Source organism: Ruegeria sp. BHSA162, from assembly GCF_059613385.1.
Map to the genome: position 1 here is coordinate 1 of NZ_JBXWSK010000007.1, position 82566 is coordinate 82566.

General features: G+C 61.4%; 87 protein-coding genes and 1 riboswitch. Of the genes, 52 read left to right on the forward strand and 35 right to left on the reverse strand.

Going from position 1 to position 82566, the window contains the following annotated elements; translation table 11 throughout:
• From AC2FM5_RS03975 to AC2FM5_RS04005, 7 genes are all read right to left on the reverse strand, one after another.
• Window positions 1-706 (reverse strand): alcohol dehydrogenase catalytic domain-containing protein (locus tag AC2FM5_RS03975; protein ID WP_496734037.1); only part of this gene is annotated, 706 nt, incomplete at its 3' end.
• Window positions 707-786: 80 nt separating this feature from the next.
• Window positions 787-1986, reverse strand: a complete 1200-nt coding sequence (locus AC2FM5_RS03980) for a TCR/Tet family MFS transporter (RefSeq protein WP_093964576.1) — start codon at window positions 1984-1986, stop codon at window positions 787-789.
• Window positions 1987-2110: 124 nt separating this feature from the next.
• Window positions 2111-2824 carry an alpha/beta fold hydrolase gene (locus AC2FM5_RS03985; protein WP_496734038.1) on the reverse strand — a complete coding sequence of 238 codons (714 nt, stop codon included), beginning with the start codon at window positions 2822-2824 and terminating at the stop codon, window positions 2111-2113.
• A gap of 11 nt (window positions 2825-2835) precedes the next feature.
• Window positions 2836-3624, reverse strand: a complete 789-nt coding sequence (gene pcaD / locus AC2FM5_RS03990; protein WP_170357069.1) for a 3-oxoadipate enol-lactonase — start codon at window positions 3622-3624, stop codon at window positions 2836-2838.
• A 73-nt stretch (window positions 3625-3697) separates the two neighbouring features.
• On the reverse strand, window positions 3698-4672 hold the full coding sequence (locus AC2FM5_RS03995) for a threonine ammonia-lyase (RefSeq protein ID WP_170357070.1): 975 nt from the start codon (window positions 4670-4672) through the stop codon (window positions 3698-3700).
• Complete coding sequence (locus AC2FM5_RS04000; RefSeq protein WP_496734039.1) at window positions 4669-5496, reverse strand: alpha/beta fold hydrolase; 828 nt, start codon at window positions 5494-5496, stop codon at window positions 4669-4671. The genes AC2FM5_RS03995 and AC2FM5_RS04000 overlap by 4 nt, the downstream gene beginning before the upstream one ends.
• Entirely contained in the window at window positions 5496-6182 is a 687-nt protein-coding gene (locus AC2FM5_RS04005; RefSeq protein WP_170390854.1) for a haloacid dehalogenase type II, read from the reverse strand. The genes AC2FM5_RS04000 and AC2FM5_RS04005 overlap by 1 nt, the downstream gene beginning before the upstream one ends.
• Before the next feature lie 127 nt (window positions 6183-6309).
• Between AC2FM5_RS04005 and AC2FM5_RS04010 the strand changes: the two genes are divergently transcribed.
• Window positions 6310-6738 (forward strand): FKBP-type peptidyl-prolyl cis-trans isomerase, encoded by a 429-nt coding sequence (locus AC2FM5_RS04010; protein WP_170339858.1) that lies wholly within the window; start codon window positions 6310-6312, stop codon window positions 6736-6738.
• 11 nt (window positions 6739-6749) lie between these two features.
• Here AC2FM5_RS04010 and AC2FM5_RS04015 read toward each other — a convergent pair whose 3' ends face one another.
• From AC2FM5_RS04015 to fabA, 4 genes are read right to left on the reverse strand one after another with little or no spacing between them, the layout of a single operon-like run.
• On the reverse strand, window positions 6750-6932 hold the full coding sequence (locus AC2FM5_RS04015) for a hypothetical protein (protein ID WP_170357073.1): 183 nt from the start codon (window positions 6930-6932) through the stop codon (window positions 6750-6752).
• Between the two features lie 58 nt (window positions 6933-6990).
• Window positions 6991-7782, reverse strand: coding sequence for an enoyl-ACP reductase FabI (locus AC2FM5_RS04020; RefSeq protein ID WP_093965010.1), 792 nt, complete (start codon window positions 7780-7782; stop codon window positions 6991-6993).
• Between the two features lie 5 nt (window positions 7783-7787).
• The gene (fabB, locus tag AC2FM5_RS04025; protein ID WP_170339862.1) at window positions 7788-9017 is read right to left on the reverse strand and encodes a beta-ketoacyl-ACP synthase I; all 1230 of its coding nucleotides are present in this window, start codon (window positions 9015-9017) and stop codon (window positions 7788-7790) included.
• Between the two features lie 48 nt (window positions 9018-9065).
• The gene (fabA, locus tag AC2FM5_RS04030; protein WP_093964585.1) at window positions 9066-9575 is read right to left on the reverse strand and encodes a bifunctional 3-hydroxydecanoyl-ACP dehydratase/trans-2-decenoyl-ACP isomerase; all 510 of its coding nucleotides are present in this window, start codon (window positions 9573-9575) and stop codon (window positions 9066-9068) included.
• 188 nt (window positions 9576-9763) lie between these two features.
• Between fabA and irrA the strand changes: the two genes are divergently transcribed.
• Complete coding sequence (irrA, locus tag AC2FM5_RS04035) at window positions 9764-10183, forward strand: iron response transcriptional regulator IrrA (RefSeq protein WP_170364932.1); 420 nt, start codon at window positions 9764-9766, stop codon at window positions 10181-10183.
• Here the strand turns inward: irrA and AC2FM5_RS04040 are convergent, their stop codons facing one another.
• A complete protein-coding gene (locus AC2FM5_RS04040) occupies window positions 10184-11080 on the reverse strand; it encodes a LysR family transcriptional regulator (RefSeq protein ID WP_496734041.1) in 897 nt (298 codons plus the stop codon).
• Window positions 11081-11166: 86 nt separating this feature from the next.
• Here AC2FM5_RS04040 and AC2FM5_RS04045 point away from each other — a divergent pair, with 86 nt between their 5' ends.
• Window positions 11167-11964 (forward strand): phytanoyl-CoA dioxygenase family protein, encoded by a 798-nt coding sequence (locus AC2FM5_RS04045; RefSeq protein ID WP_170598866.1) that lies wholly within the window; start codon window positions 11167-11169, stop codon window positions 11962-11964.
• Between the two features lie 15 nt (window positions 11965-11979).
• Here AC2FM5_RS04045 and AC2FM5_RS04050 read toward each other — a convergent pair whose 3' ends face one another.
• The gene (locus tag AC2FM5_RS04050) at window positions 11980-12843 is read right to left on the reverse strand and encodes a glycosyltransferase family 2 protein (protein WP_170339870.1); all 864 of its coding nucleotides are present in this window, start codon (window positions 12841-12843) and stop codon (window positions 11980-11982) included.
• A gap of 122 nt (window positions 12844-12965) precedes the next feature.
• Here AC2FM5_RS04050 and miaB point away from each other — a divergent pair, with 122 nt between their 5' ends.
• The 10 genes from miaB to cmk all read left to right on the forward strand — a co-directional run bounded on the left by miaB (window position 12966) and on the right by cmk (window position 23523).
• On the forward strand, window positions 12966-14285 hold the full coding sequence (miaB, locus tag AC2FM5_RS04055; protein ID WP_496734044.1) for a tRNA (N6-isopentenyl adenosine(37)-C2)-methylthiotransferase MiaB: 1320 nt from the start codon (window positions 12966-12968) through the stop codon (window positions 14283-14285).
• A 183-nt stretch (window positions 14286-14468) separates the two neighbouring features.
• Entirely contained in the window at window positions 14469-15233 is a 765-nt protein-coding gene (locus AC2FM5_RS04060; protein ID WP_170441537.1) for an outer membrane protein, read from the forward strand.
• Between the two features lie 164 nt (window positions 15234-15397).
• The gene (locus AC2FM5_RS04065) at window positions 15398-16420 is read left to right on the forward strand and encodes a PhoH family protein (RefSeq protein ID WP_093964591.1); all 1023 of its coding nucleotides are present in this window, start codon (window positions 15398-15400) and stop codon (window positions 16418-16420) included.
• Window positions 16421-16460: 40 nt separating this feature from the next.
• Window positions 16461-16955, forward strand: coding sequence for an rRNA maturation RNase YbeY (gene ybeY / locus AC2FM5_RS04070; RefSeq protein WP_170357078.1), 495 nt, complete (start codon window positions 16461-16463; stop codon window positions 16953-16955).
• Window positions 16956-16991: 36 nt separating this feature from the next.
• Window positions 16992-17876 carry a hemolysin family protein gene (locus tag AC2FM5_RS04075; protein WP_170340440.1) on the forward strand — a complete coding sequence of 295 codons (885 nt, stop codon included), beginning with the start codon at window positions 16992-16994 and terminating at the stop codon, window positions 17874-17876.
• Window positions 17873-19378: an apolipoprotein N-acyltransferase gene (gene lnt, locus AC2FM5_RS04080; protein WP_496734048.1), complete on the forward strand. Its 1506-nt coding sequence runs from the start codon at window positions 17873-17875 to the stop codon at window positions 19376-19378. The genes AC2FM5_RS04075 and lnt overlap by 4 nt, the downstream gene beginning before the upstream one ends.
• Before the next feature lie 42 nt (window positions 19379-19420).
• Window positions 19421-19469: riboswitch (SAM-SAH riboswitch) on the forward strand.
• 5 nt (window positions 19470-19474) lie between these two features.
• Window positions 19475-20656 (forward strand): methionine adenosyltransferase, encoded by a 1182-nt coding sequence (metK, locus tag AC2FM5_RS04085; RefSeq protein ID WP_170434363.1) that lies wholly within the window; start codon window positions 19475-19477, stop codon window positions 20654-20656.
• 127 nt (window positions 20657-20783) lie between these two features.
• Window positions 20784-21494 (forward strand): tRNA (guanosine(46)-N7)-methyltransferase TrmB, encoded by a 711-nt coding sequence (gene trmB, locus AC2FM5_RS04090; protein WP_496734050.1) that lies wholly within the window; start codon window positions 20784-20786, stop codon window positions 21492-21494.
• Window positions 21495-21562: 68 nt separating this feature from the next.
• Entirely contained in the window at window positions 21563-22909 is a 1347-nt protein-coding gene (gene aroA / locus AC2FM5_RS04095) for a 3-phosphoshikimate 1-carboxyvinyltransferase (RefSeq protein WP_496734052.1), read from the forward strand.
• Window positions 22906-23523, forward strand: a complete 618-nt coding sequence (cmk, locus tag AC2FM5_RS04100; RefSeq protein ID WP_496734054.1) for a (d)CMP kinase — start codon at window positions 22906-22908, stop codon at window positions 23521-23523. The genes aroA and cmk overlap by 4 nt, the downstream gene beginning before the upstream one ends.
• 30 nt (window positions 23524-23553) lie before the next feature.
• Here cmk and AC2FM5_RS04105 read toward each other — a convergent pair whose 3' ends face one another.
• Window positions 23554-24033 (reverse strand): YHS domain-containing (seleno)protein, encoded by a 480-nt coding sequence (locus AC2FM5_RS04105; protein ID WP_170357085.1) that lies wholly within the window; start codon window positions 24031-24033, stop codon window positions 23554-23556.
• Between the two features lie 216 nt (window positions 24034-24249).
• Here AC2FM5_RS04105 and AC2FM5_RS04110 point away from each other — a divergent pair, with 216 nt between their 5' ends.
• The 9 genes from AC2FM5_RS04110 to trpB all read left to right on the forward strand — a co-directional run bounded on the left by AC2FM5_RS04110 (window position 24250) and on the right by trpB (window position 32365).
• On the forward strand, window positions 24250-24765 hold the full coding sequence (locus tag AC2FM5_RS04110) for a hypothetical protein (RefSeq protein ID WP_170365353.1): 516 nt from the start codon (window positions 24250-24252) through the stop codon (window positions 24763-24765).
• A 239-nt stretch (window positions 24766-25004) separates the two neighbouring features.
• Entirely contained in the window at window positions 25005-26690 is a 1686-nt protein-coding gene (locus AC2FM5_RS04115; RefSeq protein WP_170339897.1) for a tryptophan halogenase family protein, read from the forward strand.
• A 204-nt stretch (window positions 26691-26894) separates the two neighbouring features.
• Window positions 26895-27152: a DUF6525 family protein gene (locus AC2FM5_RS04120; protein WP_244952315.1), complete on the forward strand. Its 258-nt coding sequence runs from the start codon at window positions 26895-26897 to the stop codon at window positions 27150-27152.
• 271 nt (window positions 27153-27423) lie between these two features.
• Window positions 27424-29100, forward strand: coding sequence for a 30S ribosomal protein S1 (gene rpsA, locus AC2FM5_RS04125; protein WP_170340458.1), 1677 nt, complete (start codon window positions 27424-27426; stop codon window positions 29098-29100).
• 272 nt (window positions 29101-29372) lie between these two features.
• The gene (gene ihfB, locus AC2FM5_RS04130; RefSeq protein WP_050603110.1) at window positions 29373-29657 is read left to right on the forward strand and encodes an integration host factor subunit beta; all 285 of its coding nucleotides are present in this window, start codon (window positions 29373-29375) and stop codon (window positions 29655-29657) included.
• Window positions 29658-29664: 7 nt separating this feature from the next.
• Window positions 29665-30015 (forward strand): lipopolysaccharide assembly protein LapA domain-containing protein, encoded by a 351-nt coding sequence (locus tag AC2FM5_RS04135; RefSeq protein WP_496734058.1) that lies wholly within the window; start codon window positions 29665-29667, stop codon window positions 30013-30015.
• Window positions 30016-30021: 6 nt separating this feature from the next.
• A complete protein-coding gene (locus AC2FM5_RS04140; RefSeq protein WP_170365358.1) occupies window positions 30022-30666 on the forward strand; it encodes a phosphoribosylanthranilate isomerase in 645 nt (214 codons plus the stop codon).
• Between the two features lie 48 nt (window positions 30667-30714).
• Window positions 30715-31050, forward strand: a complete 336-nt coding sequence (locus tag AC2FM5_RS04145) for a hypothetical protein (RefSeq protein ID WP_170357088.1) — start codon at window positions 30715-30717, stop codon at window positions 31048-31050.
• 67 nt (window positions 31051-31117) lie between these two features.
• A complete protein-coding gene (trpB, locus tag AC2FM5_RS04150; protein ID WP_170339902.1) occupies window positions 31118-32365 on the forward strand; it encodes a tryptophan synthase subunit beta in 1248 nt (415 codons plus the stop codon).
• A gap of 61 nt (window positions 32366-32426) precedes the next feature.
• Here the strand turns inward: trpB and AC2FM5_RS04155 are convergent, their stop codons facing one another.
• The 7 genes from AC2FM5_RS04155 to AC2FM5_RS04185 all read right to left on the reverse strand — a co-directional run bounded on the left by AC2FM5_RS04155 (window position 32427) and on the right by AC2FM5_RS04185 (window position 38325).
• The gene (locus AC2FM5_RS04155) at window positions 32427-32807 is read right to left on the reverse strand and encodes a DUF2237 family protein (protein WP_170357089.1); all 381 of its coding nucleotides are present in this window, start codon (window positions 32805-32807) and stop codon (window positions 32427-32429) included.
• 9 nt (window positions 32808-32816) lie between these two features.
• Window positions 32817-33980, reverse strand: a complete 1164-nt coding sequence (locus tag AC2FM5_RS04160) for a serine hydrolase domain-containing protein (RefSeq protein WP_496734061.1) — start codon at window positions 33978-33980, stop codon at window positions 32817-32819.
• Window positions 33981-34058: 78 nt separating this feature from the next.
• Window positions 34059-34745, reverse strand: a complete 687-nt coding sequence (gene pth / locus AC2FM5_RS04165) for an aminoacyl-tRNA hydrolase (protein WP_170436376.1) — start codon at window positions 34743-34745, stop codon at window positions 34059-34061.
• A gap of 132 nt (window positions 34746-34877) precedes the next feature.
• Window positions 34878-35534: a 50S ribosomal protein L25/general stress protein Ctc gene (locus AC2FM5_RS04170; protein ID WP_170441573.1), complete on the reverse strand. Its 657-nt coding sequence runs from the start codon at window positions 35532-35534 to the stop codon at window positions 34878-34880.
• Window positions 35535-35644: 110 nt separating this feature from the next.
• Window positions 35645-36811, reverse strand: a complete 1167-nt coding sequence (locus AC2FM5_RS04175; RefSeq protein ID WP_496734064.1) for an alpha-hydroxy acid oxidase — start codon at window positions 36809-36811, stop codon at window positions 35645-35647.
• 158 nt (window positions 36812-36969) lie between these two features.
• Entirely contained in the window at window positions 36970-37761 is a 792-nt protein-coding gene (gene trpA, locus AC2FM5_RS04180; protein ID WP_496734066.1) for a tryptophan synthase subunit alpha, read from the reverse strand.
• A gap of 78 nt (window positions 37762-37839) precedes the next feature.
• Window positions 37840-38325, reverse strand: a complete 486-nt coding sequence (locus AC2FM5_RS04185) for an acyloxyacyl hydrolase (protein WP_496734067.1) — start codon at window positions 38323-38325, stop codon at window positions 37840-37842.
• A gap of 196 nt (window positions 38326-38521) precedes the next feature.
• Here AC2FM5_RS04185 and ychF point away from each other — a divergent pair, with 196 nt between their 5' ends.
• The 8 genes from ychF (at window position 38522) to AC2FM5_RS04225 (ending at window position 47292) form a co-directional block, all read left to right on the forward strand.
• Window positions 38522-39619 (forward strand): redox-regulated ATPase YchF, encoded by a 1098-nt coding sequence (gene ychF / locus AC2FM5_RS04190; protein ID WP_170357094.1) that lies wholly within the window; start codon window positions 38522-38524, stop codon window positions 39617-39619.
• A gap of 73 nt (window positions 39620-39692) precedes the next feature.
• On the forward strand, window positions 39693-40574 hold the full coding sequence (locus AC2FM5_RS04195) for a LysR family transcriptional regulator (protein WP_170357095.1): 882 nt from the start codon (window positions 39693-39695) through the stop codon (window positions 40572-40574).
• 84 nt (window positions 40575-40658) lie between these two features.
• Window positions 40659-42362, forward strand: a complete 1704-nt coding sequence (locus AC2FM5_RS04200; protein WP_496734070.1) for an NAD(P)H-dependent oxidoreductase subunit E — start codon at window positions 40659-40661, stop codon at window positions 42360-42362.
• An 11-nt stretch (window positions 42363-42373) separates the two neighbouring features.
• Window positions 42374-45157 (forward strand): formate dehydrogenase subunit alpha, encoded by a 2784-nt coding sequence (gene fdhF, locus AC2FM5_RS04205; RefSeq protein WP_496734072.1) that lies wholly within the window; start codon window positions 42374-42376, stop codon window positions 45155-45157.
• 117 nt (window positions 45158-45274) lie between these two features.
• Window positions 45275-46063, forward strand: coding sequence for a cyclase family protein (locus tag AC2FM5_RS04210; protein WP_170595886.1), 789 nt, complete (start codon window positions 45275-45277; stop codon window positions 46061-46063).
• Window positions 46060-46581 (forward strand): thioesterase family protein, encoded by a 522-nt coding sequence (locus AC2FM5_RS04215; RefSeq protein ID WP_170357099.1) that lies wholly within the window; start codon window positions 46060-46062, stop codon window positions 46579-46581. Before AC2FM5_RS04210 ends, AC2FM5_RS04215 begins: the two co-directional genes overlap by 4 nt.
• Window positions 46582-46666: 85 nt before the next feature.
• Window positions 46667-46885 carry a YMGG-like glycine zipper-containing protein gene (locus AC2FM5_RS04220; protein ID WP_244952316.1) on the forward strand — a complete coding sequence of 73 codons (219 nt, stop codon included), beginning with the start codon at window positions 46667-46669 and terminating at the stop codon, window positions 46883-46885.
• Window positions 46886-46926: 41 nt separating this feature from the next.
• The gene (locus AC2FM5_RS04225) at window positions 46927-47292 is read left to right on the forward strand and encodes a hypothetical protein (RefSeq protein ID WP_170527640.1); all 366 of its coding nucleotides are present in this window, start codon (window positions 46927-46929) and stop codon (window positions 47290-47292) included.
• A gap of 9 nt (window positions 47293-47301) precedes the next feature.
• Here AC2FM5_RS04225 and AC2FM5_RS04230 read toward each other — a convergent pair whose 3' ends face one another.
• Window positions 47302-47496 (reverse strand): SlyX family protein, encoded by a 195-nt coding sequence (locus AC2FM5_RS04230; RefSeq protein ID WP_170357101.1) that lies wholly within the window; start codon window positions 47494-47496, stop codon window positions 47302-47304.
• A gap of 128 nt (window positions 47497-47624) precedes the next feature.
• Here AC2FM5_RS04230 and hisS point away from each other — a divergent pair, with 128 nt between their 5' ends.
• The 3 genes from hisS to hisG are packed head-to-tail and all read left to right on the forward strand — an operon-like array spanning window position 47625 to window position 50890.
• A complete protein-coding gene (gene hisS, locus AC2FM5_RS04235; RefSeq protein WP_170390872.1) occupies window positions 47625-49112 on the forward strand; it encodes a histidine--tRNA ligase in 1488 nt (495 codons plus the stop codon).
• A 3-nt stretch (window positions 49113-49115) separates the two neighbouring features.
• Window positions 49116-50204, forward strand: coding sequence for an ATP phosphoribosyltransferase regulatory subunit (locus tag AC2FM5_RS04240; RefSeq protein WP_170524932.1), 1089 nt, complete (start codon window positions 49116-49118; stop codon window positions 50202-50204).
• The gene (gene hisG / locus AC2FM5_RS04245) at window positions 50201-50890 is read left to right on the forward strand and encodes an ATP phosphoribosyltransferase (protein WP_496734081.1); all 690 of its coding nucleotides are present in this window, start codon (window positions 50201-50203) and stop codon (window positions 50888-50890) included. The genes AC2FM5_RS04240 and hisG overlap by 4 nt, the downstream gene beginning before the upstream one ends.
• A gap of 2 nt (window positions 50891-50892) precedes the next feature.
• Here the strand turns inward: hisG and AC2FM5_RS04250 are convergent, their stop codons facing one another.
• Window positions 50893-51324: a DUF1489 family protein gene (locus tag AC2FM5_RS04250; RefSeq protein WP_496734082.1), complete on the reverse strand. Its 432-nt coding sequence runs from the start codon at window positions 51322-51324 to the stop codon at window positions 50893-50895.
• A 129-nt stretch (window positions 51325-51453) separates the two neighbouring features.
• Here AC2FM5_RS04250 and AC2FM5_RS04255 point away from each other — a divergent pair, with 129 nt between their 5' ends.
• From AC2FM5_RS04255 to rpsD, 3 genes are all read left to right on the forward strand, one after another.
• The gene (locus AC2FM5_RS04255) at window positions 51454-53736 is read left to right on the forward strand and encodes an adenosylcobalamin-dependent ribonucleoside-diphosphate reductase (protein ID WP_496734084.1); all 2283 of its coding nucleotides are present in this window, start codon (window positions 51454-51456) and stop codon (window positions 53734-53736) included.
• A 294-nt stretch (window positions 53737-54030) separates the two neighbouring features.
• A complete protein-coding gene (locus tag AC2FM5_RS04260; RefSeq protein WP_170369696.1) occupies window positions 54031-54408 on the forward strand; it encodes a hypothetical protein in 378 nt (125 codons plus the stop codon).
• Window positions 54409-54604: 196 nt separating this feature from the next.
• Window positions 54605-55225 carry a 30S ribosomal protein S4 gene (gene rpsD, locus AC2FM5_RS04265; protein WP_093964621.1) on the forward strand — a complete coding sequence of 207 codons (621 nt, stop codon included), beginning with the start codon at window positions 54605-54607 and terminating at the stop codon, window positions 55223-55225.
• A gap of 67 nt (window positions 55226-55292) precedes the next feature.
• Here rpsD and AC2FM5_RS04270 read toward each other — a convergent pair whose 3' ends face one another.
• Entirely contained in the window at window positions 55293-55754 is a 462-nt protein-coding gene (locus tag AC2FM5_RS04270) for an Lrp/AsnC family transcriptional regulator (protein WP_170357109.1), read from the reverse strand.
• 102 nt (window positions 55755-55856) lie between these two features.
• Here AC2FM5_RS04270 and AC2FM5_RS04275 point away from each other — a divergent pair, with 102 nt between their 5' ends.
• The 4 genes from AC2FM5_RS04275 (at window position 55857) to AC2FM5_RS04290 (ending at window position 60193) form a co-directional block, all read left to right on the forward strand.
• Window positions 55857-57272: an aminotransferase class V-fold PLP-dependent enzyme gene (locus AC2FM5_RS04275; protein ID WP_496734087.1), complete on the forward strand. Its 1416-nt coding sequence runs from the start codon at window positions 55857-55859 to the stop codon at window positions 57270-57272.
• Window positions 57273-57336: 64 nt separating this feature from the next.
• Window positions 57337-58422 (forward strand): histidinol-phosphate transaminase, encoded by a 1086-nt coding sequence (gene hisC, locus AC2FM5_RS04280; protein ID WP_496734089.1) that lies wholly within the window; start codon window positions 57337-57339, stop codon window positions 58420-58422.
• Window positions 58419-59339 carry a prephenate/arogenate dehydrogenase family protein gene (locus AC2FM5_RS04285; RefSeq protein WP_496734091.1) on the forward strand — a complete coding sequence of 307 codons (921 nt, stop codon included), beginning with the start codon at window positions 58419-58421 and terminating at the stop codon, window positions 59337-59339. Before hisC ends, AC2FM5_RS04285 begins: the two co-directional genes overlap by 4 nt.
• The gene (locus AC2FM5_RS04290; protein WP_170371726.1) at window positions 59336-60193 is read left to right on the forward strand and encodes an extensin-like domain-containing protein; all 858 of its coding nucleotides are present in this window, start codon (window positions 59336-59338) and stop codon (window positions 60191-60193) included. Before AC2FM5_RS04285 ends, AC2FM5_RS04290 begins: the two co-directional genes overlap by 4 nt.
• Window positions 60194-60230: 37 nt before the next feature.
• Here AC2FM5_RS04290 and AC2FM5_RS04295 read toward each other — a convergent pair whose 3' ends face one another.
• Together AC2FM5_RS04295 and AC2FM5_RS04300 are read right to left on the reverse strand one after the other, a co-directional pair.
• Window positions 60231-61100: an FkbM family methyltransferase gene (locus AC2FM5_RS04295; protein WP_496734093.1), complete on the reverse strand. Its 870-nt coding sequence runs from the start codon at window positions 61098-61100 to the stop codon at window positions 60231-60233.
• Window positions 61101-61157: 57 nt separating this feature from the next.
• Entirely contained in the window at window positions 61158-62141 is a 984-nt protein-coding gene (locus AC2FM5_RS04300) for a DUF2125 domain-containing protein (RefSeq protein WP_496734095.1), read from the reverse strand.
• Window positions 62142-62226: 85 nt separating this feature from the next.
• Here AC2FM5_RS04300 and AC2FM5_RS04305 point away from each other — a divergent pair, with 85 nt between their 5' ends.
• From AC2FM5_RS04305 to AC2FM5_RS04315, 3 genes are all read left to right on the forward strand, one after another.
• Complete coding sequence (locus AC2FM5_RS04305; protein ID WP_170390882.1) at window positions 62227-62757, forward strand: gamma-glutamylcyclotransferase; 531 nt, start codon at window positions 62227-62229, stop codon at window positions 62755-62757.
• A 68-nt stretch (window positions 62758-62825) separates the two neighbouring features.
• Window positions 62826-64004, forward strand: a complete 1179-nt coding sequence (locus tag AC2FM5_RS04310) for a biopolymer transporter ExbB (protein ID WP_170340518.1) — start codon at window positions 62826-62828, stop codon at window positions 64002-64004.
• 3 nt (window positions 64005-64007) lie between these two features.
• A complete protein-coding gene (locus AC2FM5_RS04315) occupies window positions 64008-65750 on the forward strand; it encodes a peptidoglycan -binding protein (protein WP_480752681.1) in 1743 nt (580 codons plus the stop codon).
• Window positions 65751-65757: 7 nt separating this feature from the next.
• Here the strand turns inward: AC2FM5_RS04315 and AC2FM5_RS04320 are convergent, their stop codons facing one another.
• The 3 genes from AC2FM5_RS04320 to gloB form a co-directional block, all read right to left on the reverse strand.
• Complete coding sequence (locus AC2FM5_RS04320; RefSeq protein ID WP_496734098.1) at window positions 65758-66648, reverse strand: YHYH protein; 891 nt, start codon at window positions 66646-66648, stop codon at window positions 65758-65760.
• A gap of 169 nt (window positions 66649-66817) precedes the next feature.
• On the reverse strand, window positions 66818-69142 hold the full coding sequence (gene clpA / locus AC2FM5_RS04325; protein ID WP_170365417.1) for an ATP-dependent Clp protease ATP-binding subunit ClpA: 2325 nt from the start codon (window positions 69140-69142) through the stop codon (window positions 66818-66820).
• 174 nt (window positions 69143-69316) lie between these two features.
• Window positions 69317-70084, reverse strand: a complete 768-nt coding sequence (gene gloB, locus AC2FM5_RS04330) for a hydroxyacylglutathione hydrolase (RefSeq protein ID WP_496734101.1) — start codon at window positions 70082-70084, stop codon at window positions 69317-69319.
• Between the two features lie 61 nt (window positions 70085-70145).
• On the opposite strand from gloB, the gene AC2FM5_RS04335 reads away from it, so the two are divergent.
• The 7 genes from AC2FM5_RS04335 (at window position 70146) to AC2FM5_RS04365 (ending at window position 76515) form a co-directional block, all read left to right on the forward strand.
• Window positions 70146-70880 (forward strand): class I SAM-dependent methyltransferase, encoded by a 735-nt coding sequence (locus AC2FM5_RS04335; protein WP_496734103.1) that lies wholly within the window; start codon window positions 70146-70148, stop codon window positions 70878-70880.
• A 312-nt stretch (window positions 70881-71192) separates the two neighbouring features.
• The gene (locus AC2FM5_RS04340) at window positions 71193-71753 is read left to right on the forward strand and encodes a F0F1 ATP synthase subunit delta (protein ID WP_093965027.1); all 561 of its coding nucleotides are present in this window, start codon (window positions 71193-71195) and stop codon (window positions 71751-71753) included.
• Complete coding sequence (atpA, locus tag AC2FM5_RS04345) at window positions 71754-73292, forward strand: F0F1 ATP synthase subunit alpha (protein ID WP_170339951.1); 1539 nt, start codon at window positions 71754-71756, stop codon at window positions 73290-73292. It begins immediately after the preceding gene.
• A gap of 12 nt (window positions 73293-73304) precedes the next feature.
• Window positions 73305-74183: a F0F1 ATP synthase subunit gamma gene (locus tag AC2FM5_RS04350; protein ID WP_170357122.1), complete on the forward strand. Its 879-nt coding sequence runs from the start codon at window positions 73305-73307 to the stop codon at window positions 74181-74183.
• A gap of 18 nt (window positions 74184-74201) precedes the next feature.
• Window positions 74202-75626: a F0F1 ATP synthase subunit beta gene (gene atpD / locus AC2FM5_RS04355; protein ID WP_170357123.1), complete on the forward strand. Its 1425-nt coding sequence runs from the start codon at window positions 74202-74204 to the stop codon at window positions 75624-75626.
• Window positions 75627-75638: 12 nt separating this feature from the next.
• Entirely contained in the window at window positions 75639-76049 is a 411-nt protein-coding gene (locus AC2FM5_RS04360) for a F0F1 ATP synthase subunit epsilon (protein ID WP_170365421.1), read from the forward strand.
• A gap of 115 nt (window positions 76050-76164) precedes the next feature.
• Complete coding sequence (locus tag AC2FM5_RS04365; RefSeq protein WP_093964638.1) at window positions 76165-76515, forward strand: H-type lectin domain-containing protein; 351 nt, start codon at window positions 76165-76167, stop codon at window positions 76513-76515.
• Between the two features lie 32 nt (window positions 76516-76547).
• Here the strand turns inward: AC2FM5_RS04365 and rpiB are convergent, their stop codons facing one another.
• Window positions 76548-76988 carry a ribose 5-phosphate isomerase B gene (rpiB, locus tag AC2FM5_RS04370; protein WP_170357125.1) on the reverse strand — a complete coding sequence of 147 codons (441 nt, stop codon included), beginning with the start codon at window positions 76986-76988 and terminating at the stop codon, window positions 76548-76550.
• A gap of 21 nt (window positions 76989-77009) precedes the next feature.
• Window positions 77010-78029, reverse strand: coding sequence for a ribose-phosphate pyrophosphokinase (locus tag AC2FM5_RS04375; RefSeq protein ID WP_093964640.1), 1020 nt, complete (start codon window positions 78027-78029; stop codon window positions 77010-77012).
• Window positions 78030-78136: 107 nt separating this feature from the next.
• Between AC2FM5_RS04375 and AC2FM5_RS04380 the strand changes: the two genes are divergently transcribed.
• Both AC2FM5_RS04380 and AC2FM5_RS04385 read left to right on the forward strand, forming a co-directional pair.
• Entirely contained in the window at window positions 78137-78739 is a 603-nt protein-coding gene (locus AC2FM5_RS04380) for a 2-hydroxychromene-2-carboxylate isomerase (RefSeq protein WP_170365425.1), read from the forward strand.
• The gene (locus tag AC2FM5_RS04385; protein WP_170460310.1) at window positions 78736-79548 is read left to right on the forward strand and encodes an alpha/beta fold hydrolase; all 813 of its coding nucleotides are present in this window, start codon (window positions 78736-78738) and stop codon (window positions 79546-79548) included. Before AC2FM5_RS04380 ends, AC2FM5_RS04385 begins: the two co-directional genes overlap by 4 nt.
• Here the strand turns inward: AC2FM5_RS04385 and AC2FM5_RS04390 are convergent.
• The 4 genes from AC2FM5_RS04390 to AC2FM5_RS04405 all read right to left on the reverse strand — a co-directional run bounded on the left by AC2FM5_RS04390 (window position 79545) and on the right by AC2FM5_RS04405 (window position 82505).
• Window positions 79545-80579 carry a threonine aldolase family protein gene (locus AC2FM5_RS04390; protein WP_170390889.1) on the reverse strand — a complete coding sequence of 345 codons (1035 nt, stop codon included), beginning with the start codon at window positions 80577-80579 and terminating at the stop codon, window positions 79545-79547. The two genes, AC2FM5_RS04385 and AC2FM5_RS04390, sit on opposite strands and share 4 nt — an antisense overlap.
• The gene (locus AC2FM5_RS04395; RefSeq protein WP_170340543.1) at window positions 80579-81052 is read right to left on the reverse strand and encodes a YcgN family cysteine cluster protein; all 474 of its coding nucleotides are present in this window, start codon (window positions 81050-81052) and stop codon (window positions 80579-80581) included. The genes AC2FM5_RS04390 and AC2FM5_RS04395 overlap by 1 nt, the downstream gene beginning before the upstream one ends.
• Entirely contained in the window at window positions 81049-81981 is a 933-nt protein-coding gene (locus tag AC2FM5_RS04400; protein ID WP_480636598.1) for a bifunctional riboflavin kinase/FAD synthetase, read from the reverse strand. The genes AC2FM5_RS04395 and AC2FM5_RS04400 overlap by 4 nt, the downstream gene beginning before the upstream one ends.
• An 80-nt stretch (window positions 81982-82061) precedes the next feature.
• Window positions 82062-82505 carry a MaoC family dehydratase gene (locus AC2FM5_RS04405; protein ID WP_093964645.1) on the reverse strand — a complete coding sequence of 148 codons (444 nt, stop codon included), beginning with the start codon at window positions 82503-82505 and terminating at the stop codon, window positions 82062-82064.
• Window positions 82506-82566 lie beyond the last annotated feature (61 nt).

Genomic DNA, 82566 nt, shown 5'->3' on the forward strand with positions numbered 1-82566 from the left:
GTTCTTTCAGCGTGGCCAGAACCCCATGCGTGGCGCCGAATTCCTTGGCGATTTCCAGCTTTTCCTCGGTCATGTCGACGGCCACGATCCTCCGGGCCCCTGCCAGCCGCGCGCCCTGGATGGCGTTCAGGCCCACACCGCCCGCGCCGATGACCACGACATCCTGACCCGGGCGCAACTGCGCGGCGTTGACCGCCGCCCCCACGCCGGTGATCACCCCGCAGGACAGCAGGCTGGCCACGTCCTTGGGCATCGCGTCGGGTATCTTGACGATCTGGCGGTGGCTGACCACGACCTTTTCGGCAAAGGCGCCACAGGCCATCGCCTGTTCCAGCGGCCCGCCATCCGCAGTGCGCAGCGGGCCCTTGACGGTGTCATAGGGTGTTTCGCAGATCACCGGCTTGCCGCTGGCGCAGGACGGGCAGGACCCGCAGGCGCGGATCAGGGTCACCACGACCGCATCGCCAACCTTGAATCCTCCGCTGGCTTCTCCGACGGCCGAGATCACACCGGCGGCCTCGTGCCCGTAGACGGCGGGCAGAAACCCGCCCCAAGCGCCGCTGGCATAGGTGATGTCAGAATGGCAGATCGCCACCGCATCCAACGTGACTTCGACCTCGCCCATGCCGGGCGGCGCGATCTGGATGTCTTCGATGACAAGCGGTTCGTTGAAGGCGCGGCATACGGCGGCTTTGATGGTCTGCATGGATCCCTCGTTTGGTTTGGGCCACGGTGACGCGGGAATCTGCGGTCCGCAAGGCTGAAACCGTCATTCCCGTGTCGTTGTTACGTTTCGCTGGGATGTGCGCGCAGAAACAGGACGAATCCGGCCAGCATCAGCAGCAATGCCAACAGGAACGGGGCCCCTGGAAGGTAGAATGCTGCATCAACGCGCGCGAATTGGGCGAAAACGGTGGTCATCACCAACGGGGAGATCACCATCGACAGCGCGTGGAGCGCGGCCAGAACCCCCTGAAGCTCTCCCTGCTGCGAATCCGGGGTTGCACGTGACATCTGTGCCTGAAGGGCCGGCGTCACGACGGCGCCCAGTGCGGTGATCGGAATCAGCATCAACGCAATTGTGCCGTTTGTGAGAAAACCCAGGGCCAGAAAGCTGACGATCTCGAAGATCATGCCCCAAACGATCGTGGTCCGCTCTCCCAAGTGGCGGGTAGCGGGGCGGATCAAGCCGCCCTGAACTGCCGCCATGCCCAATCCGTAGACCGCGAGTGACAACCCGATCATCTGCGGTGACCAACCGAAACGCTCGGTCGTGAAGTATGACCAGATGGCGGGATAGACGTAGATCGATACCGAGTACAAAAAGTATACCCATAGCAACGGTCGGATGCCGGGCAGGGCGGCGATGGCACGTAATGCGCTGTCAGGACGCGCGCGGTGCCAGCGGAATCCGCGGCGGTTTTTGTCCGTGACCGTCTCAGGCATGACGGCGAGGCCCAGCAGGAAGTTCGCAAATGACAACCCGGCAGCCGCCCAGAACGGGGCGCGGGTTCCGTATTCGCTCAGCAATCCGCCCATCAAAGGGCCGAGGACGAAACCCACACCAAAAGCTGCTCCGATGAGACCGAAATTGGCGGCCTTTTCATGAGGTTTCGAAACGTCCGCCATAAAGGCCGCTGCGGTTGAGTGGGTGGCCGCGGTGATGCCACCCACGATGCGGCCGATCAGCAGCAGCCAGATGCTGCCGGCCATGGCCATGACCACGTAGTCCAAGCTCATGACAAACAGGGAAACCAGCAAGACCGCGCGGCGTCCGTAAGCATCCGACAGGTTGCCCAGCACCGGACCGAACAGGAATTGCATCGCAGCAAAGGCCGTGCTGAGGATCCCGCCCCAGATGGCTGCCGATGCCAGAGAGCCGCCCTGAACCTCGACGATCAGCTGAGGCATGATCGGCATGACCAGTCCGATGCCCATGGCATCGATCATGACAGTGCCGAGGACGAACAGAAAAGGAAGACGCATGAAACCGCACGAATGACTTATTTTGCAGGACCTTAGTCGCCCGCCTGTCGTGTTGTAACCCGGTCTTTTGTGATCGAGGCGAAAATCTCGACTGACGGTACGTCAGCTTTGACCCGGCCGGATCTCAGACGCGGGTAGCGATTGCGTCCAATTGGCGGGCCAGATCCGCGGGATGCGAGAAGAATGGAGAATGGGAACTGTCGATCGTCAGGCGCAGTTCGGGCGGCGCGCAATGGCTCATCTCTTCCTGGTATTCAGTCGGAATTGTCCGGTCATCCATAGTGCGGATATAGGCCTTGGGAATTCCGTCAAAACGCTCGCTCAGGTCCAACGGCGTGTCCTGCGGGCGGATCGCCTGCGGGCACAGGCGGGCCAGGGCATAGGTGACAACGTCGGCCGGACAGTCGTGGTAGAAGAGGGATTGCACCCGGTCCGGCAACACGCTGTAGGACAGTCCGTCTGCCGATTTCTCGACCGCATCGCCAATCAGCTGTCGTGGTGCACGCCGGCGCATTTCTATCATCGACAGCCCGGGGACCGGCACGTAGGCGCAGACATAGATCAGGGCCCGCATCCGGTCTGGGGCGAATTCGGCGGCCGCACTGATCGGGTAGCCGCCCCAGGAATGGCCGACAAGAATCGTTTGCGGGGTCGTGGCATTCAAAACCGCATCTCGACAAGTCTCGAGCGTAACCTCGGATACTGGGGTCGGGTCCGATCCATGGCTGGGCAGGTCGATCGCACGGACCGAATGCCCCAGATTCTCAAGTTCCGGTATCAGATCGCGCCAGCACCATGCGCCGTGGCAAGACCCGTGAACAAGAAGAAATTCCGCCACCGTGACCTCCTTCAGATATGTCCGGTTTCTCGCAGAAAAGCGTTCAGCAGCTCGGCGTAGACCTCGGGCCGCTCGACGCAGGGCAGGTGCCCGGCCTTGCGGATCAGCTCGAACCGGGAGCCGGGGATCAGGTCGACGGTTTCGCGCACCAGATCGGGAGGGGTCGAGCCATCTTCCGAGCCCGCAATTCCCAGCGTCGGCAGTCTGAGCCCGCTGGTTGGCGTATAGAAATCCGTGCCGGAGATGGCGGAACAGCAGCCCAGATACCCCTGCACCGGTTGGCGTACCATCATATTGCGCCATAGCTCGACATCGGGGGTATCCCGAAATGCTTTCGAAAACCAGCGCTCCATGGTTGCGTCGGCCAGCGCCTCGATCCCACCTGCACGAACGGCGGCCATCCGATCGGCCCACATAGAGGGCGTCCCGATTTTGGCGGCCGTGTTTGACAGGACCATCGCCCGGATCTGATCCATCCGCTTGACGGCCAGTCCCTGCGCGATCATTCCGCCGATCGACAGGCCGACGAAGACGCAATCCCGCACCTCGAGAAAGTCCAGAAGCCGCTCGGCATCGCGCACCAGACTTCCCATCGAATAGGGACCATCCGGTTGCGAAGACAGGCCGTGCCCCCGTTTGTCATAGCGGATGATGCGCAGACCTTTGGGAAGCAGAGGTAGCACGGGGTCCCACAAGCGCATGTCGGTGCCCAACGAATTGGCAAAAACCAAAGGTGGACCATCCGGGTCACCGTCCAGGCGATAGTGAATCTGAACATCTCCGAAATCAGCGATGTGCATCTGGTCAGCCTTTTCTGCTGCGATCATTCCGACAGTTTACGCCGCGATTTATTGCATCTGTCCTAACCCGTTGTCAGGTAAGGAATTCCAACGCGCGGGCAAAGACCTGCGGATCGACATTCCCGCCCGATGCCACGACGATAACGGCGTCGCCCTGGATCTCGTTCTTGCGGAACAACGCCGACGCCAACGAGACTGCCCCGCCCGGTTCCAGAACGACCTTGAGGCGCAGGAACGCCAAGGCCATGGCGCGGAGAGCCTCGTCTTCCGATACCGCCAATCCCGGTCCGCAGAGGCGACGGAGGATCGGAAAGGTAATATCACCGGGCCGCGGTGTCAGGATCGCGTCGCAGATATTGCCTGCGGCTGCGTTGTTGGTCTGAACGGACCCCGAGGCCAGGGATCTTTTGACATCGTCGAATCCTTCGGGTTCGCAGGGGCGCGCCCTGAGACCCGGCGCATGTTTTTCCAGGGCAAGTGCCACGCCTGAGGTCAGTCCACCGCCACCACAGCATACCAGAACATCGGCGTCGGTCACACCGAGATCGCGCGCCTGCCGCGCCACCTCGAGGCCGACGGTGCCCTGACCGGCGATCACCTGCGGTTCGTCATACGGGCGGATCAACGTAAGACCGCGCTCCCGGGACAACGCCTCGCCGATCTCTTCGCGGCTTTCATTGGCGCGATCATATAGGATGACCTCGGCGCCCAACGCGCGAGTGTTTTTGATTTTCAGAGCCGGTGCGTCGGATGGCATGATGATGACGGACTGAACACCATGAAGCGTAGCGGCATGCGCCACGCCCTGCGCATGGTTGCCTGATGAATACGCGATCACCCCGCGTTTGCGAGCCTCGGAATCCAGGGCGGAAATCGCAGACCACGCGCCGCGAAACTTGAAGCTTCCAGTGTGTTGAAGACACTCGGGCTTGACCAGAACGCTCCGCCCGGCAAGGTCGTCCAGAAACGGCGATGTGAGGATCGGGGTTTCGCGCGCGTGCCCTTGCAGGCGCACGGCAGCGGCTTCGATCAGGTCAATTGTGCTCATATCAAATCCAGTACTTTGCGAATGACGGTAATGGACTGCGGTTCGTCCAGAAATGGGACATGGCCCCGGTCGGGCACTTCAGCCGAAATCAGCCCCGCGTGACGCCGGTGCATCTCTGTAAGGGTCTCGGCGCTCAGCAAGTCCGAGTTCGCTCCACGGATCACTCCGGTGGGAAGCGGGTTCAGGGCTTCGAACAATGGCCACAAATCAGCGGGCGGGCCCGCTGCAATCTGTTCTTTCAACGCGGTTCTCAATGCGGGGTCATAGCGCAACCGAAGGCCGGTGCCGGTTTCTTCGTATTGGAATGCGGCCTGCTTTCTCCAGGTTTCAATCGATACGCCCGGAAACTGCGGGTCCATTGCCTGTTTCAGCGCAAAAGCGGCCTGTTCCAGCGTTGTTGCGGCAGGAGCCTTGCCGACATAATCCATAATGCGCCCGATGGCCGACGGTTCGATTTCGGGGCCCACATCATTCAGAATGACGGCACTCAGACGTTCGGGGCAAATTGCGGCGAGGGTCATGGCAATCAACCCGCCACGCGAGGTGCCAAGGATGCTGACCCGATCTAGCTTGAGGTGATCCAGCAACTCGATCACGTCCTGTGCCTCGCGCGGAACGGAATAGTTGCGATAATCCGGATCAAAATCCGAGTCGCCGCGCCCCCGATAGTCCATCGTAATGACACGCAGTCCGTTGGCGTGCGGCGCGAAGAAGGAAAAATCCCGGCTGTTTCTGGTCAGGCCGGCAAGGCACAGCAGCGGCTTGCCGCTGCCTGTTTCTTCGTAGGTCAGGCGCAGACCGTCAGACGTCGTGAATTGCGGCATCAAACGCCCGCCAGTTCCGGGATCGAGGTCAGGTCGGACAGGACATGCGCCGGGGTCCACGGCAATCGGTCCATCGGCTCGCCGGCGCGGTTGACCCAGGCTGTAACGAACCCGTACCCGCTGGCTCCGGCGGCGTCCCAACCATTCGAGCTGACGAACAGAACGTTCGATCGTTCGCACCCGAAACGGTCGCACACAAGATCATAGACCCGTGCATGCGGTTTGAAGACGCCGACGCTTTCGACTGACAGAATGTCGTCCAATACGCCGCCGATACCCGCAGATCTGACCGCGCCTTCCAGCATGGGCGGCGATCCGTTGGACAAGATCGCGGTCTGCATCCCGCCATCCTTGAGCGCCTTCAGCATGGCGGGAACCTCGGGATAGGCCTGCAGTTCCCAATACAGGTCCAGCAGTCTCTGCCGCAGCGCTGGGTCCCTCTGCAAGCCTGTCGCCTCGAGCGCCCAGTCCAGGCCATCCTGCGTTACGTCCCAGAAATCGGCATGTGCGTCCGCCACAGCACGCAGCCACGTGTATTGCAGCTGCTTCAACCGCCAGTGGTTGGCCAGTTCAGGCCACTTGTCACGCAGCGCATCCTGGCCCGGTTCGGCGGCCGCCTGACGTGCGGCTGCGGCCACGTCGAAAAGGGTTCCGTACGCATCGAAAACGCAGGTTGTGATCGCCATCTGCCTCTCCCCATCTTCCGGGGCAGGTTGGCACAGGCCATGCGCGGGTTAAAGCGTAAAAGGGTTTACATTGCCGGGTCAGTCTCTAGGTTGGACCGCTCATTCCAAACTCAGGTCGGAGACAGTCATGACCGCAATCAAACAAGGCGACACAGTTCGCATTCACTACACTGGAACTTTGCGGGACGGCAACGTTTTCGACAGCTCGGAAGGACGCGATCCACTTGAGTTCGCCGTGGGGTCCGGCCAGATCATTCCCGGTCTGGACGCCGCTCTGCCGGGTATGGAAATCGGCGAGAAGAAGCGGGTCGAAGTGGATTGTCAGGACGCCTATGGGCCGATCAATCCCGCTATGCGCCAGGACGTCCCGCGCGAAGGCATCCCGGACGACATCCCGCTGGACCCCGGCACCCAGCTGCAGATGCAGACCCCTGATGGTCAGGCGCTGCCTGTGACCGTGGTGGACGCCAACGAAGAAACGGTGACCCTGGACGCAAACCACCCGCTGGCGGGCCAGGATCTGATCTTCGACATCGAGGTCGTTTCGATCAACTGATCAGCGCGCGTTCAGCCGCCCAACAATGACCCAACCGCCTCACGAAGCTGCGGTTGGGTATAGAAGATCCACAATACCAACAATGTCGTCAGGGTCAGCAGCAGCGTACGCGCGCGGCTGCTGAGCACTCCGGTCTTGCGACGAGAGTGAGATGCACGCGAATTGGTCGCGATTATCCGGTCTAGTTTGCTCATGTGATATCCCTGCCGCGGAAGTTTGGTAAAATCTTGGCAACGACAGGGAAAGATCGCGTCACATGAAGTCGGGCTGAGGCATTCCCAAGATGTGGAAACCGCCGTCTACGCGAATGATTTCACCGGTGGTGCAGGCCCCTGCGTCCGACGCAAGGTAAACGGCCGTTCCGCCAACCGCTTCGAGCGTAGCATTCGATCGCAGCGGGGCGTTCTGGTCGCAGAACTTGTAGGTCTTGCGAGCCCCCCCGATGGCCGCGCCGGCCAGGGTTTTCATAGGTCCGGGCGAGATGGCGTTGACCCGGATCCCGTCGGGGCCCAGATCATTCGCAAGATAGCGCGTCGCCGATTCCAGAGCAGCCTTTGCAACACCCATGACATTGTAGTTCGGCACGACCTTGTTCGAACCCTGATAGGTCAGCGTGAGCAGCGTCCCGCCGTTTTCCTTCATCATCGGATAGGCGCGACGGGCCACTTCGATGAATGAATAGGCTGAGACATCCAGCGAGTGCTTGAAATTCGCCCGCGTGGTGTTCAGAAACCGCCCGGTCAGCTCGGTCTTGTCCGAGTAGGCGATGGCGTGGACGAGGAAATCAATCGTTGGCCAACGGGCGGCCAGTTCGTCGAAGGCCCGGTCCAGCGATGCGTCATCGGTCACGTCCGCATCGACCATGAAGTCGCTGCCCAAGCTCTGTGCAAGCGGTTCCAGCCGTTTTCCGAAAGCCTCGCCCTGGTAGGTGAATGCCAGTTCAGCGCCTGCCTCGTGCATGGCCTTGGCAATGCCCCAGGCGATCGACCGATCATTGGCGACGCCCATGATCAGACCGCGCTTACCCTTCATAGAATCCGACATCATAATCACCCGTTATACTTGGACAGAATCATGGAACCGTTGGTGCCACCAAAGCCGAAGCTATTGGTCATGACACTGTCCAAACCTGCGTTTTCAACAACCTCAGTTGCGATTTCGCCGGGCTGGATGCCTTCGGCCAGCGTGTCGACATTGATCGACGGCGCAATGAAATCATGCTGCAGCATCAAGAGGCAGAAAATCGCCTCGAGCGCGCCGGCAGCACCTTGAGCGTGGCCGGTCATCGACTTGGTCGAGGAGATCGGCGGCACATTGCCCTCGCCGAAAATCCGGCGGACGGCTTCGACTTCGCCTACATCTCCGACCGGTGTCGAGGTCCCGTGGGCGTTAATGTAGCCGACCTTGCGGCCTTCCGGCAGGGTGGACAAGGCGAGGCGCATCGCGCGCTCTCCACCTTCTCCCGAGGGCGCGACCATGTCGTGCCCGTCCGAGGTTGCGGCATATCCCGTCACCTCGGCATAGATCTTCGCGCCCCGGGCCAGAGCATGTTCCAGCTCTTCCAGAACGACGATGCCACCGCCGCCCGAGATCACGAATCCGTCGCGGTTCTGATCGAACGCGCGCGAGGCTTTTTCGGGCGTGTCGTTGTATTTCGAGGACATCGCGCCCATCGCATCGAACAGGCAGGACAGGGTCCAGTCCAGTTCTTCGCCGCCACCGGCGAACATCACGTCCTGTTTGCCCAGCATGATCTGCTCGGCCGCGTTTCCGATGCAATGCAACGACGTCGAACAGGCCGAGGTGATCGAGTAGTTGATGCCCTTGATCTTGAAGGCGGTGGCCAGGTTGGCCGAGATCGTCGAGCACATGCATTTCGGAACGGCAAACGGTCCGATGCGCTTGGTTGCGCCGGTTTTCAGAACGGTCTGGTGCGCCGTCAGCATGGCGCTGGTGGACGGTCCGCCGGACCCGGCAACAAGGCCGGTACGCGGATTGACGACCTGATCTTCGCTCAGACCCGCGTCAGCGATTGCCTGGCTCATTGCGATATGGGCATACGCGGCACCTGGCCCCATGAACCGCAAAGTGCGCTTGTCGACCTGTTCCGACACATCGATCTTGAGCGTCCCTGCAACCTGACTGCGGAAGCCGTGCTCGACCATCTGCTCGCTGGCCTCGATGCCGGACTTACCCGCCTTGAGCGAGGCCAGAACCTCTTCGGCATTGTTCCCGATGGAAGAGACAACCCCCAAACCGGTGACGACGACGCGACGCATTTGCGTTCTCCTGTGTTCCATTCCCTGTTGACTGTCAATCAGCTGGGGTCAGCTTTCGGACAATGCAACCTTCATGTCCTTGACCTGATAGATGACTTCGCCATCCGCTTCGACCCGGCCATCCGCCACACCCATGGTCAGGCGGCGGGTCTGGACTGCCTTGGTGAAGTCCACGTAGTAGGTCAACATCTTGCGGTCAGGGCGCACCATGCCTGTCAGTTTCACTTCGCCCACACCCAGCGCATAGCCGCGACCCTGCCAGCCACGCCAGCCGAGGTTGAAACCGGTCAGCTGCCACAGTCCGTCAAGACCCAGACAACCCGGCATGATCGGGTTTCCGGGAAAGTGGCAATCGAAGAACCAAAGGTCCGGTGTGATGTCGAATTCGGCCACGACATGCCCCTTGCCGTGCGCGCCGCCGTCGCCTGAAATGTCGGTGATGCGGTCCATCATCAGCATCGGGGGAGCCGGAAGCTGAGCATTTCCGGGGCCGAAGAGTTCGCCGCGGGCGCATTTCAGCAGGTCGTCCTTGTCAAAGCTGCTTGGGAATTGGGCCATTCTGCCGCGTCTCCTGCCAGGGGTCTGTTTATTCAATCTGGCCTCGTCTATCACCCGTTTGCAAGGTCCTGCAAGACCACCCGAACACATCCGGCCCGCCGGAGCCGCTGGTTGCGAATGAATTTCATTTGAAATTGGTGGTGGTCGGCACTTATATATTGGGGCAGGGGAAATTGGGTAATGGTTTCATGACAGCTCAAAGCCGGGACATCGCTACGAACTGGTTGGTTGACGCCGGGCTGCGCCCGACGCGCCAGCGTGTGGCCTTGGCCGAATTGCTGGTGGGCGATGGCCGCCACCGACATGTCACCGCCGAAAGCCTGTTCGAGTCGGCCAAGAACAAGGGCGATGCCGTTTCCCTTGCAACGGTCTACAATACCCTGCGCGCCTTCTGCGATGCCGGCGTTCTGCAGGAAATCACCGTGGACGGCTCAAAAAGCTATTTCGACACCAACACCCATGACCACCCGCATTTCTTCTGGGAGGACGAGGGCCGCCTGAGCGATGCGCCGTCCGACCAACTGGTTATCCAGCGTCTGCCCGAAGCACCGGCCGGGGTCGAGATCGCGTCGGTGGACGTTGTCATCCGGCTGCGCAAAAAGCGCTGATCACAGTTTCCCAAGCGACCTAACCAGAGCCTGTTCAGCAGCGGCGACTGTCGTGTCCGCAGGGCCGGTGCCGTGACGAGCCAGAATCACGGCCTCGGTTGCATCGGGGTCGCTGATCGGCAGGCTCAGCAGCGGCATCCGATCATAGCTGAGGCCGTTTTGCGGACTGGCATAGCTGATGCCCACCCCTTCACCATGGGCCGCAAGACTGCGTTGGATCTCGAGCGATTCCGCGCGGTAGGACACGCTGGGGTGCAGCCCATGACGCCGGAACAAGCCCAGGACATGCTGCGCTGACAGACCTTCTTTGGACAGTATGAGCGGGTATTGCTCAAGCTCGGCAAGTGAAACGCTGCCTTGCCCGGCCAAAGGGTGCGCGGGACTGACCAGCGCGTTTGGCGTACTGTCCAGCAGCTTGTGGCGTGAGAAACCGGCATCGAGGCCCAGATCATAGGTGAGCGCCAGATCGAAACGGCCGTCGGTCAATCCGCTGATCAAGCCTTCGAAAGTGTCAACACCGTTGGTCAGAACGATATCGGGAAGGGTGTCCCTGATCGTTTGCATTGCCCGCGCCAGCAGGAACGGTGCAAGATCTACAAAACAACCCAACTTCAAACGGCTTGTTCCGGTAACCAGGGCTTTCGCCTCTTCGATCCGGGCAGCGCTCGTCAGCAAGGCTTCGGCCTTGTCGATGAACTTGCGCCCCTGAGGCGTCAGCGACATTGCCGCGCCGCGTCGGCGCGAGAACAGCGGATGGCCCAGGTGTTCTTCGACCCGGGTCAGCGCGTTTGAAAGCGCAGGTTGCGAAACGTTCAGGTGCTGTGCCGCGGCGGACAGGCTTCCGTGTCGCCCAATGGCGCAAACATATTCGTATTGGCGCAAGGTGATATATAACATGGAGTTAATGCTTATTTTGAAAGATATGATTTGAACAGGGGTGCCGGACATGTGCAAATCGGCCTCAGCAAATGACGGAGACCGAAATGCCACACCCTCTTGTTTCACCGGAGATGATCGAAACCTATCGCAATGACGGGGTTGTTCTGGTCAAGGGCCTGTTCGCCGATCACGTCGATGCCTTGCGAGAAGGGGTGGCTCGCAACATGGCTGATCCCGGGCCATATGCGTCGGAAAACAAGAAAGAAGGCGAAACCGGCCGTTTCTTTGACGACTACTGCAACTGGTCTCGCATCCCCGAGTTTCGGCAGGTCATTCAAGCCTCTCCGGTTGCCGAGGTCGCTGCCGACCTGATGGAGTCCCGTTCGGTCCAGATTTTCCATGACCACGTTCTGGTAAAGGAGCCCGGCACCTCGATGGCCACGCCGTGGCATCAGGATGGGCCCTATTACTTTGTGGAAGGGCGTCAGACGATAAGCTTCTGGTCGCCGCTCGACCCGGTGACGCAGGCGACTCTGCGGTGCGTGGCGGGGTCTCACCTGTGGGAAAAGGAAGTGTTGCCGACGCGCTGGGTTTCGGAGGAGGGTTTCTTTCCTGACGAGGGCCAGTACATCGCGGTACCAGACCCCGAGGCCGAAGGGATGCGGATCGTTGAGTTCGACATGGAACCCGGCGATGCGGTCGCCTTCAACTTTCGAACCCTGCATGGTGCCCGAGGAAACCAGTCGAACAGCCGGCGCCGCGCCTTCTCGCTGCGGCTGGTCGGGGATGACGCCCGGTATGTCGAGCGTCCGGGCCGGACGTCGCCGCCGTTTCCGGGGCATGACATGCGGGCTGGACAACGGTTGCGCGAGGACTGGTTCCCGGTTCTGCTCAATCGCTGAGCCGTTCCGGCCCGCTCAGAACCACTGGCCAGGTTCCATCAGGCCAAGGTCCAGCAACTGGTGCGAGTTCCATTGGAAAGGAACCGAGGACGGGCAGCGGAAACTGGGAATATCAAAGGTCGATCCCGCGTTGCTTTTCAGCGCTTTGGCGGCGCGGAACGAACAGATTGCGGCCGTCAGGTTGTGATGCCAGGGACAGGCATAGGTGTTGTACTCGGGTTCGTTAAAGGTGTGATCGGGTTGGAGGGTCAGACCCTTGCAGCTTTTGAACAGCGCGATCCGGTCGATCCGGCGCCGTTCATACGGGATGTGATCCTCGAACCGCCAACGCAGGCCACCCGACATATCCAATTGACGCTCCAGCGGTTGTCCCGATCGGTCGTGCCGGGAATGAGCATAATATCCAGTGCTGTCCAGCATCGCATGATCCGGGGCCACGCCGTTGGGATAGGCGGACAGGTCGTCGGCGTAGATGTCGATCACGTGGCAGAGCATCGCGTCGCGCCGCTCCTCGGCGTGAAAGGCCAGCATCTCTGCGACCGTGCGCGTTTCACAGAACGGAAAGAACAGGTATTCCGAGTTGTAGCAGTAGTACAGCCAGATGTTTGGCGCCGCCTGAATGACGCGATTTATGGTGTCGAACACCACGTTTCTGGGCGAGCAGCGCATCGTGACCCGGTGCACCCGGTCCAAGATTTCAGGCAGGATCGAAAACTGGGCCGGTGCAAATACGATCACGGATTTGAACCCCAAGTCCAAGTGATGGCGCAAGGTCCCATCAAGCTCGACATCGTCTTCGGCAAAAACCAATGCGACCGGCCCCTTGGTCAACGCGGCCCGGCCCGATTTCAGAAAGTGGTCGAGGGATTCGTATTTCATTGCCCGCTTGTAGCCTGCCTTGCTGGAAATACCCGTCAAATTCGGGTAATTGCGCCAGCATTGCAAGCGGCGTTCGATGCGTATAGACGACGCCGATCCAGCGAACGCAAAAGGCCCAGCCCATGTCCGAACCGAAAAAGCTGTATATCAAGACCTATGGCTGTCAGATGAACGTCTATGACAGCGAACGCATGTCCGAGGCGTTGGGCGGGCAGGGCTATGTGGAAACGCAGTCGCCCGAAGATGCGGACATGATCCTGCTGAACACCTGCCACATCCGCGAAAAGGCGGCCGAGAAGGTGTATTCCGAACTGGGCCGGTTCAAGGGGTTGAAGGCCGAAAAGCCCGATCTGAAGATCGGCGTGGCCGGTTGTGTGGCGCAGGCCGAGGGCGAAGAGATCATGCGTCGGCAGCCGCTGGTCGATCTGGTCGTCGGCCCGCAAAGCTACCACCGCCTGCCCGAGTTGGAGGCCAAGGCGCGTGCGGGCGAAAAGGCGTTGGATACCGATTTCCCCGAAGAGGACAAGTTCGAGAAACTCAAGAACCGTCCCAAGGCCAAACGCGGCCCGACGGCGTTTCTGACCGTGCAGGAAGGTTGTGACAAGTTCTGTGCCTTCTGCGTCGTGCCCTATACTCGCGGGGCCGAGGTCAGCCGCCCCGCCGACCGCATCCTGCGCGAGGCGCAGGACCTGGTCGAGCGCGGCGTGCGTGAGATCACGCTGCTGGGCCAGAACGTCAACGCCTATCACGGGGCCGGCCCCGATGGCGACATGACTTTGGCCGGGCTGATCTGGGAATTGGACAAGATCGACGGGCTGGAGCGCATCCGGTTCACAACCTCGCATCCCAACGACATGACCGACGACCTGATCGAGGCGCACGGCACCTGCGAAAAACTGATGCCCTATCTGCACCTGCCGGTACAGTCCGGCTCGGACAAGATCCTCAAGCGGATGAACCGCAGCCACACGGCCGAAAGCTATCTGCGTCTGATCGAGCGGATCCGCGAAGCGCGCCCCGATATCCTGATGTCGGGCGATTTCATCGTGGGCTTCCCCGAAGAAACCGAAGAGGATTTCCAGGCCACGTTGGATCTGGTCGAGCAGGTCCGTTATGGCTATGCGTATTCGTTCAAGTATTCGACCCGGCCGGGCACGCCTGCGGCCGAGCGTCCGCAGGTCGACCCGCAGGAAGCTGACGACCGTCTGCAACGCTTGCAGGCTCTGATCACCCGGCACCAGCGCGAGATCCAGGATGCCATGGTTGGTCGGACAGTCCGGGTTCTGTTTGAGAAACCCGGGCGTCTGGCCGGACAGATGGTTGGCAAGTCCGAGTATCTGCATGCTGTCCACGTTTCCGGAGCCGATCTTTCGGCGGGAGATCTTCGCAACGTCCGGATCACGGCCTCGGGCGCCAATTCACTGGCCGGCGAGGTGCTGTGACAGGGCTGCGTTTCACCGCTCACGCAACATTCGTGGCGTTTGTTTCCAAAATTTACCCTTGATTTATCGCTTGGAACTATGGTCGGAGAATAGCCAGATTTCTCGGGGCCGTGTTTCAGGTGGCCTTCGGGCTTTACATCGGCGGGGCTTCGGGTCGTCCGGGCACCGCAATGGAGGGTACGAGTGACACGTCAGGCAGGTATTCGACAAACAGGGGTGGGCCGTGTTCTGGCCGGCCTATTGCTGGCCGCCAGCGCAGGTATTCCCACTCATGCGGGGGATTTGGACGGCGCCGTTTCCGATCCGGTCGTGTTGGGGCCGGAGCGCTATTCCAAAGACGTCAGCGCCTTCTATCTGGGGTTCAGCGCCGGGTATGGATCAGGCGGAACAGACCAGTTCGGGCTGGCCACCAATGCGGGCACCTTTCCTATCGGCAAACTTGACCTGAGCGGTGCCTATGGCGGAATACGGGGCGGTTGGCGCGGTGTTCTGCCTGCGCGTGGCGGGCGCGATTACGTCTACGGGTTCGAGATCGGGTACGATTTCGCTTCGCTGGATGACAGTGTCACCACGCAGATAGGCACCACGACCGTTCAGGGCGGTTCTGAGATATCGGATGTGCTGTCGTTGCGGTTCAAGAACGGGCTGACCAACCCCAGCGGTTCGGTTCTGTATTTCGTTACCGTCGGGTTCGTTCAGGGTGAAATTGAAACGACCAACAGCCTGTCCAGCGGCGGCACCACTCAGCCTTTCGCAAGCGATGACCGACGCAACGGATTCGTTGCAAGCATCGGGGCCGAGCATCAATTGAACGACAATTGGTCCGTCACCGGCGAATTCGAATATGTGCAGTTCCAGTCGAAGGTCGTCGATTTTGGCTCGGGGTTCTCGACCAAATCCACGCCCAGCTACCAGGGGATTCGCGTCGGGTTGAACTACAAGTTCTGATCCCAAGGGCGGATTCCGGCCTGAGATTTCATTGCGCCGGGCCGTGAATTCCTTTCCGCCTGACCGATTTGCGATCAGTTGCTCAGATTTTTGAATCTGTGGCTTGCGCCGACCGACTCTTGTTGTCTACGCTTGGGGTGACAACGCCAAGACAGGAGAACGGATTGGCCATCGGTGCCCTTACCCCACCGCAAGATGAAATGCCCGCGAACGAGGCGTTTGTTGAATTCCCTGACAACCGATTGTTGATTGATCTTTGCGGCGAATACGACCGCAATCTGGCCGAGATCGAGCGGAAACTGTCCGTTCAGATCGTGCGACGCGGCAACCAACTGGTCGTCATGGGCGAAGACGAGCTTCAGAAGCAGGCGATCGAGGTTTTGCAGGCTCTCTACACCCGGCTGGAAGGCGGGCGCGACGTCGAAGCTGCCGACGTTGATCGCGAATTGCGGATGGGCAATTCTGAAGCCGGAACCGGCTCGCGTGATGGCGACCAGCTTGAAATGTTCAAGGGTGGAACTGTCGAAATCAAGACCCGCAAAAAGCTGGTCGAACCCCGTACTGACGCGCAAAAGGCTTATGTGCAGTCGCTGTTCAACAACGAACTCGCCTTTGGCATCGGCCCGGCGGGAACGGGCAAGACCTACCTTGCTGTGGCCGTGGGTGTGTCGATGTTCATCGGCGGACATGTGGATCGAATCATCCTCAGCCGCCCAGCCGTCGAAGCCGGCGAAAAGCTAGGTTACCTGCCCGGAGACATGAAAGACAAGGTCGATCCGTATATGCAGCCGCTGTACGACGCGTTGAATGACTTTCTGCCTGGCAAGCAACTGGCCAAGCTGATCGAGGAAAAGCGGATCGAAATCGCCCCGCTGGCGTTCATGCGCGGGCGGACACTGGCCAATGCCTTCGTTGTATTGGACGAGGCCCAGAACGCCACGACGATGCAGATGAAGATGTTCCTGACGCGCTTGGGCGAGGGTAGCCGGATGGTGATCACCGGCGACCGGTCGCAGGTGGATCTGCCGCGCGGCGTGGCTTCGGGGCTTGCGGATGCCGAGCGGCTGCTGAAGACGATCCCGAATATCAGCTTCAACTACTTCACATCCAAGGACGTGGTGCGCCATCCGCTTGTCGCCGCGATCATCGAGGCGTATGAGGCCGACTCGGGCCGGGAAACGGGTTGAACCGTCGGACCTGGGCAAATCGGCCTCGGAGCGTCACGAGATGAACTTGGAAATCACGATCGAAGACCCGCGTTGGCAGGGTATTGAGCCGTTGGCGCGCAAGGCCGTGGCCGCGACGCTGGCGCATTGCGGTGTGGATGCCGATTTGTGCGAAGTCAGCGTTCTGGGCTGCGACGACGCCCGGATTGCCGAGTTGAACGCTGAATTTCGTGAAAAGCCTGCGCCGACGAATGTGCTGAGCTGGCCCGCCGAGGACCTTGCTGCGGATCAGCCCGGCGGCACACCGCTCGTGCCCCAGCCGGATTTTACGGGTGACATCGCGCTTGGTGACATCGCGATTTCGTATGACACTTGCTGGCGCGAGGCTCAGGAGGCCGGGAAATCCATGGATGACCACGTGACCCATTTGCTGGTTCACGGAGTGTTGCATTTACTGGGGTATGATCACATTCGTGACCTTGACGCCACTTTGATGGAACGTGCCGAGGTCGAGATACTTGGCAAATTGGGTATTGATGACCCATATAATGGGTAATGTGGGCCTTGGTGCCCGATCTATTGGAACAGGAAAATGGGCGATATTGACGGCAGTTCTGGAGCGGCGCAGAGCGCGCACTCGCAGAGCAGCGATGAAACCAAAGAGAAAAGCGGGCTTTTCTCTCGTATTCTTGATGCTTTTTCTTCCGCCGAGGATGACGCCGAAGTCGTCGTGAACGGGAATGAGGCCGTGACCCCTCAGCCACGCGGCATGATCAATCTGCGGCGCATGCGGATCGAGGATGTGGCAATTCCTTCCGCCGACATCGTGTCCGTGCCTTCGACCATCACCAAAGAGGAACTGGCCCAGGTCTTCCGGGATAGCGGTCTGTCCCGAATACCGGTCTACGAGGGGACGCTGGACACGCCGCTGGGCTTTGTTCACCTCAAGGATTTTGCCCTGACGCATGGGTTCAACGGTGGATCGGCGGAATTCGATCTGATCTCGATGCTCCGCCCGTTGCTGTTTGTCCCGCCTTCGATGCCGATCGGTGTTTTGCTGACCAAGATGCAGACCGAGCGTCGCCACATGGCGTTGGTGATCGATGAATATGGTGGCGTCGACGGGCTTGTCACGATCGAAGATCTGATCGAACAGGTCGTCGGAGAAATCGCCGATGAGCATGACGCCGACGAAAATCAGCTGTGGGTGCAAGAAAAGCCCGGGTGCTATATCGTTCAGGCCAAGGCGCCGCTTGAGGACTTCGAGGCCGAAATCGGCCGGTCGCTGACCAGCCACGAGGATGTGGACGAGGAAGAGATCGAGACCCTGGGCGGGCTGGTCTTCATGCTTTCTGGGCGGGTTCCAGCTCGCGGTGAGGTGGTTTTGCACCCCGAAGGCCCCGAGTTCGAGGTTATCGACGCGGATCCGCGGCGCATCAAGCGCCTGCGGGTGATGCTGCCGGATATGGCTGCATGAATCCTGCCTTGCGGTGGCCGCATTGGCTGCGCGTGGTACTGGCCGCGATACTCGGCGCGTTGGCGGCCTTTGGCTTGGCGCCGTATGGCTATTGGATAATCACCTGCATTGCGCTTGCATCCGTCGCGCCGTTGTTTCTGGCCAGTGCCACGCGCGCTCGCGCGGCATGGGTGGGCTGGGCTTTCGCAACCGGTTACTTCGCCAATGCCCTGAGCTGGATCATCGAGCCCTTTCAGATCGACGCTGAGCGTTATGCCTGGATGGCCCCTTTTGCGCTTGTGTTCATGGCTGCTGGCTTGGCCCTGTTCTGGGCGTTCGCTTTCTGGCTCGCGCGCGGAACCCGAGAGGTGGGGCCGCGGCAGGTCATCGTTCTGGCCCTTACCCTGTCGCTGGTTGAAATGGCACGCGGCTACGTTCTGACCGGGTTTCCTTGGGCGGGAATGGCACAGATTTGGGTGGATGCCCCGGCCGGGCAACTCCTGGCATGGGTTGGTCCATATGGCCTTGGGGCCGCGACCTTTTTGCTTGCCCTGCCGTTGGGCGCTGCCGTCGCCGGTCCTCGCAACGGCAACGCGTTACTTTGGCCCGTCGTGGCGGTTGTCATCTTTGCCGGTTTGGCGCTGGTTCAAGCCAGCAACCGCCCGAGGGTTGCAGAGAGCGGTCACATCGTTCGTCTGGTCCAGCCCAACGCGCCGCAAGAGCAGAAATGGGATCCGTCTTTTGCCCCGCTGTTTTTTGCTCGACAGATTGAATTCACTGCCGCCGAACCGCGCCCCGACCTGATCGTGTGGCCCGAGACGTCGGTTCCGGCGTGGCTGGGAAGTGCGGGTCCCTATCTGGAAGCGATTGCCGAGGCTGCTCAGGGAACGCCCGTCATCCTAGGTATCCAACGCGGAGACGGGCCGCGCATCTACAACTCGATGATCTACCTCGACGAGCAGGGGCGTCAGACCGGCCTGTACGACAAGCATCATCTGGTGCCCTTCGGCGAGTATGTCCCCTTTGGCGATCTGATGGAAAGGTTCGGAATACACGGTATGGCCGCGACCACGGGAAGTGGCTTCAGCGCCGGGCCCGGAGCGGCGATGCTGAACGCCGGCGAGCTGGGTCTGGCGCTGCCGCTGATCTGCTACGAGGCGATCTTTCCGCAGGATGTCTCGGCGGCACCGCAACGCCCGGATTTCCTTCTGCAGATAACCAATGATGCCTGGTTCGGGACCCGTACAGGACCATTCCAGCATCTGGCGCAGGCAAGGATGCGGGCCATCGAACAGGGTCTGCCGCTGGCGCGGTCGGCAAATACCGGTGTTTCGGCGATGGTCGATCCCTATGGCAACGTAATCGCCTCCCTGCCTTTGGGTCAGGCGGGTTTCGTGGATGCTAACCTTCCGGCGCCATTGCCTCCGACACTGTATGCGCGAACCGGCGACGGGCCGACGCTTGGGCTATTGTTGGTGCTTCTGCTGCTGTTTGGGCGCAACGTTCGGTTTGGCAGTGCATAATTATCGATTGACCCCCTGTTTCTTCGGGCGTATCCCGTCGAATGCCTGTCACAACGGCTTCCTGGCGTGACGGGGAAATCTTAATGGAGCGCTTTCATGTCCCGACAGAACTACATTTTCACTTCGGAATCCGTTTCCGAAGGGCATCCCGACAAGGTGTGCGACCGAATTTCAGATGCGGTCCTGGATGCCTTTCTGAACGAAGAGCCCGAAGCGCGTGTCGCGTGCGAAACATTTGCCACCACTGATCGGGTGGTCATCGGCGGCGAGGTCGGTCTGTCGGATCAGGAAAAACTGCACGACTACATGGGCAAGATCGAAGAGATCGCCCGCGCTTGCATAAAGGACATCGGATACGAGCAGGACAAGTTCCACCACGAAACGGTCGAGGTGACGAACCTGCTGCACGAACAGTCCGCGCACATCGCCCAAGGGGTCGATGCGTCTGCTGACAAGGATGAAGGCGCCGGTGACCAGGGCATCATGTTTGGATATGCCACTACCGAAACCCCAGCCCTGATGCCGGCTCCGATCCAATATGCACACGCCATCCTGCGCCGTCTGGCTGAGGTGCGCAAGAGCGGGTCTGAGCCCGCTCTGGGTCCCGATGCCAAATCGCAGCTGTCGGTGATCTACCGTGACGGGCGGCCAGTCGGTGTCAGTTCGGTCGTGCTGTCCACCCAGCATCTGGATGAGGCGCTGACCTCGGACGATATTCGCCAGATCGTCGAGCCCTACATCCGCGAATCTCTGCCCGATGGCTGGCTGAGCGACCAGACGGAATGGCATGTGAACCCTACCGGCAAGTTCGTCATCGGCGGCCCGGACGGGGATGCTGGTCTGACCGGACGCAAGATCATCGTCGACACATATGGCGGTGCGGCCCCGCACGGCGGCGGGGCGTTCTCGGGCAAGGACCCGACCAAGGTCGACCGGTCGGCGGCCTATGCCGCGCGGTATCTGGCGAAGAACGTCGTGGCCGCCGGCATGGCCGAGCGTTGCACGATCCAGCTGAGCTATGCGATCGGCGTTTCCAAGCCGCTTTCGATCTACGCTGACACCCACGGCACCGGACAGGTTGCCGACGCCGAGATCGAGAAGGCGGTCGGACAGGTGATGGACCTGACCCCGCGCGGCATCCGCGAACACCTGCAGCTGAACAAGCCGATCTACCAGCGCACGGCGGCCTATGGGCACTTCGGGCGCGAGCCGGATGCGGACGGCGGCTTCAGCTGGGAACGGACCGATCTGGTTGAGGCCTTGAAAAAGGCTGTCTGAGCCAGCACCGGGAAATCAAACACGGCAAGGCGCGTCCGATGTGGCGCGCCTTTTTCGTTTCGAAGGTCGCCCCTCCGGCACGGCCCTCCCCTTGCAACGCAAACCCCACCGCAGTAAGGGCACCGGCATGAGCACCCAGTCACCCGAACGCCCCCGCAGAAACTTCTATGGCCGCTTCAAGGGCAAGACCCTGAAGCCCAGCCAAAAGACCTATCTGTCCGAGGACCTGGCCGCCCTGTCGCCGGGCGCGGTGGATTGGGACAGCAACCCCGACCGCACCCCGATCGACCTGGACCCGCTGTTCGGCGGCAAGCCGGTATGGCTTGAGGTCGGGTTCGGCGGTGGTGAGCATCTGGTGCATCAGGCGCAGCAGAACCCCGATATCGGCATCATAGGGGCCGAGCCGTTCATCAACGGCGTGGCCATGCTATTGGGCAAGATCCGCCGGGCCGAAGTGACCAACCTGGCGGTACATCCCGGCGATGTGCGCGACCTGTTCGACGTGCTGCCCGATGCCAGTATCTCGCGCGCGTTTCTGCTCTATCCCGATCCGTGGCCCAAAAAGCGGCACCACCGCCGCCGCTTCGTGACGCCCGAGCATCTGGACCCGCTGGCGCGTGTGCTGAAACCCGGCGCGATTTTCCGCGTGGCGACCGACATCCCGGACTATGTCCGCCAGACGCTCGAGGAGGTGCCCCGCGCCGGTTTCGAATGGCTGGCCGAGGGCCCCGAGGATTGGCGCGAGCCGTGGGACGACTGGATTTCTACCCGCTACGAGCAGAAGGCCCTGCGTGAAGGCCGCACGCCGCACTACCTGACCTTCCGCCGCAACGGGTGATTGCGGCTGGACGCTGCGGCGCCAATTCGCTAATCGGCAGGGGCACTGATAGCGCAAAAGGAGCCCTCATGTCCGGACACGGCACGCCCATCCCGATGACCTCGCATCCCTGCGGCCCGCTGACCGGCACAGCCGAAGTGCCGGGCGACAAGTCGATTTCGCACCGCTCTCTGATCCTTGGGGCGATGGCCGTGGGCGAGACCCGGATCTCGGGCCTGCTGGAAGGCGAAGACGTTCTGGACACCGCCAAGGCGATGCGCGCCTTCGGGGCCGAGGTGATCTCGCACGGGAATGGCGAATGGACGGTGCATGGCGTCGGCGTGGGCGGTTTTGCCGAGCCGGATCATGTGATCGACTGCGGCAACTCGGGCACGGGCGTGCGCCTGATCATGGGCGCGATGGCGACCAGCCCGATCAGCGCGACCTTCACCGGCGACGCCAGCCTGAACAAACGCCCGATGGCGCGGGTGACGGATCCGCTGGCCCTGTTCGGGGCACAGGCCGTGGGCCGCTCGGGCGGGCGCCTGCCCATGACCATCGTCGGCGCGACCGATCCGGTGCCGGTCTGGTACGAAGTGCCGGTGCCCTCGGCCCAGGTGAAATCCGCCGTTCTGCTGGCCGGCCTGAACGCGCCCGGCAAGACCGTGGTGATCGAGAAGGAAGCCACCCGTGACCATTCCGAACGAATGCTGGCCGGGTTCGGCGCCGAAATCACCGTCGAGGACACCGACGAAGGCCGGGTCATCACACTAACCGGACGGCCCGAGTTGAAACCGCAGGTGATCGCCGTGCCGCGAGACCCCTCCAGCGCGGCCTTCCCGGTCTGTGCGGCGCTGATCACGCCGGGATCGGACGTTTTGGTGCCGGGCATCGGCCTGAACCCCACGCGCGCCGGCCTGTTCACCACATTGCGCGAGATGGGTGCCGATCTGACCTATGAGAATATGCGCGAAGAAGGCGGCGAGCCGGTCGCCGACCTGCGCGCGCGATATTCGCCCGACATGAAGGGCATCGACGTTCCGCCCGAACGCGCAGCCTCGATGATCGACGAATACCCGGTGCTGTCGGTGGTTGCGGCCAACGCCACCGGTAAGACGATGATGGGCGGCGTCAAGGAACTGCGCGTCAAGGAAAGCGACCGCATCGACGCTATGGCGCGTGGCTTGCGGGCCAACGGCGTCACGGTTGACGAGGGCGATGACTGGTGGTCGGTCGACGGGCTGGGCATCGGCGGCGTTCCCGGCGGCGGCACCTGCGAAAGCTTTCTGGACCATCGCATCGCCATGTCGTTCATGGTGATGGGCATGGGCGCGCAACAGGCGGTCTCGGTCGATGACGGCAGCCCCATCGCGACCTCGTTCCCGATCTTCGAGCCGCTGATGAAGGGCCTTGGCGCCAAGGTCGAACGCACATGAGCTTTACCGTCGCCATCGACGGCCCGGCCGCTGCGGGCAAGGGCACGATCTCCAAGGCTGTGGCTGCGCATTTCGGGCTGGCGCATCTGGATACGGGGCTGCTGTATCGCGCGGTCGGCCGGCGCACGCTGGACGGCACCGACCCGGTCGAGGCGGCGCGGTCCCTCACGGCCGAGGAGTTGGAGCAGGGCGACCTGCGGACCGCCGAGATCGCGCAGGCGGCGTCGAAAGTGGCCGTGATCCCCGAGGTGCGCGCAGCTCTGGTCGATTTCCAGCGCAGCTTTGCCCGGCGGGCCGGCGGCGCGGTGCTGGACGGGCGGGACATCGGCACGGTGATCTGCCCCGAGGCCGAGGTGAAGTTGTTCGTCACCGCCAGCCCTGAAGTGCGCGCCGAGCGACGCTATCTGGAGCTGGCAGACAAAGGTGCGGAAATAACGCGCGCGCAGGTTCTGGCCGATGTCCGCGAGCGCGACGCGCGGGACGCCGAGCGCAGCACGGCCCCGATGAAACCGGCCGACGATGCCGTAATTCTGGACACTTCGAACCTGAGCATCGAGGCCGCGCTGGAAAAGGCGGTCGCGGTTGTTCAAGGAAAGCTGCCCGCGGCAAGGTGAGACCGCGGACAGCGCTTGGCGACAGTCCGATTACAGTTCGCCGACCGCAATCGACTTGATATTCGCCCACTGGTCATCCGCGGTCTTGGCGGTGCCGGACACGTCTTCGAGGAACTTGGCGCGAGTTGCCGCGTTCAGAAACAGGTACAGCTTGCCATCGGCCAGCAGGTACTGATCCGGATCGCCATCGAACTTCTTGCCCACGGAAACACCATACGAGCAGAAGCCGCCGTGCTGCGGCAGGTATGCTTCGGGGTTGGCCTCGAAAGCTTCGCGGTTCTCGGCCGAGGTGAAGTAGTATGACGCGCCGTCATAGGTGGCCGAATGCGTGGCGAACCCTTCGACCGGGTTGCCGTCGGTGACCAGCGCAACCAGATCGACCCCGTGAGCAGCCAGCGGTGCACCGCCGGCCGAGATCCCGTTCGAAACATTGATCTCATCCGCCGCAAAAGCCGGTGCGGCGATCATCGGCAGGACGGCGACAAGGGCGCTGAGTACAACAGATTTCATTGTGTGTTCCTTTCGTGTTCAGTTGTGGCCGGCACTCGCGCCGACCCGTGTTGAACAGATAAATGCGGGCGTGCGGACGCGTAATCGCAGGGCGAACGAAAAACCTTGCAGATCGTTCGCACTTGCCGAGAGTCTGCCAAACCGGCTCACCAAGCTGTGTTTGGCCAGTTGATCAGTCCCCGCTTAGGCTGAACGCGTCTATGGTGGAGAGAACGGATGATCCGATTTGCCTTGATTTGGGTTTTGTTGGCCGGCCATGCGTTGGCACAGGAAGCCGAGCCACCGATGACCTACGAGAGACTGGGCAAGATCATCTTTGCTCTCGACCCCGATGCCGAGCCGCAGGGTCCGGGCTTTACCATGACGATTTCCGATGTGCCGGTGCTGGTTGTTACTGATGTGCATGCAGACCGGATGCGGGCGATGGTTGCGATCAGCGGCACCTCAGAGCTTTCGGCCGAAGACTTGCAGCGCATGATGCAGGCCAATTTCGACAGCACGCTGGACGCGCGCTATGCGATCGCCAACGGAACCTTGTGGGCCGTGTTCATCCACCCGCTGTCACGGCTGAACAAGGATCAACTGATCTCGGGCCTGGCGCAGACCGTCAATATCGCTCGGACCTATGGCACTCTCTATTCCGGGGGTGCGGCCGAGTTCGGCGGTGGCGACAGCCATGATCTGCAACGCGAACTGATCGACGATCTTCTGAAGAAAGGCGAGGACATCTGAGGTTGCCTCGAAAGGCTCATCCATCATCGCTGGCCGTTCAGTGCAAGGGAAGCAGGTCGTGACCATGCGTTGCTTTGGCAAAGGCGCCCGTTTGGGCCCACTTGATGCCGCCATTGGCCCTAGCTGGATGCCTGAAAGCTGCTATAGTTTCCCTCAGCGATAAGGGGAGGTCGCCACCGAGGCCCGGCAAAACGGGCAGGCGGCCGCATAATCCTCACAGCCAACAGGGACAGAACAACATGAATAATCGTTTGCAAAAAATCACCATCGTGGGTGGCGGTACGGCCGGCTGGATGACGGCGCTGCTACTCGAGATGGTGTTTTCGCGCACGTCAGCACCCAAGGACCGTCCGCGGATCTGCCTGATCGAAAGCCCGAACATCGCCACGGTCGGCGTTGGTGAAGCGACCGTGCCACGTATGCCAGTCACGCTCCGTCAGGCTGGAATTTCCGAGCGAGACTTTTTCCGCGAAACCAATGCTTCGTTCAAGCTGGGCGTCAAATTCTGCAACTGGAACAAGGACGCAAAGGGAAAGCGCATCGACTACGTGAACCCATTTGCCCATGGCCAGATGCTGGAGGGCCTCGAGGCTGCCGAATACTTCCTTCGGTTTGGCAACGGGGACCGGGATTTCACTCAGTCCATCTCGCCGCATGATGATCTGGCCCGGCTGTGCAAGGGCGCGCGGCTTCTGGGGCAACCCGAATTCGAGCAGCGGTTTGGCTATGCCTATCACCTGGACGCCGTAAAATTCGCAGGCATGCTGACCAGGGTCTGTACGCAGCGTGGCGTCGAACATATCCGCGATGAGGTGCAGTCGGTCGAGTTGAATGAACAGGGTAATGTCAGCCATCTGATGCTTGAGCGTGCAGGACGCCACGATATTGAAATGGTCGTGGACTGCACCGGTTTCCGCGGCCTGATCATCAATCAGGCACTGGGCGAGCCGTTCATGGATTATTCGGACTATCTGCCGAACGACCGTGCCATGGCGTTGCAGATCGAGCACCCCAATCCGCGGAAGATCGAAAGCGTCACGCGGTCGACTGCACTTGGCGCTGGTTGGACATGGCGCGTGCCTCTCTACAACCGGGTGGGCACGGGATACGTGTATTCATCCGCGCACCGGACGGATGATCAAGCGGCGGACGAATATCTGGAGTGGCTGGGTGACAGCGGCAAAGGCGCGACGCCGCGGGTGATCCCCATGCGGATCGGGCGCGTTCGCAATGCGTGGGTGAAGAACTGCGTTGCAATCGGGCTGGCCGGTGGGTTCATCGAGCCGCTTGAAAGCACTGCGATCCATATGGTCGACCATGCTGTGCGCTGGTTCGCCGAGCATTTGCCGACCCGCGATATCGAACCCTCATTGAGGGACAGGTACAATCGTCAGATGAACAAGCTCTATGACGAAGTGCTGGATTTCATTTGCCTGCATTACAAGCTGAACAATCGCACCGATGATCAATACTGGATCGACGCGCGGACCGAGATGAAGGTGCCGGACAGGCTTGCTGAAAACCTCGAGCTTTGGAAGAACCGCCTTCCGATGCAGCACGATGTCGAGTTTGCAACGCTGTTTGACCATCGCGTCTATCAGACGGTTCTGCTGGGCAAGCAGGTCTATGACACGGGGTATGGCACAGGAATTCGTGATCGCATTCGACCATTGCGGAAGGACATCTGGTTCCAATGGTGGAAGGGCGCGAAAGTGGACCTTGCGCAGATCCTGAAAGCGATGCCGGATCACAAAACCCTTCTGCGCGACATTCGCGGAGAGCTCAAGCAACCCACCTTTGCGATGGCCAAGGCGGCACAGCCGACCGTTCCGATGCCGGGTGCCGCGCCCGAACCGGTGGTCATCCAGAACATGCCGAACCTGGCCGAGATTCAAAGCGGCAAGAAAGACCTGCAACTGTTCTAGGTCTCTCGGCTTCGGCTAATATTGAGAGCTTCGAAATGGTTGAGGGCAGGGTTGCAGAACCCTGCCTTTTTTGACCTCAATCCGGGGTTGCGCAACAAAAGTATGTTACGTAATAACATAACATACCAGTTGGGACGTTTCCCCAACCCAATCCGTCCGGTCCAGTTCCCGCTCTGAAAATTCGCATTGGTACAGTCGATGCCCATGACCAATCAAAGACGCAATCTGCGCAGCCGCCTGAACCGCCGGAGACGGCAACGCCCCGCGATGCAGGCCTATGACACCCTTCCGCCTCAGTTGCGTCAGTGGCTTGCGAATGCCTGTTTGCCGTGGAGTCCGAACTCGGCCCTCAAGATTTGGAAGGCAGCCGGTGGGGCAAAGGCCCCGGCCGACGCACTGGCGCGTTTGAATGCGATCGAGCAGGCCATGCTGCTGAGGGATGCCCGGATTTGGGAGGAGTAGCTGGCCCGGAAAACGCAAGCGGAATTCTGCGTCGGCTTGCAATATGGGCCTTTCTGCTTGCGCTGCGCCTAGAATCCGCCTATACGCGCGCTGTCTGAACAAGGGCGGTCAACGCCCGGGCGACGTATCTGAGCAGGGCCGGGTTTCCTCGGCCCTTTGTGTTTGTTTAGCCAGATGCGCACCGGGTCACGCCAGAGGACATCATGAAACAAGACCGGCGGAGACAACCGCTCGGCCAGCAAAAACGTTATGTAAAGGAAAACAACGCCACATGGCTAACGCATCCATGGAGGAATTCGAAGCCCTCCTGAACGAAAGCTTCGAAATGGACACCCCCGAAGAGGGTTCGGTTGTCAAAGGCAAGGTCATCGCGATCGAAGCGGGCCAGGCCATCATCGACGTAGGCTACAAGATGGAAGGCCGTGTCGATCTGAAAGAATTCGCAAATCCCGGCGAAGCTCCTGAAATCGCTGTTGGCGACGAGGTCGAAGTCTACCTGCGCGCCGCAGAAAACGCCCGTGGCGAAGCCGTCATCTCGCGCGAGATGGCCCGCCGTGAAGAGGCATGGGACCGTCTGGAAAAAGCATATGCCGACGACCAGCGCGTCGAAGGTGCTATCTTTGGTCGCGTCAAAGGTGGCTTCACCGTGGATCTCGGTGGCGCAGTTGCGTTCCTGCCCGGCAGCCAGGTTGACGTTCGCCCCGTGCGCGACGCTGGCCCGCTGATGGGTCTGAAGCAGCCGTTCCAGATCCTGAAAATGGACCGCCGCCGTGGCAACATCGTTGTCTCGCGTCGTGCAATCCTGGAAGAATCGCGTGCCGAACAGCGTGCCGAGGTCATCGGCAACCTGTCCGAAGGTCAGACCGTCGAGGGTGTCGTCAAGAACATCACCGAATACGGTGCATTCGTTGATCTGGGCGGCGTTGACGGCCTGCTGCACGTCACCGACATGGCATGGCGCCGTGTGAACCACCCGTCCGAGATCCTGACGATCGGCGAAACCATCAAGGTTCAGGTCATCAAGATCAACAAGGAAACCCACCGCATCAGCCTGGGCATGAAGCAGCTGCAGGAAGATCCGTGGGATCTGGTTGGCGCCAAGTACCCGCTGGGTTCGGTGCACAAGGGTCGCGTCACCAACATCACCGACTACGGCGCGTTCGTCGAGCTGGAGCCCGGTGTCGAAGGTCTGGTGCACGTGTCCGAGATGTCCTGGACCAAGAAAAACGTCCACCCCGGCAAGATCGTTTCGACCAGCCAGGAAGTCGATGTCATGGTTCTGGAAATCGACGGCGCCAAGCGTCGCGTGTCTCTGGGCCTCAAGCAGACCCAGCGCAACCCGTGGGAAGTGTTTGCAGAAACGCACCCCGAGGGCACGCAGGTCGAAGGCGAAGTCAAGAACATCACCGAATTCGGTCTGTTCATCGGCCTGGAAGGCGACATCGACGGCATGGTTCACCTGTCCGACCTGTCGTGGGACGAGCGTGGCGAAGATGCCATCCAGAACTACCGCAAGGGCGACGTCGTTCAGGCGGTTGTCTCGGAAGTTGACGTCGAAAAAGAGCGGATCTCGCTGTCGATCAAAGCCCTGGGCGGTGACAAGTTCGCCGAAGCCGTGGGCGGCGTGAAGCGTGGCTCGGTCATCACCGTCGAAGTGACCGCGATCGAAGATGGCGGCATCGAGGTGGAGTACGAAGGCATGAAGTCCTTCATCCGCCGTTCGGACCTGAGCCGAGACCGTGCCGAACAGCGCCCCGAGCGTTTCTCGGTCGGTGACAAGGTCGACGTCCGCGTCACCAACGTGGACAGCAAGACCCGCCGTCTGGGCCTGTCGATCAAGGCGCGCGAAATCGCCGAAGAGAAAGAGGCCGTGGAACAGTACGGTTCCTCCGACTCGGGTGCATCGCTGGGCGATATCCTTGGCGCAGCGCTGAAGTCCGGCGACTAAGCCAGACTTGCAGTTTTGAACACTCAGACGGCCCCGCTCATCCCGAGCGGGGCCGTTTCTTTTGCGAATCAATGTGTTCCGGTTTTGCGAGTTATTCGGTGATAGGTGCAGGCATGAACCGCCGGATTCGCGTCTCTACAGGCGAATTTCCGGTGCTTTCTTGGAAAATGCACCCCGGACACACAGAGTTTACATTCCACCCGGCACCGTTTTTTCCTATACTGACCAAACCAGTAGACGAGATGACACGGTGACCTGGGAGGGTAGCACGCATGATCCGTTCAGAACTGATTCAGAAAATCGCCGACGAAAATCCACATCTGTACCAACGTGATGTCGAGCGGATCGTGAATACCGTATTCGAGGAAGTCACAGACGCGATGGCGCGCGGTGACCGTGTCGAACTGCGGGGCTTCGGAGCTTTTTCGGTCAAGAAACGGGATGCGCGGGTCGGCCGGAACCCACGCACTGGCGAGACGGTTCAAGTCGAGGAAAAGTGCGTGCCGTTTTTCAAGACCGGCAAGTTGCTAAGGGATCGTTTGAACGGTAAAGCGTGATCTCATGATGCGCTACATTCGATACGGTTTTCTTGCGGTCCTGGGGATCGTCCTTGTCTCGGTCTCGTTGGCCAATCGCCAGATGGTTCAGTTGCAGTTGATGCCGGACGCCTTGTCTGACTTGCTTGGCTTCAATCTGGCCACTTCGCTGCCGTTGTTTCTTGTAGTTCTTGTCGGGATTGTGGCCGGCCTTGTCATCGGTTTTCTGTGGGAATGGCTGCGTGAGCACAAGCACCGAAAGGACGCCACCGTCAAAAAGACCGAGGTCAAGAAGCTCGAGCGCGAGGTCAAGAAGCTCAAGAAGAAGCAGAACGAAGGCCAGGACGATGTGCTTGCCCTTCTGGACGAGGCCAGCTGAGAGCCGATGTCTTCCGAGATCAGCGTAAAAATATGCGGCTTGACCGCACCCGAGCATGTGCGTGCCGCCGTTGAAGCAGGTGCGCGTTACATTGGGTTCAATTTCTTTCCCAAGTCTCCACGCTATGCACCGATTGCCCAGGCAGCGGCGCTGGCCAGTGACGTGCCGGTCGGCGTAGCCAAGGTGGCATTGGCGGTGAACTTCAGCGACGCGCAGTTGGATGAAATCGTCGCGGGGGTTCCACTGGACATGCTGCAGCTGCATGGCGCCGAAAGCCCCGAGCGCGTGGCCGAGGTCAAATCACGCTACGGCTTGCCGGTGATCAAGGCGATTGGAGTGGCGGAAGCCGAGGATTTGGCCGCAATAGACCTGTATTCGGACGTGGCCGATCAGTTGTTGGTTGACGCCAAACCGCCGAAGAACTCTGAGCTACCCGGCGGCAACGGTTTGCCTTTTGACTGGCGTCTGCTCGCCGGTCGCAAATACTGGCGGACGCCGTGGATGCTGTCGGGGGGGCTCAACCCGGACAACGTAGCCGAGGCGATCCGTATGACCGGTGCAAAGCAGGTGGACGTGGCATCGGGCGTGGAAAGCGCCCCGGGTGTCAAGGATCCGGGCCTGATCCGCTCATTTATTGAAGCGGCACGGTGATCTGACCGGAACGCGCCTGCGTATTCTTCTCAAAGGGGAGGATGCGGGATGCTGGCTGCAATCGGCGCGGTTTCACTGAAGCGATGGTACCATGGGCCCGAGTTTTTCTGGCGCGCGGGCAAGGCCTTGCGCCAGGCCAAGGGCGATCCCTTGTGCCTCCATGCCGAGGTGTTTTCGCATGAGGGCGCGTATTTCTCGCTCAGCGTTTGGCACGACGTCGAAGCCATGCTGACCTTTGCCCAGTCGAACCCGCACCGAGGGGTGATGCAAGCTGCCCCACGTTTGACCAATACCTACCATTTCCGTCACTTTGCCTGCATCGCCATTCCGACCCGGGAACAGGCGCTGACTATCTGGATGAACGGCAGTACCGCGGCGGAATAGTGCGATTTGCGATGGCAAATCCCGCCGGCACCTCCTAATAACAACAGGCACGACGATGGAGACCACCATGGCCAATGATCTGTTCAATTCCTTCATGTCCGGCCCGGATGAAAACGGCCGCTTCGGCATTTTCGGCGGACGCTTCGTCAGCGAGACTCTGATGCCGTTGATCCTGTCGCTGGAGGAGGAATACGAGAAGGCCAAGACCGACCCGAGTTTCTGGGCCGAGATGGACGATCTGTGGGCCAACTACGTGGGCCGTCCGTCGCCCCTGTATCACGCCGAGCGCCTGACCGAACATCTGGGTGGCGCCAAGATCTATATGAAGCGCGACGAGTTGAACCACACCGGCGCGCACAAGATCAACAACGTGCTGGGCCAGATCATCTTGGCGCGCCGCATGGGAAAGACCCGGATCATCGCCGAGACCGGGGCAGGGCAGCACGGTGTCGCCACCGCGACGGTCTGCGCCAAGTTCGGTCTGAAATGCGTGGTCTACATGGGCGCACATGATGTCCAGCGGCAGGCGCCCAACGTGTTCCGCATGCGCTTGCTGGGGGCAGAGGTGATTCCGGTGACCTCGGGCCGCGGCACCCTGAAGGACGCGATGAACGACGCGCTGCGCGACTGGGTAACAAATGTGCGCGACACGTTCTATTGCATCGGTACGGTGGCCGGACCGCATCCGTACCCGGCGATGGTGCGCGACTTCCAATCGATCATCGGCAAGGAAGCCAAGGAACAGATGATGAAGGCCGAGGGTCGCTTGCCGGACACGATCATCGCGGCAATCGGTGGCGGCTCGAACGCCATGGGGCTGTTCTATCCCTTCCTCGACGACAAATCGGTCAACATCATCGGCGTCGAAGCGGGCGGCAAGGGCGTCAACGAAAAGATGGAGCATTGCGCCTCTCTCACCGGCGGCCGGCCGGGTGTTCTGCACGGCAACCGTACCTATCTGCTGCAGGACGACGACGGCCAGATCCTCGAGGGGTACTCGATTTCGGCCGGGCTCGACTATCCGGGCATTGGCCCCGAACACTCCTGGCTGCACGATATCGGGCGCGCGCAGTATGTCTCGGTCACCGACAAAGAGGCGCTTGAGGCGTTCCAGCTGTGCTGCGCGACCGAGGGGATCATCCCTGCGCTCGAACCCAGCCACGCGCTGGCGCATGTCATGAAGATCGCGCCGGAGCTGCCAAAGGATCACATCATCTGCATGAACATGTGCGGACGTGGCGACAAGGATGTGCAAACAGTCGCCAAGTATCTGAACTTCGACATGTCTGATACCGAGGGTCGCGACGCAACCTGAGGGCTGCGCAAAGAACAAGACCCGGCACGCTTCAACCATGCCGGGTTTTTTTATTCCCGGTTCACTGTTCGGAGTCTGCGCGGTGGCTGGTCAGAACGTGCAGCGGCACGATTTCCAGTGCGCGCTGATGAGTCGCCTCAAGATGAACCTTTGGCGCACAGCCCTCATCATGGGCCTGCATGAACCGCGCGGCACACAGGCACCAGCTGTCGCCAGGTTTCAGGCCCGGGAAATCGAATTCGGGCCGTGGCGTGCTCAGGTCGTTGCCGACATATTTTGAATAGGCCAGAAACTCGGCCGTCATCACAGCGCAGACCGTGTGGCTGCCGCGATCCTCAGGGCAGGTGTTGCAGGCCCCGTCGCGGAAAAAACCGGTCAGGGGCTTTCGTGAACACGGAGCCAGCACGCCGCCCAGAACATTTATGCTGTCCTGCTTTTGCATGCAGCCACCTTACAGGCTTTGCGCGATCTTGCGGAACATTTCGATGTTCTGCTCATTAACACCGGGCTCGCGGAACTTCCGATCAGCGCCCGTGGCTACGATCAGCACGCCGCGCGACTGGTCGAAATACATGTACTGGCCATAAACACCGCGTGCCAGAAACTCACCGTCATGGGCGCCAACGGGGATCCACCACTGATATCCGTAGCCGATCTTTCCGGGTTCGGTCGGCGCGCTTGGCAAGGTGGATTCCTTGATCCAGTCGGCCGGAACGATCTGGCGCCCATCGCGCACGCCGTTCTGCAGGATCATTTGGCCAAAGCGGGCGTAATCCCGCGTCGTGAAATTCAAGCCACCCAGAACAAAGGCGACGCCTGCGCCGTCGGTGATATAGTATCCGTCCCGCTCAAGACCGAGGTGCTGCAGGATCTTTTCGTCTAGCAATGCGGCGACGCTTTGACCCGTCGCCCCTCGGATCACCATTCCAATGACATGGGTATCGATGGAAACATACTGCCAGGTCTCGCCCGGTGCCGCGAAACTGTCCTTCAACGAGGCCGCAAAGTCATCCAACTCGCCCCCCAGGGCGACGACCCGACCCATACGGTTGATGTCGGATTTCGGGTCCAGATAGTCTTCGTCAAAGGTTACACCGCTGGCCATGTTCAGCACGTTGCGGATCGTGGCTGTTTCATAGGCGCTGCCCTGCAGCTTGGGGGCATATTTGATGACCGGATCATCCAGCGAGGCTATGGCGCCCTCCTTAAGAAGGATGCCGAACAGAGCGGACAAATAGCTTTTGGCCATCGACCACGAGATCCGGCGGTCCTCCGGCGATGTGCTCAGAAAATACTCCTCGAACCGGATCTGCCCGTCCTGCATCACCAGCAGGGATGTGACGGCGCGCTCTTCGATCCAGTCTTGCGTCTCGGCGGGCAGGTCGAATTCAGCGCCATAGGGCAGGTCCCAGGTGGGACCATTCCCGCGAGGGAGGTCGACGGTCAGAAACGCCGCGTCCATGTGAGAGAAATTCTGAACGATCTTTTCTTCGGAAAACAGAGAGTTCACCGCCAGAAGGCGCTGGATTTCCTCGCGCTTCCAGAAACCGACAACTGCAGCGGCCAAGACCAGCGTCAGGACGATTCGCAGCAGCCACTTCAGACCTGTTTTCATGATTTTCCTCCCGTTTGGCGGCATTGGATCGTGATGACGGAAATTCTGCAATTGCTACGTTGCGGAAGGTCTTTGCCGCTATCGGAACTTGTCCAACAGCTTCTGCATCGCCGTGCGGTCATCGGGCGTTTGCGTCTCGGCTTGCGGGGCAGGAGAGGTCTTGGTTTCGGATTTGGGCGTCGTGGTGGAACTGCGCGGTGGCGCTGTTCGCAGCGCCACGGCGTTCATGAACTTGGCCGCATCGCCCGCAGCCAGATGGACCGCCCCGTCTGCAACACCTTGCAGAACATCGTCCAGCCAGTCGGCGTCGGCCTTGGCGAAATCGCCCAGAACATAGGGCGAAACCAGCTCTTTGCGTCCGGGATGGCCGATCCCCAGCCGGACACGGTCATACGCGGCACCGATATGGTCGTGGATCGACCGCAGGCCGTTATGCCCGGCATGGCCGCCACCGGCCTTGGCGCGAACCTTCCCGGGTGCAAGGTCCAGTTCGTCATGGAAAACGGTCACATCGGTTGAGTCGAGCTTGAAGAACCGCATGGCCTCGCCGACCGATTGGCCCGAGCGGTTCATGAAGGTCATGGGTTTCAGCAGCAGGACCTTCTCTCGGCCCAGCATTCCTTCGGATATTTCACCCTGAAATTTCGAACGCCATGGCCCAAAGCCATGATCCCTGGCGATGGCATCCACCGCCATGAAACCGATATTGTGCCGGTTGCGGGCATACTTTGCGCCCGGATTGCCCAATCCGACAAACAGCTTCATCGCGAATTCCTTGTGCGTTTCGGTCCGGCGCAGAATTGCACGAGATGCCTTTCCAGTGCCAGCCGGTCGTTCAAAGAAAAACGGGGCCCTGGACGAGGCCCCGCTTCAAATTCCAATCCGAAGGATCCGGATTTATTCTTCGTCTTTGCCTACGACTTCAACTTCGTCGGCTGCGACTTCCTCTGCACCTTCGACTTCTTCATCGTCGCTGGACGCCAGGCCGGTCGGTGCCGAGATGTTCGCAATCACGAAATCACGGTCGATGGTCGGTTTGGTGCCGTTGGGCAGGTCAACCGACGAGATGGTGACAACGTCGTTGATTTCCAGACCGGTCAGATCGACGGTGATCTTTTCGGGGATGTCGCCGGCGGTGCAGACCAGCTCGACCTCGGGACGGACAACGGTCAGAACGCCGCCCTTCTTGATGCCGGGGGCCTCTTCCTCGTTGATGAACTCGACGGGGATGTACAGGGCGATCTTGGTGGTGCGACGCAGACGCATCAGGTCCAGGTGGGTCGGCAGGTCCTTGACGACATCACGCTGAACGTCGCGGCAGATGACGCGGACGTCTTCGTGGCCTTCGACCTTCAGGTTCCACAGGGTCGACTTGAAGCGGCCTGCCTTCAGGCGCTTGAACAGTTCGTTGAACGGAATCTGGATCGGCAGCGGGTCTTTCTCGCCACCAAATACGATGCCCGGAACCATGCCGTCGCGGCGTGCCTGACGAGCGGCGCCCTTGCCTGTCCCCGTCCGTTCCAGAGCTACGAGATCAGGAATCTCACCAGCCATGATAAATCTCCAATGTTAGGGCAGGGTGCCTCCAAGGCTGTCACCCCGCGTGAAGCGGCGTCCTTAGACCGAATCCGGCCATTTGGAAAGGGGTAAAAACGAATTCCGCGTCATTCCTGCCAGCGGCCGCAGAAGTCCTGCGGGACAAGCAGGTTGTGCGGCCCCAGATCGGCCACGTTGCGTTCGCCGCACAGGGCCATGGTGGTGTCCAGTTCCTTCTGGATCACCTCCAGCGCGGTGGTCACGCCCTTTTGGCCCATCGCGCCCAGCCCGTAGACGAATGCGCGCCCGATATAGGTGCCCTTGGCCCCCAGCGCCAGCGCCTTGAGCACGTCCTGCCCCGAGCGGATGCCGCTGTCGAGATGCACTTCGACGTCGCCGGCCACCGCATCCATGATCCGTGGCAGCATCCGGATCGAGCTGAGCGCGCCATCCAACTGCCGCCCGCCGTGGTTCGACACCACGATGGCGTCGGCGCCCAACTTGGCCGCCATCTTGGCGTCTTCGGGGTCCAGGATGCCCTTCAGGATCACCTTGCCGCCCCATTGCTCCATCAGTTTCTCGATCTTCTTCCAGTCGAGGCTGGGATCGAACTGCTCGGCGGTCCACGCGCCCAGCGATGAGGCGTCCGAGATGCCCTCGACATGGCCCACGATATTGCCGAACTCGCGCCGTTTCGCGCCCAGCATCTCGATGCCCCAGGCCCATTTCGTCATCAGGTTGGCGATGGTTTTGGCCGTCAGTTTCGGCGGGGCCGACAGGCCGTTCTTCAGGTCCTTGTGCCGTTGGCCGAGGATCTGCAGATCCAGGGTGATGACCAGGGCCGAGCATTTGGCATCCCTGGCGCGCTGGATCAGGCGGCGGACGTAATCTTCGTCCTTCATGGTGTACAGCTGGAACCAGAACGGCGCGCCGGTATGCTCGGCCACATCCTCGATCGAGTTGATCGACATGGTCGACAGCGTGAAGGGCACGCCGAAATCCAGCGCGGCCTTGGCGGCCTTCATTTCACCATCCGCATGCTGCATCCCGGTCAGGCCCACGGGTGCAAGGGCCACCGGCATGGCAAAGTCCTGTCCAATCATCTGCGACGCGGTCGAGCGGCCGGACATGTCCACCGCAACCTTCTGGCGCAGGCGGATGTCGTGGAAGTCCGAGCTGTTGTCGCGGAAGGTCTGCTCGGTCCAGCTGCCGCTTTCGGCATAGTCATAGAACATCCGGGGCACCCGGCGTTCATAGATGCGTTTCAGGTCGTCGATATTGGTAATGACAGGCATGGCCGCGCCCTTCTGCAGATTGGTTAGGTTTCTTTACCAATTCTTCCGCCGCGGCGCAACGGCCAGTTGCGCATGTGGTCAGGTGGGTCAAAGGCGCAAAGAAAAACCGCCGCAGGCGTGCGGCCTGCAGCGGTTGCAATCCGTTTGGGATTTTGACCTCAGGCGCTGTGGGCGCCGTCTGCCAGCGATTTCACGAAGTCCAGAACCTCGGCCACGGGTTTGCCGGCGGCGATCTGACTGACAATGGCCGAGCCGACGACCGCCCCGTCAGCAACGCTGGCGATGGCACGTGATTTCTCGGGCGTATTGATGCCGAACCCCACGATCACCGGAAGATCAGTCGCCGCCATGATGCGCGCGACCTCGGGGCCGACATCGGTTGCCTCGGCTTCGGCCGCGCCGGTGATGCCGGTGATCGAGACGTAATAAACAAAGCCCGATGTGTTCTGCAGCACCCGCGGCAGGCGCTTGTCATCCGTGGTTGGCGTGGCCAGCCGGATGAAGTTCAGACCGGCCGCCTGCGCGGGCAGGCACAGTTCTTCATCTTCTTCGGGTGGCAGGTCGACGACGATCAGGCCGTCGATGCCGGCCTCTTTGGCGTCGGCAAGGAACTTGTCCACGCCGCGGCTGTAGATCGGGTTGTAATAGCCCATCAGTACGATCGGGGTGGTGTCATCGGTTTCCCGGAATGCCTTGGCCAGATCCAGCGTGCGCTGCAGCGTCATGCCACCGTCCAGCGCCCTTTGACCAGCCGCCTGAATGGTGGGGCCGTCCGCCATCGGATCGGTGAAGGGCAGGCCCAGTTCGATCACGTCCACGCCGGCCGCCGGCAGGCCCCGAACAATCTCAAGCGAGGTGTCATAGTCGGGATCCCCGGCCATGATATAGGCGACAAAGGCCTTCTTCCCCTCGGCTTTCAGGGCGGCGAACTTGGCGTCGATACGGGTCATGGACGATCCTTGCATACAGGTTTGGACCTGATGTGCAGAAACTTTGGCCGAAAATCAATCCCGTCCTGAGCGGTGGGGTCAGAAGTTCAGGTGATACCGCAGCAAGAGCGCGTTCACGCCGGGGTTTTCCTCTTGCGTGCTGGCGTTCGATTTGTGGGTCACGGCCAGCGATACGTCATTGCCGTTGTTCAACGTATAGCCCAGCCCGAAAAGGCTTCGGATTTCGAAGCTCCCGCCCAAATCGTTCAATTCGTTGGCTTCGCTGTAGAATCCCGGCATCACGCTACCTTCCACAAACCATCTGTCGGCAAAGGAATAGACCCCGATCACCCCGGCGCCGATATGTGTGTTTCCATCCTCGTCCACCGACAGCGCGGCCCCCAGCGCAGCGCTGAAGCGGGTGGCCTCGTGAAATGGCCGGTGCTGGTATTCGAGGGAAAAGATCGCCTGGTCAATCGAACTGCTGTCGGAATAGTCGGCGTAGCCGGCGCCGAAAATCACCGACTGCGCCTGCGCGGCTGTTGAAAAAGCCAGAAAAGCGGTGCTTGAAAGGAGGTTTTTCATGGGGATATTCGCTGTTGATATTCGTTACAAAGTTAAAGTTTGACACTATTCTCTCGTATTCAATGTCAACAAGCACACGTTTTCCCTACATTTTCGTGATGTTGCAGTTTGGACTCAAGGCCAGCAGCCGCAGGTGCCTTGCGCATTGCACCGGACCCGCATAGAAGCAGCCCGCGAATGGCATCAGGAGGCCGTCATGGGCTTTAAAATGGGTATCGTGGGTCTGCCGAATGTCGGCAAGTCGACCCTGTTCAACGCGCTGACCAAGACCGCGGCCGCGCAGGCGGCGAATTTCCCTTTCTGCACGATCGAACCCAATGTGGGTGACGTGGCCGTTCCCGATGCGCGTCTGGACAAGTTGGCTGCGATCGCTAAGTCGAAGCAGATCATCCCGACCCGGATGACCTTCGTGGATATTGCAGGCCTGGTCAAAGGCGCTTCAAAAGGTGAGGGGCTGGGGAACCAGTTTCTGGCCAACATTCGCGAAACCGATGCCATCGCTCATGTGCTGCGCTGTTTCGAGGATGGCGATGTGACCCATGTCGAAGGCAAGGTCGATCCGGTGGCCGATGCCGAGACCATCGAAACCGAACTGATGCTGGCCGATCTGGAAAGCATCGAAAAGCGTCGCGCCAACCTCGTGCGCAAGCTCAAGGGCAACGACAAGGAGGCGCAGCAGCAGGATCGGTTGCTGGCCACCGCGCAAGAGATGCTGGAAAGCGGCAAACCCGCCCGTTTGGTCGAGGTGTCTGACGAGGATGCAAAAGCCTGGAAGATGCTGCAGTTGCTGACCACCAAGCCGGTCCTGTATGTCTGCAATGTCTCGGAAGAAGACGCTGCCGAAGGCAATGAATATTCCGCGCGTGTGGCCGAGATGGCCGCGGCGCAGGGCAATGCCCATGTCATCATCAGCGCCAAGATCGAAGAAGAGATCAGTCTGCTGGAGCCTGAAGAGGCGCAGATGTTCCTCGAAGAGATGGGGCTCGAAGAACCGGGCCTCGATCGGCTGATCCGTGCGGGGTACGACCTGCTCAAACTGGAAACCTATTTCACGGTCGGCCCGAAAGAGGCCCGCGCCTGGACCATTCGCAGGGGTACTGCAGCGCCTCAGGCGGCCGGTGTCATCCACGGGGACTTTGAAAAGGGTTTCATCCGCGCCGAGACCATTGCCTATGATGACTTCGTGGCGTGCAATGGCGAACAGGGTGCCAAAGAGGCCGGCAAGATGCGTGCAGAAGGCAAAAGCTATGTCGTCAAGGACGGCGACGTGATGCACTTCCTGTTCAACACCTGATCACGAAACAGCTTTTCTGGGCGGGCATTGGCGGTATCTTACGGTATCGCTCCAATCCGCCCGAGGCCCGCACGTGTTCGAAATCCGCGATCTGCAACTGCTCAGCGCCTTGGCGCGCCACCGCCATTTTGCCAAGGCGGCCGAGGAGTGCGGTATTTCGCAGCCCGCGTTCTCGATGCGTATCCGCAACCTCGAGGATCGGCTTGGCGTGTCCATCGTCCGCCGTGCGAACCGCTTTCAGGGCCTGACCGAAGAGGGCGAGATGATCGTCCGCCGCGCTCGCCGCATACTGGATGACGCCAAAGCGCTCGAGCAGGAGGTGCAGGCGATCAAGGGCGAGATCACCGGTACACTGATCCTGGGCGTGATCCCGACCGCCATCGCGTTTACTGGCCGCTTGGTCAAGCGGCTGCAGCAGGCGCATCCGCGTATCCTGTCGCGGATCGAGACGATGTCGGCCACGGCAATCCAGCACCGTCTGGACGAAGGCAGCCTGGATGCCGGGATCACCTATGGCGACAGCATCGGCACTGATCTGCGCTATGTGCAGCCTTTGTACGAGGAAACCTATGTTTTGCTCGTACCCGAGCATATGACGCAGGGCACGGGCCCGATCCCCTGGGCACGGGTGGCCGAGTTCCCGCTCAGCCTGCTGGAGCCCCAGATGCAGAACAGGCGCATCCTCGACAGGATATTTGCCGAACAGGGGTTGCATCCGCGTGTGGTGGCCGAAACCAGCGGATTTACTGCCTCGATGGTCATGGCGCGCGAAGGGCTGGCGGCGACGGTCGTGCCAAGGGTTCTGGTGCGGGCGCTCGGCGATTTGAAAGGCACGCGTGTCCTGCCTCTGGTTGATCCTGTGGTCAGCAAGCCGATCTGTCTGGCGACGCTGGCGCGGGATCCGGAATTGCCCACCGTTGGCGCATTGCGGCAGGTCGTGACGTCTTTGCGGTGATAAACTGTCGTTATCGTGCCATTGGTTTTTGCGATTTGACGATATGCTACTCTGATGAGAGACGAGGCTCGATCGGAGGGCATCATGGCACCATTGGATACCAAGCCATCAGGCGCGCCAAAGGGCGTCTGGAAGTCAGGTAAAGGCAAGGGGCGACACACGCCCAAGGGACGGCAATTCACCGACGAGGCGCAGGCCGAGATTCAGCGCCTGCTGGGCGACCGCCCGCGCCGCCGCGACCTGCTGATCGAGTTTCTGCATCTGATCCAGGACACGCACGGCCAAATCAGTTCCGACCACATCGCGGCGCTGGCGGTCGAGATGCGGATCGGGCAGGCCGAGATCTACGAGACCGCGACTTTCTATGCCCATTTCGACGTGGTGAAAGAGGGTGAAACTCCTCCCCCGGCCTTGACGATCCGCGTCTGCGATTCCCTGTCCTGTGAAATGGCAGGCGCGCAACAGCTGAAGAAGGCGCTGGAGGACGGGCTGGACCCGTCCGAAGTGCGCGTTCTGCGTGCTCCCTGCATGGGGCGCTGCGACACCGCGCCGGTGCTGGAAATCGGGCACAACCATATCGACCACGCGACCCCCGAAAAGGTACAGGCCGCCATCGCGGCCGGGGACACCCACGCCCATCTGCCCGACTATGAGACCTTTGCGACCTATGTCGAGAACGGCGGCTACACCAAACTGAAAGAACTGCGCGAAGGCGGCGACTGGGAGGCGGTTCAGGAACAGGTTCTGGCCTCGGGGCTGCGCGGCCTTGGCGGCGCCGGTTTCCCGTCGGGCAAGAAATGGGGCTTTGTCCGCATGAATGACGGCCCGCGCTATCTGGCCGTGAACGGAGACGAGGGCGAACCGGGTACCTTCAAGGATCGCTACTATCTGGAACGCACGCCGCATGTTTTTCTCGAAGGCATGCTGATCGCCGCCTGGGCGGTCGAGGCACAGACATGCTTCATCTACATGCGCGACGAATATCCGGCGGTGCTGGAAATCCTGCGGCGCGAGATTACTGCGCTGGAACAGGCTGGTATCGTCGAGAAAGGCTATGTCGACCTGCGCCGCGGCGCGGGCGCTTACATCTGCGGCGAAGAATCCGCGATGATCGAATCGATCGAGGGCAAAAAGGGTCTACCGCGTCACCGCCCGCCTTTCGTGGCGCAGGTCGGCGTATTCGGCCGCCCGACGCTGGTCCACAATGTCGAGACGCTCTACTGGGTGTCCAAGATCTGCCGGGAAGGCCCGGAAATCCTCAATTCAGTTGAAAAGAATGGCCGCAAGGGGCTGCGCAGCTACTCGGTCTCGGGCCGGGTGGCGAAACCCGGCGTTTACCTGCTGCCGGCAGGGTCCACCATTCTGGACGTGATTGATGCCGCCGGGGGCATGGCCGAGGGCGACGCCTTCAAGGCGTATCAACCGGGCGGGCCGTCTTCGGGCCTGCTGCCCGCGTCGATGGACGACATCCCGTTGGACTTCGACACTCTGCAAAGGCACGGCACCTTCATCGGGTCCGCCGCAGTGGTGGTCCTGTCCGATCAGGACACCGCGAGGGATGCTGCGCTGAACATGCTGCGATTCTTCGAGGACGAAAGCTGTGGCCAGTGCACGCCCTGCCGGGCGGGCTGCGAAAAGGCGGTCAAGCTGATGCAAACCGACAAGTGGGACACCGACCTGCTGGAGGACCTGTGCCAGGTGATGGGTGATGCCTCGATCTGCGGTCTGGGGCAGGCGGCCCCGAACCCGATCCGCCTGGTCATGAAACACTTCGCCAATGAGATCTGAGGGAGACAGCCATGCTTGACGCAAGCGAAACCAAGACCGTCACCTTCAACCTGAACGGCGAAGACGTGACCGTGCCTCAGGGCACCACGATCTGGGAAGCGGCCAACGGCAAGGGCCTGGTTATCCCGCACCTGTGCCACAAACCCGCGCCGGGCTATCGCCCTGACGGCAACTGCCGCGCCTGTATGGTGGAAGTCGAGGGCGAGCGCACGCTGGTCGCCTCGTGCATCCGTCCGGCGGCCGAGGGGATGGTGGTGAAAACCGACACCGACCGCGCCGAGAAATCCCGCGCGCTGGTGATGGAGCTGCTGGTGGCCGACCAGCCTGAGAAGCCGCACGATGCCTCCAGCCATTTCTGGGACATGGCCAAGCTGAACGATGTCAGCGACAGCCGCTTTCCGGCGAAGGAGCCCGAGAAGATCCCGCTGCTGGATGACAGCCATGTGGCGATGCGGGTCAATCTGGATGCCTGCATCAACTGCAACCTCTGCGTCCGCGCCTGCCGCGAGGTGCAGGTGAATGACGTGATCGGCATGGCCGGTCGCGGGCATACCGCGCAGGTGGTGTTCGATCAGAACGACCCGATGGGCGAGTCGACCTGCGTCGCCTGCGGCGAATGCGTTCAGGCCTGCCCCACCGGCGCGCTGATGCCGGCCACCGTGCTGGACGACCAGCAGCGCGGCGACAGCAAGGACTACGACAGCGAGACCGAAAGCGTCTGCCCCTTCTGCGGCGTGGGCTGCAAGGTCAGCCTCAAGGTCAAGGACGGCAAGGTCAAATATGTCGAGGGCATCAACGGCCCCGCCAACGAGGGCCGACTGTGCGTCAAGGGCCGGTTCGGGTTCGACTACATCCACCACCCGCACCGCCTGACCAAGCCGCTGATCCGGCGCGAGAATGCGCCACCCAAGGGGTTGAACGTCGATCCCGCCGACTGGAGCACCCATTTCCGTGAGGCAACCTGGGACGAGGCGCTGGATCTGGCCGCCAAAGGGCTGATGAAGCTGCGGGATGAGGATCCGCGCAGCGTGGCGGGCTTTGGCTCGGCCAAATGCACCAACGAAGAGGCCTATCTGTTCCAGAAGTTCATCCGCCAGGGCTTTGGCCACAACAACGTGGACCACTGCACGCGGCTGTGCCATGCCTCCTCGGTGGCGGCGCTGATCGAGAACGTGGGCTCGGGCGCGGTGACCGCGACCTTCAATGAGATCGAGAATGCCGATGTGGCCATCATCATCGGCGCCAACCCGATCGAGAACCATCCCGTCGCGGCCACCTATTTCAAGCAGTTCGCCAAGCGCGGCGGCAAGCTGATCGTGATGGACCCGCGCGGTGTGGGCATGCGTAAATTTGCGACCGAGATGCTGCAGTTCCGGCCGGGCGCCGATGTCTCGATGCTGAACGCGATCATGAATGTGATCGTCGAGGAAGAACTGTATGACAGCCAGTACATCTACCGCTGGACCGATAACTGGGAGGCCGAGAAGGAGCACCTGCGCCAGTTCACCCCCGAGAAGATGGCGCCGATCTGCGGCATCGAGCCTGATCAACTGCGCCGCGTGGCCCGGATTTTCGCCAGCGCCAAGGCGGGGCTGATCTTTTGGGGCATGGGCGTCAGCCAGCATATCCACGGTACCGACAATTCGCGCTGCCTGATCTCGCTGGCGCTGATGACGGGCAATGTGGGCAAGCCCGGCGCGGGTCTGCACCCGCTTCGGGGGCAGAACAACGTGCAGGGGGCGTCGGATGCCGGCCTGATCCCGATGTTCCTGCCCGATTATCAGTCGGTCACCGACGACGCCGTGCGGGCCAAGTTCAGCCAGGTCTGGAACTCGGGCGACTTCTCGAACGAGAAGGGCTTGACCGTGACCGAGATCATCGACCACGCCTATGCGGGCAAGATCAAGGGCATGTACATCCTGGGCGAAAACCCGGCCATGTCCGACCCCGACGTGAACCACGCCCGCGAGGCATTGGCCAAGCTGGACCTGATGATCGTGCAGGACATCTTCCTGACCGAAACGGCGAACTATGCCGACATCATCCTGCCGACCTCGGCGCTGTATGAAAAGAACGGCACGGTGTCGAACACCAACCGTCAGGTGCAGCGCGTGCGCCCCGCGGTGCCGCCGCCGGGCGAGGCGCGCGAGGATTGGGCGATCACCGTCGATCTGGCGCAGCGCATCGGGCTGAACTGGGATTACAAGGATGTCTCGCAGGTGTTCAACGAGATGAAGCTGACGATGGCTTCGCTGGACAACATCACCTGGGAGCGGCTCGAGACCGAGAGCATCACCTATCCGTCGCTGTCCGAGACCGATCCGGGCCAGTCCATCGTGTTCGGCGACGGCTTCCCGCGCCCGGATGGCCGTGCGAAGTTCACTCCGGCCAGCATCATCCCCCCGGATGAGGCCCCGGACGAGGAATTCCCCATGATCGCCACTACAGGGCGGCAGCTGGAACACTGGCACACCGGGTCCATGACCCGTCGTGCCAAGGTTCTGGACGCGGTCGAACCCGAGGCGAACTGTTCGATGAACCCGCGCACGCTCAAGCTGATGGGGATCGAGCCAGGCGAGATGGTGCGTCTGACCACCCGGCGCGGCTCGATCGAGATCATGGTGCGTGCCGACCGGGCGATCGTTGAGGACATGGTGTTCATCCCCTTCGCCTATGTCGAGGCGGCGGCGAACATCCTGACCAACTCGGCCATCGACCCCTATGGCAAGATCCCCGAGTTCAAGTTCTCGGCCATCCGCGTGGACAAGATCGAGGACGCCATCGCGGCCGAGTAACGACTGCCACCACTCACCAAAACCCTGAAAAGGCGGGCCTGCGTGCCCGCCTTTTTCTTGGCTTGACAGATGCTTGCAGCCAGCCAACCCTTGGGCCGCGCAATCCCGGAGGAGTTCATGGCCCGCCGTTTCGTCGATCTGTCCGTCCCGCTGGAATCCGGCATCGTGTCGGACCCGCCGATCATGCTGCCTCAGATCGAATACATGAGCCACGACCAGACGGCCGAGCAGGTGATGGCCTTTTTCCCCGGTCTGAAGAAAGAGGACCTGCCCGGCGGCGAGGGCTGGGCCATCGAACGTTTGCAGATCGCCACCCACAACGGCACCCACCTGGACGCGCCGTACCATCACCACTCGACCATGAACCGGGGCGAGCGGGCGATCACCATCGACGAGGTGCCGCTGGAATGGTGCATGAACCCGGGCGTGAAACTGGATTTCCGGCATTTCGAGGATGGTTACGTCGTCACCGCCGCCGATGTCGCGGCCGAGCTGAAGCGGATCGGGCATGACCTGCGACCGCTGGATATCGTCGTGGTCAACACCTCGGCCGGCACCTGCTATGGCCAGCCGGATTACCTGATGAAAGGCTGCGGAATGGGGCGCGAGGCCACGCTGTACCTGACCGAGCGCGGCGTGCGCGTGACTGGCACCGACGCCTGGAGCTGGGACGCGCCCTTTCCGCTGACCGCGCAGGAATACGCGGAAACACATGACCCCTCGATCATCTGGGAGGGGCATCGCGCGTCGATGGAGATCGGCTATTGCCACATGGAGAAGCTGACCAATCTGGAAAGCCTGCCGCCCACGGGGTTCGAGATCTCGTGCTTTCCGTTCAAGATCAAGGGCGCCTCGGCCGGGTTCATCCGCGCGGTGGCTATCTTCGAGGAGGAAGACGACGAATGACCCGGGAAAACGAGCCTTTGGGAGGCCATGACGGCCCGTACCCCGCACCGGTCGAAATCACCGGTTTCACGGTCCGGCCCGACTGGATCGACTATAACGGTCACATGAATGTGGGGTATTATGGCGTGGTGTTCGATCTGGCCTTTGAACGGCTGCTGGTCGATCATCTGGGCTTGGGCGAACCGCAGGTCGCGGCGCTGGAGCAGGGGCCGTACATCCTGCAGTCGCACCTGCATTTCCTGCGCGAGGTTCGCGAGGGCGAGGCGCTGGTGTTCCGGTTTCGGATGCTGGACGCCGATCACAAGCGTGGTCACTATTTTGCGCAGATGGTGTCGGCCGAGGATGGCGTGGTCTGTGCCACCCAAGAGGCCCTGGTCATGAATGTCAGCCACACAACAGGCCGGTCGGTACCCTATCCGGACTGGGCCGCGGCGCGGCTGGCGCGAATGGTGTCCGACCATGCCACATTGCCCCCCGAGCCGCAGATCGGCAGACCAATCGGCATTCGGCGCAAATAGCCTGGGGATGGCCTTAGTTGCCAGAATTCCAGGAGCGGGCTACGCTGACCATCCGGTTCGGGCTTGGTCACGGGAGGGCAACCAAATGTGGATCTTGAGGAAATGCGCGCAGGCGCCAGCCTGTATATTGGCGGCATCGCTGATCGTCTTGCCTGCGTCAGCTGCTTTGGCGGACAAGAAAAAGGAAGAAGATGCGCTGAAGGGCGCCCTGATTGGCGCCGGCGTCGGAGCGTTGATCGGAGATGGCAAAGGCGCGGCCGCAGGTGCGGTTGTCGGTGCCATCATTGGGGCAAACCGCAAGTGACGGGGGTGTCCAAGATTGACCGCCTTCAGAAAGGAGCCCTGATGCGACTGCTTGATTTCAAACCTGTTCTGGCTGGCTTGATCCTTATCCCGTCCATTGGCATGGCGGACGAGGCCGCCGACCAGATGGCGCAAGACGCACTTCCGCTAATGTACCATACCTGCGCGTCGGTCATCGAAGAGGCTGATGGGAATGATGAATACGTTTTCGACGTCGTCAGAAAGATGACCGCTCTTTCACTGTACAACCGTCAGGTTAATATCGAAGATTTTGCATCCTCGGACGAAGAAAAGGCCAAGCTGCGTGAGGCTTTTCTTTCAGCGTTGACCGAAGGTTGCGCAGGCGATGAGGATGCCCTGTTGGGTGGTGTCGTCGACGATGCCGTTAGATCAACGCTTGGGCTGTAGGGGCTGGGCTCAATAGTGCGGTGGGCGCTCGTCGCCCAGAATGACTCCGCCGGATCCTTCCTGCGCACGTTCGGCTTCGCGCTGCATCAACATCGCCACGCGGCGGGTCAGGCGGTCGATTTCGTCCTGCTGCTTGGCGACCACCATGCTCAGGTCATCCACGGTGCGGGTCAGATGGGCAATTTTTTCTTCCAGATGCTGCATCGCTGGGGCTCCTGTGATCTGGTGCGGTCATACCGCTGTGGCGCGCGCAATGCCAGCGCTGGCTTGCCCCGACCCAGACCATGGGATAGACCGCGCGCGCAAGTGATGAAATCCCAAGGACGCCCCACATGGCCAAGCCCAAGAAACAGCCCCGCCCCAAGGCCGTCACGCCGAAAGGGTTCCGCGACTATTTCGGCCAGGAAGTCACGCAGCGCACCGAGATGCTGCGGACGATTGCGGACGTCTATCATCGCTATGGGTTTGACGCGCTGGAAAGCAGCGCCGTGGAAACGGTCGAGGCGCTGGGCAAATTTCTGCCCGACGTCGATCGCCCGAACGAAGGCGTGTTCGCCTGGCAGGAGTTTGACGAGGGCGGCAACGGCGACTGGATGGCGTTGCGCTATGATCTGACAGCACCTTTGGCCCGGGTCTATGCCCAGCACCGCAACGACCTGCCCACGCCCTATCGCCGCTATGCGATGGGTCCGGTCTGGCGCAACGAAAAGCCGGGGCCGGGGCGGTATCGCCAGTTCTATCAGTGTGATGCGGATACTGTGGGTACGGCTAGTATGGCCGCCGATGCCGAAATCTGCGCCATGCTTTCCGACACGCTGGAGACCGTGGGCATCCCGCGCGGCGACTATGTGGTGCGGGTCAACAACCGCAAGGTCCTGAACGGCGTGCTAGAGGCCATGGGCCTCAGCACGGACGCGGCGGCGCGCGATGACGTTCTGCGCACCATCGACAAGTTCGACAAGGTGGGCGAGCAGGGCGTGCGCGAGTTGCTGACCAAGGGCCGGCTGGACGCCTCGGGCGCGTTCATCGATGGTGTGGGCCTGTCCGACGATCAGGCCGAGCCGGTGATCGCCTTCCTGACATCCAAGGCTGATGACGCCGCCGGAACGCTGGCTAACCTGCGCGCGGCCGTGGGCGACAGCAAGATCGGCGCCGAAGGCATCTCGGAACTGGAACAGATCGGCGAATTGCTAGCCGCGGGCGGTTATGGCGCCGATCGCATCCAGATCGACCCCTCGGTCGTGCGAGGGCTGGGATACTACACCGGTCCAGTCTACGAGGCCGAGCTGACCTTCGAGATCTTCGACGAAAAGGGCCGCAAGAGGCAGTTCGGGTCGGTCTCGGGCGGCGGGCGCTATGATGATCTGGTGAAGCGTTTCACCGGACAGGAAGTGCCCGCGACGGGTATCTCGATCGGGGTCGACCGGTTGTTGGCCGCGCTGCGCGAAAAAGGTCGGATCAAGTCACATGACACCGGGCCGGTCGTCGTGACCGTGATGGACCGGGACCGCATGGCCGACTATCAGGCGATGGTGGCCGAACTGCGCAATGCCGGCATCCGCGCCGAGGTTTACTTGGGCAACCCCAAGAATTTCGGCAATCAGTTGAAATACGCGGACAAGCGGAACTCGCCCGTCGCGGTGATCGAGGGCGGGGACGAGAAGGACCGTGGCGTGGTTCAGATCAAGGACCTGATCCTGGGCGCCAAGATCGCCGAGAGCGCCACGCTCGAGGAATGGAAGGAACGCCCCAGCCAGTTCGAGGTGCCGCGCGGTGATCTGGTCGCCAAGGTGCGCGAGATTCTGGACAGTCAGGACTGAGCCATGCCCAATCGATCCCAGATCCAGGCCCGGGCCGCGATGATGCGCGTGCGCTTCGAAGCCGCCGGGGCACAGGTCGTCGACACGCCGCTGCTGCAATCGGCCGAGACGCTGCTGGACCTATACGGCGAGGATATCCGCGCGCGCGCCTATGTCACCTCGGACGCGCTGCGCGGCGAACAGATGCTGCGCCCGGATTTCACCCTGCCGGTGGTGCAGATGCACATGCGCGACGGGGCCGAACCGGCGCGCTATACCTATTCGGGCGAGGTGTTCCGCCGTCAGGAACATGACCCCGACCGCGCCAATGAATACATCCAGGTGGGCTATGAGGTCTTTGACCGCGACGACCCGGCAGGGGCCGATGCCGAGGTGTTCTCGCTGTTTGCCCTGCAATTGCGGGGCCTGCCGCTGCGCGCGGCGACCGGCGACATCGGCATTCTGACCGCGGCCGTACAAGGCCTGCGCACCTCCGACCAACGCAAGGCCGCGCTGATGCGCCATCTGTGGCGTCCGCGCCGGTTCCGGTCTCTGCTGGACCGGTTCGCGGGCCGCAAGCCCGAGCCGGACCACCGCGCCGCTTTGCTCGGGGCGGCCGACCCGATGGCCTGCGACGCGCCGATGATCGGCAAGCGCCGGCCGGCCGAGATCGCCGCCCGTATCGACGCCCTGCGCGCCGACCGCGACACGCCGCCGATTTCCGACACGGAAATGGCCGGGCTGGATTCGTTGCTGGGCGTGCGCGAGACCATGCCCTATGCGCTGGAGCATCTGCGCGACATCGCCGTCGATCTGCCCCAGATCACCCCCGCCCTGGACCGGCTCGAGGCGCGGATTGCCGCCCTGCAGGCGCGTGGCGTTGATGTCAGCAAGCTGGATTTCGAGGCCTCGTATGGGCGCACCTCGATGGAGTATTACGACGGGTTCGTCTTCGGCTTCTACGCCGAGCGCCGCCCCGACCTGCCGCCCATCGCCACCGGCGGGCGCTATGACGCGCTGACGCGGCGGCTGGGCAACGGGGCCGAGATCCCGGCGGTGGGTGGCGTGCTGCGCCCCGACCTGATGCTGGAAATCGAGGAGGCGGGCCAATGACCCTGAAGCTGGGCGTGCCGTCCAAGGGGCGGCTGATGGAGAAAACCTTTGCCTGGTTCGCCCGCCACGGGATCGAGCTGTCGCGCGCCGGGTCCGACCGGGAATATGCCGGCAAGGTGGACGGGATCGAGGATGTCTCGCTGATCCTGCTGTCGGCTGGAGAGATCCCGCGCGAGCTGGCTGCCGGGCGGATTCACCTGGGCGTGACCGGCACTGACTTGGTGCACGAGAAACTTCCGCGCTGGGAACAGCAGGTCGAAGAAATCGCGCCGCTGGGCTTTGGCCAGGCCGATCTGGTGATCGCGGTTCCGGCCTGCTGGGTCGATGTCGAGACGCTGGATGATCTGGACGCCGCCGCCGCCGCCTTCCGCGCCGCGCACGGACACCGCCTGCGGATCGCCACCAAGTACCACCGTCTGGTGCGCGAGTTCCTGACCGATTCCGGGGTTGCCGACTATACGCTGGTCGACAGCCAGGGGGCGACCGAGGGCACGGTGATGAACGAAACCGCCGAGGCGATTGCCGACATCACCTCGACCGGTGAGACCCTGCGTGCCAACCACCTCAAGATCCTCTCGGATGGATTGATTCTGCAATCGCAGGCCACTTTGTGGCGCAGCCGGTTTGCGGAGTACGGGGCCACTGAAAAGGTCACTCTGGCAGAAGTGATGCGCCGTCTGGGCTGAGGTCAGAGCACGCCGATCTCGGCCAGCGCGCGGTTCAGATCCTCGGGCAGGGCGTCGTCCTGCGCGCGGCTTTCGGGCAGGTCTGCGGGGCTGTCCTCGGGTTTCAGATAGCGCCAGCCCTGAAACGGCCGTTTCTGCGCGCCCTGGGTGCGGTGGACCTGCGGGTCCAATACGATGGCGCAGCGGCGGATGCCATCCTCAGCCGTCACCTCGTCCAAACGCAAGATGCGCTGGCGGCACTGGATGACACCCTTGATGACCCAGAAGATCGATCCGCCGTTCAGAATCTCGGGTTCGCGCTTGGGCCACATGCGGGTGATGTGGCGGGGCAGGCCGTCCGCGAACCGCCGGCGATAGCTGTCCTGCCAGGCGATCAGGCTGTCAACGCTCTCGGACCCGACCGAGAGTTTCACGAGGTTGATGTACTTATCCACAGCTTTCCCACAGAGTCGTCCCACGGACCATCTTTATATTGTAGCTTACCGTTGCGCGCTATCAAGCTGTTGTGGTTCGGCGCTGGTTTGGTCTAATCTGGATGCCTCTTTCAAGACAGGGAATCACCAATGAGCCGCTTTGCCGCCCCCATCGCCGAGCAGATCTGGGACATGAAATACCGCTTCAAGAAGGCGGATGGCACGCCGATCGACAAGTCGGTCGAGGATACGTGGCGGCGGATTGCGCGCGATCTGGCACGGGTGGAAAAGGACCCCGCGCACTGGGAACAGAAGTTCTACGAGGCTCTTGAGGACTTCAAATACCTGCCCGCCGGGCGGATCACGGCCGGAGCAGGCACCGCGCGGCAAGTGACCCTGTTCAACTGTTTCGTCATGGGCACGATCCCCGACAGCATGGGCGGCATCTTCGACATGCTGAAAGAGGCCGCGCTGACCATGCAGCAGGGCGGGGGGATCGGCTATGATTTCTCGACCATCCGGCCGCGCGGCGCGGACGTACATGGGGTGGCCGCCGATGCTTCGGGGCCGCTGTCGTTCATGGATGTGTGGGACGCCATGTGCCGCACCATCATGTCGGCGGGCTCGCGCCGGGGCGCGATGATGGCGACGATGCGTTGTGACCATCCGGATATCGAACAGTTCATCACCGCCAAATCCGACCCGGCCCGCCTGCGCATGTTCAACATGTCGGTGCTGGTGACCGATGCTTTCATGGAGGCGGTCAAGGCCGATGCTTCGTGGGATCTGGTCTTTGACGGCAAGGTCTATCACACGGTGCAGGCCCGCGATCTGTGGAACAAGATCATGCAGGCCACCTATGACTATGCCGAGCCGGGCGTGATCTTCATCGACCGGATCAACCAGGCCAACAACCTGAGCTATGCCGAGACCATTGCCGCCACCAACCCGTGCGGGGAGCAGCCCCTGCCGCCCTACGGCGCCTGCCTGCTGGGCTCGATCAACTTGGCGCGGCTGGTGTCGGCGCCGTTCGAAGGCGCGGTCCATCTGGACGAGGCGGCATTGCAGGAGCTTGTCGCCACGGCCGTTCGCATGATGGACAACGTGGTGGATGCCTCGAAATTCCCGCTGCCGCAGCAGGCCGCCGAGGCGCAGGCCAAGCGCCGCATCGGCTTGGGCGTGACCGGACTGGCGGATGCTCTGTTGATGCTGGGCCTGCGCTATGGCTCGGACGAGGCGGCGCGTCAGACCGAGCGCTGGTTGCACGCGATCGCCCGCGCCGCGTATCTGGCGTCGGTCGACTTGGCCAGGGAAAAGGGGGCCTTTCCCCTGTTCGATGCCGAGAAATACCTGGCTAGCGGCACCATGCAGCAGATGGATGAAGATGTGCGCGAGGCCATCCGCGAGCATGGGATCCGCAATGCTCTGCTGACCTCGATCGCACCCACCGGGACGATCTCGCTGTATGCGGGTAACGTGTCGTCGGGGATCGAGCCGGTCTTTGCCTATGCCTACACCCGCAAGGTACTGCAGAAAGACGGGTCGCGCACCGAGGAAGAGGTCGTGGACTATGCCGTGCAGATGTGGCGCGACAAGTTCGGAGACGTCGAGCTGCCCGACTATTTCGTGAACGCCCAGACTCTGACCCCGGCCGAGCATGTCAAGATGCAGGCGGCCGCGCAGAAATGGATCGACAGCTCGATCTCGAAGACGATCAACTGCCCCGAGGACATCTCGTTCGATGCTTTCAAGGACGTGTACATGCAGGCCTGGGATATGGGCTGCAAGGGCTGCACCACCTATCGCCCGAATGATGTGACGGGTTCGGTGCTGACCGTATCGGAAAGCGACGACAAGGTGCCGGGTGAAAGCGCCGACGCGCCACACGAGGTGGACGGCGGCGACGTGATCTACATGTCCGAACCGCTGGACCGCCCGCAGTCACTTGAGGGTTCGACCTACAAGCTGAAATGGCCCGACAGCGAGCACGCGATCTATCTGACCATCAATGACATCGTCATCGGCGGCCGGCGGCGTCCGTTCGAGGTGTTCATCAACTCGAAGAACATGGAGCACTACGCCTGGACGCTGGCCCTGACCCGGATGATCTCGGCCGTGTTCCGGCGCGGTGGTGACGTGTCTTTCGTGGTCGAGGAGCTCAAGGCCGTGTTCGACCCGCGCGGCGGGGCATGGGTGCAGGGCAAGTACATCCCCTCGATCCTTGCAGCGATCGGCGGCGTGATCGAGCAGCATATGATCGCGATCGGGTTCCTTGAGGGGGAAGGGATGGGACTGAAATCCGACCCGCAGGCGCAGGTGGTCAACATGGATGCCCCACGCGGCAAGGCCTGCCCGTCCTGCGGTCAGTATGACATGGTGATGATCGAGGGCTGCATGACCTGCCGTAGCTGCGGACACTCGAAATGCGGTTGACGAGCGCCACATAACTGTCGTTAAAGTTGTATTGTGTTTCGCTGGAGTCTCAATTTGATTTGACTCTCCGGCAACATTCTCGTGAAAGCTGCAATTCCGTCTCTTTTCGGCCGGATTCATCAATGATACACCGCTAGTGTACGGGGTGATGAGTTTGAAAGGTCGGGCGGGCAGATGACAGCCGGGTATAACGGTCGCGTAGCAGTATTTTGGTCCCAGACGGAAATTGACGGGCTTGAAGCAGCGCCTGTGGCCGATTTGGCCATTGGAGCGTCTTGGTCGTGGCATGGGTGCATGACACGCTTGCCGGACTGTAACGCGGAATATTCCGTTCAGACTGGACATGATCAGGCGTTGATGGCGCTGGCTGGGCATGGCCCTGAAGCTGCAACGCTGAAGCCGATCGCCACGCTTGCAGTTATCTCATTGACGAATGGGGCGCAGACCTACGAGGCCGAGTTGACGTTGGTCGAGGGTCAGAAAGACGCGGTTTTTCTGTTCCAAAATGGCTGCCCCGCGCGGGGTCAGGACTTCTGGGTGTGCGCCGTCGAAGAATATGCCGAAGCAAGCCAATCGGATGCAGGCAATGTCGTTTCCTTCCCAACGCATCGCAGGTCGACGGAGCAAACGTTGGTTCTTGCGCCGCATTTGGCTGCGACCGCCGCTGAATAGACGGCCCATTCCTTGGGAACTATTTTTTCGTCCGCGCATCGCCGCGTGTTGACTCTGGTCTGTTCGCAGATATAAGCGCGGCTTCATTGGTGTTGGTGGCCCCCGCAAGGGGATGCCTGTCATGGGGGAAACCTCAAGAGGACAACGCCCTTCATAGTGGCCTATCAGGGCCTCGACCTTAAGAAGGAGATCAGCCGTGACCAAACGCACGTCTGCCAAGCACAAAATCGACCGCCGGATGGGCGAAAACATCTGGGGTCGCCCGAAATCCCCGGTCAACCGTCGTGAATACGGCCCCGGCCAGCATGGTCAGCGCCGCAAAGGCAAACTTTCGGACTTCGGTCTGCAGCTTCGCGCCAAGCAGAAGCTGAAAGGCTATTACGGCGACTTGACCGAGAAGCAGTTCCGCCGCATCTACGCCGAAGCCGTACGTGTGAACGGCGACACTGGTGAAAACCTGATCGGCCTGCTTGAGCGCCGTCTGGACGCTGTCGTCTACCGCGCCAAATTCGTGCCGACCGTGTTCGCCGCACGTCAGTTCGTGAACCACGGCCACGTCAAAGTGAACGGCAAGCGGGTGAACATCCCCAGCTACCGCGTCAAGGAAGGCGATGTGATCGAGGTCCGCGACAAATCCAAGCAACTGGCCGTCGTTCTGGAAGCCGTTGGCCTGGCCGAGCGTGATGTTCCGGATTACCTGGAAGTCGACCACTCGAAGATGACCGCGACCTTCGTGCGCACCCCGTCGCTGGGCGACGTGCCGTACCCGGTCATGATGGAACCGAACCTGGTCGTGGAATTCTACGCGAAGAACTGATCTTCGCAGACAGTTTTAGAAAACGGGCCGTACCTGCGAAGGTGCGGCCCTTTTTCATGGCAAGCACTCAGATCGGCAAAGGGCGGTCTTCTGCGATCGCCTCCATCGCGAAATACGAGGTCACGCTGTCCAGTTCGACCTTCTCGATCAGGCGCTGATAGACTTTGTCGTAGGTCGCCATATCCTGTGTCACGACCCGTAGCTGATAGTCGTAGTCGCCGCCGATACGGTGGAAATCCACGACTTCCGGAATGGTCAGGACATGGCTGCGAAAGGCCTGCAGCCACTCGGCCGAGTGGTGACGCGTGCGCAGCATCACGAAGACCACCAGGTTCAGCCCCAGTTTTTCGCGCATGATCCGAGCTGTCGACCCTGTCAGGACGCCTGCATCGTTCAGCGCCTTCAACCGCCGCCAGCAGGCGTTTTGCGACAGGCCGACTCGCTCGGCCAGTTCGCGCTGGGAAAGGGTTGCGTCCTTTTGCAGTTCGCGCAGGAGGCGCTTGTCAATTTGATCTATCTTTTCATTCATTTCAGATCATATGACCCAAAATTCTTATAATTCAAGCAAAGATAGGTGAAGTTTACTCAGCTCAAGTAGATCATATTGGAAGTGCAATATGGAGCCAATGACATGACCCTGTCCCATTTTCGTGCAGAAATCCAAGCCGCCACTCACAATTCGACCCTGCGCGACGGGCTGATCGGAGAGAACGTTCTGATCCCGGGTCTGCATGGGGACGTGCCGCTTGTGTACGCGGACTACGTTGCCTCGGGCCGCGCATTGCGGCAGGTCGAGGATTTTGTGGCCCAGCATGTGTTGCCTTTCTATGCGAACAGCCACACCGAGGCCTCCTATTGCGGTTCCTACATGACGCGACTGCGCCGCGAGGCGCGCGCGGAAATAGCCCGCATCGTTGGCGCGAGGGGAGATGACGCGGTGATCTTCACCGGGTCCGGTGCCACTGCGGGGCTCAACCGGCTGGTCAGTTTGATGGGAGTGCAAGAGGCTGACCGGCCGGTTGTCTTGATTGGTCCGTACGAGCACCATTCGAACATCCTGCCCTGGCGCGAGAGCAAGGCGCAGGTCATCGAGATCCCCGAAGGCCCCGAGGGCGGGCCGGACATGGCGGTGCTGGAACAGACGCTGATCGAGCATTCGGATTCGGATCTGGTGATCGGGTCATTCTCGGCGGCGTCGAATGTCACGGGCGTGATCACCGACCCTGATCCGGTGACGCGGCTGCTGAAACGGCACGGGGCGCGCGGGGTCTGGGATTATGCCGGGGGCGGGCCCTACCTGCCGATGGATATGGGGCCGGACGATGCGCGCAAGGATGCCATCGTCGTGTCTCCGCACAAGTTTCCGGGCGGGCCGGGGGCTTCGGGCGTTCTGATCGTGAACCGGGGCGCCGTGCGCCGTACCTGTCCTAGTTGGCCGGGCGGGGGCACGGTCAGCTTCGTTTCGCCCTGGCGCCACGACTACAGCACCGATCTGGCCACCCGCGAAGAGGCCGGAACCCCGAACGTGATCGGAGATATCCGCGCGGCGCTGGCCTTTATCGTCAAGGATGCCGTGGGTACCGACGAGATCGCCCGGCGCGAGGCGCTGTACAACCGCATGGCGCTGGATGGGTGGCGTGACAACCCGAACCTGACCCTGCTGGGGGTGGACCATCCTCACCGCCTGCCGATCTTTTCCTTCCTGGTGCGCGACAACACCGGGCAGCCGGTACACCAACAGCTGTTCACACGGATGCTCAGCGACATCTACGGCATTCAGGCGCGCGGCGGGTGTGCCTGCGCGGGCCCCTATGCGCATCGGCTGCTGGGCATCGACAAGGCGGCCTCAGAGGCGCTGCACGCGGCGTTGTCGGCCGGAGAAGAGATGAAGAAACCGGGTTGGGTGCGGCTGAACTTCTCGTACATGATGACCGAGGACACGGTTCAGTTCATCATCGACAGCGTCAACGACCTATCGCGCCGCACGCAGGAATACGCCCCGTTCTACGCCGCCGATCCGGCAACCGCCCGCTTCAAGGCGGCGTGACGGAATTGCCGCTTTTCCCAAGGCTTTGAGACCTGTATGAGGGGCGCAAGCAACGGAGCCCCTCATGAACAAGATCATCCCGCAACCCGGCATCATGGACATCGCGCTGTATCAGGGCGGCCAGTCGCATGTCGAGGGCGTGGAAAACGTCATCAAGCTGAGTTCCAACGAAAACCCTTTTGGCCCCAGCCCCAAGGCGATCGAAGCCGTGCGCGACAGCGCCACGATGCTGCATCGCTATCCGGTGACCGATCACTACAACCTGCGCGCGGCGATCGGCGAGCGGCACGGGCTGGACCCCGACCGGATCATTTGTGGCGTGGGGAGTGACGAGGTGCTGCAATTCGTGGCCCAGGCCTATGCCGGGCCGGGCGACGAGGTGATCCATACCGAGCATGGATTCTCGATGTATCCGATCATCGCCCGCATGGCCGGCGCGACTCCGGTCGAGGTGCCCGAGCGCGAGCGCAAGATCGATGTCGATGCGATCCTGGCCGCGGTGACCTACCGCACCCGGATCGTGTTCGTGACCAACCCGGGCAATCCGACCTCGACCATGATCTCGGACGCCGAGCTGACGCGCCTGGCCGAGGGCCTGCCGCAGACTTGCCTGATGGTTCTGGATGGCGCCTATGCGGAATTCGTGCCGGGATTTGACGGCGGCGCCGGTCTGGTGGACCGGTTCGACAACGTGATCATGACCCGGACCTTCTCGAAGATTTACGGGCTGGGCGGGATGCGGGTCGGCTGGGGCTATGCGCATCGCGAAATCATCGACGTGCTGAACCGCGTGCGCCAGCCCTTCAACCTGTCGCTGACGGCCATCGCCGCGGCCGAGGCCGCCGTGGCGGATGTGGAATATGTCGAGTTCTGCCGGGCCGAAAACGCCCGCCTGCGCGAATGGCTGTCGGCCGAGCTGGCCAAGATCGGCGTTCCGTCCGATCCGTCCTGCACCAATTTCATCCTTGCGCGTTTCGCGGATCAGGCCGAGGCCGAGGCCTGCGACGCCTATCTGCAATCGAAAGGTTTGATCGTGCGCCGGGTTGCGGGCTACAAGCTGCCCAACGCGCTGCGGATCACCGTGGGCGACGAAAAGGCCTGTCGCCGCGTGGTTGCGGCCATCACCGCGTTCAAAGGGGGCGCCGCATGAGCCAGATCTATGACCGCGTGGCGCTGATCGGGTTGGGTCTGATCGCCTCGTCGATGTACTGGGCGATCAAGCGCGCCGGGCAGGCGGGCGAGGTGACCGGCTATGCCCGGTCCGAGGCCACCCGGGACACCGCGCGGCGCATCGGTCTGTGCGACCGGGTCTGCGACACCGCGCAAGAGGCGGTCGAGGGTGCCGATCTGGTCGTGCTCTGCGTGCCGGTGGGCGCAATGGGCGCCGTCGCCAAGGACATCGCGCCGGTGCTCAAGCCCGGCGCAACCGTGTCGGATGTCGGTTCGGTCAAGCGGCACGTCATTGAAGACGTTGGCCCGCATATTCCTAAAGGCGTGCATTTCGTGCCCGCCCACCCGCTGGCCGGGACCGAGCATTCCGGCCCCGAATCCGGTTTTGCCGAGCTGTTCGACAACCGCTGGTGCCTGCTGGTTCCGGTTGAAGGGTCTGATCCCGAGGCCATCGCCCGCTTGCGCGCCTTGTGGGAAGGGATGGGATCCAATGTCGACGAGATGGATGCCGATCACCATGATCTGGTTCTGGCCGTCACCAGCCACGCGCCGCACCTGATCGCCTATACGATGGTGGGCGTCGCCGACGACCTGCGGCGCGTCACCGACTCCGAGGTCATCAAGTACTCGGCTGCCGGTTTCCGCGATTTCACCCGGATCGCGGCCTCGGACCCGACCATGTGGCGCGACGTGTTCCTGACCAACAAGGATGCGACGCTGGAAATCCTCGGCCGTTTCACCGAAGAGCTGTTTGCCCTGCAGCGCGCGATCCGCACGGGCGACGGTCAGCACCTGTTCGACTATTTTACCCACACCCGCGCAATCCGGCGCGGCATCATCGACGCGGGTCAGGACACCGACGCTCCTGATTTCGGGCGCGTAAAGGCCAAGTCATGAAACTGATCAAAGGCAAAGCTCTGACGGTTATAGCGATGGTATGGGCCGGCGCAGCCACTGCATCGGCCCCCGACACATCACCGGTTCCGGTTGCGCGGCCATCCCCGGTGTCAGAGCTGGTGCAGGCCGCTTATGTCCCGGCAAGTCCGGCGACGCCGATCGCTGTACCAGCGAAGATGCGACCCGTGGTGCGGCCCGTATCCCCTCAGGTGCTGGCCGTGGCAGCGCGCCCGGCCGACCTTCCGCTGCTTGGACCGGATACCTCGCTCAAACCCTATCTGCGGCCCGAGGCGTTGGAACAGCAAGTCCTGTTCAAAAAGCGAAAACTGCGCAAAGGATCGGTGTGCGGTGACATCGCCATTCAGGGCAAGGCCGTGGGCTCGGTTCCCGGCAAGATCAAAGCCTGCGGGATCAAGGATGCCGTCCAGATCACATCGGTGTCAGGCGTGGTTCTCAGCCGCCCATCGACGATGGATTGCGGCACGGCGATCGCATTGAACAAATGGGTCGACAAGACCGTCAAACCGACGTTCAAACGGCGCGGTCCAGTTGTCGAATTGCAGGTTGCTGCGCATTACGCTTGCCGTACCCGGAACAACCGGAAAGGTGCCAGGATCTCGGAACATGGCAAGGGTCGGGCCATTGATATCTCGGGGTTCAAAATGGCCGATGGCGAGGTGGTGACGGTTCTGGACGGTTGGCGCAAGAACCCCTCGAAGAAACAGCTGACCAAGATCTGGCGCGGAGCGTGCGGGCCCTTCGGCACGGTTCTTGGTCCGAATTCAGACCGCTATCATCAGAACCATTTCCACCTCGATACCGCCCGTTACCGCAGCGGACCCTACTGCCGCTAAGGTTCGGTGGCCAGTACTAGCAATGCCCAAAAATCGGCTATGTTCTCAAATAATTGCTTTGTTCTGTGTTGCCTGTGTGAATCGCCAGCAAATCGGTGGCGGAAGAAATTTTTCCGAACGTTTCAGGTGTCAGCGATTCGTTTAAATTGCGGAAATCGAATACCGCTTCGAAATTTTTGAACAGTATATCTCCCAACCTTGCGTTGCGAAACTGATCCGCATGCGGGGTATATTCCATAAACACAGTTGGTTTCTGAGTTTGGATCGTCTCTTGGGCGCCCTCCAAAACTTGTAGTTCATGGCCTTCCACATCGATCCAGATCAACTTGAGGTCTTGCAGTTTCTTTTGGTTTGTCTTGAAAATCTCGTCCACGGTTGTGACATCGACATTTATCGCAGATTCCGATGAATCTCCGAAGTGTGAGCCGCCGCGGTTGAGCGAGTTTTTGTTGAATGGCAACTGGCCAGGTTTGTTGGACGCACCAAGCTTTATTAGCGACACGTAATCCTCCAACCCGTTCAACTTGATATTTTGGCTCAGGATTTCATAGTTCTCTGGATCCGGCTCGACCGCAACGACATGTCGTGCCTTTATGTCCTTAAAAAAGTATATCGTGTGAGTCCCTATATTGGCACCGATTTCCAGCACCGAGCCATCGGTTATCGGATGATCGGATCGCTTGAGAAAGTCTCGAAGCTTCCTGACCGAGGTCCGGCTGAATTCACCGTGTGCTGAAATGCTTTCCCCGATTACGTCATGAGGATAGTAGATCAAGAAATGATCGACCAGCTTGCGGTACAGAAGGACATCATTCTCGTAGAGGTTTCGAAGTATCTCTCGCCTTGTCTTTTTGTTTTGCAGCAACAGCCTTGAGATTGCTCTAGCAAGCGAGGTCCTTAGTCCCATTGTATCCCCCAGCGAACCTTGAATTGTTTCAACATTATGGAAAGGTAGATCACCGCTTCAACGTAGAAAAAGCCGTGGCGCGTGCCCTAGTGGCAACGGTCCCAAAGCCACGAACCCGTCGCGGAAATTCAGCTGCAAGTCCAGCGCGTTGGGGTTGCCCCCCAGACCGGCCAGCAAGTTCAACGCCCGTGTGACCGGATCAACGGCCTGATCGGGCAGGGCACCTGCAGCATTGGCCATAGCAATCATGTCACGCCAGTTCTCGGCTTTGACCGCAATCTCTCCGACCGGGATGCCCTGGTCATCAACTTCCAGTTCGCCGGTTGCAAACAGACGCAATTTGCCCCATTGCACCTCGGCCAGATGCAGGTCGATCAACCGAGGTTGGGGGCGACGTTCTTCCAGCGCGGAGCGGTCCCAGGTTTTGTCGAACGTGACATTTATGTCCAGTTCGAGTGTCTCGAAGGCTTGGGGCAGCGAAGCAGCCGTTCGCATCAGCGCGCGCAGGTCTTCACCGGGCGTGAAGGCATCCGAACTGACCCCGATCGCATAGCTCTCGGGCTGGGTGCCTTGTTCCATGACCAGGGCAAGTGACTGGCCGGCAGCCATGTCGGTTCCGTCCTGGGTCACCGACCAGTTGCCCGATGTCAGGGCCATCTTCTCCAGCTCCAGCGCGACGCCCGGACGCAGATTCAGTTCTGCCTGAAGGCTGTCGGCCAGGATGATTGCGGTCTGGTCGAAATAGGATAGCCGCTGCGGCGTATCCGCAAAGCGCAAGATCTGTCGTCCGGGCCAGATGGCGGGGCTTTCGAATTCGATCCAATCCGCGCTCCAGGCTGTGCCGTTCACCGGATCGGCCAGCGCTACACTGTTCAGGCGGGTCACGTGGTGCAGCGGAAATCCGGCGATTTCCACGTCGGAATAGTCGGCCTGCCATCCAAGATCCTGCTGATGCGCGAACCAACCGGTGATGGCGCTGCGCAGCCCATACCCGGCTATGGCCCAATACCCGCCCCAGAGGATGGCCAGAAATATGAACACTCGTACCAGTCGGCGCATCGCAAATGGCCCTTTTTCCTGCCTTGGAATTGATGTTTATAGGCCTAAACGGGCAAGGACCAGAACTATGACGATGTGGGTATTCGGATACGGGTCGCTGTTGTGGAATCCGGGCTTTCCGGTGGCCCGGCGCGAGCAGGCTACACTTCACGGCTATGCGCGGTCATTCTGCATGCGGTCGATCCATCACCGCGGAACCGAGGAGAACCCCGGACTTGTCTTGGCTTTGGACGAACACCCGGATGCCCGTTGCAAGGGCTTGGCGCTGGCGGTCGAACCAGGCCATGAGGACCGCACCCTCGAGGAACTGCGCGAGCGTGAACTGATCTCGTCCGCCTACGTGGAGAAGATGCTGGATGTGCATCTGGACAGCGGCCAGACGGTGACGGCAGTGACCTATGTGATCGATCCCGACCACGTGCAGTATTGCGGGGGTCTGCCGCTGGAGGAGCAGGCGCAAATCATCGCGCAGGCCGTGGGCGGCCGCGGCCCCAACCCCGAGTATCTTTACAATACCGCTGAACACCTGTCCGAGATCGGGTTGCACGACCCGGATCTTGAGTGGTTGGCGCAACGGGTGCGCAGCCTGACCGCATAAACCCTTGGCCTTGCCACCAGATTTTCGATAGATTCGCCTCAGAGCAGGCAAAACCGGGAAAGACGCGCATGGCGCATGTACAGCAGGGCGCGAGACCGCATTTCTCGCAACCGATCCGTCAAATCGTGATGATGCTGATCGCCATCGGGCTGTCGGGCCTGGGCGTGTTCATGGCTCTGCCCTACGTGCTGCCGGTTTTTTATGCCAACCCCTATCTGAACGGGTTCATCCTGCTGGTCTTTGTCATCGGCGTCGTGGCCTGTTTCTATCAGGTGACCCAGTTGATCGGTTCGGTTCGCTGGATCGAAGCGTTCGTGGGCGGCGTCGTGCGCGAAGACGCTCGTACACCGCAGCTGTTGGCCCCTCTGGCGTCGCTGCTTCGCGCACGCGGGGCGAAATCGCAGATCAGCTCGACATCGACCCGGTCGATCCTGGATTCGGTCGCGGAACGGGTCGAGGAAGAGCGGGAATTCACCCGCTACATCACCAACGTACTGATCTATCTGGGTCTTCTGGGTACGTTCTTCGGCTTGGCAACAACGGTTCCTGCAATTGTCGACACCATTCGCAGCCTGAACCCGCAAGAGGGCGAAGAAGGCCTGGCCGTATTCAATCGTCTGATGAGTGGCCTCGAATCCCAGCTGCAAGGCATGGGCGTGGCGTTCGGGTCCTCCCTGTTGGGGCTTGCCGGATCGCTTATCGTGGGTTTGCTCGAACTATTCGCCGGCCACGGGCAGAACCGGTTCTACCGTGAGCTTGAGGAATGGCTGTCGTCGATCACGCGCGTCGGATTTGCCGCCGGAGATGAAGGCGGTGCGGAACTTGCGGTGCTGACCCCGGTCCTTGATTCCATGTCCGAGCAGATGGACGCGCTGCAGGACCTGTTCGCGGCCCAGGAGGCGGATCGCGCCGAGGTATCGGCCAAGCTGGGTGCATTGGTCGATGTCATCGCGGACATGAACCAACGACAGGCGGAAACCGAAGGGGTCACCGCCGCGCTCGAGCGGATCGCGTTGGGGCAGGACGCGCTGCTGGATCACATGCGTGAACATGGTGCGGGCGAGGGGATCGACGCCGAAAGCCGAATGCGGCTGCGGTCGATGGACGTGCAGCTTCTGCGCATTCTCGAAGAAATCTCGGCCGGTCGCCAGGACAGCATGAACGAACTGCGCAAGGATTTCGAGCTGCTGGTCAAGGCGCTGACGCTTCCGCGCGGGGCGGCGCGCCACACACCGGGCGGAGAATAACACATGGCCCTGTCTCGTCGAACCGGTCAGCGTTTCCAAGGCTCGGTTTGGCCCGGCTTCGTTGATGCAATCACGGGGCTGCTGATGGTCATGACCTTTGTGCTGACCATTTTCATGGTCGTGCAGTTCGTGCTGCGCGAAACCATCTCCGGACAGGAAGACGAGCTGACGGCCCTGTCGGACGAAGTGGCCGCCCTTGCGGATGCCTTGGGCCTGGAAGAGCGCGAGAACAGCCGTCTGCAGGCCCGGTTGGGGGCGCTGAACACGACGCTGTCGCAGGCCGAAGAGGATCTGAGCCAGGCGCAGGCCTTGATCTCGTCACTCACCTCGGAGCGAGACCAGCGCGCGGCCGAGTTGGAAGAGGCTCAGACTCGTATCACGGGGTTCGAAGCGCAGGTTGCCGCGCTTTTAGCTGATCAGGCGCGCGCGCAGGGCGATATTGCCGAATTGGAATCCCAGCGCGAGCAACTGCTTTCCGAGCAGGAGGCATTGAACCTTGCCTTGGCACAAAGCCGTGCGGAGGTGGATGCCCAGGCCGAGGCCGCACGGCTGGCGGCTGCACGCCGCGAAGCGCTGGAGGCCTTGGTAGCCGACCTTGAGCAAGCGGACAGTGCGCGCGCGGCCCAGATCGCTGAATTGCAAAGCCAACTGACTGAAGAGGAAGCCGCCCGCGTCGCCGAGGCTGCTGCCGCTGAGGCACTGCGCAACAGATTGCAGAATGCGGATGCCGAATTGACGGCCATGACCCTGGCACTGGAAGAGCAGCGTAAACAGGCCGAGGAAACACTGACACTGTTGGCCGCCGCTCAGACGGCCAAAGCCGAGCTTGAGCGGCAATTCGGTGAGTTGAATGACGAAGAGCTCAAGGCTCAGCTTGAAGCAGCCCTTGCGGCGCGAACCGAAGCTGAGGCCGAGGCCGAAAGTCAGCGGACGCTGGCCGAGCAGCGTGACGCCTTGCTTGCCGTTGCCCGGGAAACGATCGCCACCGAAAAGGCTCTTTCCGCCAAGGCGCAACGCCAGACGGCCTTGTTGAACCAACAGATCGCCGCATTGCGCGGCCAATTGGGGTCGTTGCAGGCGCTGCTGGATGACTACAAGGACAGGAATGCCGAGGCCGAGGTGCAAATTCAGACCCTTGGTCAGGACCTGAACGCGGCCCTTGCCCGGGCCGCTTCCGAAGAACGGCGCCGCCGCTTGTTGGAAGAGGCCGAACGCGTCCGCCTGGAGGCCGAGGCCGAGAAACTGGCCGGCCAGAATCAGGAACTTACGGCACAGGCCGAAGACCTGCAGCGGTACCGCTCCGAGTTCTTTGGTCGCCTGCGCGACGTACTGGGCAACCAGGAAGGCGTTCGGATCGAGGGCGACCGCTTCGTATTCTCGTCCGAGGTGCTGTTCCCACCCGGTTCGGCGGTTCTGTCCGAGGATGGCCGGCGCGAGGTCGCGAAAGTGGCGGGCATTCTGAGTGGGATTGCGGCGGACATTCCGCCCGAATTGAACTGGGTCATCCGGGTCGACGGTCACACGGACAATATCCCGCTGAACGGAACAGGACGGTATCGAGACAATTGGGAGCTCAGCCAAGGGCGGGCGCTGTCGGTCGTGCGCTACATGGTCGAACAGTTGGGCATTCCGCCGGAACGTCTGTCAGCAAACGGATTTGGAGAGTTTCAACCTGTCGATACGGCGGACACTCCGGAAGCGCGGGCAAAGAACCGTCGCATCGAATTGAAGCTGACCGAACGCTAAGCCAGTGTCAGCGCGGCCCGAAGCGGAAGCTGGGATCGGGTGTGCCCGCAAAACAGCGTGGAACAACCGGGTAGTCATCGGTCAGAAAATACGCGTAGGTGCCCGAAGGAAACTCGGTCGAAACGGTCATGGCGCCATTGCATTCATCGAGCGTTCCAAGCCCCGCCACGAACTCGTAGTCTTCGTTGAACGTTCCATCATGTCGTCCGTCAGGAGCGGCGCCGCCCGGGCGCTGCCCGGCCTTCAGCCGGTAGGAAGAGGTCATTTGCGTGACCTTGCCGCCCACCAAACCGGTTCGGGCGTAAATCGGAAACCCGTCCGCTGCATATCCGATCAACGGAGAGTGTTCTTTCGGTGACCAGCCCTGCATTTCGATCAGGCCGGTCGGAACCCCGTGGTAGTGATATTTTCCGTTTGGTTGGACATGCGCGAAATTGGCATCGAGTCCAAGGGCGATCGCGCCGCCCATGGCATTGTAGGACCAGCCCGAACGGGGATCGCCGTGCCAGAATTCAGCGGCCAGTGGGTCAAAGACGATCCCAGTCAGGGACACGCCAAAATTCCACCCCATGCGCAGAGGCGTCGGGGTTGCATTCGCCCTCGGAACGGCCGGCAGGTTCAACTTGACCGACTGCTCGGCGATTTGATGCGGGTTGCCTTTGTTCGGAAAGCGACCGACCAGATGATTGGGGATGCCATTGCCGGTAATCGACAAGGCACGGCCTTGTTCGGTGATCTGTGATCTGTTGACGCCTGGGTTGACGGTCGCCGGTTCCAGGTTCAACGGTTCCGCACGGGTTTCGTCATGAAAGCGAAACCGATGCTGGGCAGAGGCGATAACGCCGACGACCGAGGCCGCGAAGGCGATGCTCCAAATGACGACGATTTTTCTGGACACTGCGCTGCTCCACTCCAAAGGCTTTGGTCTGAAACGTGGTGCGCAGCGGTTTCCGTCGCTGGGAACTTTCTTTTTGGCGAATACTGGCGGGAGAGGGGGGCGGTCTCTCAAGAAATCGCCCGGCAGAACTGACTGCCGGGCGACGAGACTTTTTTGATTGAACCGAGGTCTAGTCCGCGGTCAGCAGCGGCGGCTTGTCGCCCGAGATCCGCGGATTGTCGGGGCCGATAATCTCGAGATCCAGATCGCCTCTCTTGACCGAGACCCGCACAACACCGCCCTTGGCCAGCTTTCCGAACAGCAGTTCTTCGGCCAACGGTTTCTTGATGTGCTCCTGGATGACCCGGCCCAGAGGCCGTGCGCCCATCTTGTCGTCATAACCCTTGTCGGCCAGCCACTCGGCAGCTTTCGGGGTCAGGTCGATGGTGACGCCACGATCCAGCAGTTGCGCCTCAAGCTGCAGGACGAATTTTTCGACCACCTGCAGGATGACCTCTTTGGGCAGCGGCGCGAACGAGATTACCGCGTCCAGACGGTTGCGGAATTCAGGGGTGAACATCCGTTCGATCGCGGCGGTATCTTCACCCTCACGCCGGTCGCGGGCAAAGCCGATTGCGGCCTTGGCCTGTTCCTGCGCGCCCGCGTTCGAGGTCATGATCAACACCACATTGCGGAAGTTCACCGTCCGGCCGTTGTGATCGGTCAGCTCGCCGTGGTCCATCACCTGCAGCAGGATGTTGAACACATCCGGGTGCGCCTTCTCGATCTCGTCCAGCAGCAGCACGCAATGCGGGTGCTGGTCAACGCCGTCAGTCAGCAGTCCGCCCTGATCGAAGCCGACATAGCCCGGAGGCGCACCGATCAGACGGCTGACCGCGTGTTTCTCCATGTATTCCGACATGTCGAAGCGCAGCAGTTCCACGCCGAGTGTATCGGCCAGTTGCTTGGCGACCTCGGTTTTGCCCACACCGGTCGGGCCGGCGAACAGGTAGTTTCCGATTGGTTTTTCCGGCTCGCGCAGACCGGCCCGTGCCAGCTTGATTGCGCTGGACAGAGCCTCGATTGCCTGGTCCTGCCCGAACACCACCCGTTTCAACGAGTTCTCAAGGTCCTTCAGAACCTCGGCATCGTCCTTGGTGACATTCTTCGGCGGAATGCGCGCGATCTTGGCCACCACGGCCTCGATCTCCTTGACGCCGATGGTCTTGCGCCGCTTGCTTTCGGCCACAAGATGCTGGGCCGCACCGGCCTCGTCGATCACGTCGATCGCCTTATCAGGCAGTTTGCGGTCGTTGATGTAACGCGCAGACAGCTCGACCGCGGTCTTGATCGCGTCGGCGGTGTATTTGATGTCGTGATGCTCTTCGAAATAGGGCTTGAGACCGCGCAGGATCTTCACGCTGTCCTCGACCGAAGGCTCGTTCACGTCGATCTTCTGGAACCGACGCGACAGCGCACGGTCCTTCTCGAAGTGCTGGCGGAACTCCTTGTAGGTGGTCGAACCCATGGTGCGCAGCTTGCCGCCCTGCAACGCAGGCTTCAGCAGGTTCGAGGCATCCATGGCGCCGCCCGAAGTTGCACCCGCACCGATCACGGTGTGAATCTCATCAATGAACAGCACGGCGTCTGGGTGATCCTCAAGCTCGGTCACCACGGCCTTGAGCCGCTCTTCGAAGTCGCCGCGATAGCGCGTGCCGGCCAGCAATGCGCCCATGTCCAGCGAATAGATGGTGGTGTTGGCCAGAACGTCTGGCGCGTCGCCTTGGACGATCTTATAGGCCAAACCTTCGGCAATCGCCGTCTTGCCCACGCCCGGATCACCCACCAGCAGCGGGTTGTTCTTACGGCGGCGGCACAGAACCTGGATGCAGCGCTCGACCTCGTCGGCGCGACCGATCAGCGGATCGACGTCGCCGGCGCGGGATTTGGCGTTCAGGTCCACGCAATACTTGCCCAACGCGCTTTCCTTCTGGTCGGCCTCACCGGAGGCGTTCTGCGCTTCCTCTTCACCCTGATCGGCGCCGGTCACCGGACGATTTTCACCAAACGCCGGGTCTTTGGCGACGCCGTGGGCGATGAAATTCACCGCGTCATACCGCGTCATGTCCTGCTCTTGCAGGAAATATGCAGCGTTGCTTTCCCGTTCGGCAAAGATGGCCACCAGAACATTTGCCCCGGTCACCTCGGTCCGGCCCGAGCTTTGCACATGGATCGCGGCGCGCTGGATAACACGTTGGAACGCAGCTGTCGGTACGGCTTCGGACCCGTCGATGTCTGTCACCAGATTGGACAGATCCTCGTCGATGAACTCGACCAGAGAGCTGCGCAATTCGTCCAGATCCACGCTGCACGCCTTCATGACGCGCACTGCATCGGGTTCTTCAAGCAGCGCCAGCAGCAGATGCTCCAGCGTTGCGAATTCGTGACGCCGTTCGTTTGCAGCCGCCAGGGCCGCGTGAATGGCTTGTTCCAGTGTGCTCGAGAATGAAGGCACGCGGGTGCTCCTCTGTATTGGGCCGGAAGGGGTTCGAGTATTGGCCGGATCCCCATCCCAACCATGACCTCATACTATTAGAGTTTGGTTGATCATGGCGCGGCTTCAAGGGTTTTCTTTCACTTGACAGTCACATTTAACGTGACCGTGGCCGTGAAGAAGACCAATTAGGCATCAGAAGCGGTCTTTTCTACCCCGGATCTCGGCAAAAACGGCGACCGGGTCAGCCCCCACCATTCCAAGCTGTGCCTGAATCTTGGGATCAGTCGCGCGCAGGAACGGATTGGTCGCCTTTTCCACGCCCAGATTTGACGGCACGGTCGCGCGGCCCTCTGCCCGAGCCTGATCGATCTCATGCACCCGTTGCTGCAGCGCTGTGTTGTCAGGGTCAATGGTTACCGCAAATCGTGCGTTTGACTGGGTGTATTCGTGACCCGAGCAGACCGACGTCTCGTCGGGCAAAGCCGCGAGTTTCGAAAGCGAGGTCCACATTTGCGCTGCGTCTCCTTCGAACAAGCGGCCGCATCCCAGCGCCATCAGGCTGTCGGCCGTGAACACCACCGCGCTTTTGGGCATGTAATACGCCACATGTCCCACCGTGTGCCCCGAGACATCCAGAACCTCGACGGGTTCGCCCCCAATCTCGAACCGGTCACCGTCAGCCACCTGTTTGTCGAGGGGAGGAAGTCGGTGAGCGTCGGCCGCCGCACCAATCACCTGTGCTGGGTGCTGCTCGAGGATGCCGGGCAAGCCGTCGACGTGATCCCAGTGGTGATGGGTCAGAAGGACATGGCTCAGGCGCCAGCCGCGTGCGGTCAATTCGGCCAGAATGGGTCCGGCCTCCGGAGCGTCGACCAGGGCTGTCTGTCCGCTTGCATGGTCATGTGCCAGAAAAGCATAGTTGTCGCTGAGACAGGGGATGGTGACGATCTCAAGAGGCATGGCCTTTTGCCCTTTCGTTGCTAGACTGCGCTCAGCTAAGCCGATCGATCGGGTATCTGCAATGCATCTTGATGTGCAGGATCTTAGGAACTTCTACTACCGCAGCACGCTGGGGCGTGCGGCGCAGGCCGCCATTCGTGGCCGGCTGATCGAACTGTGGCCCGAGGCCAAGGGCCAGACGGTGGCCGGATTCGGCTTTGCGGTGCCTCTGTTGCGCCCTTATCTTGCGGACGCGCGGCGTGTCATCGGCCTGATGCCCGGACCACAAGGGGTGATGCCTTGGCCCGCCGGTATGCAGAACGTGTCGGTGCTGACCGAGGAAACCCGGTGGCCGATCGAAACCGGTCGTGTGGACAAGCTGGTGGTCATGCACGGGCTCGAGACCTCGGAACGACCCAGTCAATTGCTTGAAGAATGCTGGCGTGTTCTGGGGCCCGGCGGTCGGGCGGTGTTCGTCGTTCCCAATCGGGCCGGGCTTTGGTCCCGAACCGACCGAACGCCCTTTGGCTACGGACATCCGTATTCGGCAACCCAGCTTGAGAACCAGCTGCGCGCACATCATTTCGTGCCCGAGATGCACTGTTCCGCGCTTTACTTGCCACCCTCGTTCCGGCGGTTCTGGCTGCGCTCGGGTGGGTTGATCGAAAAGACAGGGCAACGGATCCCGACCATCATGGCCGGTGGTGTTCTGATGGTCGAAGCCAGCAAGCTCGTGCGGCCACCAAGCGGCAGCGTGACCAAGGATGCTGAAAAACGCCCCATCAAAGCGTTGGACGGATTGCTGAAGCCGGCGTGAACCGGCGCGCATCCACAAGCGCGGGATTCCCGGAAACATGAGGGAAAAAGGCCACAGGAATCGCAAAAACAGGCAACTTGGTAACATTTTTCACGCCGGCGAATGGGTTCAAACCGTCGCAGTTTCCGTAACCAATTGAAAAGAAAGATTTTGTGGATAAAGCTGAGCCCGGCATAACATATTGCTAGGTGGCTTAGGCTCTGCTACATCCCCGGTGATTTTGATCCCCGCCCTTTCAGGACGGGGTTTCCTCACGCCCCCGGTTCAGCTGCCACACGCGAAATCGGGGCCCAAAATATCGGAAGGGTGGACGTGTCCGAACCAGCTTCGATTTCCACGGGCATAGCCAAACGCTATGCAACGGCGATCTTCGAGATCGCAAAAGAGAACAAGGACCTTGCAGGTCTGGAAACCGGCATCAATGACCTTTCGGCTGCATTGAGTGAAAGCGCGGACCTGCGCGAGGTGATCTCTTCGCCGCTGATCTCTCGGGCCGACCAGCAGGCGGCCATCACCGCCGTGGCCGACAAGATGGGCCTGCACCCGATCATGCGCAACACGCTGGCTCTGATGGCGCAGAAGCGTCGGCTGTTCGTGCTGCCGCAGCTGATCAAGGTTCTCCGCGAAATGCTGGCTGACGAGCGCGGCGAAGTGACTGCCGAAGTTGCCTCGGCCAAGGCGCTGACCAAGACCCAGCTGGAGAAACTGTCCAAGACACTGTCCGAGCGCGTAGGCAAGGACGTGACCATCAATGCGACCGTCGATGAAAGCCTCATCGGTGGTCTTGTCGTCAAAGTGGGCTCGCAGATGATCGACAGTTCGATCCGCTCCAAGCTCAACTCCCTACAGAATGCAATGAAAGAGGTCGGATAAATGGGTATCCAAGCCGCAGAGATTTCTGCAATCCTGAAAGACCAGATCAAGAATTTTGGTCAAGAAGCAGAGGTGGCCGAAATCGGCCGCGTGCTGAGCGTCGGTGACGGTATTGCCCGTGTTTACGGCCTGGACAATGTGCAGGCGGGTGAGATGGTCGAGTTCCCCGGCGGCATCATGGGCATGGCGCTGAACCTCGAAGCCGACAACGTCGGTGTCGTGATCTTCGGCTCGGACCGTGACATCAAGGAAGGTGACACCGTCAAGCGCACCAACTCGATCGTGGACGTTCCGGTTGGTGACGAACTGCTGGGCCGCGTTGTTGACGGTCTGGGCAACCCGCTGGACGGCAAGGGTCCGATCAATGCGAAGCAGCGCGGCGTCGCAGACGTCAAGGCGCCGGGCATCATCCCGCGTAAGTCGGTGCACGAGCCGATGGCGACCGGCCTGAAGTCGGTTGACGCGATGATCCCGATCGGCCGTGGCCAGCGTGAGCTGATCATCGGCGACCGTCAGACCGGCAAGACCGCCGTGGCTCTGGACACCATCCTGAACCAGAAGGTCTACAACGAAGCCGCTGGCGACGATGAATCGAAGAAGCTGTACTGCGTCTACGTGGCCATCGGCCAGAAGCGTTCGACCGTTGCTCAGCTGGTGAAGAAACTGGAAGAATCCGGCGCCATCGAATACTCGATCGTCGTGGCCGCAACCGCATCCGACCCGGCGCCGATGCAGTTCCTGGCACCCTATGCCGCAACCGCGATGGCCGAATACTTCCGCGACAACGGCCGCCACGCCCTGATCATCTACGATGACCTGTCGAAACAGGCCGTCGCCTATCGTCAGATGTCGCTGCTGCTGCGCCGTCCGCCGGGCCGCGAAGCCTATCCGGGTGACGTTTTCTACCTGCACTCGCGCCTGCTGGAGCGTTCGGCCAAGCTGAACGAAGACTTCGGCGCCGGTTCGCTGACCGCTCTGCCGGTCATCGAAACCCAGGGCGGCGACGTGTCGGCCTTTATTCCGACCAACGTGATCTCGATCACCGACGGCCAGATCTTCCTGGAAACCGAGCTGTTCTATCAGGGCATCCGCCCCGCCGTGAACACCGGTCTGTCGGTTTCGCGCGTGGGTTCGTCGGCTCAGACCAACGCGATGAAGTCGGTTGCTGGTCCGGTGAAACTGGAACTGGCCCAGTACCGCGAAATGGCTGCATTTGCGCAGTTCGGTTCGGATCTCGACGCCGCGACCCAGCAGCTGCTGAACCGTGGTGCGCGTCTGACCGAGCTGATGAAGCAGCCGCAGTACTCGCCGCTGACCAATGCGGAAATCGTCTGCGTGATCTTCGCCGGTACCAACGGCTATCTCGACAAGATCGACGTTTCGGACGTTGGCCGCTACGAAGCGGGTCTGCTGGCGCATCTGCGCGGCAAGCATGCCGATCTGCTGCAGTGGATCACCGACGAAGATCCGAAGATCAAGGGCGAGGCTGCCGACAAGATCAAGGCTGCGCTGGACGAATACGCCGCAACCTTCGCTTAAGGAGACGCGGCGATGCCAAGTCTTAAGGACCTTAAAAACAGGATCGAGTCGGTCAAATCGACCCGCAAGATCACCAAGGCCATGCAGATGGTCGCGGCTGCAAAACTGCGCCGCGCCCAGGAATCTGCCGAAGCCTCGCGCCCCTATGCCGAACGGTTCAATGCCGTGATGGCGGGGCTGGCGGCGTCGGTCGGGGGCAGCGACAGCGCCCCCAAGCTGCTCCGTGGTACGGGCAGTGATGATGTCCATCTGCTGGTCGTGATGACAGCTGAACGCGGCCTGTGTGGCGGCTTCAACTCGAACATCGCCAAGCTGGCCCGCCAGAAGGCGGAAGAGCTGCGCCTCAAAGGCAAGACGGTCAAGGTTCTGACCGTCGGCAAGAAAGGCCGCGACGCGCTCAAGCGTGATCTGGGCGATCTGTTCGTCGGTCATGTCGACCTGAGCGAAGTAAAACGCATTGGTTACACCAACGCGCAGGACATCGCGAAGGACATCCTGTCCCGCTTTGACGGGGGTGAGTTCGATGTTGCCACGATCTTCTACTCGAAGTTCGTCAACGTTGTGACCCAGATTCCGACGGCACAGCAGGTCATCCCCGCCTCGTTCGAAGACGAAGCGACGGGTGACGACAGCGGTGCCATCTTCGACTACGAGCCCAGCGAAGAGGCCATCCTGGCCGACCTGCTGCCCAAGGGGGTCGCGACAGCGATCTTCTCGGCTCTGCTCGAAAACGGTGCGTCTGAACAGGGTGCACGGATGTCCGCGATGGACAACGCGACACGCAATGCGGGCGAGATGATCGACAAGCTGACGATCCAGTTCAACCGCTCGCGTCAGGCCGTGATCACCAACGAGCTGATTGAAATTATTTCCGGCGCCGAAGCGCTGTAAGAAAACCGGAGACGAAACATGGCGAATGCAAAAGGCAAAGTCACACAGATCATCGGGGCCGTCGTCGACGTGCACTTCGAAGATCAGCTGCCTGAAATTCTGAACGCGCTGGAAACTACCAACAATGGCAAGCGCCTGGTGTTGGAAGTTGCTCAGCACCTGGGTGAAAACACCGTCCGTACCATCGCGATGGACGCGACCGAAGGTCTGGTCCGCGGCGAAGCCGTGACTGACACCGGCGCACCGATCTCGGTTCCGGTTGGCAACGCCACCCTGGGCCGCATCCTGAACGTGGTCGGTGAACCGATCGACGAAAAAGGTCCGGTTGAAGCGTCTGAGGCCCGCGCGATCCACCAGCCCGCGCCGACCTTCGACGAACAATCGACCGAGTCGGAAGTTCTGGTCACCGGCATCAAGGTTGTCGACCTGCTGGCGCCCTACGCCAAAGGCGGCAAGATCGGCCTGTTCGGCGGTGCCGGTGTGGGCAAGACCGTTCTGATCATGGAACTGATCAACAACATCGCAAAAGTGCACTCGGGCTTCTCGGTGTTCGCAGGTGTCGGTGAACGGACCCGTGAAGGCAACGACCTGTACCACGAGATGATCGAATCGAACGTCATCAAGCCCGACAACCTGTCGGAAAGCCAGGTGGCCCTGGTCTACGGCCAGATGAACGAGCCTCCGGGGGCGCGTGCCCGTGTTGCTCTGACCGGCCTGACCCTGGCCGAGCAGTTCCGCGACCAGTCCGGTACCGACGTTCTGTTCTTCGTCGACAACATCTTCCGCTTCACGCAGGCGGGCTCCGAGGTGTCGGCTCTGCTGGGTCGTATTCCTTCGGCGGTGGGCTACCAGCCGACGCTGGCCACCGACATGGGCGCCCTGCAGGAACGCATCACTTCGACCAAGAAGGGCTCGATCACCTCGGTGCAGGCGATCTACGTGCCTGCGGACGACCTGACCGACCCCGCGCCGGCAACCTCGTTCGCGCACCTCGACGCGACCACCGTTCTGAACCGTGCGATCTCGGAAAAGGGTATCTACCCGGCCGTGGACCCGCTCGACTCGACCTCGCGCCTGCTTGACCCGGCCATCGTCGGCGAGCGTCACTACAAGGTTGCGACCGACGTTCAGCAGATTCTCCAGCGCTACAAGTCGCTGCAGGACATCATCGCCATCCTCGGCATGGACGAACTGTCGGAAGAGGACAAGTTGACCGTGGCCCGCGCCCGCAAGATCGAGCGCTTCCTGTCGCAGCCGTTCGACGTGGCCGAAGTCTTCACCGGTTCGCCGGGTGTGCAGGTTCCGCTGGAAGTCACCATCGACTCGTTCGAGCGTGTCGTGGCCGGCGAATTCGACCATCTGCCCGAAGCGGCCTTCCTGATGGTTGGTGGCATCGACGAAGTGATCGCCAAAGCCGAGAAGATGGCCGCAGCTGCTGCCTAAGGAGTATCCCCGATGGCAAACACGATGCAATTCGACCTCGTCAGCCCGGAGCGGAGCCTTGCTTCGCTTCAGGCCAGCGCGGTCCAGATTCCCGGTGCGGACGGGGACATGACGGCGATGCCCGATCATGCCCCCACCATTACCACGCTGCGTCCGGGCATCCTGAAGGTCGAAGCGCCCGAAGGGACCAGCGAATACCTGGTCACCGGCGGGTTTGCCCAGATCAACGGCGATGCTCTGTCGGTGCTGGCCGAAAAGGCCATCCCGGTTGACGAAGTGACCCGCACGCATCTGGACGAGCTGATTGCCGAGGCTCGCGCCTCGCACGAGGCGGCGAAGGAAAACGGCGAACAGACCATTGTCGACGAGGCAGCCAAGCTGCTGGCCGACATGGAAGCGCTGGGAACGCATATGAGCCTGTAACGGCTGATGCACCGTCAGAATTGGAAACGGCCCTGCTGCTGCGGGGCCGTTTTTTTGTCGTGATTTCGCCGAAAGGTCAGGATAATTTGCGGAAATTCATAGGAATTGATGCGCAATGAAGAAATTCTTGACCCACCCCATCGGAATTGACCGAGGTGAAGAGGTTCTGTTCTCGGAATTCGCAGATGGCGGAGACATGTGGACGGGCGAGGGGCCGCGGGAACGACGCCGGCCCGTCACCTTCAGCCAACCCTTCCGCACCCCGCCCGTCGTGCAGATTGGAGTGTCCTTGTGGGATGTCGATACCTCATCGGCCTTGCGCGCCGAGCTGCTGTCCGAAAATGTTACAACCACGGGCTTTGATGCGGTGTTCCGGACGTGGTCGGACACCCGTATCGCCCGGATCCGCGTGGCATGGACCGCGATCGGGGAAGTTGCCCACGAGGACGACTGGGACATCTCCTGACCCGCCGTTCCCAGCGGGCCATCTGTAATGACTTAGGATTCGATCATTGCCACGCGTTTCGCGTGCCGGCCGCCTTCGAATTCGGTGCTCAGAAAGGCATCGACAATATCCAGCGCCAATCCAGTGCCAACAACACGCGCGCCGATCGACAGCATGTTGGCGTCATTGTGCTGGCGGATCATGCGAGCAGAGAACGTATCCGAACAGACGCCGCAGCGGATGCCGGGAACCTTGTTTGCAGCCATCATGATACCTTGCCCCGTGCCGCACAGGACAATGCCCAATTGGCACTCGCCCGAGACGACGGCCTCGGCGGCGGCTTTGCCGTGCTTGGGGTAATCGGTGCTTTCGGGGCTGTCAGGGCCGAGATCCAGAACGTCCCAGCCTTGTGCCGCTGCAAAAGCGGCAACTTCCTTGCGCAGGTCGATGGCAGCGTGATCGCTGGAAAGAACCAGACGTTTGTTGGCGGTCATGGGAATGGCTTTCCGGTTTCTTCAGTCTGTGTGGTACAGGGATTCGTAGATCGGGATCAGGGTCTTGTCTTCGAACAGCGACGACACTGATGTGCCCTGCCAGATGTTCAGAATGGCCTGTGTGAAGATCGGGGCCGTCGGCACCGTGCGGATATTCTTGGCCTTCTTGATGTCTTCGGTCGGCATGATCGTGTCGGTCAAAACAAGCGATTTCATCACCGAGTTCGAGACGCGTTCAACAGCCGGGCCGCTCATGACGCCATGGGTGATGTACGAGTGAACCTCGCGTGCGCCGTTGTCTATCAGCACCTGCGCCGCCTTGCACAGCGTACCGGCCGTGTCGCATATGTCGTCGACGATCAGGCAGATCTTGTCCTTCACGTCGCCGATCACGGTCATCTCGGCCACTTCCCCGGCTTTTTCACGCCGTTTGTCGACGATCGACAGAGGAGCGCTGATCCGCTTGGCCAGCTCGCGGGCACGAGCCACACCGCCGACGTCCGGCGAAACCACCATCAGATCGTCCATCTGGTCGCGGAACTGGTCCTTGACGTCCAGCGCAAAGATCGGAGAGGCATACAGGTTGTCGACCGGCATGTCGAAAAACCCTTGGATCTGTGCCGCATGCAGGTCCATCGTCAGGATGCGTTCGATCCCGGCACCGGTCAGCATGTTGGCCACAAGCTTGGCGCTGATCGGGGTGCGCGCCTTGGTGCGGCGATCCTGGCGGGCATATCCGAAATAGGGGATAACCGCGGTGATCCGCGCCGCCGACGATCGGCGCAGCGCATCGGCGATGATCAGTAGCTCCATCAGGTTGTCATTGGCCGGGTTCGAGGTGGGCTGGATGATGAACATGTCCTCGCCCCGGACGTTCTCGAAAACCTCGACAAAGATCTCGCCATCGTTGAACCGTTCGACCCGCGCATCGACCAGACGCTGGTTGACGCCGCGGTGCAGGCTCATGCGGCGCGCGATGGTTTCGGCAAGCGGAAGGTTTGCGTTCCCAGCAATAAGCTTGGGTTCGTGATGTGTCGGCATCGGCTGAGGTCCCCGGGCAGCAGTGGCAATGTGACAGATTCGTGATGTTGACACCGCTTAGCATGGCCTTACGGTTCCGCAAAGATAACTGGGTGGAGAAAGTGCACATGGCCGACATTGACTACTTTTTTGCGACACTGTCGCCCTATTCCTACCTCGCCGGGCTGCGGCTGGAGGAGATCGCGGCCAAGCACGGCGCAACCATCGCCTACAAGCCGGTCGACATCATTGCGCTGTTCGGGCGCACCGGCGGCGTGCCCCCCAAAGACCGCCACCCGTCGCGCATCGAATATCGGGCGCAGGAACTGGTGCGTCAGGCCAAGAAGACGGGCCTGCCGTTCAACCTGCAACCTGCACATTGGCCGACCAACGCGGCGCCGTCCTCATACGCCATCATCGCGGCCATTCAGGATGGGTCGGGTGATGTGGGAAAACTGTGCCATTCCTTTCTGCGCGCCTGCTGGGCCGAGGACAAGGACATCGCGCAGGACGACGTGATCCGCGACTGTCTGGCCGGGGCGGGCTTTGATCCGGCGCTGGCCGACAGCGGACTGCTGGTCGGGGCCGAGACCTATGCGGCAAACCTCGAAGAGGCGGTGGACCGCGGCGTGTTCGGCGCGCCTTTCTACATCACGCAAGACGACCAAAGGTTCTGGGGGCAGGACCGGCTTGAGGATCTGGACGAGCATCTGGCCACGCTCAAAGCATGACCGTGGCCAAGGCCGTGCTGCCGCCCGTACACGTTCGCACTCTTGGGGCGGGTGCCCGAAAGGTGCTGGCGCTGCATTGCACGATTGCGCATTCCGGTGCGTGGTCCGGTCTGGCGGCCGCCTTGGACGGCCAGGCGACACTGACTGCACCCGACATGCTGTCGCACGGACGCAGCCCGGATTGGGACGGGCAGGGAGATTTTTTTGACCTCACCACCGCCCTGTCTCGGGCGCAGTTGAGCGAACCGATGGACGTGATCGGGCATAGTTTCGGCGCAATGGTTGCCCTGCGGCTGGCCATCGAATACCCGGACCTTGTGCGCAGCGCCGTTCTGATCGAGCCGGTGTTCTTTGCGGTCGCTCACCAGGACGCGCCAGCGCTTGCGGCGCAGCACGCGGCCGAATCCCAGCCATACAAGACTGCCCTTGCCGAAGGCGACGCGCCCCGGGCCGCCCGTCTGTTTAACCGCATGTGGGGCACGACCGACCGCAGCCCGCGCTGGCCGGACCTGCCCGAGCGAGCCCGAAATGCGATGATCCGGGGCGTCGGAGTGGTCGGCGCGGTCGAGGGGCCGCTGTTCCGCGACACCACCGGCCTGCTGGCCCCGCAGGCCATGGCGCGGGCCGAAATGCCGATCCTGCTGCTGCATGGATCGGCCTCGCACCCGATCATGGCCGTGGTCAATGCCGGGCTGCGCGCCCGCTTGGCCGACGCGCGGCAGGGCGTTGTCGAGGGGGCAGGGCACATGCTGCCCGTCTCGCACCCCGGCGAAACCGCCACGCAGATCGACGCGTTCTGGCGCGCCTAGAGCAGCGCCAGAAACCGGTCGATTTCCTCGGTCGGTGTCGACCAGTCGCAGACGAACCGGCAGGCCAGCATCTCGTCCTCGTCCGGGCCGTCCAGCGGGTCGCCCCACAGGTGATAGACGGCACCGGCCGCGTGTAGGCGCCTATGCAGGCTGCGGGGAAAGCTGGCAAAGATGATGTTGGCTTGGGGTTCATGCAGGAACTGCGCACCCGCAGCCCGCAGCCCATCGGCCAGACGCGCGCAATTGGCGTTGGCCTTACGGGCCGAGCGCAGCCACAGATCATCGCGCAGATAGGCCGCCATCTGGGCCGACAGATACCGGTGCTTGGAAAACAGATGCGCCCCGCGCTTGCGGCGCAACTCGAACTCCCAGGCCTTGCTTTCGTCGAAGAAGATCACCGCTTCGACCCCCATCAGCCCGTTCTTGGTGCCGCCAAAGCTTACCGCATCCACGCCCGCCTTCCACGTCATCTCGGCCGGGGAACAATTCAGCGCCACCAGCGCATTGGTGAACCGCGCGCCATCCATGTGGACGGGCAGGCCGAACTCCTTGGCGACCCCGCACAGGGCCCGCAGTTCGGTCAGCGAATAGACCGAGCCCCGCTCGGTCACCTGCGTGATCGACACCGGACCGCGTTGGGGCCCATGCACGCCGCGTGTCTCTTCGGCGGCGATGGTGCGGCGCAGTGCATCCGGCTGCATCTTGTCGCCGCCCGGAACCAGCGTCAGCTTGGCGCCGGTGTAGAATTCGGGCGCGTTGCACTCGTCCTCATGAATATGCGCGACGGGCGAGCAGAATACGGTCTCCCACGGCTGCGACAGGGTCGCCAGAGCCAGCGAGTTTGCCGCCGTTCCGGTCGCCACCAGATAGACCGCCGCCCCGGGCGCCTCGAAGATGCCCCGGATCCGGTCGCGCACTTCGTTCATCAGGTCATCGGCGCCATAGGCCATCTGATAGCCCTGATTGGCCTCGGCCAGCGCGGTCAGAACCTCGGGGTGGACGGGCCCGGAATTGTCAGAGGCGAAATGCATCAGGTTGGCTCCTCGATAATGTAGTCTTCCCACTCTTCCTCGGGCGTCTCGAATTCGGACACGGTAAGCCCTTGAACCGAAACGCCGGCGGCGTGGACGCTGTCGGGCGACCCTGACAGCAACGGGTGCCAATCGTAAAGGGGCTTGCCCTCCCACAACAGGCGGTAGGCGCAGGTCTGAGGCAACCAGTAGGCGTGTTCGTGAATGTTGTCCGGGCGCATGACGATGCATTCCGGTACGAACTGGTGGCGGATGTCATACTGGGTGCATCGGCACGTCGCGTCATCCAGCAGCCGGCAGGCGACACGGGTCAGGGCAACCTCGCCACTGTCCTCGTCTTCAAGCTTGTTCAGACAGCATTTGCCGCAGCCGTCGCACAGGGCTTCCCATTCGCGCGGGTTCATCTTCTGCAGGGGTTTGCGCTCCCAGAAACGCGGGGCCAGCCCGGCGCGGTCGATCGGATCCTTGCTCATGTCGCGGCCAGGATCTTGCGCGCGCGATCGCAGTCTTCGGTCATCTGGGCGATCAGAGCATCGAGGCCGTCAAAGGTCATCTCGGGGCGCAGGAATTCGACCAGACCCACCGAGAGGGTCGCCCCATAAAGATCGCCGGAGAAGTCGAACAGGAAGGTTTCGATATTCGGCACCTCGCCATGGAACATCGGCCGCACCCCGACCGAGGCCGCACCGTGATAGCTGCCGGCATGTGGGCCATCCAGCACGTCGACCAGAACCGCGTAGACGCCGAATTTTGGGGGGTGGATTCCTTCGATCGACATATTGGCCGTGGGAAAGCCCAATTCGCGGCCGCGCTGTTCGCCGCCGATAACCTCGCCTTCGATCCGGTGCCAGTGGCCCAGCATGGCCGCCGCGTCCCGCGGGCGGCCGTCGCTCAGGGCTTGCCGGATCGCGGTGGACGAGACCACGTGATCGGATTGCTCCATCAACGGGGCGATGGTGACGCCGAACCCCATCTGCTGGCCAAACTGTGCCATGTCCTGCGCCGTGCCGCTGCGGCCTTTGCCGAAACAGAAATCGGCCCCGATCACCACATGGGCCAGACCCAAGCCTTGGCAGATCACGTTGCGGGCGAATTCCTCGGGCGTCAGCCCGGCGAGCGCGGCGTTGAACGGCAGTTCGTAGAGTTTCTGTACGCCCAACTTCTCCAGCCGGTGCGCGCGCGCATTGCCCCGCATCAGACGAAAGGGCGGCGCGTCCGGGGCGAAATATTCGCGCGGGTGCGGCTCGAAGGTCAGAACGCCCAAGGGCGCATCGGGGCATGCCTTCCGGGCCAGATCTATCACCGACTGGTGGCCAATATGAACGCCGTCGAAATTCCCGATCGCAACGCTGGCGCCGCGGTCTTCTGGGTCTACAAACTGGAAATCCCGGATGATCTGCATGGGGCTTGCCTAGCGGGACTGTCCGCCGGGTTCAAGCGGCAGTTCCAGACCAGCGCCCAGCAGGGCGTCAAAACCTGCCGTCAGTCGAATTTCCGTGATGGAGCCAAAACCATCGCCTCGCCAACCAGAACCTTCTTGCCGTCTACTGCGCAATGGCAATCCAGCTTGACCCGGCGCTTGGCGAAGTCGATGTCGATCACCTTGACTTCGGCATAGACCATGTCGCCGGGGCGGACCGGTGCAAGGAATTTGAGCGACTGGCCCATGTAGACGGTACCATGGCCCGGAAGCTGTTCACCGATCACGGCCGAGATCAGACCAGCTGTCAGCATCCCGTGGGCGATGCGCCCCTCGAAAATCGTATCGCGGGCATAGTCGTCATCCAGATGCACCGGGTTCCGGTCGGTCGAGACCTGGGCGAACATCTCGATGTCTTCGTCCGTCACCACTTTGCGCAGGTAGCGGGTCATGCCCATTTCGATGTCTTCGATACAGATCGTTCCGCGTGGAAGATTGTCCAACATGTTGCCCTCACTATGCATCGGCCCGGCAACAAAAAATCACCAAAGACCCAAGATTGGCAAC

What these genes read in the sequence shown, in the direction of transcription:
- AC2FM5_RS03980 (WP_093964576.1), bottom strand. Translation starts at nt 1,986, where the DNA reads ATGCGTCTTCCTTTTCTGTTCGTCCTCGGCACTGTCATGATCGATGCC.
- pcaD (WP_170357069.1), bottom strand. Translation starts at nt 3,624, where the DNA reads ATGCACATCGCTGATTTCGGAGATGTTCAGATTCACTATCGCCTGGAC.
- AC2FM5_RS03995 (WP_170357070.1), bottom strand. Translation starts at nt 4,672, where the DNA reads ATGAGCACAATTGACCTGATCGAAGCCGCTGCCGTGCGCCTGCAAGGG.
- AC2FM5_RS04000 (WP_496734039.1), bottom strand. Translation starts at nt 5,496, where the DNA reads ATGCCGCAATTCACGACGTCTGACGGTCTGCGCCTGACCTACGAAGAA.
- AC2FM5_RS04005 (WP_170390854.1), bottom strand. Translation starts at nt 6,182, where the DNA reads ATGGCGATCACAACCTGCGTTTTCGATGCGTACGGAACCCTTTTCGAC.
- AC2FM5_RS04010 (WP_170339858.1), top strand. Translation starts at nt 6,310, where the DNA reads ATGACCGCAATCAAACAAGGCGACACAGTTCGCATTCACTACACTGGA.
- AC2FM5_RS04015 (WP_170357073.1), bottom strand. Translation starts at nt 6,932, where the DNA reads ATGAGCAAACTAGACCGGATAATCGCGACCAATTCGCGTGCATCTCAC.
- AC2FM5_RS04020 (WP_093965010.1), bottom strand. Translation starts at nt 7,782, where the DNA reads ATGTCGGATTCTATGAAGGGTAAGCGCGGTCTGATCATGGGCGTCGCC.
- fabB (WP_170339862.1), bottom strand. Translation starts at nt 9,017, where the DNA reads ATGCGTCGCGTCGTCGTCACCGGTTTGGGGGTTGTCTCTTCCATCGGG.
- fabA (WP_093964585.1), bottom strand. Translation starts at nt 9,575, where the DNA reads ATGGCCCAATTCCCAAGCAGCTTTGACAAGGACGACCTGCTGAAATGC.
- irrA (WP_170364932.1), top strand. Translation starts at nt 9,764, where the DNA reads ATGACAGCTCAAAGCCGGGACATCGCTACGAACTGGTTGGTTGACGCC.
- AC2FM5_RS04040 (WP_496734041.1), bottom strand. Translation starts at nt 11,080, where the DNA reads ATGTTATATATCACCTTGCGCCAATACGAATATGTTTGCGCCATTGGG.
- AC2FM5_RS04045 (WP_170598866.1), top strand. Translation starts at nt 11,167, where the DNA reads ATGCCACACCCTCTTGTTTCACCGGAGATGATCGAAACCTATCGCAAT.
- AC2FM5_RS04050 (WP_170339870.1), bottom strand. Translation starts at nt 12,843, where the DNA reads ATGAAATACGAATCCCTCGACCACTTTCTGAAATCGGGCCGGGCCGCG.
- miaB (WP_496734044.1), top strand. Translation starts at nt 12,966, where the DNA reads ATGTCCGAACCGAAAAAGCTGTATATCAAGACCTATGGCTGTCAGATG.
- ybeY (WP_170357078.1), top strand. Translation starts at nt 16,461, where the DNA reads ATGAACTTGGAAATCACGATCGAAGACCCGCGTTGGCAGGGTATTGAG.
- AC2FM5_RS04075 (WP_170340440.1), top strand. Translation starts at nt 16,992, where the DNA reads ATGGGCGATATTGACGGCAGTTCTGGAGCGGCGCAGAGCGCGCACTCG.
- lnt (WP_496734048.1), top strand. Translation starts at nt 17,873, where the DNA reads ATGAATCCTGCCTTGCGGTGGCCGCATTGGCTGCGCGTGGTACTGGCC.
- metK (WP_170434363.1), top strand. Translation starts at nt 19,475, where the DNA reads ATGTCCCGACAGAACTACATTTTCACTTCGGAATCCGTTTCCGAAGGG.
- trmB (WP_496734050.1), top strand. Translation starts at nt 20,784, where the DNA reads ATGAGCACCCAGTCACCCGAACGCCCCCGCAGAAACTTCTATGGCCGC.
- aroA (WP_496734052.1), top strand. Translation starts at nt 21,563, where the DNA reads ATGTCCGGACACGGCACGCCCATCCCGATGACCTCGCATCCCTGCGGC.
- cmk (WP_496734054.1), top strand. Translation starts at nt 22,906, where the DNA reads ATGAGCTTTACCGTCGCCATCGACGGCCCGGCCGCTGCGGGCAAGGGC.
- AC2FM5_RS04105 (WP_170357085.1), bottom strand. Translation starts at nt 24,033, where the DNA reads ATGAAATCTGTTGTACTCAGCGCCCTTGTCGCCGTCCTGCCGATGATC.
- AC2FM5_RS04110 (WP_170365353.1), top strand. Translation starts at nt 24,250, where the DNA reads ATGATCCGATTTGCCTTGATTTGGGTTTTGTTGGCCGGCCATGCGTTG.
- AC2FM5_RS04115 (WP_170339897.1), top strand. Translation starts at nt 25,005, where the DNA reads ATGAATAATCGTTTGCAAAAAATCACCATCGTGGGTGGCGGTACGGCC.
- AC2FM5_RS04120 (WP_244952315.1), top strand. Translation starts at nt 26,895, where the DNA reads ATGACCAATCAAAGACGCAATCTGCGCAGCCGCCTGAACCGCCGGAGA.
- rpsA (WP_170340458.1), top strand. Translation starts at nt 27,424, where the DNA reads ATGGCTAACGCATCCATGGAGGAATTCGAAGCCCTCCTGAACGAAAGC.
- ihfB (WP_050603110.1), top strand. Translation starts at nt 29,373, where the DNA reads ATGATCCGTTCAGAACTGATTCAGAAAATCGCCGACGAAAATCCACAT.
- AC2FM5_RS04135 (WP_496734058.1), top strand. Translation starts at nt 29,665, where the DNA reads ATGCGCTACATTCGATACGGTTTTCTTGCGGTCCTGGGGATCGTCCTT.
- AC2FM5_RS04140 (WP_170365358.1), top strand. Translation starts at nt 30,022, where the DNA reads ATGTCTTCCGAGATCAGCGTAAAAATATGCGGCTTGACCGCACCCGAG.
- AC2FM5_RS04145 (WP_170357088.1), top strand. Translation starts at nt 30,715, where the DNA reads ATGCTGGCTGCAATCGGCGCGGTTTCACTGAAGCGATGGTACCATGGG.
- trpB (WP_170339902.1), top strand. Translation starts at nt 31,118, where the DNA reads ATGGCCAATGATCTGTTCAATTCCTTCATGTCCGGCCCGGATGAAAAC.
- AC2FM5_RS04155 (WP_170357089.1), bottom strand. Translation starts at nt 32,807, where the DNA reads ATGCAAAAGCAGGACAGCATAAATGTTCTGGGCGGCGTGCTGGCTCCG.
- AC2FM5_RS04160 (WP_496734061.1), bottom strand. Translation starts at nt 33,980, where the DNA reads ATGAAAACAGGTCTGAAGTGGCTGCTGCGAATCGTCCTGACGCTGGTC.
- pth (WP_170436376.1), bottom strand. Translation starts at nt 34,745, where the DNA reads ATGAAGCTGTTTGTCGGATTGGGCAATCCGGGCGCAAAGTATGCCCGC.
- AC2FM5_RS04170 (WP_170441573.1), bottom strand. Translation starts at nt 35,534, where the DNA reads ATGGCTGGTGAGATTCCTGATCTCGTAGCTCTGGAACGGACGGGGACA.
- AC2FM5_RS04175 (WP_496734064.1), bottom strand. Translation starts at nt 36,811, where the DNA reads ATGCCTGTCATTACCAATATCGACGACCTGAAACGCATCTATGAACGC.
- trpA (WP_496734066.1), bottom strand. Translation starts at nt 37,761, where the DNA reads ATGACCCGTATCGACGCCAAGTTCGCCGCCCTGAAAGCCGAGGGGAAG.
- AC2FM5_RS04185 (WP_496734067.1), bottom strand. Translation starts at nt 38,325, where the DNA reads ATGAAAAACCTCCTTTCAAGCACCGCTTTTCTGGCTTTTTCAACAGCC.
- ychF (WP_170357094.1), top strand. Translation starts at nt 38,522, where the DNA reads ATGGGCTTTAAAATGGGTATCGTGGGTCTGCCGAATGTCGGCAAGTCG.
- AC2FM5_RS04200 (WP_496734070.1), top strand. Translation starts at nt 40,659, where the DNA reads ATGGCACCATTGGATACCAAGCCATCAGGCGCGCCAAAGGGCGTCTGG.
- fdhF (WP_496734072.1), top strand. Translation starts at nt 42,374, where the DNA reads ATGCTTGACGCAAGCGAAACCAAGACCGTCACCTTCAACCTGAACGGC.
- AC2FM5_RS04210 (WP_170595886.1), top strand. Translation starts at nt 45,275, where the DNA reads ATGGCCCGCCGTTTCGTCGATCTGTCCGTCCCGCTGGAATCCGGCATC.
- AC2FM5_RS04215 (WP_170357099.1), top strand. Translation starts at nt 46,060, where the DNA reads ATGACCCGGGAAAACGAGCCTTTGGGAGGCCATGACGGCCCGTACCCC.
- AC2FM5_RS04220 (WP_244952316.1), top strand. Translation starts at nt 46,667, where the DNA reads ATGTGGATCTTGAGGAAATGCGCGCAGGCGCCAGCCTGTATATTGGCG.
- AC2FM5_RS04225 (WP_170527640.1), top strand. Translation starts at nt 46,927, where the DNA reads ATGCGACTGCTTGATTTCAAACCTGTTCTGGCTGGCTTGATCCTTATC.
- AC2FM5_RS04230 (WP_170357101.1), bottom strand. Translation starts at nt 47,496, where the DNA reads ATGCAGCATCTGGAAGAAAAAATTGCCCATCTGACCCGCACCGTGGAT.
- hisS (WP_170390872.1), top strand. Translation starts at nt 47,625, where the DNA reads ATGGCCAAGCCCAAGAAACAGCCCCGCCCCAAGGCCGTCACGCCGAAA.
- AC2FM5_RS04240 (WP_170524932.1), top strand. Translation starts at nt 49,116, where the DNA reads ATGCCCAATCGATCCCAGATCCAGGCCCGGGCCGCGATGATGCGCGTG.
- hisG (WP_496734081.1), top strand. Translation starts at nt 50,201, where the DNA reads ATGACCCTGAAGCTGGGCGTGCCGTCCAAGGGGCGGCTGATGGAGAAA.
- AC2FM5_RS04255 (WP_496734084.1), top strand. Translation starts at nt 51,454, where the DNA reads ATGAGCCGCTTTGCCGCCCCCATCGCCGAGCAGATCTGGGACATGAAA.
- AC2FM5_RS04260 (WP_170369696.1), top strand. Translation starts at nt 54,031, where the DNA reads ATGACACGCTTGCCGGACTGTAACGCGGAATATTCCGTTCAGACTGGA.
- AC2FM5_RS04270 (WP_170357109.1), bottom strand. Translation starts at nt 55,754, where the DNA reads ATGAATGAAAAGATAGATCAAATTGACAAGCGCCTCCTGCGCGAACTG.
- AC2FM5_RS04275 (WP_496734087.1), top strand. Translation starts at nt 55,857, where the DNA reads ATGACCCTGTCCCATTTTCGTGCAGAAATCCAAGCCGCCACTCACAAT.
- hisC (WP_496734089.1), top strand. Translation starts at nt 57,337, where the DNA reads ATGAACAAGATCATCCCGCAACCCGGCATCATGGACATCGCGCTGTAT.
- AC2FM5_RS04285 (WP_496734091.1), top strand. Translation starts at nt 58,419, where the DNA reads ATGAGCCAGATCTATGACCGCGTGGCGCTGATCGGGTTGGGTCTGATC.
- AC2FM5_RS04290 (WP_170371726.1), top strand. Translation starts at nt 59,336, where the DNA reads ATGAAACTGATCAAAGGCAAAGCTCTGACGGTTATAGCGATGGTATGG.
- AC2FM5_RS04295 (WP_496734093.1), bottom strand. Translation starts at nt 61,100, where the DNA reads ATGGGACTAAGGACCTCGCTTGCTAGAGCAATCTCAAGGCTGTTGCTG.
- AC2FM5_RS04305 (WP_170390882.1), top strand. Translation starts at nt 62,227, where the DNA reads ATGACGATGTGGGTATTCGGATACGGGTCGCTGTTGTGGAATCCGGGC.
- AC2FM5_RS04310 (WP_170340518.1), top strand. Translation starts at nt 62,826, where the DNA reads ATGGCGCATGTACAGCAGGGCGCGAGACCGCATTTCTCGCAACCGATC.
- AC2FM5_RS04315 (WP_480752681.1), top strand. Translation starts at nt 64,008, where the DNA reads ATGGCCCTGTCTCGTCGAACCGGTCAGCGTTTCCAAGGCTCGGTTTGG.
- gloB (WP_496734101.1), bottom strand. Translation starts at nt 70,084, where the DNA reads ATGCCTCTTGAGATCGTCACCATCCCCTGTCTCAGCGACAACTATGCT.
- AC2FM5_RS04335 (WP_496734103.1), top strand. Translation starts at nt 70,146, where the DNA reads ATGCATCTTGATGTGCAGGATCTTAGGAACTTCTACTACCGCAGCACG.
- atpA (WP_170339951.1), top strand. Translation starts at nt 71,754, where the DNA reads ATGGGTATCCAAGCCGCAGAGATTTCTGCAATCCTGAAAGACCAGATC.
- AC2FM5_RS04350 (WP_170357122.1), top strand. Translation starts at nt 73,305, where the DNA reads ATGCCAAGTCTTAAGGACCTTAAAAACAGGATCGAGTCGGTCAAATCG.
- atpD (WP_170357123.1), top strand. Translation starts at nt 74,202, where the DNA reads ATGGCGAATGCAAAAGGCAAAGTCACACAGATCATCGGGGCCGTCGTC.
- AC2FM5_RS04360 (WP_170365421.1), top strand. Translation starts at nt 75,639, where the DNA reads ATGGCAAACACGATGCAATTCGACCTCGTCAGCCCGGAGCGGAGCCTT.
- AC2FM5_RS04365 (WP_093964638.1), top strand. Translation starts at nt 76,165, where the DNA reads ATGAAGAAATTCTTGACCCACCCCATCGGAATTGACCGAGGTGAAGAG.
- rpiB (WP_170357125.1), bottom strand. Translation starts at nt 76,988, where the DNA reads ATGACCGCCAACAAACGTCTGGTTCTTTCCAGCGATCACGCTGCCATC.
- AC2FM5_RS04375 (WP_093964640.1), bottom strand. Translation starts at nt 78,029, where the DNA reads ATGCCGACACATCACGAACCCAAGCTTATTGCTGGGAACGCAAACCTT.
- AC2FM5_RS04380 (WP_170365425.1), top strand. Translation starts at nt 78,137, where the DNA reads ATGGCCGACATTGACTACTTTTTTGCGACACTGTCGCCCTATTCCTAC.
- AC2FM5_RS04385 (WP_170460310.1), top strand. Translation starts at nt 78,736, where the DNA reads ATGACCGTGGCCAAGGCCGTGCTGCCGCCCGTACACGTTCGCACTCTT.
- AC2FM5_RS04390 (WP_170390889.1), bottom strand. Translation starts at nt 80,579, where the DNA reads ATGCATTTCGCCTCTGACAATTCCGGGCCCGTCCACCCCGAGGTTCTG.
- AC2FM5_RS04395 (WP_170340543.1), bottom strand. Translation starts at nt 81,052, where the DNA reads ATGAGCAAGGATCCGATCGACCGCGCCGGGCTGGCCCCGCGTTTCTGG.
- AC2FM5_RS04400 (WP_480636598.1), bottom strand. Translation starts at nt 81,981, where the DNA reads ATGCAGATCATCCGGGATTTCCAGTTTGTAGACCCAGAAGACCGCGGC.
- AC2FM5_RS04405 (WP_093964645.1), bottom strand. Translation starts at nt 82,505, where the DNA reads ATGTTGGACAATCTTCCACGCGGAACGATCTGTATCGAAGACATCGAA.